General features: G+C 73.2%; 100 protein-coding genes and 3 pseudogenes (2 of these 103 cut by a window edge). 57 read left to right on the top strand and 46 right to left on the bottom strand.

Translation table 11 applies throughout. The features are described from left to right. Positions 1–11: the 5' end (the start) of a BCCT family transporter gene (locus tag AC07AW_RS12850; RefSeq protein WP_478815483.1), read on the bottom strand. It extends 1,588 nt beyond the left edge of the window; 11 of the gene's 1,599 nt are visible here — the first part of the coding sequence; its start codon is at positions 9–11; its stop codon lies beyond the left edge, outside the window. 272 nt (positions 12–283) lie between these two features. Further along, complete coding sequence (locus tag AC07AW_RS12845; protein WP_478815482.1) at positions 284–1,273, bottom strand: phosphotransferase family protein; 990 nt, start codon at positions 1,271–1,273, stop codon at positions 284–286. A 247-nt stretch (positions 1,274–1,520) separates the two neighbouring features. On the opposite strand from AC07AW_RS12845, the pseudogene AC07AW_RS12840 reads away from it, so the two are divergent. Beyond that, a pseudogene (locus tag AC07AW_RS12840) lies at positions 1,521–1,934 on the top strand (amidohydrolase family protein); the annotation flags it as partial. Between the two features lie 230 nt (positions 1,935–2,164). Further along, entirely contained in the window at positions 2,165–3,469 is a 1,305-nt protein-coding gene (locus AC07AW_RS12835) for an amidohydrolase family protein (protein ID WP_478815481.1), read from the top strand. 52 nt (positions 3,470–3,521) lie between these two features. On the opposite strand, the gene AC07AW_RS12830 is transcribed toward AC07AW_RS12835, so the two are convergent. The 3 genes from AC07AW_RS12830 to AC07AW_RS12820 form a co-directional block, all read right to left on the bottom strand. Beyond that, positions 3,522–3,896 (bottom strand): VOC family protein, encoded by a 375-nt coding sequence (locus tag AC07AW_RS12830; protein ID WP_478815480.1) that lies wholly within the window; start codon positions 3,894–3,896, stop codon positions 3,522–3,524. Positions 3,897–4,131: 235 nt separating this feature from the next. Further along, positions 4,132–4,818, bottom strand: coding sequence for a hypothetical protein (locus AC07AW_RS12825; protein WP_478815479.1), 687 nt, complete (start codon positions 4,816–4,818; stop codon positions 4,132–4,134). Positions 4,819–4,898: 80 nt separating this feature from the next. After that, positions 4,899–5,939, bottom strand: coding sequence for an NAD(P)-dependent alcohol dehydrogenase (locus AC07AW_RS12820; RefSeq protein WP_478815478.1), 1,041 nt, complete (start codon positions 5,937–5,939; stop codon positions 4,899–4,901). Positions 5,940–6,195: 256 nt separating this feature from the next. On the opposite strand from AC07AW_RS12820, the gene AC07AW_RS12815 reads away from it, so the two are divergent. From AC07AW_RS12815 to AC07AW_RS12795, 5 genes are all read left to right on the top strand, one after another. Further along, positions 6,196–6,855, top strand: coding sequence for a beta-glucanase (locus AC07AW_RS12815; protein ID WP_478816223.1), 660 nt, complete (start codon positions 6,196–6,198; stop codon positions 6,853–6,855). Between the two features lie 146 nt (positions 6,856–7,001). Next, positions 7,002–7,733, top strand: coding sequence for a hypothetical protein (locus AC07AW_RS12810; protein WP_478815477.1), 732 nt, complete (start codon positions 7,002–7,004; stop codon positions 7,731–7,733). Between the two features lie 172 nt (positions 7,734–7,905). Beyond that, positions 7,906–8,958 carry an iron-siderophore ABC transporter substrate-binding protein gene (locus AC07AW_RS12805; protein WP_478815476.1) on the top strand — a complete coding sequence of 351 codons (1,053 nt, stop codon included), beginning with the start codon at positions 7,906–7,908 and terminating at the stop codon, positions 8,956–8,958. 15 nt (positions 8,959–8,973) lie between these two features. Further along, entirely contained in the window at positions 8,974–10,008 is a 1,035-nt protein-coding gene (locus AC07AW_RS12800; protein WP_478815475.1) for a FecCD family ABC transporter permease, read from the top strand. After that, entirely contained in the window at positions 10,005–11,084 is a 1,080-nt protein-coding gene (locus AC07AW_RS12795; protein WP_478815474.1) for a FecCD family ABC transporter permease, read from the top strand. The genes AC07AW_RS12800 and AC07AW_RS12795 overlap by 4 nt, the downstream gene beginning before the upstream one ends. A gap of 52 nt (positions 11,085–11,136) precedes the next feature. Here the strand turns inward: AC07AW_RS12795 and AC07AW_RS12790 are convergent, their stop codons facing one another. Further along, entirely contained in the window at positions 11,137–11,712 is a 576-nt protein-coding gene (locus AC07AW_RS12790; RefSeq protein WP_478815473.1) for a histidine phosphatase family protein, read from the bottom strand. Between the two features lie 292 nt (positions 11,713–12,004). Between AC07AW_RS12790 and AC07AW_RS12785 the strand changes: the two genes are divergently transcribed. Both AC07AW_RS12785 and AC07AW_RS12780 read left to right on the top strand, forming a co-directional pair. Then, positions 12,005–12,232: a CbtB domain-containing protein gene (locus AC07AW_RS12785; protein ID WP_478815472.1), complete on the top strand. Its 228-nt coding sequence runs from the start codon at positions 12,005–12,007 to the stop codon at positions 12,230–12,232. Between the two features lie 14 nt (positions 12,233–12,246). Beyond that, positions 12,247–13,059 carry a CbtA family protein gene (locus AC07AW_RS12780; protein WP_478815471.1) on the top strand — a complete coding sequence of 271 codons (813 nt, stop codon included), beginning with the start codon at positions 12,247–12,249 and terminating at the stop codon, positions 13,057–13,059. Positions 13,060–13,166: 107 nt separating this feature from the next. On the opposite strand, the gene AC07AW_RS12775 is transcribed toward AC07AW_RS12780, so the two are convergent. Then, on the bottom strand, positions 13,167–18,056 hold the full coding sequence (locus AC07AW_RS12775; protein WP_478815470.1) for a hypothetical protein: 4,890 nt from the start codon (positions 18,054–18,056) through the stop codon (positions 13,167–13,169). Positions 18,057–18,302: 246 nt separating this feature from the next. Here AC07AW_RS12775 and AC07AW_RS12770 point away from each other — a divergent pair, with 246 nt between their 5' ends. After that, the gene (locus AC07AW_RS12770; RefSeq protein WP_478815469.1) at positions 18,303–19,328 is read left to right on the top strand and encodes a LacI family DNA-binding transcriptional regulator; all 1,026 of its coding nucleotides are present in this window, start codon (positions 18,303–18,305) and stop codon (positions 19,326–19,328) included. Positions 19,329–19,392: 64 nt separating this feature from the next. Here the strand turns inward: AC07AW_RS12770 and AC07AW_RS12765 are convergent, their stop codons facing one another. After that, complete coding sequence (locus AC07AW_RS12765; RefSeq protein ID WP_478815468.1) at positions 19,393–22,161, bottom strand: glycosyl hydrolase; 2,769 nt, start codon at positions 22,159–22,161, stop codon at positions 19,393–19,395. A 267-nt stretch (positions 22,162–22,428) separates the two neighbouring features. Here AC07AW_RS12765 and AC07AW_RS12760 point away from each other — a divergent pair, with 267 nt between their 5' ends. The 4 genes from AC07AW_RS12760 (at position 22,429) to AC07AW_RS12745 (ending at position 27,253) form a co-directional block, all read left to right on the top strand. After that, on the top strand, positions 22,429–23,733 hold the full coding sequence (locus tag AC07AW_RS12760) for an ABC transporter substrate-binding protein (RefSeq protein WP_478815467.1): 1,305 nt from the start codon (positions 22,429–22,431) through the stop codon (positions 23,731–23,733). A gap of 205 nt (positions 23,734–23,938) precedes the next feature. Beyond that, positions 23,939–24,904 carry a carbohydrate ABC transporter permease gene (locus tag AC07AW_RS12755; RefSeq protein WP_478815466.1) on the top strand — a complete coding sequence of 322 codons (966 nt, stop codon included), beginning with the start codon at positions 23,939–23,941 and terminating at the stop codon, positions 24,902–24,904. Continuing rightward, on the top strand, positions 24,901–25,767 hold the full coding sequence (locus AC07AW_RS12750) for a carbohydrate ABC transporter permease (RefSeq protein ID WP_478815465.1): 867 nt from the start codon (positions 24,901–24,903) through the stop codon (positions 25,765–25,767). The genes AC07AW_RS12755 and AC07AW_RS12750 overlap by 4 nt, the downstream gene beginning before the upstream one ends. Before the next feature lie 58 nt (positions 25,768–25,825). Then, positions 25,826–27,253, top strand: coding sequence for a GH1 family beta-glucosidase (locus AC07AW_RS12745; RefSeq protein WP_478815464.1), 1,428 nt, complete (start codon positions 25,826–25,828; stop codon positions 27,251–27,253). Between the two features lie 13 nt (positions 27,254–27,266). Here AC07AW_RS12745 and AC07AW_RS12740 read toward each other — a convergent pair whose 3' ends face one another. Beyond that, positions 27,267–27,791 carry a hypothetical protein gene (locus tag AC07AW_RS12740; protein ID WP_478815463.1) on the bottom strand — a complete coding sequence of 175 codons (525 nt, stop codon included), beginning with the start codon at positions 27,789–27,791 and terminating at the stop codon, positions 27,267–27,269. Positions 27,792–27,846: 55 nt separating this feature from the next. Next, positions 27,847–28,746 carry a LysR family transcriptional regulator gene (locus AC07AW_RS12735; RefSeq protein ID WP_478815462.1) on the bottom strand — a complete coding sequence of 300 codons (900 nt, stop codon included), beginning with the start codon at positions 28,744–28,746 and terminating at the stop codon, positions 27,847–27,849. A gap of 61 nt (positions 28,747–28,807) precedes the next feature. Between AC07AW_RS12735 and AC07AW_RS12730 the strand changes: the two genes are divergently transcribed. Next, on the top strand, positions 28,808–29,158 hold the full coding sequence (locus tag AC07AW_RS12730; protein WP_478815461.1) for a DoxX family protein: 351 nt from the start codon (positions 28,808–28,810) through the stop codon (positions 29,156–29,158). Between the two features lie 49 nt (positions 29,159–29,207). On the opposite strand, the gene AC07AW_RS12725 is transcribed toward AC07AW_RS12730, so the two are convergent. Beyond that, positions 29,208–30,608, bottom strand: a complete 1,401-nt coding sequence (locus tag AC07AW_RS12725; protein WP_478815460.1) for a chondroitinase-B domain-containing protein — start codon at positions 30,606–30,608, stop codon at positions 29,208–29,210. A 444-nt stretch (positions 30,609–31,052) separates the two neighbouring features. On the opposite strand from AC07AW_RS12725, the gene AC07AW_RS12720 reads away from it, so the two are divergent. Then, entirely contained in the window at positions 31,053–31,310 is a 258-nt protein-coding gene (locus tag AC07AW_RS12720; protein ID WP_478815459.1) for a hypothetical protein, read from the top strand. Between the two features lie 61 nt (positions 31,311–31,371). After that, positions 31,372–32,709: a hypothetical protein gene (locus AC07AW_RS12715; RefSeq protein WP_478815458.1), complete on the top strand. Its 1,338-nt coding sequence runs from the start codon at positions 31,372–31,374 to the stop codon at positions 32,707–32,709. 27 nt (positions 32,710–32,736) lie between these two features. Here the strand turns inward: AC07AW_RS12715 and AC07AW_RS12710 are convergent, their stop codons facing one another. Further along, entirely contained in the window at positions 32,737–33,435 is a 699-nt protein-coding gene (locus AC07AW_RS12710) for a substrate-binding domain-containing protein (protein ID WP_478815457.1), read from the bottom strand. A gap of 194 nt (positions 33,436–33,629) precedes the next feature. Between AC07AW_RS12710 and AC07AW_RS12705 the strand changes: the two genes are divergently transcribed. The 8 genes from AC07AW_RS12705 to AC07AW_RS12670 all read left to right on the top strand — a co-directional run bounded on the left by AC07AW_RS12705 (position 33,630) and on the right by AC07AW_RS12670 (position 41,723). Further along, positions 33,630–34,397: an IclR family transcriptional regulator gene (locus AC07AW_RS12705; RefSeq protein WP_478815456.1), complete on the top strand. Its 768-nt coding sequence runs from the start codon at positions 33,630–33,632 to the stop codon at positions 34,395–34,397. Positions 34,398–34,500: 103 nt separating this feature from the next. Continuing rightward, a complete protein-coding gene (locus AC07AW_RS12700) occupies positions 34,501–35,712 on the top strand; it encodes a 4-hydroxybenzoate 3-monooxygenase (RefSeq protein WP_478815455.1) in 1,212 nt (403 codons plus the stop codon). Positions 35,713–35,738: 26 nt separating this feature from the next. Next, positions 35,739–36,764: an amidohydrolase family protein gene (locus AC07AW_RS12695; protein WP_478815454.1), complete on the top strand. Its 1,026-nt coding sequence runs from the start codon at positions 35,739–35,741 to the stop codon at positions 36,762–36,764. 17 nt (positions 36,765–36,781) lie between these two features. Beyond that, a complete protein-coding gene (ligK, locus tag AC07AW_RS12690) occupies positions 36,782–37,471 on the top strand; it encodes a 4-carboxy-4-hydroxy-2-oxoadipate aldolase/oxaloacetate decarboxylase (protein WP_478815453.1) in 690 nt (229 codons plus the stop codon). 2 nt (positions 37,472–37,473) lie between these two features. After that, complete coding sequence (locus tag AC07AW_RS12685) at positions 37,474–38,391, top strand: amidohydrolase family protein (protein ID WP_478815452.1); 918 nt, start codon at positions 37,474–37,476, stop codon at positions 38,389–38,391. Positions 38,392–38,414: 23 nt separating this feature from the next. After that, positions 38,415–39,722, top strand: coding sequence for a protocatechuate 4,5-dioxygenase subunit alpha (gene ligA, locus AC07AW_RS12680; protein WP_478815451.1), 1,308 nt, complete (start codon positions 38,415–38,417; stop codon positions 39,720–39,722). A 1-nt stretch (position 39,723) separates the two neighbouring features. Further along, positions 39,724–40,698 carry a Gfo/Idh/MocA family oxidoreductase gene (locus AC07AW_RS12675; protein ID WP_478815450.1) on the top strand — a complete coding sequence of 325 codons (975 nt, stop codon included), beginning with the start codon at positions 39,724–39,726 and terminating at the stop codon, positions 40,696–40,698. Continuing rightward, on the top strand, positions 40,695–41,723 hold the full coding sequence (locus tag AC07AW_RS12670; RefSeq protein ID WP_478815449.1) for an aldo/keto reductase: 1,029 nt from the start codon (positions 40,695–40,697) through the stop codon (positions 41,721–41,723). Before AC07AW_RS12675 ends, AC07AW_RS12670 begins: the two co-directional genes overlap by 4 nt. A gap of 175 nt (positions 41,724–41,898) precedes the next feature. On the opposite strand, the gene AC07AW_RS12665 is transcribed toward AC07AW_RS12670, so the two are convergent. From AC07AW_RS12665 to AC07AW_RS12650, 4 genes are all read right to left on the bottom strand, one after another. Next, the gene (locus tag AC07AW_RS12665; RefSeq protein WP_478815448.1) at positions 41,899–42,357 is read right to left on the bottom strand and encodes a MaoC family dehydratase; all 459 of its coding nucleotides are present in this window, start codon (positions 42,355–42,357) and stop codon (positions 41,899–41,901) included. A gap of 68 nt (positions 42,358–42,425) precedes the next feature. Beyond that, positions 42,426–43,973 carry an acyl-CoA synthetase gene (locus AC07AW_RS12660; RefSeq protein WP_478815447.1) on the bottom strand — a complete coding sequence of 516 codons (1,548 nt, stop codon included), beginning with the start codon at positions 43,971–43,973 and terminating at the stop codon, positions 42,426–42,428. A 10-nt stretch (positions 43,974–43,983) separates the two neighbouring features. Beyond that, positions 43,984–44,871, bottom strand: a complete 888-nt coding sequence (locus AC07AW_RS12655) for an amidohydrolase family protein (protein WP_478815446.1) — start codon at positions 44,869–44,871, stop codon at positions 43,984–43,986. A gap of 1 nt (position 44,872) precedes the next feature. Next, positions 44,873–45,784 (bottom strand): SDR family oxidoreductase, encoded by a 912-nt coding sequence (locus AC07AW_RS12650; protein WP_478815445.1) that lies wholly within the window; start codon positions 45,782–45,784, stop codon positions 44,873–44,875. 208 nt (positions 45,785–45,992) lie between these two features. Between AC07AW_RS12650 and AC07AW_RS12645 the strand changes: the two genes are divergently transcribed. Continuing rightward, a complete protein-coding gene (locus tag AC07AW_RS12645; RefSeq protein ID WP_478815444.1) occupies positions 45,993–46,406 on the top strand; it encodes a MarR family winged helix-turn-helix transcriptional regulator in 414 nt (137 codons plus the stop codon). Positions 46,407–46,535: 129 nt separating this feature from the next. On the opposite strand, the gene AC07AW_RS12640 is transcribed toward AC07AW_RS12645, so the two are convergent. Further along, entirely contained in the window at positions 46,536–47,927 is a 1,392-nt protein-coding gene (locus AC07AW_RS12640; RefSeq protein WP_478815443.1) for an NAD(P)/FAD-dependent oxidoreductase, read from the bottom strand. 148 nt (positions 47,928–48,075) lie between these two features. After that, positions 48,076–48,789 (bottom strand): TetR/AcrR family transcriptional regulator, encoded by a 714-nt coding sequence (locus AC07AW_RS12635; protein WP_478815442.1) that lies wholly within the window; start codon positions 48,787–48,789, stop codon positions 48,076–48,078. A gap of 92 nt (positions 48,790–48,881) precedes the next feature. Between AC07AW_RS12635 and AC07AW_RS12630 the strand changes: the two genes are divergently transcribed. Then, a complete protein-coding gene (locus AC07AW_RS12630) occupies positions 48,882–50,516 on the top strand; it encodes an amidohydrolase (protein ID WP_478815441.1) in 1,635 nt (544 codons plus the stop codon). A gap of 7 nt (positions 50,517–50,523) precedes the next feature. On the opposite strand, the gene AC07AW_RS12625 is transcribed toward AC07AW_RS12630, so the two are convergent. Further along, entirely contained in the window at positions 50,524–51,573 is a 1,050-nt protein-coding gene (locus AC07AW_RS12625; protein WP_478815440.1) for a LacI family DNA-binding transcriptional regulator, read from the bottom strand. A 135-nt stretch (positions 51,574–51,708) separates the two neighbouring features. On the opposite strand from AC07AW_RS12625, the gene AC07AW_RS12620 reads away from it, so the two are divergent. The 5 genes from AC07AW_RS12620 to AC07AW_RS12600 are packed head-to-tail and all read left to right on the top strand — an operon-like array spanning position 51,709 to position 56,936. Then, on the top strand, positions 51,709–53,346 hold the full coding sequence (locus AC07AW_RS12620; RefSeq protein WP_478815439.1) for an ABC transporter substrate-binding protein: 1,638 nt from the start codon (positions 51,709–51,711) through the stop codon (positions 53,344–53,346). Continuing rightward, complete coding sequence (locus AC07AW_RS12615; protein ID WP_478815438.1) at positions 53,343–54,296, top strand: ABC transporter permease; 954 nt, start codon at positions 53,343–53,345, stop codon at positions 54,294–54,296. Before AC07AW_RS12620 ends, AC07AW_RS12615 begins: the two co-directional genes overlap by 4 nt. Then, positions 54,293–55,162: an ABC transporter permease gene (locus AC07AW_RS12610; protein ID WP_392152281.1), complete on the top strand. Its 870-nt coding sequence runs from the start codon at positions 54,293–54,295 to the stop codon at positions 55,160–55,162. The genes AC07AW_RS12615 and AC07AW_RS12610 overlap by 4 nt, the downstream gene beginning before the upstream one ends. Positions 55,163–55,167: 5 nt before the next feature. After that, positions 55,168–56,154: an ABC transporter ATP-binding protein gene (locus tag AC07AW_RS12605; RefSeq protein WP_478815437.1), complete on the top strand. Its 987-nt coding sequence runs from the start codon at positions 55,168–55,170 to the stop codon at positions 56,152–56,154. Then, on the top strand, positions 56,151–56,936 hold the full coding sequence (locus AC07AW_RS12600) for an ABC transporter ATP-binding protein (RefSeq protein WP_478815436.1): 786 nt from the start codon (positions 56,151–56,153) through the stop codon (positions 56,934–56,936). Before AC07AW_RS12605 ends, AC07AW_RS12600 begins: the two co-directional genes overlap by 4 nt. 49 nt (positions 56,937–56,985) lie before the next feature. Here AC07AW_RS12600 and AC07AW_RS12595 read toward each other — a convergent pair whose 3' ends face one another. Further along, entirely contained in the window at positions 56,986–58,485 is a 1,500-nt protein-coding gene (locus AC07AW_RS12595; RefSeq protein ID WP_478815435.1) for an alpha/beta hydrolase, read from the bottom strand. A gap of 112 nt (positions 58,486–58,597) precedes the next feature. On the opposite strand from AC07AW_RS12595, the pseudogene AC07AW_RS12590 reads away from it, so the two are divergent. From AC07AW_RS12590 to AC07AW_RS12570, 5 genes and pseudogenes are all read left to right on the top strand, one after another. Next, positions 58,598–58,801 (top strand): annotated as a pseudogene (locus AC07AW_RS12590) (MerR family DNA-binding transcriptional regulator); the annotation flags it as partial. A 502-nt stretch (positions 58,802–59,303) separates the two neighbouring features. Next, a complete protein-coding gene (locus tag AC07AW_RS12585; protein WP_478816273.1) occupies positions 59,304–59,564 on the top strand; it encodes a hypothetical protein in 261 nt (86 codons plus the stop codon). Between the two features lie 246 nt (positions 59,565–59,810). Then, a pseudogene (locus AC07AW_RS12580) lies at positions 59,811–60,044 on the top strand (HEAT repeat domain-containing protein); the annotation flags it as partial. A 73-nt stretch (positions 60,045–60,117) separates the two neighbouring features. Continuing rightward, on the top strand, positions 60,118–60,939 hold the full coding sequence (locus AC07AW_RS12575) for a VOC family protein (protein WP_478815434.1): 822 nt from the start codon (positions 60,118–60,120) through the stop codon (positions 60,937–60,939). A gap of 127 nt (positions 60,940–61,066) precedes the next feature. Next, on the top strand, positions 61,067–62,023 hold the full coding sequence (locus tag AC07AW_RS12570) for an SMP-30/gluconolactonase/LRE family protein (RefSeq protein ID WP_478815433.1): 957 nt from the start codon (positions 61,067–61,069) through the stop codon (positions 62,021–62,023). A 30-nt stretch (positions 62,024–62,053) separates the two neighbouring features. Here AC07AW_RS12570 and AC07AW_RS12565 read toward each other — a convergent pair whose 3' ends face one another. After that, positions 62,054–63,238 (bottom strand): amidohydrolase, encoded by a 1,185-nt coding sequence (locus AC07AW_RS12565; protein WP_478815432.1) that lies wholly within the window; start codon positions 63,236–63,238, stop codon positions 62,054–62,056. Next, positions 63,235–64,680, bottom strand: a complete 1,446-nt coding sequence (locus tag AC07AW_RS12560) for an MFS transporter (protein WP_478815431.1) — start codon at positions 64,678–64,680, stop codon at positions 63,235–63,237. Before AC07AW_RS12560 ends, AC07AW_RS12565 begins: the two co-directional genes overlap by 4 nt. A 240-nt stretch (positions 64,681–64,920) precedes the next feature. Between AC07AW_RS12560 and AC07AW_RS12555 the strand changes: the two genes are divergently transcribed. Continuing rightward, positions 64,921–65,925, top strand: coding sequence for an Lrp/AsnC family transcriptional regulator (locus tag AC07AW_RS12555; RefSeq protein WP_478815430.1), 1,005 nt, complete (start codon positions 64,921–64,923; stop codon positions 65,923–65,925). A gap of 294 nt (positions 65,926–66,219) precedes the next feature. Here AC07AW_RS12555 and AC07AW_RS12550 read toward each other — a convergent pair whose 3' ends face one another. Next, positions 66,220–67,689, bottom strand: coding sequence for an MFS transporter (locus tag AC07AW_RS12550; protein ID WP_478815429.1), 1,470 nt, complete (start codon positions 67,687–67,689; stop codon positions 66,220–66,222). 134 nt (positions 67,690–67,823) lie between these two features. On the opposite strand from AC07AW_RS12550, the gene AC07AW_RS12545 reads away from it, so the two are divergent. Continuing rightward, on the top strand, positions 67,824–68,279 hold the full coding sequence (locus tag AC07AW_RS12545) for a MarR family winged helix-turn-helix transcriptional regulator (protein ID WP_478815428.1): 456 nt from the start codon (positions 67,824–67,826) through the stop codon (positions 68,277–68,279). 6 nt (positions 68,280–68,285) lie between these two features. On the opposite strand, the gene AC07AW_RS12540 is transcribed toward AC07AW_RS12545, so the two are convergent. Continuing rightward, a complete protein-coding gene (locus tag AC07AW_RS12540) occupies positions 68,286–68,654 on the bottom strand; it encodes a YrdB family protein (RefSeq protein ID WP_478815427.1) in 369 nt (122 codons plus the stop codon). Between the two features lie 235 nt (positions 68,655–68,889). Between AC07AW_RS12540 and AC07AW_RS12535 the strand changes: the two genes are divergently transcribed. Next, positions 68,890–71,868: a carbohydrate binding domain-containing protein gene (locus AC07AW_RS12535; protein WP_478815426.1), complete on the top strand. Its 2,979-nt coding sequence runs from the start codon at positions 68,890–68,892 to the stop codon at positions 71,866–71,868. A 44-nt stretch (positions 71,869–71,912) separates the two neighbouring features. On the opposite strand, the gene AC07AW_RS12530 is transcribed toward AC07AW_RS12535, so the two are convergent. Together AC07AW_RS12530 and AC07AW_RS12525 are read right to left on the bottom strand one after the other, a co-directional pair. Next, a complete protein-coding gene (locus tag AC07AW_RS12530) occupies positions 71,913–72,479 on the bottom strand; it encodes a TetR/AcrR family transcriptional regulator (protein ID WP_478815425.1) in 567 nt (188 codons plus the stop codon). Next, a complete protein-coding gene (locus AC07AW_RS12525; RefSeq protein WP_478815424.1) occupies positions 72,476–72,838 on the bottom strand; it encodes a DUF1304 domain-containing protein in 363 nt (120 codons plus the stop codon). Before AC07AW_RS12525 ends, AC07AW_RS12530 begins: the two co-directional genes overlap by 4 nt. A gap of 175 nt (positions 72,839–73,013) precedes the next feature. Between AC07AW_RS12525 and AC07AW_RS12520 the strand changes: the two genes are divergently transcribed. The 7 genes from AC07AW_RS12520 to AC07AW_RS12490 all read left to right on the top strand — a co-directional run bounded on the left by AC07AW_RS12520 (position 73,014) and on the right by AC07AW_RS12490 (position 83,366). Then, the gene (locus AC07AW_RS12520; RefSeq protein ID WP_478815423.1) at positions 73,014–74,378 is read left to right on the top strand and encodes an RNA polymerase factor sigma-54; all 1,365 of its coding nucleotides are present in this window, start codon (positions 73,014–73,016) and stop codon (positions 74,376–74,378) included. Between the two features lie 204 nt (positions 74,379–74,582). Continuing rightward, complete coding sequence (locus AC07AW_RS12515; protein WP_478815422.1) at positions 74,583–75,536, top strand: hypothetical protein; 954 nt, start codon at positions 74,583–74,585, stop codon at positions 75,534–75,536. A gap of 43 nt (positions 75,537–75,579) precedes the next feature. Continuing rightward, complete coding sequence (locus AC07AW_RS12510; protein WP_478815421.1) at positions 75,580–78,111, top strand: D-alanyl-D-alanine carboxypeptidase family protein; 2,532 nt, start codon at positions 75,580–75,582, stop codon at positions 78,109–78,111. Positions 78,112–78,113: 2 nt separating this feature from the next. Beyond that, entirely contained in the window at positions 78,114–79,526 is a 1,413-nt protein-coding gene (locus AC07AW_RS12505) for a hypothetical protein (protein ID WP_478815420.1), read from the top strand. Next, positions 79,487–81,322 (top strand): PKD domain-containing protein, encoded by a 1,836-nt coding sequence (locus tag AC07AW_RS12500; protein ID WP_478815419.1) that lies wholly within the window; start codon positions 79,487–79,489, stop codon positions 81,320–81,322. The genes AC07AW_RS12505 and AC07AW_RS12500 overlap by 40 nt, the downstream gene beginning before the upstream one ends. A 12-nt stretch (positions 81,323–81,334) precedes the next feature. Beyond that, positions 81,335–82,438 carry an extensin family protein gene (locus AC07AW_RS12495; protein ID WP_478815418.1) on the top strand — a complete coding sequence of 368 codons (1,104 nt, stop codon included), beginning with the start codon at positions 81,335–81,337 and terminating at the stop codon, positions 82,436–82,438. Between the two features lie 7 nt (positions 82,439–82,445). After that, positions 82,446–83,366: an amidohydrolase family protein gene (locus AC07AW_RS12490; RefSeq protein WP_478815417.1), complete on the top strand. Its 921-nt coding sequence runs from the start codon at positions 82,446–82,448 to the stop codon at positions 83,364–83,366. Here the strand turns inward: AC07AW_RS12490 and AC07AW_RS12485 are convergent. Further along, the gene (locus tag AC07AW_RS12485) at positions 83,293–84,732 is read right to left on the bottom strand and encodes a sigma 54-interacting transcriptional regulator (RefSeq protein ID WP_478815416.1); all 1,440 of its coding nucleotides are present in this window, start codon (positions 84,730–84,732) and stop codon (positions 83,293–83,295) included. The genes AC07AW_RS12490 and AC07AW_RS12485 overlap by 74 nt on opposite strands. Before the next feature lie 287 nt (positions 84,733–85,019). Between AC07AW_RS12485 and AC07AW_RS12480 the strand changes: the two genes are divergently transcribed. The 3 genes from AC07AW_RS12480 to AC07AW_RS12470 all read left to right on the top strand — a co-directional run bounded on the left by AC07AW_RS12480 (position 85,020) and on the right by AC07AW_RS12470 (position 89,585). After that, complete coding sequence (locus tag AC07AW_RS12480; protein ID WP_478815415.1) at positions 85,020–86,786, top strand: S8 family serine peptidase; 1,767 nt, start codon at positions 85,020–85,022, stop codon at positions 86,784–86,786. Between the two features lie 201 nt (positions 86,787–86,987). Continuing rightward, a complete protein-coding gene (locus AC07AW_RS12475) occupies positions 86,988–87,890 on the top strand; it encodes an AurF N-oxygenase family protein (RefSeq protein WP_478815414.1) in 903 nt (300 codons plus the stop codon). A gap of 33 nt (positions 87,891–87,923) precedes the next feature. Then, positions 87,924–89,585 carry an FAD-dependent oxidoreductase gene (locus AC07AW_RS12470; protein WP_478815413.1) on the top strand — a complete coding sequence of 554 codons (1,662 nt, stop codon included), beginning with the start codon at positions 87,924–87,926 and terminating at the stop codon, positions 89,583–89,585. A gap of 95 nt (positions 89,586–89,680) precedes the next feature. Here the strand turns inward: AC07AW_RS12470 and AC07AW_RS12465 are convergent, their stop codons facing one another. Further along, the gene (locus AC07AW_RS12465) at positions 89,681–90,259 is read right to left on the bottom strand and encodes a Type-2Aa cytolytic delta-endotoxin (RefSeq protein ID WP_478815412.1); all 579 of its coding nucleotides are present in this window, start codon (positions 90,257–90,259) and stop codon (positions 89,681–89,683) included. Positions 90,260–90,348: 89 nt separating this feature from the next. Beyond that, complete coding sequence (locus tag AC07AW_RS12460) at positions 90,349–91,155, bottom strand: LysR family transcriptional regulator substrate-binding protein (RefSeq protein WP_478815411.1); 807 nt, start codon at positions 91,153–91,155, stop codon at positions 90,349–90,351. A 64-nt stretch (positions 91,156–91,219) separates the two neighbouring features. On the opposite strand from AC07AW_RS12460, the gene AC07AW_RS12455 reads away from it, so the two are divergent. From AC07AW_RS12455 to AC07AW_RS12440, 4 genes are all read left to right on the top strand, one after another. After that, positions 91,220–91,621: a DUF5997 family protein gene (locus AC07AW_RS12455; protein ID WP_478815410.1), complete on the top strand. Its 402-nt coding sequence runs from the start codon at positions 91,220–91,222 to the stop codon at positions 91,619–91,621. A gap of 85 nt (positions 91,622–91,706) precedes the next feature. Further along, positions 91,707–92,666: a universal stress protein gene (locus tag AC07AW_RS12450; protein ID WP_478815409.1), complete on the top strand. Its 960-nt coding sequence runs from the start codon at positions 91,707–91,709 to the stop codon at positions 92,664–92,666. Between the two features lie 260 nt (positions 92,667–92,926). Next, positions 92,927–93,427: a nucleotide triphosphate diphosphatase NUDT15 gene (locus AC07AW_RS12445; RefSeq protein WP_478815408.1), complete on the top strand. Its 501-nt coding sequence runs from the start codon at positions 92,927–92,929 to the stop codon at positions 93,425–93,427. A gap of 96 nt (positions 93,428–93,523) precedes the next feature. Continuing rightward, entirely contained in the window at positions 93,524–94,324 is an 801-nt protein-coding gene (locus tag AC07AW_RS12440) for a VOC family protein (RefSeq protein ID WP_478815407.1), read from the top strand. A gap of 41 nt (positions 94,325–94,365) precedes the next feature. Here AC07AW_RS12440 and AC07AW_RS12435 read toward each other — a convergent pair whose 3' ends face one another. Next, on the bottom strand, positions 94,366–95,955 hold the full coding sequence (locus AC07AW_RS12435) for a hypothetical protein (RefSeq protein WP_478815406.1): 1,590 nt from the start codon (positions 95,953–95,955) through the stop codon (positions 94,366–94,368). Between the two features lie 145 nt (positions 95,956–96,100). Between AC07AW_RS12435 and AC07AW_RS12430 the strand changes: the two genes are divergently transcribed. Then, positions 96,101–96,775 (top strand): response regulator, encoded by a 675-nt coding sequence (locus AC07AW_RS12430; RefSeq protein ID WP_478815405.1) that lies wholly within the window; start codon positions 96,101–96,103, stop codon positions 96,773–96,775. 7 nt (positions 96,776–96,782) lie between these two features. Here the strand turns inward: AC07AW_RS12430 and AC07AW_RS12425 are convergent, their stop codons facing one another. From AC07AW_RS12425 to AC07AW_RS12365, 13 genes are all read right to left on the bottom strand, one after another. Then, positions 96,783–98,021, bottom strand: coding sequence for a sensor histidine kinase (locus tag AC07AW_RS12425; RefSeq protein ID WP_478815404.1), 1,239 nt, complete (start codon positions 98,019–98,021; stop codon positions 96,783–96,785). Then, positions 98,014–99,381 (bottom strand): FtsX-like permease family protein, encoded by a 1,368-nt coding sequence (locus AC07AW_RS12420; RefSeq protein WP_478816222.1) that lies wholly within the window; start codon positions 99,379–99,381, stop codon positions 98,014–98,016. The genes AC07AW_RS12425 and AC07AW_RS12420 overlap by 8 nt, the downstream gene beginning before the upstream one ends. Before the next feature lie 5 nt (positions 99,382–99,386). Further along, the gene (locus tag AC07AW_RS12415) at positions 99,387–100,139 is read right to left on the bottom strand and encodes an ABC transporter ATP-binding protein (protein WP_478815403.1); all 753 of its coding nucleotides are present in this window, start codon (positions 100,137–100,139) and stop codon (positions 99,387–99,389) included. Between the two features lie 90 nt (positions 100,140–100,229). Further along, positions 100,230–100,424, bottom strand: coding sequence for a hypothetical protein (locus AC07AW_RS12410; protein ID WP_030690730.1), 195 nt, complete (start codon positions 100,422–100,424; stop codon positions 100,230–100,232). 113 nt (positions 100,425–100,537) lie between these two features. After that, the gene (locus AC07AW_RS12405) at positions 100,538–101,203 is read right to left on the bottom strand and encodes an ABC transporter ATP-binding protein (RefSeq protein WP_478815402.1); all 666 of its coding nucleotides are present in this window, start codon (positions 101,201–101,203) and stop codon (positions 100,538–100,540) included. Then, positions 101,196–102,188 carry an ABC transporter ATP-binding protein gene (locus AC07AW_RS12400; RefSeq protein WP_478815401.1) on the bottom strand — a complete coding sequence of 331 codons (993 nt, stop codon included), beginning with the start codon at positions 102,186–102,188 and terminating at the stop codon, positions 101,196–101,198. The genes AC07AW_RS12405 and AC07AW_RS12400 overlap by 8 nt, the downstream gene beginning before the upstream one ends. Beyond that, positions 102,185–103,021, bottom strand: coding sequence for an ABC transporter permease (locus AC07AW_RS12395; protein WP_478815400.1), 837 nt, complete (start codon positions 103,019–103,021; stop codon positions 102,185–102,187). Before AC07AW_RS12395 ends, AC07AW_RS12400 begins: the two co-directional genes overlap by 4 nt. Further along, positions 103,014–103,979, bottom strand: a complete 966-nt coding sequence (locus tag AC07AW_RS12390) for an ABC transporter permease (protein ID WP_478816221.1) — start codon at positions 103,977–103,979, stop codon at positions 103,014–103,016. The genes AC07AW_RS12395 and AC07AW_RS12390 overlap by 8 nt, the downstream gene beginning before the upstream one ends. A 23-nt stretch (positions 103,980–104,002) precedes the next feature. Next, on the bottom strand, positions 104,003–105,601 hold the full coding sequence (locus tag AC07AW_RS12385; RefSeq protein ID WP_478815399.1) for an ABC transporter substrate-binding protein: 1,599 nt from the start codon (positions 105,599–105,601) through the stop codon (positions 104,003–104,005). An 88-nt stretch (positions 105,602–105,689) separates the two neighbouring features. Next, positions 105,690–106,778, bottom strand: coding sequence for an acyl-CoA dehydrogenase family protein (locus AC07AW_RS12380; protein ID WP_478815398.1), 1,089 nt, complete (start codon positions 106,776–106,778; stop codon positions 105,690–105,692). Beyond that, positions 106,775–107,956: an acyl-CoA dehydrogenase family protein gene (locus AC07AW_RS12375; protein WP_478815397.1), complete on the bottom strand. Its 1,182-nt coding sequence runs from the start codon at positions 107,954–107,956 to the stop codon at positions 106,775–106,777. The genes AC07AW_RS12380 and AC07AW_RS12375 overlap by 4 nt, the downstream gene beginning before the upstream one ends. Then, complete coding sequence (locus AC07AW_RS12370; protein ID WP_478815396.1) at positions 107,953–108,921, bottom strand: NADPH:quinone oxidoreductase family protein; 969 nt, start codon at positions 108,919–108,921, stop codon at positions 107,953–107,955. Before AC07AW_RS12370 ends, AC07AW_RS12375 begins: the two co-directional genes overlap by 4 nt. A 110-nt stretch (positions 108,922–109,031) precedes the next feature. Further along, a complete protein-coding gene (locus tag AC07AW_RS12365; protein ID WP_478815395.1) occupies positions 109,032–109,619 on the bottom strand; it encodes a helix-turn-helix domain-containing protein in 588 nt (195 codons plus the stop codon). 67 nt (positions 109,620–109,686) lie between these two features. Between AC07AW_RS12365 and AC07AW_RS12360 the strand changes: the two genes are divergently transcribed. Beyond that, positions 109,687–110,661 (top strand): NAD(P)/FAD-dependent oxidoreductase, encoded by a 975-nt coding sequence (locus tag AC07AW_RS12360; protein WP_478815394.1) that lies wholly within the window; start codon positions 109,687–109,689, stop codon positions 110,659–110,661. Positions 110,662–110,759: 98 nt separating this feature from the next. Next, entirely contained in the window at positions 110,760–111,533 is a 774-nt protein-coding gene (locus AC07AW_RS12355) for a VOC family protein (protein ID WP_478816220.1), read from the top strand. A gap of 15 nt (positions 111,534–111,548) precedes the next feature. Here the strand turns inward: AC07AW_RS12355 and AC07AW_RS12350 are convergent, their stop codons facing one another. The 3 genes from AC07AW_RS12350 to AC07AW_RS12340 all read right to left on the bottom strand — a co-directional run. Next, a complete protein-coding gene (locus AC07AW_RS12350; RefSeq protein WP_478815393.1) occupies positions 111,549–112,118 on the bottom strand; it encodes a hypothetical protein in 570 nt (189 codons plus the stop codon). A 62-nt stretch (positions 112,119–112,180) separates the two neighbouring features. Then, positions 112,181–112,933, bottom strand: coding sequence for a PIG-L deacetylase family protein (locus AC07AW_RS12345; RefSeq protein ID WP_478815392.1), 753 nt, complete (start codon positions 112,931–112,933; stop codon positions 112,181–112,183). Continuing rightward, positions 112,930–113,347: the 3' end of an SIS domain-containing protein gene (locus AC07AW_RS12340; protein ID WP_478816219.1), read on the bottom strand. It continues 515 nt past the right edge of the window; 418 of the gene's 933 nt are visible here — the last part of the coding sequence; its start codon lies off the right edge, out of view; the stop codon is at positions 112,930–112,932. The genes AC07AW_RS12345 and AC07AW_RS12340 overlap by 4 nt, the downstream gene beginning before the upstream one ends.

The following is a 113,347-nucleotide window of genomic DNA, read 5'->3' as shown; positions in this document are numbered from 1 at the left end:
ACACCGAACACGATCCGGTCGGTGCGGGCGCGGTGAGGGTGCTCGGGGCGGCCGGCGCCCGCTCGACGGCCTTCCGGCCTCTGGTCTTCCGGCCTCTGGTCTTCCGGCCTCTGGTCTTCCGGCAACACAGGCGGCACCTTTCACGGCATTACGGGACAAACAACGCGATGTCTCCGTAAGGCAGTACCACAGGCGCGGCCGAACTCGGCGGAACGACGGCCCAGTCCCGCGTATCGCGCCGTCCCCCTCCTCGGCCCCTCCTCGGCCCCTTTTCAGCCCCCGCTCAGAACACCGTTGATTCGGCGAAGAGTTCGTTCACCCAGTGGGCGCTCGCCTCGGCGCACCCCTCGTCCGGCGTTCCGGGGAAGAGACGGAACCAGGAGACCGCCCGGCCGAGGGCGGCGAGCCGGCCGGCGAGCGCCGCGGCGCGGCGCAGCTCCGGGAGGGAGGGCCCCAGGTCGGTCCAGGGTTCCAGATAGGCGTCGCGCAGCCGGTGCACATGCTCGGGGCCGTGGCGGTCGCGGACGGCGCGGGCGGGGACGAGCAGGCTCGCAAAGGGGTGGGCGACATTGGCGTCGCCCCAGTCGAAGAAGGTGAAGCGGCCGGCGGCGGGGGCGAGGAGCTGGGCGTCGTGCAGGTCGCAGTGGTCGAGCGAGTCCGGGATCCCGTACGCGTCGAGCTCGGCGCACCAGTCGACGAGCCGGGGACGCCGGGCGCGGAGGGCGCTGCGGGCGTCCGGGGTCAGGGTGGCGTTGCCCTCGACGAGGCCGTCGAAGATGTCCGGCAGCTGACCGGTGCGGCCGCCGGGGACGCCGAGGGCGGTCATCCGGTCCGTGTACGGGGTCAGGGCGCGCTGCATCCGCGCGTACTGGCCGAGCGCCTCGGCCCAGGCGTCCGGCCCGGCGTCGCCGGCGTCGAGGACGTGCCGGAAGAGGGGCCCGCCGTCGGGCAGGAGCGACCAGCCGCGGGCGGCGTCGACCGCGAGCGGTGTCACGACGTGCTCGGGCACCCAGTCGGCGAGCGCGCCCCCGAGGGCGGCCTCGAAGGCGGCGTCCGGGGCGCTCGCCTTGAACCACACGGCCTCGCGCTCTCCGGCTCCGGTCCGGAAGCGCACGAGGATCGACCAGGGCCGGACCCTGACCTCTCGGGGCCCGGTCTCCTCCAGTCCGTGCCGGGCGAGCTCGCACTCCGACCAGCCGAGGGCGTCGGCCCGCCAGGCCTCTTCCTCCCAGGGGGTGATCGCGTCCGCGAACTGCCCGCGGTCGACCGTCATGGATGTCGCTCGTCGCATGGGGCGATTCCACCACCGGGGGCGGGGCGACGCACGCGAATATCCGAGGGCCGGACAGGGAGGAGACAGACAGCGTCAGCGATATTCGTATACCAAATCGGCGAGCAGGGAAAGCACTGATCCCCAGCTGTCACAGGGATCTTCCACTTCTGGATCTCCACCCTTGTCCGCCCCTCACCACTTGGTATACAAAACTAGGAGTCGTCGGCCCACTCCCCCAGGAGCCTCCATGTGCCTCGAAGCCACCCCGCCGCCCTCCCGCTCGCTGACCCGCCGCGGCGTCCTCGCCGGGGCGGCCGCGCTCGCCGGCACCGTGGCCGCGGCGGGCACGGCGGCGGCCGCGATGTCCTCGACGGGCACGCCCCGGGGCGAGGGGACTCCGCGCGGAGGCGACCTGGTGATCCGGGGCGGCACCCTCCTCGACCCCGCCACCGGTGAGGTCACCGAGAACGCCGTCGTCGTGATCGAGGGGGGAACCGTGCGCGCGGCGGGCCGCGAGGGCACCGTCACCGTGCCGCAGGGCACCGCGACCCTCGACGCGGAGGGCCACTGGGTGCTGCCCGGTCCGGTGGACGCGCACATCCACCTCAGCACCGCCGCCGAGGCGCGCGACGCCGTCCGCAAGGGCGCCACCAGCGCACGCAAGCGCACGGTGGGCCGCCTCGCCCGCGGCTTCGCGGGCGACGCGATCCTGGTGTCCGGCGACCCCCTGGCCGACGTGACGCTCCTGAAGCGACCGACCCAGGTGGTACGAGCGGGCCTCACCCTCTGACCACGCGAACCGCGGTGGACGGCGCCCCCACTTCCGGCCGGGCCCCAGCCGATCCACCCCTCCCCGCACCACCCCACCAACCACCCACCCAAGGAGCCCCCATGCACGCCCTCTCCCGCCGCACGATGCTCGCCGGCGCCGCGGCACTCGCCGGCGCCACGGCCACGGCGGCCGCCACGGCCGCCCCGGCCCAGGCGACGACCACCGCTCGGGCCGGGGACCGTTCCACGACCGTGGTGTTCCGCAACGTGCGCCCGTTCGGCGCCGCGAAGCCCACGGACCTCGTGGTCGTCGACGGCCGGATCTCGGACGGCCCCGCGCCGCACGGCGCGAAGGTCGTCGACGGCGGCGGTCGCATCGCGCTCCCGTCCCTCGTCGACGCGCACATCCACCCCGACAAGACCACCTGGGGCGGATCCTGGGTGAGCCGGCGCCCGGCTTCCGGCATCGCCGACTACGTCGCGCAGGACGTGGAGCTGTTCCGCGCCCAGCGCCGCCCCGTCGCCGAGCGCGCCTACGGCCTGATGAGCCACGCCGTCGCCCGCGGCACCCGCGGCATGCGGGCCCACGCCGACGTGGCCCCGGCCTACGGCCTGGCCGGGGTCGAGGGCGTCGCGGAGGCCCGCGAGCGGCTGCGCCACGCCCTCGACGTCCAGATCGTGGCCTTCCCGCAGCACGGCGTCATCCGCACCCCCGGCACGGCGGCGCTCCTGGAGAAGGCGGCGCGCGAGGGTGTGATCGACATGATCGGCGGCATCGACCCGATCGGCTTCGACCAGGCCCTCGACGAGCAGCTCGACGTCGTGTTCGGCATCGCGGACCGGCATGGCGTCGGCGTGGACATCCACCTCCACGACCGCGGCGAGAAGGGCATGCGGGCGATGCGCGGCATCGTCGAGCGCACCCGCGCCCTCTCCCTCGCCGGCAAGGTCACCGTCAGCCACGTCTTCTGTCTGCCGGGCCTGACGGACAGTGAACTCGGCTCGATCGCCACCGACTTGGGCGAGCAGGACATCGCGCTCACGACGGTCGCGCCGTCCGACTCCCTCGTGCTGCCGATCGCCCGGCTGCGCGAGCACGGCGTACGGGTCGGGCTCGGCTCCGACGGGGTGCGCGACTCCTGGAGCCCGTTCGGCGACGCGGACATGATGCACCGTGCGCACATCCTCGGGTGGGTGACCGACGTACGCCTCGACGACGAGCTCAACGAGTGCTACCGGGTCGCGACCCACGGCGGCGCCGACGTCATGGGTCTCGCCCACGCCGACTTCGGGCCCGGCGCCCCGGCCGACTTCGTCCTGGTGCGCGGCGAGTGCCTGCCGCAGGTCGTCGTCGACATGCCGCGCCGGGACATGGTCGTCCACGGCGGTGTGGTCGTGGCCCGCGACGGGGAGTTCCTCGCCTGACGAAGCCGTACGGGCCCGGTAACCACCGGGCCCGTACGGGGCGTGGGCCGTCTTACAGGTACGGCCGGGTGATCAGCTCGATCGCGTGGCCGGAAGGGTCCTTGAAGTAGACCCCGCGGCCTCCGTGTTCCGTGTTGGTCTCGCCGGGGCGCCGCATCTGCGGGTCGGCCCAGTGCTCGATGCCGCCCTCGCACAGGCGCTGGTACGCCCGGTCGAAGAGCTCGTCGTCGACCATGAACGCGTAGTGCTGCATCTGGATGTCCACCGGGGGTTCGGCGAACTGGAGCAGGACCCCGTCGTGGAGCTGGATGTTGAGGAAGGGACCCCAGGACGGCGCTTCGGGGAGTTCCAGCAACTCGCGGAAGAAGCGCGCGGATGCGTCGCGGTTCTTGGACGCGATGATGGTGTGGTTGAACGTGACTGCCATGTGGATGACCTCGCTGTCGATTCGGCTCGTGGAAGGGACTCGCAGTGCCGGTGCACTGGGGGGGTCCACGTGCCGAACCGTCGGGGTGCGTGTCGCACACCCGCCGGGCGATCAGTCGTCCACCGGATGACCCGTCTGTGCGTGGCGTGTCGCCGGTCCGGTGTTCATGACGGACGACGCTACTCGATCGACCCGCGCCGGGACAAGGCGATTTCGCCCGGTCACGCCGTACCGCTCACTCCGCCCCTGTCACGAACTCCCGGTCGCCGTACCGCACCTCCGCCCGGTCCCAGTCGGCGCCGAGTGCGGTGGTGAACCTGCGGGCCAGCGGCAGGTCGTCGACCGGGGCGACGAGGACGAGCCGGCCGCCGAGGGTGACGGAACCGCCGCCGAGCCTGTCGCGGGCCTCCGGGTCCGCGACGAGCGCCTCGCGCAGGCTGTTCACGCGGACGCCGGGGACCTCGATCTCGACCGCGTCGGTCTCCGGCGAGGTGCGCGGCAGGCAGCGGAAGGTGAGGACCGCCTCCTGGTGGTACTGCTTGGCGATGACGCCGGCGATGTGGCGGAGCCCGTCGCGGCCGACCCTTTCGACGTCGAACTCCCGGGACCGCTCGTACGTCGCCTGCCGCAGCTCCTCGGACCAGAAGACGCCGTTCAGCAGCTCCGAGGGACCCGGCCGCGCCCCGTGGGCGCGGATGATCCGCCGCACCTCGTGGCCGAACCGGGTGAGGCGGGTGTCGAGCCGGGGGTCGTCGGGGTCCGTGATGATCGCGGTGTTGTCGGTCGCGAAGATCTCCGCCGCCGGGCAGTCCTGCGCGTCGTGGCTCGCGTACGTGCTGGGCGCACCCACGACACCGAGCAGCAGGGCGGCGACGGCGGAGGCGAGGAGGCGGGCGCGTCGCCCGGTGTTCACGTTCTTCATGGCGTGATCAACGAGCCCGGGTGAGGACCGGCACGCGCGGCGGACGAGTACGCGTGCTCATGCCCGCCGCCGCGGTCCCTTCAGCCGTTGGGGAGAATCACCGCCCGGCCGTCGACGCGTCCCTCGTGCAGCCGCTCGTACGCGTCCGGCGCCTCGTCCAGGCCGTACGTCTCCACATGGACGTCGACGGCGCCGGTGCGGGCCAGGTCGAGGACCTCGATGAGCTCGGCGCGGGTGCCCCAGTAGGGGGAGGCGACGGAGACCTCGTACGGCAGCGCGCCGAAGCCGACGGGGAGGGCGCCGCCGCCGAGGCCGACGATGGTGACGTCGCCCTCCACCGCGGCCATCGCGCCGGCGGCCGTCACCGTGGGCTGGACGCCCACGAAGTCGAGCACCACCTCCGCGCCGCGGCCGCCGGTCAGCTCTCGGACCGTGGGCGCGGCCGCCGCGTCCGACAGGACCGTGTCGTGCGCTCCGACGGTCCGGGCCAGCGCGAGCTTCTCCTCGGTGACGTCCAGGGCGACGACCCGGGCCGCGGTCATGGCGCGCAGAAGCTGGATGGCGACGTGGCCGAGCCCGCCGGTGCCGATGACGACGGCGGTGCTGCCGGGGACGAGCTTCGGCAGGGAGCGCTTGATGGCGTGGTACGGGGTGAGGCCGGCGTCCGTGAGCGGTACGGCCCGCACCGGGTCGAGGTCGCCGAGCGGCACCAGATGGCGGGGGCTGTCGACGAGCAGGTACTCGGCGATGGCGCCGGGCGCGCCGAGGCCGGGCGGCCTGATGCCGAGCTCAGCGGCCCGCAGGCAGTAGTTCTCCTTGCCCTGGGCGCACATGAAGCAGGCGCCGCAGCCCCAGGGGCCGTACACGGCGACGGAGTCCCCGACGGTGAAGCCCTCGGCGCCGGGGCCGAGCGCGGCGACGGTGCCGACGCCCTCGTGACCGAGGGTCAGGGGCAGCGGGAAGGGCAGCTGCTCGGCGGACCAGCTCATCACGGCGATGTCGGAGTGGCAGACTCCGGCGGCGGTGACCTCGAGGAGCACCTGTCCCGGCCCGGGTTCCGGGTCGGGGACGGTGACGACCTCGGGCGGTGCGCCCACGGTGCGGTACTGAAGTGCCTTCATGTCGTCGATACGTACCCCCTGAGGCACGTGTTCGAGTGCCGCCGTCCCGGTGAGGCCGACACCGGGACGGCGGGGCCGCGCGCGGTGGGCGGGCGTGACGAGTTCTCGCCAAGGGCCCACGGCCCCGCGCCGCTCGGTGCAAAGTGGGGCGGATCGCCCGCGGGCCGTTGGAGGCCCCTGCGAAGGGAGTGGTGCCGTGCTGTCCGACTTCTTCGACCGGCTCCGGCGCGGTGGCAACGGCGGCGGGCGCAGTCCGGTGTCGACGCCCGCGAACCTCGTCCTGGACGCCGACTTCTCCTCCGCCGAGCAGTGGGTCGCGGGCCACTCGTGGGCCTATCCCGACGGCGGACCGACGAACGAGGGCGACAACAAGCTGGACCACCTGGTGGAGGACCCCTCGTACAGCCGGACGGGGACCTTCCGGGCCACCCGCAGGACCGACGGTCTCTGGGACGCCGGGCTTCTGACGACGGAGGGCAGCGCGGAGGGATTCCTGGTGCGGACGGGTGACGTCCTGGAGGCCCGGGTGCGCCTGCCCGTGGAGACGGGCGCCTGGCCGGCGATCTGGACCTGGCTCGACGGCGGCCAGGAGATCGACGTCTTCGAGTACCACCCCGACAACCCGGACCTCCTGGAGCTGTCGAACCGGGTGCGGGGCCGGTACCTCTACTTCCGGGACCCGGCGGTCCAGCCGGGGGCGTGGGTCGATCTCCGGGTCGAGTTCGGGGCGCGCTCGGTGGTGTGGTGGGTCAACGGAGCACGTGTCTTCGCCGACCGCCGCGGGGTGGGGCGTTCCTGGCGGGCCCACCTGATCGTGAACCTCTCCGTCTGCGCGGGCCGGTACCACCCGGCACCCGACCCGGACGTCTCGGAGATGTCGTACGAGGTGACGCGGCTGCGCGTGTACCGGGACTGACCACCGGCCCTGACGCCGGGACAGGTGCCGGTCGTCCGCGTCTCGACGGGCCCGGCCGCCCGCTGGCGGCGCCGGGTGTTGCGTAGGCTCGAACAGAGCGTTCCGCGGAGCCCCGCACGCGCCGTCCCTACGACGAGGAGGACCCTGTGAGCACCGCCGGAGAAGGACGGCAGCAGCTGGACGAGGCCAGCGTCCTCAACGCCAAGAGGACGCTCCTCCAGCTGCTCGCCAGGGCGGGGGTCTGGTCCGGCGACGCCGAGGAGCTGATCGGGTTCGTCGAGGCGGGCGCGCTGGCCCTCGCGTACGAGGAGATCGGCGGGGCCCGGCGGAGCGCGCCCGAGGGGAAGGAGGAGGCGTACGCCGCCGGGTGGCTCGACGGGGTGCGGGCCGTCACCGACGAGCTGGGCGCCGTCTCCGAGCGGGCGCTGAGGCACGCCGTCGCGGCGGATCCGTCGGCCGCCTCCCCGGACGACCGTCCTCCCGTCGGGCGGACGGAGCTGGAGCGGACCAATGTGGCGGTCACCCCGCTCTATCTCTCCTTCACGGATGTCTCCGATCTCGACCCGGAGGTCACCGAGCAGGTGCTGCGGGCCCTCCTCGGCACGATGAGCTCGCGTCAGCGGGCCGGGTACGCGGGGCGGCTGACGGAGTTCACCTCGGTCCACCGGGCGCGTCTGGAACGGCTGTACGCCGAGTACGGGCCGGGGAGCGCGATCGCGATCCACGGCCGGTACTCGCTCATCCACTCCCCCACCAGCGTCGCCGTTCTGGAACGGCTCGCCACCGCACCGGCGGACCTGCACGAGGAGTGGGACGCCGCCGAGCTGCCGCCGGCGTGGCTGGACGGGCTGACGACGGCGTGGGAGGCGTCGGGCTGACGCCGGTTCACGTGACGGGCGCTCGACCGGGCCCTGGCGCCCCCACAGGAATGGGGATAGGTTAGGCTCACCTAACAAGCGCCTCGCGATGGCCGCTGCCCCGGCATTCCCATGCCCGGAGAGGCGGCGGGCGGGGCGCCAGCACACCTCTGCCCGGAGACAAGGATCCGCCATGCCTGCACTGTTCACCCCCCTCCGCCGCCGCGTCCTCGTGGCGGGTGCCGCCGCGCTCTCGCTCGGCCTCATGGTGACCGGGTGCGGCTCGGACGACAAAAAGGACGACACGAAGGACTCGGCGGCCAAGGCTCCGGCGGGCGCGTTCCCCGTCACCATCAAGAGCGCCCTCGGTGAGGCCGTCATCAAGGAGAAGCCGAAGCGGGTCGTCACCCTCGGCCAGGGCTCCGCCGAGACCGCCATCGCCCTCGGCAACGTCCCCGTCGGCATCGAGAGCTACCCCTGGGGCAGCGACAAGACCGGCTACCTGCCCTGGATCCACGACGCCGTGAAGAAGTCCGGCGCCACGCTGCCCAAGCAGTTCGACGGCGGCGAGGAGCTCGACATCGAGGCCATCACCGAACTGGAGCCCGACGTCATCCTCGCCCCCTGGTCGGGCATCACGCAGAAGCAGTACGACCTCCTCAAGGACATCGCGCCGACCGTCGCCTACCCCGACAAGGCGTGGAGCACCGACTGGGACCAGCAGATCGAGATCGTCGCCAAGGCGCTCGGCCAGCCGGAGAAGGCCAAGGAGCTCACCGCCAAGATCGACAAGCAGCTCGCCGACGCCGCCGCCACGCGCCCGAACTACAAGAACGTCACGTTCTCGTACATCTACAACACCGGCCCCGGCACCCTCGGCGTCTTCAAGCCCGAGGAGCAGCGCGTCGCGATGGTCTCCAAGCTGGGCCTCAAGGTCGACCCGGTCGTGAACACCTTCAAGGAGACCGAGGGCACCGACTCCGCCCTCATCGGCCTGGAGAACGCCAACAAGCTCTCCAAGAGCGACATCGCCTTCACCTTCTACATGGACGACAAGTCCCGCAAGGAGATCGAGGCGCAGCCGCTGTACGCGGCCATCCCCGCGGTCAAGAAGGGCGCGCTCGTCTACAGCAACGACCAGCCCTTCGTCACCGCCTCGTCGATGATCAACCCGCTGACGGTGCCGTACAGCATCGAGCGGTACCTCCCGATGATCGACAAGGCCGTCGCCAAGGCCGGGAAGTAGCACCGGGTCCCGAGCGTGACCACTCTCTCCCGGATCGGCCAGGGCCCCGCCGTCGTACGGCGGGGCCCTGCCCGGCACCTGGCAGCCGCCGCCCTGTGCCTGATCCTGCTCGCCCTCGCGGTCCTCGCCAGCGTGATGTTCGGCAGCAAGCCGACGTCCGCGTCCGATGTGCTCCGGGTCGTCACCGGTGACGGCGACGGCTATGTCCGCACCGTCGTCGAGAGCCGCTATCCGCGCACCGCGCTCGGCCTGCTCGCCGGGCTCTGCCTCGGCGTCGCGGGCACGCTGATGCAGGGCATCACCCGAAATCCGCTCGCGGAGCCGGGACTTCTCGGCATCAACGCGGGCGCGTCCGCCGCGATCGTCGCCGCGACCGCGTTCCTCGGCGCCTCCGGGCAGCGCGAGAACATCTGGTGGGCTCTCGCCGGCGCCCTGGCGACCGGTGTGGTCGTCCACCTGATCGGCACGGCCGGCGGCGGCAGCGGACCGGTCCGCCTGGTGCTCGCCGGCGCGGTGCTCTCCGCCGTCCTCGCCGCGTTCATCCAGGCCGTCGCACTGTCCCGGCCGCAGGTCTTCGACACGTACCGCTACTGGGTGGTGGGCGCGCTCGGCGGGCGCGGCTTCGACGCCTTCTGGGCGGTCCTGCCGTTCGCCGCCGCCGGCTTCGTCCTCGCGGTGCTCCTCGCACCCGGGCTCAACGCCATGGCGATGGGCGACGACAAGGCCGCCTCCCTCGGCATCAGCCCCGCCCGCGTCAAGGGCGCCGGTCTCCTCGCGGCAACGCTGCTCAGCGCCGCCGCGACGGCCGCCGTCGGCCCCATCGCCTTCGTCGGGCTCGCCGTCCCGCACCTCGTCCGGGCGCTCGTGGGCGCCGACTTCCGGCTGCAGATCCTCTTCACCTCGCTCGCGGGGCCCACGCTGCTGCTGTTCGCCGACGTCATCGGCCGGGTGCTGCTCCGCCCGCAGGAGCTGATGGTCGGTGTCGTCACCGCCTTCGTGGGCGCGCCCGCGCTGCTCTTCGCCGTCCGTCGCATGAGGGGAGCGTCATGAAGACCGCCGAGCGGATCGACACCCCTGCCGTGACCTCCTCGCGGCCCACGGGCCGGGCCCTCGTACGGATCGGCCCGTGGGTCTCGATCCCCGTCCGCCGCCGCACCGCGATCGCCTCCGTGGTGACGCTGCTGCTGCTTCTCGGGGCGGCCGTGGCGACCCTCTCCCTGGGCCGGCTCGGCATCGACCCGACGGACCTTCCGTCGGCGCTGATGGGCGAGGCCACCGGCAAGAACGCCTTCGTCCTGAACCGGCTGCGCGGCCCGCGGCTCGTCGTCGCCATCGCCACCGGCGCGGCCTTCGGCCTGTCCGGGGCCCTCTTCCAGTCGGTCACTCGCAACCCCCTGGGCAGCCCCGACGTGATCGGGCTCGGCGCGGGTTCCGGGGCGGGTGCGGCGGCCGCCGCGCTGTTCTTCCCGGACGTCGTACCGGTGCCCGTCGGCGCGCTGCTCGGCGGGGTGATCGCCATGGCGGTCGTCTACCTCTCCACGGGGACCGGCTTCCGCAACCCGGGACGCCTGGTCGTGGCCGGCATCGGCGTGGCCGCGATGTCGACGGCCCTCACCCAGTACGTGGTGTACGCCGTCGAGCGGGACAAGGCCAGCGCGCTGACCGCGTACATCAACGGCAGCCTCGCCGCCCGCTCCTGGGACGACGCGGCGACGATCTGGGTGGTGCTGCTCGTCTGCCTGCCGCTCGCGGCGCTCCTCGCGCGGCCCCTGAGCATCGGCGAGATGGGCGACGACCTCTCGACCGGCCTGGGCGCCCGCCCGGCCCGCACGGCGACCGCGGCGGTCACGCTGTCGATCGTCCTGTCCGCGGGCGCCGTCAGCGTCGCCGGACCGATCGCGTTCATCTCCCTGACGGCACCGCAGATCGCCAAGCGGGTCACCCGCGGCGGCGGCCCGCACCTGGTCATGTCGACGCTGCTGGGCGCCCTGCTCCTGGTCCTCGCCGACCTCACCGCCCAGCAGTTGCCGCTCTTCGACAACCTGCCGGTCGGCCTGTACACGATGGCCGTCGGAGGCGCGTACCTCGGCTATCTCCTGCTGCGGGAGTGGAAGCGACCCGCCTGATCCGGCGCGAGCCGACGGACTGGCCCTCGGGGGGACCGCTGTGCGGTCCCCCCTACTGCTGTCGTCCGAGCGACTCTCCCGCGCGCAGGTTCCAGCGGCCGGCGCGGCCGCTGAGGTGGACCGCGGTCAACGGGCGGACGTCCAGGCGCCAGGCCGTGAAGTCCGGTGCCGCGAGGGCGTGGACCATCGCGGCGCGGATCACGTCCGGTTCGGCGACCGCGGTCACGCGTCCGGAGCCCTCCCGGAGGCCGTCGAGCCAGGCGCCGACCCGGACACGCAGGTCGCTCAGCGACTCCCCGCCGTGCGGGGCCGCCGTCGGGTCGGACAGCCAGGCGGACACCTCGGCCTCCTCCGCGGCCGCGACGTCCGCCAGACTCCGCCCGCGCCACCGGCCCATGGCGCAGCCCGCGAGGGCGTCCACGGCCTCCGCCGACAGGCCCAGGGCCTCCGCCGTACCGCGACAGCGCCGGGACGGCGAGGAGTACGCGCGCGGGGACGGGTCGACGGCGGACGCGACGGCCTCGGCGAGGGCGATGCCCTTCGGGTCGAGAGGACCGTCGTCGTCGAACCGGACCTCGCGCAGCGCCTCGTTCGCCGCGGGCGAAATCAGCGTCAACCGGACTGTCATCGGGCTCCTTTGCGGCGGCCGGAGGGGGGGCGAGGGGGCGGACGGGACTCTACCGGGGGCGTGGGCGAGGTGATGCGCGCCTCATGCTCTTGGCGACGGTCCCCGCGCGCGGTACCGTCAGGCGACATTTGAACAACGTGACGACGGCGAGACGGAAGTCCGGTGAGAAGCCGGCACGGTCGCGCCACTGTATGCCGAGGCGTCCCCGAGGGTGACGTCACGGCGAGTCAGACCCGTGGACCGTCGTCCTGCACCACCGTCTGGGACGCGAGTTCCCGCAGGAGGTTCCATCATGGCCGAGGCCGTCGTCTCCGCTGCTGTTTCCACCCCGTCCGTCGCCGTTCCGGCTCCGCTGCCCGTGCGCGCCGTACTGCCCTGGGCCTTCTTCGTCGGGCTCCTCGCGCTGATCGCTGTGTACTTCGTCGGTGCCGAGCAGGGTGCCACCTCGCTGATCGCGGGCACCGACGTGCACGAGTGGGTGCACGACGGTCGCCACCTGCTCGGCTTCCCGTGCCACTGAGAGGCGACCGCACCATGCACGCCTCGACTGTCAGATCCCTCCTGGTCCGCGGCATGCTCGCGGGCCTGATCGCCGGGCTCTTCGCCTTCGCCGTGGCCTACACGGTGGGCGAGCCGCCCGTGAACGGTGCGATCGCCGTGGAGGAGGCCCAGGCCGCGCACGAAGCCCACAGCCACCACGGTGAGGCCGCCGCCGAACCCGCCGCGGCCGCCGAGGAAGAGGAGGCGATCAGCCGCTCCGAGCAGTCGACCTTCGGCCTCGCCACCGGTGTCCTCGTGTACGGGGTCGCGCTCGGCGGCATCGCCTCGCTCGCGTTCTCGTTCGTGCTGGGACGCGTCGGCCGGTTCAGCCCCCGGGCGACGGCGGCACTCACCGCCGCCGCCGCGTTCACCACCGTCTATCTGGTGCCGTTCCTCAAGTACCCGGCGACCCCTCCGGCCGTCGGGAATCCGGACACCATCGGGCAGCGCACCACCCTGTTCTTCCTGATGATCCTGCTCAGCGTTCTCCTCGGGATCGCCGCCGTGATCGCCGGGCGGCGGCTCGCGCCCCGTCTGGGGAACTGGAACGCGACCCTGGCGGCCGCCGGCGGGTTCATCGTCGTGACGGCCGTCGCCTTCGCGGTCCTGCCGGACAACGAGGACGCCGTCGCGGCGACCTTCCCGGCCGCGCTGCTCTGGGAGTTCAGGCTCGCGTCGCTGGCCATCCAGGCGGTGCTGTGGGCGGTGTTCGGGATCGTCTTCGGCGTCCTCGCGCAGAAGGCGCTGGCGGCCCGAACGGCAGGCGCCGACCCGCAGGTTCAGCTCGGGGCCCCCGCCGCCGGCTGACCGGCTCACCTTTCCACGACGCTGCCCCGCCCACCGCTCGGTGGGCGGGGCAGCGTCGTCGTGTGCCCGGTACGGCCGACGCCGGCCGCACCGGGCCCCGACAGGACCTAGCCGGAGATCCGCTCCCAGGCCTCCTCGAACATCTCGTGGAGGGGTGCCGTCGGCAGCACCCGGACGAACGGGGAGCGGATCCGGTTGTCCCACATCGGCCGCACCAGGTGACTCGTCAACTTCACGGTCTCCAGCGGCAGGTGCGGGGCCTTGAGCTCCGTCCAGTCACCGGGCAGGAACAGGGTCCGGCCGGCCCGTGCCCGCTTGGCCTCCAGGACCGCGCCGGTGGCGAGGAGCTCCGCCCGGACCTCCGCGTGCCGCTTCGTCGACCAGCCGTTCCACCGCCGTACGTTCCGGTCGGTGGGCGCGGCGAGGGTCGCCAACTGGAGGTACAGGGCCGCCGCGTCCGCGCCCACGCCGAGCTTCGCCGCCACCCGGGCGAGGAGCTCCGGGCAGGACCGGCGCGGATCCGCCTCGTACGCGCCGACCGGTACGGCTCCGGAGCGCGCGCGGCGCATCATCCGCGCGAGTCCGCCGCCGGAGAGCAGCGGTGCCACCCGGTCCAGTTCCTCCGCGAGGTCGGTGAGCTCGCGGACCTCCCGCCACGCCTCGGGGTCGGCGACCGCCGCGGGGCGCAGGAAGGCGGCGCCGCCGGGAGCGCACACGACGAGCGGTCCCGAGTCATGGGCGCGGACCGGATCGGCACGGTTCTCCGCGTGCCAGGCGACCGGCAGCAGCCGGGGTCCGAACCGTGCGGCGATCCGCTCCGACGTGTCCTTGACGCGGCCGCCGGCGAGGTCGAGCAGCAGTTCCGGGCGGTCCAGTTCGGCGCGCAGCCGCTCGTACAGGTCCTGCGCGCCCGCAAGCGCCGGATCGCCGACGGGCCGGTCCGTCCACGCCCACACCAGGGCGCTCGCGAGGTCCGTCAGGGCGAGCCCCACCGGGGTGCGGTAGGGCAGTTCGGGCCCGGCCGGCGGTACGGCCCTGACCTCCACCTCCGTGCCGTACCGGGTCCCGGCCAACTCCCAGCCGGCCGCGCGCACGGTCGCGTCCTCGGCTGCGTCGTGGCCTCCGGCGAGACGCCGGGCCCACACCTCGGCGAGGCCGAGGTCGGTCTCCAGGGCGTCGGCCGTCCCGTCGTCCACGACGGGCTGCGCCCCGAGGAGCTCCCGCCACACTCCGGCCATCCGCTCCACGGCCGCCTCGACCCCGCCCTGCCCCCACAGCTCGGTCGGGTCGTCGGGCAGGGCGGCGGCCAGGACGGCCCTGCGGCCCGCGTCGCCGAGCCGGGCGCGCAGCTCTTCGTACGACTCCGCCGTCAGCGGGGTCGCCCTGTACGGGGCCTTGCGCACGAGGGCCCGGTCCTCCTCCCGGTCGGCCCGGCCGACGAGACCGGCGACGACGAGCCGGGCCACGGACCGTCGCACGCCCGTCAGTTCGGCGAAGCGCGCGACCGCCGTCTCCGGGACCGGGAGCGGCCCGTGGGCGTCGACGGCGGCCACGAGGGCCCGCAGCCGCTGGGCGTCGTCCCGCTCCACGCGCACGTGCCGCACCTCGGTGGCCACGCCCGGGACCGGGTCGGCGTGCGGGTTCTCGGCGACGGGCGCCACGAACCAGTGCTCCGCGCCGCCGTCCCGTACGCCGGCGGACGCGATGACCGTGCTGTACGCGCGCATGAAGTCCACGATCCCGGGGCCGGACGTCCTCCCCGCCCACCAACGGCTGCCCGCGCGCGCGAACGGCTGCTCGGCCCAGGTGTCCAGGAGCGCGAGGAGAGCGGCCCGGTCCGCGTCCGGGGTCGGTGCCACCGCCGCCCGCCAGGCGACGGCGTCGATCGTGCCGAGGAGCTGTGACCAGTCGTGCGGCGGGGCGGGCGGCGAGAGCCGCCGCACCTCCTCGACGATCGTCCCCTCCAGGCAGGCGCCGTCGGCCGCGAGCGCGGTCAGCGTCGCGGGGAGGGCCACGTCGGGGGTCCGACGCCACCGGTCGGTCTCGCCGGTCCCGACCAGACCGAAGAGCGCGGGAACGAGTTCGGTGTCGGGCGCGGACCGGCCGAGCCGCACGGGCGGCGCCTCGGCGAGCAGCGTGACGCGCCGGTGCAGGGCGCGCCGCCGCTGCTCCACGCGGGCGGCCCGCTCCGCCACGGCGACGACGGCCTCGACCAGGACGGGATCCGTGACGTCCGGCAGCTCCCGCGCCACGACGGCACGGAGCGTCGCCGCGGCGTCGGAAGCGGCCGTGCCGTCGACGGCGCCCGTACCCTCGGAGGCGGCGAAGGTCTCGGAGGCTGCCATGCTCTCGGAGGCGGCGAAGGTCTCGGAGGCAGCCATGCTCTCGAAGGCGGCCGTGAGCAGCGCTTCCGCCGCCTCCCGGCGCACGTTGCGCAGCGCCCGGGATCCGGCCGCGTCCCGGGTCCGGAGCAGGTACCAGAAGGCCGGGGGCAGGGCCACGCCCCGGGACGGGGTGACCCGCCGGGCCGGCTTCACCCGGGGCTCGCGGTGCGAGTGGTTCCCGTCCAGCTCCCACAGCAGGACGCCGTCGGCGGTGTACGCGCGGACGCCCGTCCACGTCTCGGCCTCGGCGAGGACCACGTCCTCCGCGGCACCCTCCGGCGGCGCCCACAGCGCCCAGGGCTTCTGGCCCTGCCGGTCGATGCCGAACCGCGCCGTGCGCCCGTCGATGCTCTGGAGCAGGTAGTGATCGGGCGCGGGGTCGCGGTGCGGGGTACGGAACAGGATCCGGGTTCCGACGAGACCGTCCCTGCTCCCGAGCGGGGAGTCGGTCAGGCCGGCGGGCAGCGGCGCCAGGTGCAGGGCCTCCGGGGCCAGGGCCATGCCCGCCTCGGACGGTTCCGTCGCCGGGTCGGCGCTCGCGGGGCGACCGGGGAAGTCGGGCACCTCGACGCCGCCCGTCGGCTCCCCGGTGACCGAGTCCACGGCCTCCCAAGGACGCCTGCCGTACACGCCGTTGGTCCAGATCCGGGAGCCGTCGCCGAGCTGCAGCTCGTTGCTGTCGATGCCTTCCGTGCCGCCCGGCCGCAGGGCACGCAAACCGCCGTGGCGCCCTCCCCCGTCGGCCGTCTCGAACTGGAAGCCGTAGGCCCCGTCCAGCTTCCCGCCGAACGGTACGAGGCCGCCCTGCGCTTCCGGCGTGAAGGGCTCCTCGGGCCGGTCCGCCCAACAGGCGGTGTCGCAGTAGTACGGATCCTGCTTGACCGACCAGCTCACGAGGAAGGATCCGCCGACGTAGTGGACGGCGTGCATCGTCGCGTCGTCCGGCACCGTGAACCGGCAGGACGCCCGCACCCCGTCCGGGGCGACCGCGACCGCCCGGTCGGCCCCGAACACGGTGAGCACCGGCCAGGTGCAGGTCACTCCGGCGACACCGGTCACTCCCAGCACGGGACCGGCGACGGCGTCATCGGTCTCGGCCTCCGCCTCGGCTTCGGCTTCGGCTTCGGCTTCGGCTTCGGCGGCGAACTCCGCGTACACCGACTCGAGCGCCGGCCAGGCCAGTTCCTCCGGAAGCCCGGCCGTGAGCGAGCGGCGCAGCGCGCCCGCCGCGCTCACCGCGCCGAGGGCGTCGGCGATCCCGCCGAGCGCCGTCACGGTCGGCCGGTCGAGAAGGGTCTCCAGCTCGGCCACGGACTCCTCGGCGCCGGCCATGCCGCCGCCCCCGACGGTGTCGACGAGCTTGCCGACCCGTCCGGCCACCTCCTGGGCGATGCCCTCGTTGCCCGGGAGCAGCGTCACCGCGGAGCCGGGCCGGCGCCCGTGCGCCAGGTGCCAGTTCGGCAGCAGGTTCGCGTGCACGGTCCCTTCCAGGCGCGGGCCGAACACCGGGTCGGCGGCGAGCGCGACGAGGTCGCGCCGGGACTTGTCGCCCCAGAAGCGCATCCGTACGTCCGCGCCCGGGTCGGTGATCGTGACTCCCGCCGCCAGGCAGGCGTCGAGGACGTCCGCGTCGAAGCCCTGGTAGTGGTGGCGGGTGGTGTGCAGCGTCACGGGTGCGGCCTCGGCCCCCAGGCGCGGCCCCAACCGGCCGATCAGGTCGAGGAGTTCCCCGGGCAGCGGCTGGCGGGCGACGCCGCCGCCGGACTGCAGGGCGTACTGGTACATGCGGACGAAGCTCCCGAGCCAGTGATGGACGCCGCCCTCCGGCACGATCCGGCCGGCCTCCATGGCCGCGGTCGCGCCGCAGCCGATCAGCATCCGCAGCCACGGGCCTCCGTCGGTGACGCCTTCGGGGAAGACCTCCACCAGGCCGGCCGCGATCGCGTCCGTCGGCGGATGGGCCGTCAGGACCGTCTCGGCCGCCGCGAGCAGGGCGTCCGGCACGGTCTTCTTCCGGGTGACCGACAGGATCGCGGCCACGAGCCGGGCGACCTCCGCGTCCCCGAGCCCGGCCTTCTTGGCGGAGGCCCGCACCCGGCGCACCAGATCCGCGGGGAGATCGGCGGGCGAGGCGGCCCAGGCGGTCAGGAACGCCTCCAGGGCGGTGTGCGCCGCCGTCGGCTCGAGGGTCTCGGCGAGGAAGCGCTGGTGGGCGCCGAACTCCTTGGCGGGCATGGCCCCGCCCTTGGCGAACAGCAGCCCGTTGGCCAGGCGATAGGCGGGGTCCACCGGCAGACCGTGCTGGGCCTCGGCCGCCCGCGCCGCCGCGTACGCCCGCCCGCCCGGCCTGCTCCCGTAACCGATGAGCCGATGCCCCACGGTGTCCCAGAACCACGGCAGATGCTCCGGCGGCAGCTTTCGCGCCCGCCACGCCATCGCGTCGACGAACGCGCCGGGCTTGGTCCAGGACCGGTTGAGCTCGGCCCCCATGTCCTCCACCAGCGCACGCGCGGCCTCGGTCGCGTCCGGGTCCTGGGCGGCGACCCAGTCGGCGTAGGTGGTCGACACGTGCGTACCGGCGGTGGGCAGCAGGGCATCCAGCGAGACGATCATGTACCGGATCGTCGCACGCCCCACTGACACCGCCCCGGGCAGCCGGTCTTCGTCGAGATTCTGCCCCGGGAGCCCTTTGGGAGCGCTCTCAAGCTGTACGGCCTACAGATATCCTGGTCCGCGCAGGACCGCACACCATTCATCGGACACGCACACCACGCACATCACGCACCCCGCCCATCCGAAGCAGCCGACCAGCCGACCAGCCGACCAGCCGACCAGCCGACCAGCCGAGGAGCGTACGCCTTGCCCGAGCAGACCACGGGGCCCCGCCCCACGCTGGAAGGCGTCGCCGCACGCGCCGGTGTCTCCCGCGCCACGGCCTCCCGGGTCGTCAACGGGGGTGCGGGGGTACGGGCCCCGCTGGTGGAGAAGGTGCTCAGGGCCGTGGACGAGCTCGGTTACGTACCGAACCACGCGGCCCGTACCCTGGTGACCCGGCGCAACGGCGCCGTGGCCGTGATCATCGCGGAGCCCGAGTTCCGGATCTTCTCGGACCCCTTCTTCGAGCAGCAGGTACGCGGCATCAGCCGCGAACTGACCGCTCACGACGCCCAGTTGGTACTTCTGTGGGTGGAGGGGCCGGGGGACCACGAGCGGATCTCCCGCTATCTCGGCGGCGGGCACGTCGACGGCGCCCTGGCGTTCTCGCTGCACAGCGACGACGCGCTCCCGTCCGTGATCGAGCGGGCGCGGATTCCGGTGGTCTTCGGCGGGCGGCCCGCCCCCGGTACCGATCCGGCCGTGCCTTTCGTCGACTGCGACAACCGCGGGGGCGCCCGGGAGGCGGTGCGGCATCTGGTGGGTCTCGGGCGGCAGCGGATCGCGCACATCTCCGGTCCCGCCGACCAGACGTCCGCGATCGACCGGATCCACGGCTATCGGGACGTCCTCCTCGACGCCGATCCCGAGCTCCTGTGCCGGGGCGACTTCACGGAGGAGAGCGGCGCCCGCGCGATGGCGGAGCTCCTCGACCGGCGGCCGGACGTCGACGGGGTGTTCGTCGCCAACGACCTGATGGCCTCGGGGGCGTTGCGGACCCTGCGGGAGCGTGGCGTGCGGGTGCCGGAGGACGTGGCGGTCGTCGGCTTCGACGACATGGCCTCGGTGGCCGAAGGGACCGTCCCCGCCCTGACCACCGTCCACCAGGACATCGAGGGGATGGGCCGGCTGATGGTGAAGCTCCTCATGCGGCTGCTCGACGGTTCCGGGCCCGGGATCCCGTCCTCCGTGATCACCCCGACCTCACTGGTCCGCCGCGCCTCCGCCTGACTCCGTACGGGAAGGCGGCGGGTCCCGGTGGCCTTCCCGGGCCCGCCGCCTTCTCACCACGGGGTCAGTCGTACGGGATGACGAGGACGGACTTGTCCGTGCCCGTCTGGAGCCGTGAGTCGCCGTTTCCGATGGCGCTCCAGACCTCCAGGCGGACCGTGCCGCCGCGCAGGTCGCCGAGGGTGCCGGTGGCGGACTTCAGGCCGCGTGTCTGGCCGTACTCCTCCCAGCCGGTGACCGGGTCGGTCGCGAAGTACTGATAGGTCTCCGTCCGGTCGAAGGTGCCGTCGCCGGTGAGGTCGTAGCTGATCCGGGCCTGCTGGCCGAGGCCGACCACCGTGCCGGCGTCCACCTGGAGGCGGAACGCGGTCGAACCGCCGCTCCTGAGCGTGCCGTTGACGTTCTTCACCTCGTAGACGAGCGGCCGGTTCGGGGTGCCGTCGTAGTTGGCGCCCTGCGCCGAGGCGATGGTGTCGCTGCCGGCCGTGGCGCCGGTGGCCGTGGTGAGGGTGCCTCCCGTACGGAGCTGGAAGGTGTTGCCCGTCGAGGGCTCGGGGTCGGGTCCGGGGCCGCCCGTGCCGGTGCCGGTCGCGGTGGAGCGGGCCGGGACCGAGAGGGACGCGCCGTCGGAGAAGGTGACCGTGCGGGCGGTCGTGCCGTGGTTGTGGGCCACGTACGTGCGGGTGGTGCCCTTCAGGAAGACGGCGGAGGTGGGGAGGGAGCCGGTGACCGTCGCGTCGGGAGCGCCGAGCGTGTCGAGCGCCGTCAGCCAGTGGTAGGTGTGGGCCTTCGACTCCCCCGCCTCCGGGGTGTAACCGGCGTTGCCCGCGTCCCACTTGGCCTTGGCGGTGCCGGGGTCGGCGAGGGACTGGAACTCCCAGAGGATGTCGCGCCATTCGACGGCGGGGCCGCCGTTCTCGCGTTCCATCTCGGCGATGTTGCGCCGGACGGCGTCCTTGTGGCCGGCGAGCTGGAGCGAACCGCCGGTCACCGGGAGGACGTTGATGCCGTGGATCTCCTCCGGGTTCGCGGTCCACCAGGTGGAGTAGGCGGCGCCGCTGCCCCACACCATGCCGACGGTGTCGTGCTGGAAGGCCGCGGGGAAGACCTGCTGGTCGGCGTCGAACCAGTACTGGGCGACGGCTTCGCCCTCGGTGGTCAGCAGGTAGGTGCCGAGGTCGCGGAGCTGGTTGTCGCCGGTCGCCGAGCCCCAGAGGACGAGGGCGGCGCTCAGGTTGGTCGACTCGGAGGAGGACTCCTGGTTGTTGCCTGCGGCGAAGCCCTGGTGGCCGCTGGCCCAGCTGTGTCCGGCGTAGACGTCGAAGCCGCGCAGGAAGGGGAAGGCGCCGTCGGTGCGGCTGGGGTTGGCGGTGTCCCTGACCAGGTTCTTGACCATGGCGCCCCACGCCGAGTCGGTGGCCCAGGACGGGTCGTACTGGGCGACGATCGCCGCCGCGTACACGTAGTAGCCGTAGTGGAAGTGGTGGTCGTTGAGTTCGGTGTCGCTGCCGTAGGAGGCCGGATAGCCGATGAGGGTCTTCCAGGTCTGGTCGTACGAGAACTCGTTGGCGCCACCGGCCGTGAACCAGTCCTGGAGACGGCCCTTGAGGAGGCCGAGGAGCTTGTCGCGGATCGCGCCCTCGCCGATCTGGTCGGCGAGCGGGACGAGCTGGGCGAGCTTGCCGAGGGCCTTGCCCGTCCAGTACGTGTCGACGGCGCCGGAGAAGGGGTCGGAGGAGTTCGCGACCTCGTTGAGGTAGCCGCGCAGCCGGGCCGGGTCCACGCCGGCGCCCGGCAGTCCCGGCAGGGTGGCGGCGGCCCGCTGTGAGGTCGTGAAGGAGGCGGACTCGCGGACCTTCATGGTGCCGCGCGGCGAGACGTACGTGTACGGGGTGAGCGCGTCGGTGGTGTGCAGCCACTGGTGGCGGTAGAGCGCCTGGAGGGTGCCCCGTTCGGTGCCTTCCTTCGCCTCGGTGGTGAGGGTGTACGTGGCGCGGACGGTCCCCGCGTCGTAGCTCCAGTTCACCGTGGATCCGGTGACGAAGCTGTACGCGTACCTGCGGTAGGTCGCGAGGGCGTCGGTGGAGGGCAGGACGGCGACGGAGAAGTAGTCCTTGCCGCCGAGGCCCGCGGTGACGGTCGAGCCGGACACGTTCCAGTCGGTGCCCGTGGGTGCGAAGAGGGCGTAGTGGTGGCCCGCGACGGTGATGCCGAGGACGTTGCCCTGGTCGGCGAAGACGGTGGGCGCCTCGGCGGTGGTGATCCGGGCGTCGCCACCGGTGCCCTTGGCGTACACGAAGGGCAGGCCGTGGCCGATGGTGGTGCGCAGGGTGCGGGCGCCGTCGGACCAGTAGGGGGTGACGGTCCAGTCGGACCAGGCATCGGCCTTGGTGTCGGGCGAGTTGAGGCCGGTGAGGCCGAGGGTGAGGTCGCGCTTGTGGGCGAACTCGTACTGGCGCCCGTCGCCGACGATCGCGGGGCTGGTCGGGTAGCCGATCTCCAGGCCGCCGGCGACGGCCTGGTAGGTGAGCGGATGGCCGTACATGGGGGTGGAGTACGGGTTGTCCCCGTACCGCTGGAAGGCGAGGGAGGACCACCAGTCGTTGGTGGGGACCGGCTTGCCCTGGGCGGCGGGGGTGACCTTGGGGGTGACCGGGGTGCCGGTGTTGGTGGTGGGTCCCGAGGTGCCGGCGGGTCGGGTGTCGGAGTAACTTCCGGCGCCCGCGGGGACGGTGGCGGCCGCCGCGGGGCCGGCGGCGGGGCCGACTCCCAGGGCGGCGAGGGCGGAGACCAGGACCACTACTGCGGCCGGCCTGCTGCGGGGGGCTGGCATGAAGGAGCACCTCATGTCGTCGGGTGGGTGGGGGGTGTGCGGGGATGAGGGTGAGAGCGCTCTCAGGTCGCCGGAAACGTAAAACCCGCGAAACGACTGTGTCAATGGATTGAACACAGACGGGAGTTGACGGCTCTTCCCGTCCGATACGCCTTCGAGCCTTGACGGATGCACCTCTCCACGGGCACGCTCCCCCCGCAGGTTTGAGAGCGCTCTCAATCGCGCTCTCCATCGCTCTCGCTCGTTCCGGAGCCAAGGAGGCTTCCCATGCCCATCGCCCGAGCCGCCAGAAGAACCGCCGCCCGCCTGGGGGCGGTCGTGCTCACCGGGGCACTGCTCGCCGCCTGCGGAAGTTCGACGGACGGCGCGTCCGCGGACGGAGCCGGGGGCGAGGTCACGGTCACCGTGGACCTGTTCGGCTCGTTCGGATACAAGGAGGCCGGGCTGTACGCCGAGTACGAGAAGCTCCACCCCGGTGTCACGATCAAGCAGACGGACACCGAGGACGAGGCCGACTACTGGAAGTCCCTCCAGACCCGGCTCGCCGGCGGGGGCGGTCTCGCCGACGTGCAGGGCATCGAGGTGGGCCGGATCGCCTCCGTCACCCAGCAGCAGGCCGAGCGGTTCGAGGACCTCGGGAAGTACGGGGCGGAGGCGCTCAAGGACCAGTTCGCCCCGGCCAAGTGGGCCGCCGCCACCGGCAAGGGCGGCGAGATCCTCGGGCTCGGCACGGACGTCGGCCCGGAGGCCCTGTGCTACCGCGCGGACCTGTTCAAGCAGGCCGGGCTGCCGACCGACCGCGAGGAACTGGCGAAGAAGTGGGCCACCTGGGACGGCTATCTGGAGCTCGGGAAGCAGTACAAGGCCAAGGCCCCGGGCAGGAGCGCGTGGATCGACAGCGTCGGCAGCCTGTACTCGATCATGATCGGGCAGGAGAAGGAGCGGTACTACGACGCCTCCGGAAAGCTGATCTGGGAGGAGAACCCTGCCCTGCGCACCGCCTGGGACCACGCCGTCGAGGCCGCGCAGGGCGGTCTGAGCGCCAAGCTCGACCAGTGGTCCCCGCAGTGGAACCAGGCCTTCGCCGCCGGTTCGTTCGCCACGATCCCCTGCCCCGCCTGGATGCTCGGGTACATCAAGGGCCAGGCCGGTGAGACCGGCAAGGGCAAATGGGACGTCGCCGCGCTCCCCGGCGGCGCGGGCAACTGGGGCGGCTCCTACCTGGCCGTGCCCAGGGCGGCGCAGCACAAGAAGGAGGCGTACGAGCTGATCAAGTGGCTCACCGCGCCCGAGCAGCAGACCCGGCTCTTCGAGAAGCAGGGCAACTTCCCCTCGGCCACCGGGGCGATCGAGAAGGTCGCCGGCACCGAGGACGCGTACTTCTCCGGCGCCCCGACCGGAAAGATCTTCGGCGACGCGGCGAAGGCGGCGCCGGTCCAGGTGCTCGGCGTGCACGACCAGAACATCGCGCAGCAGATCACCAACGCGCTGAGCGAGGTCGAGCGCAAGGGCACCTCGCCCGAGAAGGCCTGGTCGAACGCGAAGAAGGGCGTCGAGAACACCATCGGCTGACGTGGAGCCGCCGGGCGCGCCGCGCATGACCGCCGGGCGCCGCGCATGCCCACCCGGCGCCGCGCCCGCCTGCCCGGGCGCCGCGCTCACCCACCCGGCCGCGCGCACGCCAGCCGGGCGCCGCACCCGCCCACCCGGCCGCGCGCCCGCCCGGCGCCGCCCCCCACCCCCCTCTCGCCCCGACCTCTCACCGAAGGGCCGCACCGTGACCCTCACCGCACCCCAGGCACCGGCCCCGCCGCTCGCCGCCGCCCCGCCGTCCCGGCCGGGGAGCGCCCGGCGGGCCTGGCGGACGGTCTCGCCGTACGCCTATCTCGCCCCCTTCTTCACCCTGTTCGCCGCCTTCGGCCTCTTCCCCCTGCTCTACACGGCCTTCGTCTCCCTCTACCGGGTCGAGCTCCAGGCCCCCGGCGACATGGAGTGGCGCGGCCTCGGCAACTACACCGCGCTCCTCGGCGACGAGTACTTCTGGGTCGCGCTGCGGAACACCTTCACCATCGGCGTCCTCTCCACCGTGCCGCAGCTGGTGACGGCTCTAGGCCTGGCGCATCTGCTGAACTACCGGATGCGCGGCCGCACCTTCCTGCGCACGGCGGTGCTGCTGCCGTACGCGACCTCGGTGGCCGCCGCCACCCTCGTCTTCGCCCAGCTCTTCGGCCGGGACTTCGGGCTGATCAACTACGGGCTCGGGCTCGTCGGCGTCGACCCCGTCGACTGGCAGAACGGCACGGTCGCCTCGCAGATCGCCGTGTCCACGGTCGTCATCTGGCGCTGGACCGGATACAACGCGCTGATCTACCTGGCAGGCATGCAGTCCATCCCCGACGAGCTGTACGAGGCCGCCGCGATGGACGGGGCCTCGCGGTGGCGGCAGTTCTTCCACGTCACGCTGCCCGGCCTTCGTCCCACCATCCTCTTCACCGTCATCGTCTCCACGATCGGCGCGACCCAGCTGTTCGGCGAGCCGCTGCTCCTCGAAGGCTCGATCTCGGGCGGCATCTCGCACCAGTACCAGACGCTCGGCCTCTACATGTACGAGCAGGGCTGGGGCTTCTTCCACCTGGGGCGGGCCGCGGCCATCGCCTGGGTGATGTTCCTGCTCATCGTGGTGCTGGTCGGGCTCAACGCCCTGATCGCGCACCGCCGTTCCCGCAAGGAGGCCGGCCGATGACCACACTCGTCCGCCCGGCACGGACCGGACCCTCCCGAGCCGGCCGCACCCTGCACGCCGGGCCGCTCGCCTACACGATCCTGATCGTCGCCGTACTCTTCTCCGCCTTTCCCTTCTACTGGACGATCGTCGCCGCGAGCCGCTCCAACGCCGACCTGGCGAAGGTCCCGCCGGCCCTGCTGCCGGGACCGCACCTCATGCGGAACTTCGAGGCCGTACTCGAAGAGGCAGACATCGGCAAGGCGCTGCTCAACTCGCTCCTCGTCTCCGGCTCGATCACCCTCGGCACCGTCCTGTGCTGCACCCTCGCCGGTTTCGCCTTCGCGAAGCTCCGCTTCCGGGGCCGGGGCGCGCTCCTTGCGGTCACGGTGGGAACGATGATGATCCCGCCGCAGCTGGGGGTGATCCCGCTGTTCATGCTGATCGCCGAGCTCGGCTGGGTGAACCAGCTCCAGTCGGTGATCCTGCCGGGCCTGGTGTCGGCGTTCGGGGTGTTCTTCATGCGGCAGTACCTGGTGCAGTCGCTGCCGGACGAGCTGATCGAGGCGGCCCGGGTCGACGGTGCGTCCACGGCCAGGATCTTCTGGTCGATCGTGGTGCCGGTCGCCCGGCCGGGCATGGCCGTGCTCGGTCTGCTGACCTTCATGGCCGCGTGGAACGACTTCTTCTGGCCCGTCGTCGCGCTCTCCTCCTCCGAGCCCACCGTCCAGGTCGCGCTGCGTCAGCTCGGCGGGGGTTACGTCCACGACCAGTCCGTGATCATGGCGGGCACCCTCCTCGGGACCCTGCCGGTGCTGCTCGTCTTCGGCCTCCTCGGCCGGCAGATCGTCGGCGGGATCATGCAGGGCGCGGTCAAGGGCTGACGTCCGTGGTTCACCGTCCTTCACCAACAAGCCTCTCACTTCAGGGAGTTCTCCACCCATGACCGCGCTTGACGCCCACTCCGACGTCACGACCGCCCTCCGCTTCCCCGAGGGCTTCCGCTGGGGCACGGCCACGGCCGCGTACCAGATCGAGGGGGCCGCCGCCGAGGACGGCCGCACCCCGTCCATCTGGGACACCTTCAGCCGTACGCCCGGCAAGGTGCGCAACGGCGACACCGGCGACATCGCCGCCGACCACTACCACCGGGTCGACGAGGACGTCGCCCTGATGCGGCGGCTCGGGGTGACCGACTACCGCTTCTCGATCGCCTGGCCGCGGGTCCAGCCCACGGGGCGCGGCCCAGCCGTCCGCAAGGGCCTGGACTTCTACCGGCGGCTCACCGACACGCTCCTGGAGGCCGGCATCCGCCCGGTGGCGACGCTCTACCACTGGGACCTGCCGCAGGAGTTGGAGACCATGTCCGACAGCGGCTCCGCCGCGGGGGGCGGCTGGCCGCACCGGGAGACCGCGTACCGGTTCGCCGAGTACGCGGGGATCATGGCGGACGCCCTCGGTGACCGGGTCGCGACCTGGACCACGCTCAACGAGCCCTGGTGCGCGGCCTTCCTCGGCTACGGCCAGGGCGTGCACGCCCCGGGCCGGACCAGCGACCTCGCCGCGCTGCGCGCCGCGCACCATCTGAACCTGGCGCACGGCCTCGCGGCCCGCGCGCTGCGCGGTGCGCTGCCCGGTGCGGCGGAGGTGTCGCTGACCCTCAACCTCCATGCCGTACGGGCTCGTTCGCAGGCCCCGGAGGACGTGGACGCGGCCCGCCGGATCGACGCCGTCGGCAACCGGATCTTCCTCGACCCGGTCTTCCACGGCCGGCTCCCCGAGGACCTGGTCCGGGACACAGCGTCCGTCACGGACTGGTCCTTCGTGCGGGACGGCGACCTGGCGACGGCGGCCGCGCCGATCGACTCCCTGGGGATCAACTACTACTCCCCGGCGGTCGTCGGGGCGGGCACCTCGGAGTCGCCCTCGCCGTGGGCGGGGGCCGAGCGGCACGTACGGTTCGAGCCCGTGGCCGGGCCGCGCACGGCAATGGACTGGCCGGTGGACGCGGACGGGCTGCACGAGCTCCTGGTCCGGCTGCGGGACGAGCTGCCGGGCGTACCGCTGGTCATCACCGAGAACGGGGCGGCGTACGACGACTACGCCGATCCGTCGGGGAACGTGAAGGACCCGGAGCGGGTGGCGTATCTGCACGCGCACCTGGCGGCGGTGCACCGGGCGCTCGCGGACGGCGCCGATGTGCGGGGCTACTTCCTGTGGTCGCTGCTCGACAACTTCGAGTGGGCGTACGGCTACAGCAAGCGGTTCGGGATCGTCCACGTGGACTTCGCGACGCAGCGCCGGACCCTGAAGGACAGCGCCCGCTGGTACGCGGAGGTCATCGCCCGGGGCGGTCTCGGGGAGGCCTGAGACCGTCCGGCCCCTACTTCTTCGGGGCGCCGGCGAGGTTGCGGCCGTAGTCCTTGGCCAGGTCCATGGACGCGTCGAAGATGCGGTCGAGGGAGGCGGTGGGGTCCGGCACGTTCTCGTACAGGTGGGTACGGGCCGTGAACGTGGGCGCCGAGGCCGACATGGTGCTCTTGCGGAGGACGTTGCGGGGGCTGCCGAAGCAGGACACCTCGTCGGCGACGTCCTGGCCGGCGTCCTCGATCTCCTTCAGGCCGTCGTCGCCGGTGACCGTCATGTCGAGGTCGCTGCCGAACTGGAAGCCGCCGTCGCCCTCGTCGCAGACGAGGCCTTCCATGGTGGGCGCGGCGACGGTGGTGTAGCGGGTGCCGGGGTCGGCGGCGAGCTTCTCGCCCTTCGCCCCACCGGCGTCGCCGGTGTCGGCGGCGGAGGGCTTCGCGGAGGCCGGCTTGTCCGCCTGCCCTGTGCCGTCGGCCGGCGCTTCGGAACCGCAGCCCGCCACCGCGCTCGCCAGGACGACCGCGGCGACTGCTGTCCTCACCCTGTTCACGTGCTGATTCCCCCGAGAAGTCGCGATGTTGATCATGATCCGGTGATCACACGTGCAGGTCCCGGATGTGCGTGCAGCAGCGCACGAAGTCCCGTACGGCGGGATCGGTGTCGGCGGCGGCCGTGCGGGCGACGCCGACCCGGGTCGGTGCGATGCCGCTGACGGGCCGGTAGACGATGCCGGGGCGGGCGTAGAAGCGGGCGGCCGACTCCGGGGCGAGGGCGATGCCGTGGCCCTGGTCGATCGCGCCGAGCCAGTCGTCGGGCTGGTCGACGACGGCTCCGATGCGGACGGGACGGCCCTCGCGCGCGTCGGTCGCGAGCCAGAAGTCCCGCCAGGCGCCCGTCTCGGCGGGGGCGGCGACGAACGGCTCGTCCAGGAGCTCCGTGAAGGGGATCGTCCCACGGCCGGCGAGCCGGTGGTCGACGGGGAGAGCGACCCAGCGGGGCTCGCTGAAGAGGACGTCCACCCGGAGGTCGTCCTCGCCGGGGAACGGAAGCCGTACGAGGGCGACGTCGACTTCCCCGGCGGCGAGTCCGGCGGTGGGGTCGGACCAGGCGGCCTGCCGCATCGCCACCCGCCAGTCGGGCCTGCGGCGCGCGAACTCCTCGACGATGGGGCGGGTGGCCTCGTTGGCCGCGCTCGCCAGGTAGCCGACGCGCAGGACGCGTTCCTCCCGGCCCGCCGCGGTCTTCACCTCCTGGAGCGTGCGGCTCCAGGAGGCGAGCAGTCCGGTCGCCCGCTCGGCGAGCACCCGGCCCGGTTCGGTGAGGGCCATGCCGGCTTTGGACCGGGTGAACAGCCGTGCCCCGAGCAGCGCTTCCAGGTGCTTGATCTGCTTGGTGAGCGCGGGCTGCGAGACGTAGAGCCGTTCCGCCGCGCGCGTCAGGCTGCCTTCCTCCGCGACGGCGACGAAGTACCGCAGGAGCCGGGTGTCCACATCCATGCCGCCAGGTTATGGATGCGGGTATTGGACGCCAAGAGGACGCGCGACGAGGCTGTGGGTCATGTCCCCCACGTACCTCATGGTCACCCTTGTCACCGTCCTGGCCAACGCCGGTATCGCCGCCGCCGACCTCGCGCGGGCACCCTTCGTGCTGGCCAACTCTGCGGAAGTGGGCGTGCCGGCGAGCTCGATCCCCTGGCTGGCCGCCCTGAAGGCGGCGGGCGCCGCCGGGCTCCTGCTCGGCCTGCTGGGCGCACGGCCCGTCGGTGTCGCCGCCGGAGCCGGACTCGTGCTCTTCTTCCTCGGCGCGGTCGCCGTCCATGTCCGGGCCCGCGTCTTCCACAACATCGCCTTCCCCACGGCCTTCCTGGCTCTGGCCACCGGCTCCCTCGCCCTCGCCGTCGCGCAGTAGGGCCTGTCCGACGAGCGTGGTCGGACAGGCCCTGGGGGGTGGAGCGCGGTCAGGAGGCGTTCGGGCCCACGTCCGTGGGGGTGAGGGGGCGACGGACCGGGGTCAGGGTCGAGTACTCGTCGGAGCCGATGTCGCGCGTGGTGCCCCGGGCGTGGCCGTCGATGTCCTCCGGGACCGACACGGTGGCGAGAGTCGCCGCGCCGATCGCGGGGCTGCCCGCCGAGAGGCGGAAGACACCGTCCGTGGACTGCGTCAGGCGGGGGTCGACCCGGGTGTAGCCCGCGTTGGGGAGGGTGCCGTCGGCGGCCGCGCCCCAGAGGATGTTGCCCTGCCAGATGAAGCCGGTCGTCGCGCCCATCGCGACGAGGCTGCCGCTGTCCCCGACGATGAGGTTGTCGGCGACGGTCACGTCCTGCGGCTCGTACGTGCGGGTCTCCCCCGAGAGCGAACTCTTGTTGGCGCGCAGGGTGTTGTGCACGATCACCGCGCGGTCGCAGGCGTCGTTGCCGCGCCGCTCCTCGGTGGTCTCGCCGTCGTGGTGGTCGCGGGTGGTGCCGCTGCCGATCACGAGCGCCCGGCCGGTGAGGCCGGCGAGGTGGTTGTTCACGACCAGGTGGTCGTTGCCGTAGAGACGGATGCCCTCCTTGCCGCCCAGCAGCCAGTTGCCCTCGACGGTGGAACCGTTGCCGTGGCGCAGCACGATGCCGCCCTGGCTGTCGCGGATCGTGTTGTACCGGATCGTGTTGCCGGAGGACTTCACCGAGATGGCCTCGGGGTCTCCGTCGCACCGCTCGAAAAGGTTGTACTCCACGATCGCGTCCGCGTGGGACAGGGCCCGGCTGCTGACGCCGAGCCGGATCGACTCGCCGCCGTTGGCGCCCGTGTACAGGTGGTTCGAGAAGCGGTTCTTGAAGATGTGGAGGCCCTGCGCCACGGCGGTCGTGCCGGGCCCGTCGACGACGACGAAGATGCCCTGCGTGGTCCGGTCGTGGAAGTGGTTCCGGTCGATCTTGGCGTCGTCGCCCTCCACGAGGACCCAGTCGAGGCCGTCCACGTCCGCGAACTGGATGTCGTTGCGGGTCAGCCGGATGCCCGTGCTACCCGCCGGGATCGACAGGGTTCCGCTCTGCCGGAGCGCGAAGCCGCTGATGGTGACGGCACTCGCGCCGTCGAGGACGAAGCTGCGCGCGCCGCGCAGGACGGCGCCGCCGCGGGTCTGCGAGACGATCGTGATGCCGCTGCGTCCCGAGACGTCGATCGCTCCGCCCGAGGGGACGGTGTAGGTGCCGTCGGCGACGACGATCCTGTCTCCGGGGACCGCCCGGTCGATCGCGCTCTGGAGCGCGCTCAGGGAGGTGACCGGCGCCGGCTCGGCAGCCGAGGCGCCGAGGGGGACGGCGGCGGCCGCCGCGCCGAGCAGCGAGCCCTTGAGGAAGGTACGTCGTCGCATGATGCCTCCTGGAGGAAGGGTGAAGTCGTCGTCTGTGTCCTGTGACCAGGTGGCATGGATCGCCGTGGCGCGGGGGCGCCGGGACCCCGGTGCGGGCCCCCACGGCCCGCACCGGGTCCTGACCGGTCGGGTCCGGTTCCGGACGCCGGCTCCCCGCCGGCGTCGGCCCGTCCTGCCCGGTGCCGCCCCCACGACGGCAACCGTCAGGACGACGGCCGCCACGGCGCCCGCCTCGGTCCCGCTCGTTCCGGTCTGTTCCTCGGAACCCGTCGGCGGGCGTACCGGGTGGACGGTCACCCCTCCCTGGCCTGCCGACACGCACAGCCTGCCCTGCGCCGCTCACGTCTCGCTCACGTTCCGCTAACGCCCGGGGCCGGGCGACCGGCGCGAAGGGCTGCGGGCCTGGACACGTACCGCAACGCCGGGGAGCCGTCGTCGAACTTCGTGGGGGTCGCCACCGGGGGCACGGGGACCACGCTCCGGTACGCGGCCACCTCGACGGCCGTGCCCGCGCTGCGTACCGGCAGCCACGTCATCGACGTCGATGTCACCGCCGCCGGACGCCTGATCGTCCTCGTCGACGGCACCCAGGTGATCGACGTGGCGATGACGCTGCCCAAGAACGTCCTGGTCGGATTCTCCGGAGCCACCGGCGGTTTGACAGACCGTCACGTAGTCACGGGAGTACGGATCGGCTACTGAGGTAACCTGCTCGCCCTTCGGAGCACGTACCCGATCTCTTCCAGTGAAGCGAGCGATACTGATGACCGAACTGAGCCGGATATACGTGGACGAGTGCCTGCGCGGGGACGGCGGGCTCGCGACGGCCGTCGCCCGGGCCGAACTGCCTCCGGCCTTCGAGGCGGCCTGGCGCTCGCACCTGCTCCCCCGGCCCTGGTTCGTCCGTGCCTCGGAGACGGCCGCGTTCGCCCGGGACCTGGAGGGTCTCTACGACCTCCTCGTGTCGCTGCCGGAGCGGCTCTTCGACGGGGACGTCGAGCGGTACGCGGCGGAGCTCGGGTTCGAACCGTCCCTCGTGGCACTGCTCCGCCGGGCCGGGTCGGGCGTCCCCGCCAGGCTGGGGCGCGCCGACGCGTACCACGACGGCACCGGGTTCAAGCTTCTGGAGCTCAACCTCGGCAGCGAGGTCGGCGGTCTCGACATGGACGTCTTCGACCAGGCGCTGCTGCGGGTCCCCGAGTTCGCCGGCTTCGCGCGCGAGCACGGCCTGGACCATGTGGACATCGCCGCGCGGATGGCCGCCGTGCTGCGCGACCGATCACGTCCCGCGCTGTCCGGCTCGGCGGAACCGGTGATCGGTCTCATCGAGGGGCGCGGGGGTGTCGGCCCGTACGGAACGCTGATGCGCGCCACCCAGGAGGCGATGGCCGAGCAGGGCCTCGACCTCAGGATCGGGGAGATCGGCGACGTACGCGCGCGTGCCGACGGAAAACTCACCCTGGACGGCACGCCGCTCGACCTCGTGCTCCGGAACTTCGCGGCGAGCCAGCTGCTCGACGACCCCGAGGGCCCGGGAGTGGCGGAACCCTTCTTCCGCGCCCACGAGGCGGGCAGGACCGTGCTGTTCACCTCCCTCGAAAGCGGCCTCTACTCCCACAAGAGCGCCCTCGCTCTCCTCTCCGACCCGCGGCGGGCCGATGCCTTCGACGCCGCCGAGCGGGCCCTGGTCGAACGGGTCCTGCCGTGGAGCCGGGCGCTGCGCGCCTCCGGCCCCGCCGAGCTGATCGACCTCTGCCGGGAGCGGCGGGAACGGCTCATCCTCAAGCCCGGCGCCGGGTACGGCGGTCTGGACACGTTCGTCGGCTGGGAGTGCACGGACGCCGAGTGGGGGAAGGCCCTGACCCTCGCGGTCGAGCGCGGCGGCTATGTGGCGCAGGAGCGGGTCGTGCCCCGGCCCGAGCCCGTGTACGACCCGGCGACAGGGACCGTGGACGACTGGATCGCGGCGCTGGGGTTCTTCCTCACCGACGACGGCTACGCGGGCGCGCACGCGCGCGTGAACCGCGCCGACGGGGGCGCGATCGTCGGGATGAGCAGCAACCCGGACACGCGGATGGTCGGGGTGTTCACGCACCCGTGACGACGGCTGTGGCGCGTGGCGGGAGGATCACCGGCCCCCGGCGGCGCGCATGCCCCTGGCTCGGGCGGCCTTCGACGCCGCGTCGGAACCGAGGAGGTCGAGGACGTCGCGGGCAAGGGTCGGCCGGGGGGAGACGGCCAGGACGCCTCCGCTGAACGTCGAGGTGATGGCGGTGTCGCCCGGCAGCGGGCCGGCGACGACGACGCCCGGCAGGTCCATCAGCTCGCTGTGCTGCTGAAAGGCCAGGTCCGCTCGGCCGGATGACAGCAGGCTGCCGGCGGGCACGCCCGGTGGCGCCTGGACGAGCCGGTCCCCCAGCACGTCGGCGAGGTCGAGCCGGGCGATCAGATCGACGAGGGCCGTACCGCTCGGGCCGGTGGAGTAGGCGATCCGCTTCGCCGACAGCAGTGCGGCCCGCAGGTCGGATTCCGAGCGCAGCGGAGGGAGCGGTGCTCCCTCGGGCACGGCGGCGACGACCTCCGAGACCCACAGGGGGCGCACCGTGTCGCCGAGGACGTACCCCTGCTCGGTCAGCCCGGCCAGCGCCCCGTCGGCCAGTACGAGCACGTCGGACTCGGCGCCGTCACGGACCCGCTTCGCGATCTCGACGCCGCCGGCGGAGTCGAAGCGCACCGCGAGCCCGTGGGCGAGCCGGATGTGTTCGGTGAGTTCGGCGAGCACGGGCCGCGTCGCCATCGAGGACAGTCCGGAGATCTCTCGGTCCACGTCTTCTCCTGGGGCCTGTCCGACCCTGCGGGTCGGATCGGGCCGGGTCGTCGGGTGAGTGTGATCGGCGTGCGGCGAGCGCGCGTGCCGGGCGGGCCGGCTTGGTCCGACGCGAACGGTCGGAGGGGCCCTGGTCCGGCAGATGGTACGGCGCGCGGTCGGATGCCTCAACGCGGGTCTGCGAGACTGATCGTGTGAGCACCACCCAGAGCACCGCGGCCGGAAAGGTCCTTCTGGTCCTGTCGGCCTTCGACCGCGAGCATCCGTCGCAGACCCTGTCGGACATCGCCCAGCGCACGGGGTTGGCTCTCAGCACGGCGCACCGTGTGGTGGCGGAACTGGCGGCGTGGGGGGCTCTGGAACGTGCGGAGGACGGGTCGTGGCACGTCGGGTTGAGGCTCTGGGAGATCGCCTCGGGATGCCCCCGTACGCAGATCCTGCGTGACGTGGCCCTGCCGTTCATGCAGGACCTCTACGAGGTGACGCACGAGAACATCCAGCTCGCGGTGCGCGAGGGCACCGAGCTCGTGTTCGTCGAGCGGATCGCCGGGCACCGGTCGGTACAGCTGCTGACGATGGTCGGGACCCGGTTCCCCATCGGTTCCACCGGAATGGGCCGGGTGCTGTTGGCGCACGCGCCGCGGGACATCCAGGAGGAGGTCCTCGAATCGCCGCTGCGGGCCTGGACACCGCACACCGTCACCGATCCGAAGACCCTGCGGGCACAGCTGGACCGCATCCGCCGCGAGCAGGTCTTCGTCAGTGACCGCCAGCTCTCGGAGGACACGGTCGCGGTGGCCGCGCCCGTACGGATCGGCCGGGCCGGACCCGTCAGCGCGGCTCTGGGGATCGTCGTCGCGGCGCGCAGCGCGAGCCGTGCGCGGGGACTGCGTGAACCGCTGCTCAGGGCCGTGCACGGAATCTCCGACGAGCTCGGCCGACGAGCCCGCACGGTGCTCTGACCTCGCAGGCACTTCCGCCTGACGGAAACGCCGGCGACCGGCCGCCGCTCCGGGTGTCAACGTTCGGGTTACCCCGAACGCTCGCACCCCCGCAGGAGATGCCATGGCCGATGCCCCCGTCGACACCGTCACCTCGGTGCCCGTCGCCGTAGTCGGCGCCGGCCCCGCCGGCCTGATGCTGGCCCACCGGCTCGGACGGGCGGGTGTCGGGACGGTCGTGCTCGACACCCGCACCCGGCACGAGATCGAGACGACGCAGCGGGCCGGCATCCTGGAGGCGGACGTGGCCCGGGACCTGGTCGAGACCGGCGTCTCCGACCGGATCCTGCGCGAGGGCCACGAACACGAAGGCACCGAGATCCGGTTCGGCGGCCGGGCGCACCGGATCCACTTCAAGGCGCTGGTGGGCGAGTCGGTATGGCTCTATCCGCAGACCGACGTCTTCATCGACCTGGCCGACGCGCGGGACCGGGACGGCGGCACGGTCCACTTCGGCGTCAAGGACACCGAGGTCCTCGACATCACCACCGACGCCCCGCGGGTCCGCTACACCGCCGCCGACGGCTCCCGGCACGAGATCCGCGCGCGGTACGTGGTCGGCGCCGACGGCTCCCGCAGCATGTGCCGCAACCTGGTCCCCGAGGACCGTCGGGTGCGGTACGGCAAGGAGTACCCCTTCGCCTGGTTCGGCATCATGGCCGAGGCCCCGCGCAGCGCGCCCGAGCTGGTCTACGCCCACTCCGAGCACGGGTTCGCGCTGATCAGCCAGCGGACCGAGACCGTGCAGCGGATGTACTTCCAGTGCGACCCCGACGAGTCCGTCGACGCGTGGCCGGACGACCGGATCTGGGAGACGCTCCAGGCCCGGGTGGCCGGCGAGGACGGCTTCCGCCTCGCCGAGGGACCGGTCCTCGAGAAGGCGGTGCTGCGGTTCCGCTCGTTCGTGCAGGAGCCGATGCGCTGGGGCTCGATGGTGCTCGCGGGAGACGCCGCGCACACGGTGCCGCCGACCGGCGCCCGCGGGCTCAACCTCGCTCTGCACGACGTGAAGGTGCTCGCCGACGTCCTCCTGCGGGCGCTCGGCGGCGGGGGCGAGGCCGCGCTCGACGACTACCAGCCGCGGGCGTTGCAGCGGATCTGGCGGGCGCAGAACTTCTCCCACTGGCTGACCGGGCTGCTGCACACGCCGCCGGGCGCCTCGGCGTTCGACCGGCGCCGCCAACTCGGCGAGCTCGACAACGTGGTGGGAACGCGCGCCGGACGCGCCTATCTCTCCGAGCAGTACACCGGCTGGCCCGTCAGCGTCCAGGGCTGACACCGACGACTCCCAGGAGCACATCCATGATCATCGACTGCCACGGGCACTTCACCACCGCACCGCCGCAGTTGGGGCAGTGGCGCGACCGTCAGATCGCGGCGGCCGAGGGCCGCGGCCCCGTCCCGGACCCCGACGAGTTGGTCATCACCGACGACGACCTGCGGCAGGCGATCGAGGGCAACCAGCTGCGGCTCATGGACGAGCGCGGCAGCGACCTGACGATCTTCTCCCCGCGTGCCAGTTTCATGGCCCACCACATCGGTGACTTCGCGGTGTCCTCGGTGTGGGCCCGGATCTGCAACGACCTGGTCCACCGCGTCAGCACGCTCTACCCCGACCGCTTCGCCATGGGCGCGATGCTGCCGCAGTCGCCGGGCGTCGACCCCGCGACCTGCCTGCCCGAACTGCGCCGCGCGGTCGAGGAGCTCGGCGCGGTCACCATCAACCTGAACCCCGACCCGTCGGGCGGCAGGTGGACGGCGCCACCGCTCACCGACCGGAGCTGGTACCCGGTCTACGAGGCGATGGTCGCGTACGACATCCCCGCGATGATCCACGTCAGCACCTCGTGCAACCCGGCGTTCCACACGACCGGCGCCCACTACCTCAACGCCGACACCACGGCGTTCATGCAGCTGCTCCAGGGCGACCTGTTCACGGACTTCCCGACGCTGCGGTTCGTGATCCCGCACGGCGGCGGCGCCGTCCCGTACCACTGGGGCCGGTTCCGCGGCCTCGCCATGGCGCTCGGCCGGCCGGACCCCGAGACCCTGCTCGACAACGTCTTCTTCGACACCTGCGTCTACCACCAGCCCGGCATCGACCTGCTCACGCGGGTCGTCCCCGGCCGGTCCGTGCTCTTCGCCAGCGAGATGATCGGCGCGGTCCGCGACATCGACCCGCACACCGGTCATCACTTCGACGACACCAAGCGGTACGTCGACGCCACCCCGCACCTCTCCGGCGAGGAGCGCGCCGCCGTGTACTCCGGCAACGCCCTGCGCGTCTACCCCCGACTCGCCGCCCGCCTCGCCGCGGCCGGCCGCTGACCCCAGGAGAAGCACCCATGGAACACACCGAACTCGGCGTCGTCCACACGAAGATCGACCGGGCCGACCCGGAGGCCGTCGCGGAGCTGGCGAAGTACGGCGTCGCGACGATCCACGAGGCCATGGGCCGGGTGGGGCTGATGCGCCCCTACCTGCGCCCCGCCTACCCGAAGGCCCGGATGTGCGGCACCGCCGTGACCGCGCTCCTCCAGCCCGGCGACAACTGGATGCTCCACGTCGCCGCCGAGCAGATCCAGGACGGCGACGTCGTCGTCGCGGCCTGCACGACCGAGAGCGAGGACGGCTTCTTCGGCGAGCTGCTCGCCACGTCGTTCCGCGCCCGCGGCTGCCGGGGCCTGATCATCGACGGAGGCGTCCGCGACGTCACCGACCTGGAGCGGATGGACTTCCCCGTCTTCTCCCGCGCGATCAACGCCAAGGGCACCGTCAAGGCCACCCTCGGCTCCGTCAACGTGCCGGTGGTCTGCGGCAACGCCCTCGTGCGCCCCGGTGACGTGATCGTCGCCGACGCGGACGGCGTCGTCGTGGTGCCGCGCGAGCGGGCCGCCGAGGTGGCCGCCGCATCCGCCGCCCGCGAGGCCAACGAGGAAGGCAAGCGGGCACAGTTCCGCGCGGGCCGGCTCGGCCTGGACCTGTACGGCATGCGCGGCCCGCTGGCCGAGCTCGGCCTGCGTTACGAGGACTGAGGATGACGACCTTCGAGAAGACCCCGGGCTGGCTGGACTGGTACGCCGGTCCGAGCCGGCCGCAGTTCCGGCTCCCCTCCGGCGCCGTCGACGCGCACTGCCACGTCTTCGGACCGGGCGCCGAGTTCCCGTACGCCCCCGAGCGCAAGTACACGCCGTGCGACGCGTCCAAGGACCAGCTGTTCGCGCTCCGCGACCACCTCGGCTTCGCCCGGAACGTCGTGGTGCAGGCGACCTGTCACGGCGCCGACAACACCGCCATGGTCGACGCCCTGCGGGCCTCCGGCGGGCTGGCCCGGGGTGTGGCGACGCTGCGCCCCGACGTCACCGACGCCCAGGTGCGCGAGCTGCACGAGGCGGGCGTCCGCGGGGTGCGGTTCAACTTCGTGAAGCGGCTCGTGGACGCGGCGCCGCAGCAGGACCTGCGGGACGTCGCCGAGAAGATCGCACCGTACGGCTGGCACGTCGTCGTCTACTTCGAGGCGGCGGACCTCCCGGACCTGCGGGACTTCCTGCTGTCGATCCCCGTCCCGCTGGTCGTCGACCACATGGGACGGCCGGACACCGCGAAGGACCCGGAAGGGCCCGACTTCGAGGCCTTCCTGAACTTCATGCGGGCCCGTCCGGACATCTGGTGCAAGGTGACGTGCCCGGAGCGGCTCTCGCTGACCGGTCCGCCGGCCCTCGACGGGGAGCGGAACGCCTACCGCGACGTGGTCCCGTTCGCCCGGCGCGTCGTCGAGGAGTTCCCCGACCGCGTCCTGTGGGGCACCGACTGGCCGCACCCCAACCTCACCGATCACATGCCCGACGACGGCCTGCTCGTCGACTTCCTCCCGCACATCGCGCCGACCCCGGCGCTGCGGCAGAAGCTCCTCGTCGACAACCCGATGCGCCTGTACTGGCCGGACGCCGACTGACCCGCCCACGACCGGAGGCCACCATGTCACTGGACAAGACCTACAAACTGGTGCCGGGGACCACGATCTTCGACGCCGAACAGTCCGCCAAGGGCTACCACCTCAACCAGTTCTGCATGTCGCTGATGACCGCGGAGAACCGCGCGGCCTACCTCGCCGACGAGCGCGCCTACCTGGACGCCTGGCCGCTGCGGGAGGAGCAGAAGCAGGCCCTGCTCGACCGCGACCTCAACGCCGCCATGCGCGAGGGCGGCAACATCTACTTCCTCGCCAAGTGGGGCGCGACCCTGGGGTTCTCGTTCCAGCAGATGGCGGGGTCCATGACCGGCATGACCGAGGAGGAGTACCGCGCGATGATGGTCGGCGGCGGCCGCTCCGTCGATGGCAACCGCATCGACCACGCGGTCCTGGAGGCGGCACACGCCGATCCGACGCCCCCGGCCGAGCACGCCGTGATCACCGGCGCGGTCTTCACCTCCCACGTGCCGGCGATCGGCGCGGCGATGGACCACGAGAAGACCGAAGAGCCTTACTGGCGACCGGTCTTCGAGGGGTACGAGTTCTCCAGGGAGTGGGAGCGGGAGAACCTCCCCGATGTGATCTTCCTGGTCTACAACGACCATGCCTCCGCCTTCGACCTGTCCCTGATCCCCACCTTCGTCCTCGGGACCGGCGGCGCCTTCCCCACCGCCGACGAGGGGTACGGGCCCCGCCCCGTGCCCGGCGTCGAGGGCGACCCGGACCTCGCCGCGCACATCGCGCACTCGCTCATCAGGGACGACTTCGACCTCACCCTCGCGAACGAGCTGACCGTCGACCACGGCCTGACCGTCCCGCTGTCGCTGATGTTCGGCGACACCGAGAAGTGGCCGTGCAAGGTGATCCCCTTCCACGTCAACGTGGTGCAGTACCCCGTCCCCTCGGGCGCCCGCTGCTTCGAGCTCGGGCGGGCCCTGCGCCGGGCGATCGAGTCGTACGACCGGCCGCTCAAGGTGCAGGTGTGGGGCACCGGCGGCATGAGCCACCAGCTCCAGGGCCCGCGGGCCGGCCTCATCAACCGGGAGTGGGACAACGCCTTCCTGGACCGGCTGGTCGAGGACCCCGCCGGACTCGCGCAGGTGCCGCACCTGGAGTACGTCGAGGAGGCGGGCTCGGAGGGCATCGAGCTGGTCATGTGGCTGATCGCCCGCGGCGCGCTGAGCGACGTCGACGGCTCCGGCGAGGTCGAGGTCAAGCACCGCTTCTACCATGTGCCGGCGTCCAACACCGCCGTCGGACACCTGATCCTGGAAAACCACCCCCGGGCCGAAGAGCCCGCCGTGAAGGAGTGACATGACTGACGACCGGACCGTACGGATCGCCCTGGCCGGCGGCGGTGCCTTCGGGGCCAAGCACGCGGCCGCGCTGAAGCGGATCGAGGGCGTCGAGGTGGCCGCCGTGGTGAGCAGCAGCCTCGAACGCGCCCAGAAGTTCGCCGCGGAGCAGGGCGTCGGGCGCGCCGTCGCCTCCCTGGACGAGGTGCTTGCGATGGACGACATCGACGCCGTCATCCTCGCCACCCCCACGCAGCTGCACGCCTCGCAGACGCTGGCGTGCCTCGAAGCGGGCAAGCACGTCCAGGTGGAGATCCCGCTCGCCGACTCGCTCGGCGACGCCGAGGCGTGCCAGGCCGCGGCGGAGCGCACGGGCCTCGTGGCGATGGTGGGCCACACCCGCCGGTTCAACCCGAGCCACCAGTGGGTGCGGCGGCGGATCGAGGCCGGCGAGTTCTCCATCCAGCAGATGGACGTGCAGACGTACTTCTTCCGCCGGAAGAACCTCAACGCGCTCGGCCAGCCGCGCTCCTGGACCGACCACCTGCTGTGGCACCACGCCGCGCACACGGTCGACCTGTTCGCGTACCAGGCGGGTTCGCCGATCGTGCAGGCCAACGCCGTGCAGGGCCCGCTCCACCCCGAGCTGGGCATCGCGATGGACATGTCGATCCAGCTGCGGGCGGAGAACGGCGCCATCTGCACCCTGTCGCTGTCGTTCAACAACGACGGGCCGCTCGGCACGTTCTTCCGCTACATCGGCGACACCGGCACGTACATCGCCCGGTACGACGACCTGTTCACCGGCAAGGAGGAGCCGATCGACGTCAGCGGGGTCGACGTGTCGATGGACGGCATCGAGCTCCAGGACCGGGAGTTCGTCGCCGCCATCCGCGAGGGCCGCGAGCCGAACTCCTCCATCGCCCAGGTGCTGGCCTGCTACCGGACCCTGGCGGCGCTGGAGCAGCAGCTCAACGCCTTCGCGGGCTCGTGACCGCCGCATCGTCCGCCGGCGCGGGGCTCGCCCCGCGCCGGCTCGGTCCGTTCGAGGTCCCGGCCATCGGCCTGGGCTGCATGAACCTGAGCCATGCGTACCATGTCCCGCCGAGCCCGGAGGCCGCCGAGAAGGTGCTGCTGACGGCGCTGGAGGAGGGTGTCACGCTCTTCGACACCGCCGCCCTCTACGGCTTCGGCGCGAACGAGGAGCTGGTCGGCCGGGTCCTGGCCCCGCACCGGGACCGGATCGTGCTGGCCAGCAAGTGCGGGATGACCGGTGTCGACGGCCGGCGCGTCATCGACGGGCGGCCGGAGACCCTCCGGCGCACCGTGGACGAGGCGCTGGCCCGGCTGCGCACCGACGTCATCGACCTCTACTACCTGCACCGGGTCGACCGGCAGGTCCCGGTGGAGGAGAGCGTCGGGGCGATGGCCGAACTCGTCGCGGCGGGGAAGGTACGCGCGCTCGGGCTCTCGGAGGTCTCCGCGGCGACGCTGCGCCGGGCGCACGCCGTGCACCCGATCGCCGCCCTGCAGAACGAGTACAGCCTCTGGTCACGCAATCCGGAGCAGGGCACTCTGGCGGCGGCCCGTGAACTCGGCGTCGCCCTGGTGGCCTTCAGCCCGCTGGCCCGCGGCTTCCTCACCTCGGCGCCCCCGGACCTCGGCGGTCTTCCCGCCGGGGACATCCGCCGGGGCATGCCCCGCTTCGACTCCGGCCACTACCCCGCCAACCTGGCGCTGCGGCGGGAGCTGGAGAGGATCGCCGGCGACGCGGGACTCGGCCTCGCGCAACTGGCCCTCGCCTGGGTCGTCTCCCGGGGATCCCACGTCATCGCGATCCCCGGCACCCGGTCGGTCCCCCATCTGCGGGAGAACCTGTCCGTGCTCGACCTCGACGTACCGTGCGAGGTGCTCGACGCGGCGGACCGGGTGCTGAACGCCACGACGGTCCACGGGCCCCGCTACAACGAGTCCACGCTCGCCGAGATCGATACCGAGCGCTGCGGCCGGGCGGGCTGACACACGTTTCAGGGGCGGTACCGACCTCGTGGTCGGTACCGCCCCTGTCATGTGCTCATGTGCCGTCCGGCGGGCGGGGTCGTCGTCGCCCCGCCCGCCGCGGCGGCCCGCTGTCGGCCCCCGCCTGTGCGGTGGGCGGAGGCCTCCCCCCGTGCGGGCCCGAAGGGTGGTCGTGTCAGGCGTAGTGGCGGTACACGGCCTCGGCGACGCAGGCCGGCTTGGCGCTGCCCTCGACCTCGACGGTGAACGTCAGGGGCATCTGCACGCCGTTGCCCTTGACCTCCTCCACGCTGCCGACGACACCGTGGAGGCGGATCTTCGCGCCGACGGGGACGGGGCTGGGGAAACGGACCTTCTCCAGGCCGTAGTTGACGCTCATCTTGGTGCCGGTGATGCTGAGCAGCTCCCCGAAGAGCGGGATCATGAGGGAGAGAGTCAGGTAGCCGTGGGCGATGGCGCCGCCGAAGGGGCCGTCCTTGGCCTTCTCCGGGTCGGTGTGGATCCACTGGTGGTCGTCGGTGGCGTCGGCGAAGGTGTTCACCCGGTCCTGGGTGATCTCGAGCCAGCGCGTGCGGCCGAGGTCGGCTCCGCTGAGGGACGTGAGTTCGTCGAGGCCGTGGGCGGTGGTGGGCATGGAAGGTCCTTTCGATGGCAGGGGCGACGGTGGGCACATCGCTCTCGGGAGCGATGCGCCCACGTCCGTCAGGGGTGAGGGCGCTCGGCGGGAGCGGTGGCGTAGGTGTCGCGCACGGCGGGTTTGATGATCTTCCCGGAGGGCGTGCGGGGCAGCGCCTCGGTCACCACGAGCGACTTGGGGATCTTGTACTTGGCGAGCCGGCCCTTGAGGTGGCCGAGGATGTCGTCCTGGTCGGCGCGGGCGCCGGGGCGCAGGACGACGACGGCACGGCCGACCTCGCCCCAGACCGCGTCCGGCACACCGATGACCGCGCATTCGGCGACGGCGGGATGGTCGAGGACCGCGTCCTCCACCTCGGCCGGGTAGACGTTCTCCCCGCCCGAGACGAACATGTCCTTCGCCCGGTCGACGATGTAGGCGAAGCCCTCGTCGTCGGTGCGGGCGATGTCGCCGGTGCGCAGCCAGCGGCCGTCGGTGAAGGCGGCCTCGGTGTCCTGGGGCCGTCCCCAGTAGCCGCTCATGACGTTGGGGCCGTGGACGAGGACCTCGCCGCGCTCCCCCGGGCCGGCCTCACGGCCGTCGGGCCCGACGACACGGGTGTCGGTGAAGAAGTGCGGCACCCCGGCGGAGCCCGCCTTCTCCGAGGCCTTCTCCCGGTCCAGGAACAGGACGCCGGGGGACGCCTCGGTCATGCCGTAACCCTGGCTGAAGGCCAGACCGCGGTCGAGGTAGGTGGCGATGGTGCGGGCCGGTACGGGGGCACCGCCGCAGTTGAGGGTGCGCAGGCTCGACAGGTCGGCGGTCGCCCAGCGCGGCCGGGCGGCGATCGCGTCGAACATGGTGGGGACGCCGAACATGTACGTCACCCGCAGGTCCTCGATGAGCCCCAGGACGCGTTCGGCGTCGAAGGCTCCGAGGAGGACCACACGGCCCCCCTTGAGGAGGGTCGGCAGGCAGGTCATGTTGAGGCCGCCGGTGTGGAACAGCGGGGCGACGACGAGGGTGACCTCGTCGCCGGACAGGTCGGTGTCGACGAGGACGTTGACGCTGTTCCAGGTGATGTTGGCGTGGGAGAGGACGGCGCCCTTGGGGCGGCCCGTGGTCCCGGAGGTGTACATGATCATGCACGGGTCCTCGGGCGCCACGGCCTCGTCCAGCGGCTCGGTCCCGGCGCCGGCGAGCAGTTCCTCGTAGCCGAGAGCTCCGTCCTGGTCGGGGCCGGCGAGGGCGATCCGGTGCCGTACGTCCGCCTCGGCCGCCGCGGCACGGGCCGCGGTGGCCTGCTCGGGCGCGTGGACGAGGACGGTGCTGCCCGAGTCGGCCAGGTTGTAGGCCAGTTCCGGTGCCGTGAGGCGGGTGTTGAGCGGGACGAAGACCGCTCCGAGCGCCCCGGTGGCGAACAGGGTCTCCAGGAACGCCGGGTGGTTGGCGCCGAGGTACGCGACCCGGTCGCCCCGCGCCACGCCGAGTGCGCGCAGGGTGTGGGCGAGGCGCAGGACGCGCTCGTGCAGCTCGCGGTAGGTCTGGGTGCGGTCCTCGTGGACGACGGCGACCCGGTCGGGCGTCTTGCGGGCCCGGCGCGCGGGCCAGGAGCCGATGCCTTGGTTCAACATGCTGCCTCCTTCAGTCCGCCGTCAGACCCAGCAGGTAGGCGGCGTTCCCCTTGAGGATCTTCGGGCGGACCTCGGGCTTGATGTCGAGCTTCTCGAAGTCGGCGAGCCAGCGGTCGGGGGTGATGACGGGGTAGTCGGAGCCGAAGAGCACCTTGTCCTTGAGCAGGGTGTTGGCGTACCGGACGAGCTGCGGAGGGAAGTACTTCGGGGACCAGCCGGACAGGTCGATGTACACGTGCGGCTTGTGGGTGGCCACCGCCAGGGCCTCGTCCTGCCAGGGGAAGGACGGGTGGGCCAGGATGATCCGCAGCTCGGGGAAGTCGACGGCCACGTCGTCGACCAGCATCGGGTTCGAGTACTTCAGCCGGATGCCGCCGCCGCCCGGGACGCCGGCGCCGATGCCCGTCTGGCCGGTGTGGAAGAGCGCGGGCACGCCGAGCTCCTCGATCGCCTCGTACAGCGGGTAGGCGAGCGGGTCGTTCGGCGAGAACGCCTGGATGCTCGGGTGGAACTTGAAGCCGCGGACGCCGTACTCCTCGACCAGGCGCCGGGCCTCCCGCACGCCCGCGCGTCCCTTGTGCGGGTCGATGCTCGCGAAGGGGATGAGCGCGTCGGCGTGGGCGGCGCAGCTCTCCGCGATCTCCTCGTTGGAGATCCGCGGGTGGCCGGTGGCGTGCTCGGCGTCGACGGTGAACACCACGGCCGCCATGCGGCGTTCCCGGTAGTGCTCGGCCATCTCGTCGATGGTCGGCTGCCGGTGGCCGTGGGCCTTGAAGTACTCCTCGGAGGCTCCGAACAGTTCGGGGCTCAGGGCCCCGTGGCCGTCCTTGGAGATCTCCGCGTGCGTGTGGACGTCGATGGCCGTGAGCCGGTCGAGGTCGAGCGCGAGGTCGCCCATGTCACGCCACCGGGGCCTGGGGGGCGGGGATGCCGTAGGTCTCGGGCTCGGCCCCGACGCCGTCCGCCCACTCGGCGGCGATGGTGTCGGCGCTCCAGCCACCCTCGGCGAAGGCCACCGACTTCTCCTTGGGGTGGGCCCACAGGGCCAGTCGGTCGCCGCCGATGCCGATGGCCTGACCGGTCACTCCGTCGGAGTCGTCCGAGGCCAGGAAGGTGATCAGGGCGGCGACGTCCTCGACGGTGCCGAGGCCCTCGTCCTTGCGCAGCCAGTCCGGCAGCGGCTTGCCCGTGCGCTCGGACTCCTCGATGACCGGGGCGAAGGCCGGGATGGTCTTGGTCATCTCGGTGGCGGCGACCGGGACGACGGCGTTGACGGTGATGCCGGCGCGGCCCAGCTCCATGGCCCAGGTGCGGGCCATGGCGACGATGCCCGCCTTGGCGGCGGCGTAGTTCGTCTGGCCGAAGTTGCCGCGCTGACCGGCCGGCGAGGAGATGAGGACCAGCCGGCCGCCGGTGCCCTGCTCGCGCATGCGGACGGCGGCGGCGCGGGCGCAGGTGAAGGTGCCGCGCAGGTGGACGCGGACCACGTCGTCGAAGTCCTCGTCGGTCATCTTCCACAGCACGCGGTCGCGCAGGATGCCGGCGTTGGTGACGAGCACGTCCAGGCGCCCGAACTCCCGCACCGCCGCGTCCACCAGCTCCTGCGCGGCCGTGCTGTCGCCCACCGCCGCGACGACGCCGGTCGCCCGTCCTCCCTCGGCCGTGATGGCCGCGACGGCGTCGTCGACGACGGTCCGGTCGACGTCGTTGACGACGACGGCGGCGCCGGCCGCGGCGAGGGCCTGGGCGTAGGCCAGTCCGAGACCGCGTCCGCTGCCGGTGACGACGGCGACCTTGCCGTGCAGATCCATGAGAGGTGCCTCTCGTAAAGGGGGTGGAAGGGGGTATGCCGAAGGCCCGACACGAGCCGGGATCGACAGGAATCCTGATGAACGTCAGTCTGGGCATTAACAGGATTCCTGTCAATGTTTTAGGGTGAGAGGTGCCGCCACCGCGGCGGCAGACGGTTCGGGAGCGGTACGGCCACCCCGAGCCCACCTTCACCACGGGAGGACGAACGTGAGCACCTCACTGCTCTACCTGCTCAAGAGGACGGAGCTGGCGGTGCGGGCCCGCCTGGAGGAGCTGGTCAAGCCCGCCGGGATCACAGCCCTGCAGTACACCGCCCTGACGGTGCTGGAGCGGCACGACGGCATCTCCGCCGCACAGCTCGCCCGCGACTCCTTCGTCACCGCCCAGTCGATGGCCGACATGGTCCGCGCCCTGGAGAGCCGGGGCCTGATCCGCCGCGAACCCAACCCCGCCAACCGCCGCGAACGCCTCATCCTGCTCGCCGACCCGGGGCGGCGACTGCTCGCCGAGTACGCCGGGCCGGCCCGTGCACTGGAGGAGCGCATGATCGCCGACCTGAGCGCCGAGGAGATCGACGTGCTCAGGCAGGCCCTGGTCGGGGCATGGCGGTCCCTGTCCTAGAAGAAGGGGTCAGCCGCGAGGGGCGTCGTCGTGTGACGGCGCTCGGTCGGGTCACGCCGCCCGGCGTCGCGGCTCCGGGACGACCCCGGGTCATGCATGAGCGGGGCGGGTGGTGCGGTGTGGTGCGGGTCAGCTGTCGAAGCCGAGGCCGAAGCGGTCGAGGGTGCGGAGCCAGAGGTTGCGGCGTCCCTCGTTCAGGTCGGCGCGCGCCATGGACCACTTGGTGATGTTGATGCCGATCGAGCGGACGGGCTCGGGCGGGAACGGCAGGGGCTTGCGGCGTACGAGTTCCAGGCCGGTGCGCTCCGTGTACTCACCCGCGAGCAGGTCGAGCATCACGTCGGCGCCGAAGCGGGTGGCGCCGACGCCGAGGCCGGTGAAGCCGGCGGCGTAGGCGACCTTGCCGCGGTGACACGTGTCAAAGAAAACGCAGAAACGGGTGCTGGTGTCAATGGCCCCGCCCCAGGCGTGACTGAACCGAACCCCTTCCAGCTGCGGAAACGTCGTGAAGAAATGTCCGGCGAGCGTCGCGTACGTCTCGGGCCGGCGGTCGTGCTCGGCGCGGACCGGACCGCCGTGGTAGACGGCGTCGTAACCGCCCCAGAGGATGCGGTTGTCGGCGGAGAGCCGGACGTAGTGGAACTGGTTGGCGCAGTCGGCGAAGCCCTGCCGGTTCTTCCAGCCGACGGAGGCGAGCTGGGCCTCGGTCAGGGGCTCGGTCATCAGCGCGTAGTCGTACACGGGGACGGTGTACGGGCGGTGGCGCCGGAGCAGGGACGGGTAGGCGTTGGTGGCGAGCGCGACGCGGCGGGCGGTGATCCGGCCGTAGGGGGTGCCGACGGCGACGACGGCGCCGTGCTCGTCGAGCGAGGTCGCGGGGGTGTGCTCGTGGATGCGGACGCCGAGGTCGAGGCAGGCCTGCTTGAGGCCCCAGGCGAGCCGGGCCGGGTTGACCATGGCGACGTCGTCCTTGTTCCACAGGCCGCCGAGGAAGGTCGGGGAGTCGATCTCGGCGCGTACGGCCTCGGCGTCGAGCAGGAGGGGCTTGCCGCCGTGGCGGGCGGCGTGCTCGGCCTCCTCGGCGAGGCCGTCGAGCTGGTAGCGCTCGGTGGCGACGACGAGGGAGCCGGTGCGCTCCCAGTCGCAGTCGATGCCGTATCGGGCGAGGGTGTCCTCGATGGCCTGGAGGTTCTCGCGGCCGAGACGTTCCAGGAGGCCGATCTCCTCGGGCCAGCGCTGGAGGCCGTTGGCCAGGCCGTGGGTGAGGCTGGACTCGCAGAATCCGCCGTTGCGGCCGGAGGCGGCGCCGCCGACCTCGTCGGCCTCGACGAGCACGACATCGGTGGAGGGGTCGCGCTCCTTGGCGATGAGGGCGGTCCACAGGCCGGTGTAGCCGCCGCCGACCACGAGGAGGTCGCAGGTGGTGCCGCCGATGAGGGCGGGGGCGGGCTGCGGACGGCGGGGGTCGTCGAGCCAGAACGGGGTGGGGTCGACGTCCCTGAGCGAGCTGAGGTGGTCCATGGGTGTTCCTTCGGGGTCGCGGAGACGCCCGAGCGCGGGAAGCCTCCGAAGTGCCGCCCATGAGACTCCGCCGCACGGAACAAGGTCAATGGTGTTGACGTAAGCCCCGCGTCACCCCTCCGGGCTCGGCTCCGGCCTCAGCGCCGCGTCACCCCTCCGGGCTCGGCTCCGGCCTCAGCGCCGCCACCGCGCTCAGCATCAGTTCCAGGGCGAACGGGTAGCCGCTGTCGCTCATGTCGGCGGCCAGGAGGGGGAAGGTCGCGGCGATGTTCGGGTGGGTGTCGGGGGACAGCCGGCCGTAGACCGCGTGCCAGACCTGCGCCTCCTTCTCCTGGGCTGCGGGCGGCAGCGCGAGCGCGGCCGCGTCCTGGGCCGCGAAGGCGAGGGCCTGGTCGACGAAGGCGTGGTAGATCCGCACGGCGAGTCCGTCCGGGAAGCCGGCGGAGCGCAGGACGCCGAGGATCCGCTCGACGGCCCTGGTCTCGTACGGCCGCCCGGTGGTGCGGTGGGCCGCGAGGGCCGCCGCCTGCGGGTAGGCCATGTAGCAGCCGTGGATGCGAAGTCCCAGGTCGCGGAGGTCGACCCGCCAGTCGCCGGTGGCCGTCCAGCCCTCCTGTGCGCGGCCGATCATCTCGTCGGCGACGGCGAGCAGCAGGGCGTCGGTGTTCCGGAAGTAGCGGTAGAGGGCCGTCGGGTCGGCGCCGAGTGCGGCGCCCAGCCTCCGTACCGACAGGGCTTCCGCGCCGTGCTGCGCGATCAGGCGCAGCGCGGTCTCGACGATGAGCCGCTCCGAGAGGACGGCGCCCTGCTTGGTGGGGCGGCGACGCTGCCGGCTGCCTTCGGGGACCACGCGTTCGGACATGGCCGGAACCTTACGTCAACGCTATTGACGTGTAAACGGCCCGCCCGCTTGCATGGCGCCCACCAACCGACACCACTTGTTCTGGAGCGCCCATGACCACGGCCGATCTGGTCTTCACCCGCGGTCCCGTCTTCACGGCGGACCCGGCCCGCACCCGGGCGACCTCGCTCGCCGTCGTCGGCGAGCGGATCACGGCCGTCGGCCACGACGAGGTACGGGACCTCATCGGGCCCGGTACGGAGGTCGTCGACCTGACGGGGAAGCTGCTGCTCCCGGGCTTCCAGGACGCCCACATCCACGCCGTCGGCGGCGGCAAGGAGCTGGCGGAGTGCGATCTCACCGGCACAGTGGGCGTCACCGACTACCTGGAGCGGATCCGGGAGTACGCGGACGCCCACCCGGAGCGCGCATGGATCACCGGCGGCGGCTGGTCGATGGAGAGCTTCGAGGGCGGGCTTCCCACCCGGCAGCTGCTCGATTCCGTCGCCCCCGACCGGCCGGTCCTGCTGTCGAACCGTGACCACCACGGCGCCTGGGCCAACTCCCGCGCCCTGGAGCTCGCGGGGCTCACCGCCGACACCCCCGATCCGGCCGACGGCCGGATCGAGCGGGAGGCGGACGGCACCCCCAGCGGCATGCTCCAGGAGGGCGCGATCGGCCTCGTCGGCCGGCTGGTGCCGGAGGCCACCGCCGAGGACCGCCTCGCCGGTCTGCTGCGGGCCCAGAAGCTGCTGCACTCGCTCGGCATCACGGCCTGGCAGGACGCGCTGCTCGGTTCCTTCGGCGGTATGGCCGATCCGTCGGAGGCGTACCTGAGCGCGGCCGGCGACGGTTCGCTGACCGCCCGGGTGACCGGGGCGCTCTGGTGGGACCGCGAGCGGGGGGCCGAGCAGATCCCCGAACTGGTCGCCCGGCGCGAGAAGCTGAGCCTGGGCCGGTTCCGCGCCGGCTCGGTGAAGATCATGCAGGACGGCATCGCGGAGAACTTCACCGCCGCCATGACCACCCCGTACCTGGACGGCTGCGGCTGCGCCACCGCCAACAGCGGCCTGAGCTTCGTCGACCCCGAGGCACTGCGCGGGTACGTGACCGAGCTCGACGCCCTCGACTTCCAGGTCCACTTCCACGCCCTGGGCGACCGGGCCGTCCGTGAGGCCCTGGACTCCCTCGAGGCGGCGATCGCCGCCAACGGACGCCGCGGCAACCGGCACCACCTGGCCCACCTCCAGGTCGTCCACCCCGATGACCTGGCCCGGTTCGCGGAGCTCGGCGCCATCGCGAACATCCAGCCGCTCTGGGCCGCGCACGAGCCGCAGATGGACGAGCTCACCATCCCGTTCCTGGGTCCCGAGCGCGCCGCCTGGCAGTACCCGTTCGGCGATCTCGTACGGGCCGGGGCCACCCTCGCCGCCGGCAGCGACTGGCCGGTCAGCAGCCCGAACCCGATCGAGGGCATCCACGTCGCGGTGAACCGCCGCGACCCGGAGGCCACCGACGACCGGGTCTTCTTCGCCGAGCAGCGCCTCGACCTCACCACGGCGCTGGCCGCCTACACCGCGGGCACCGCGCATGTGAACGGTCTCGACGACACCGGCAGCCTGCGCCCCGGCCACCTCGCCGACCTGGTCGTCCTGGACCGCGACATCCTCACCGGCCCGCCGGAGGAGATCGCCGAGGCCCGGGTGGAGCGGACGTACGTCGGCGGGCGGCTGGTCCACTCGGTCTGACCGCTCCTCAGCGGCGCAGCGACGAGCCCCGTACGTCCAGGCGCGTCGGTACGAGTGTCCCGGCCGGCTCCCGGCGGCCGTGTTCCAGGACCGCGACGAGGTGCTCGACACCGGCCTCCGCGACCGCCTCGGGCCGCAGGCTCAGCGTGGTCACCGGCGGCTCGGTGTGCAGGGCCGTGGCGTCCTCGCTGACCAGGACGACCAGCAGGTCGTCCGGGACCGCGTACCCGTGGCGGCGCGCCGCGTCCAGGACGAGGGGCGGACTCGCCTCCGCCACGACCAGCAGGGCGTCGGGCCGCTCCGGCCCGTCGTCGGTCAGGGCGGTCTCGACGGCGCGCACCACCGGCCCGTTGCCGGCCTCCCCGACGCGCACCACCCGTTCCGGCAGGGCGTGGGCGGCGCACCACTCCCGGTGGGCGGCGTACACCTCGATGTGGAAGCGGGTGGTGCTGTCCGGCACCACGAGGACGGGTCTGCGGGCCCCCTGCTCCCGGAGGTGGTCGAGGGCCTCGCGGACGGCGCGGCCCGCGTCGACGTCCACCCAGTACGCCCCCGGCCGCCCCTCGACGGAACGGTCCGTGAAGACGGGGATCCCGGCGGCGAGGAGGCCCTCGACGACCGGGTCGTCGGCGACGGGGTCGGCGACGACCACCGCGTCGAGGGACAGGTCGGCCCACTCGCTCTGCAGGGAGCCGGCGGGCAGCAGCACCACGGCGTAGCCGCGTCGCAGCGCGGTGGCCGCGGTGGCCCCGGTCAGCCGGGCGAAATACGGCGACTCGAGAAAGGTCCAGGGAGTGGCGGCGAACTCGCCGACCACGTATCCGATCAGCCGGGCCCGTCCCGCACGCAGCTGACGTGCGGTGGCGTTGGGCCGGTAGCCCATTCTGCGCGCGGTCTCGCGGGCCCTCTCCCGTACCTCCGGGGAGAGCCTGCCGGTGCCGTTGAGCGCCGCCGAGACGGTCGTCTTGGACAGGCCCGCCTCGCGGGCCACGTCGACGAGCCGGACGCGCGGGATGGGCGGCGAGGGCTGCCCGCCGTGCCGTGAAGCTTCGGTCATGGGGGTGATGCTGCCACCCTCGTGAGCTCTGCAAAACCGTTCCCGCAAACCCTTGTGCGGGAACGTTCCCGCACCAATACTCGCTCCATCCCCCCGAGCCCGTCACTACACCTGTAAAGGGGTGGGTCCCTCCCCATGCGCATCCCCAGAGCCCTCGCGCTTCTCGTCTGTACCGCCGCCCTCGCGGCCACCACCGGTGCCTGCTCCGGCGCCACGAACCCGCCCGCGGCCGGCGGCGGCACGAACTTCAAGGTCAGCCCCACCTCGCCGGCCGCGCAGGGCCCGCTGGACTCCTTCACCTGGTCCCTGTACGCCGAGCCGTACACGCTGGACTACGCCCTCGCGTACGACTACCCGCCGAACACCGTCCTCGCCAATGTGTGCGAGCAGCTCCTGCGGGTCACGCCCGACATGAAGATCGTGCCCGGCCTCGCGGTGAAGTGGGCGCAGCCCGACCCGCGCACCCTCGTGTACACCCTCCGGCCCGGGGTGAAGTTCCACGACGGCACCACGATGACCGCCGACGACGTGGTCGCCTCCCTCAAGCGTCAGATGGACCCGAAGACGGGCTCGCCCTGGGGTTCCGCGTTCAAGAGCGTCGACACCGTCGAGAAGACCGGCCCCCTGGAGGTGACGATCCGCCTCGGCAGGGAGGACGTCCTCTTCCACGAGCTGATGGCCGCCTCCCCCGGCACCATCGTGAGCGCCGCCTCCCTCGCCCGGGAGGGCAAGGACTACGGCACGCCGAAGGGCAAGCTGAACTGCACCGGCCCGTACGCCCTCGAATCCTGGGCCCAGGGCGACAGCATCACCCTCAAGAAGAACGCCGCCTACTGGGACACGTCGCTCACGCCCAAGTCGGAGAAGGTGAAGTTCACCTTCATCGAGGACGCCGCGGCCCGCTCCAACGCCTTCCTGTCCGGCACGGCCGACGGCGGCTACCTGGTCCCGTCCTCCTCCTTCGCCCAGCTGAAGGCCGGCACCAAGGGTTCGCTCCTCTTCGGCCCGAACACCGCCGCCGCGAACCTCGCGGTGCTGAACTTCCACGGCCCGCTCAGCAACCTCAAGGTCCGCAAGGCCCTGTCGATGGCCCTCGACCGGAAGAACATCATCAAGGCCGCGGCCGGCGGCGTCGGCGTCCCCGCCAAGGCCCCCGCCGCGCGCGGCGCCTGGGCGCTGGCCCCGGAGAAGACGGCGGAGCTCTACGACACGCTGCCCGAGCCCGTGTACGACGTCGAGGCGGCGAAGCAGCTCGTCAAGGAGGCCCACGCGAACGGCCGGACGATCACCCTCGTCACCAGCACCCTGGCGCCCGAGATCAGTGTCGTCGCCAACGCCGTCCAGGCGGCGGGCCGCGAGATCGGCCTCAACGTCGTGCTGAAGCCGGTCTCGCCCGACGCGTACAGCAGCATCTTCGTCGACCCGGACGCGCGCGACGGCCTCGACCTGGTCATCACCAACGGCTACGACAACACGCCCGACCCGCTGGAGTTCTACCAGTACCTGCGCACCGGCGACTTCGGGAACTACGGCCGCTGGTCCGACGCCGAGTACGACGTCGCCTTCGACAAGGCCAACTCCGAGCCCGACCCGGTCAAGCGCGCCGAACTCACCGCGAAGGTCCAGAAGATCGCCCTGGACGAGCTGCCAATCATCCCCGTGTACGAGGCGCCCTACTCGGTCTTCCTCGGCAAGCGGATCACCGGCGCACCGACCGGCATCGCCCAGCTCTACTTCCCGTGGGCCGCGACGATCGGGGCCTCCAAGCGATGACGCGCTACCTCGTCGGACGGCTCCTCGGCCTGGCGGCGGTGCTGTTCGTGACCTCTCTCGTGGTCTTCGGCTCCGTCCATCTGGCCCCCGGCGACCCGGTGTCGTTCCTCCTGCACGGCCGCCCCGCGACCCCCGAGGCCGTGGCGGCCCTGCGGGCGGAGCACCACCTCGACGACCCGCTGGTCACGCAGTACGCGAAGTGGCTCGGCGGCGTCCTGAGCGGCGACTTCGGCCGCTCGGCCCAGTACCACCAGGACGTGGCCTCGCTCATCGGCTCCCGGCTCCCCGGCACCGCCCTGCTCGTCGGTTTCGCCGCCGTGCTCGTCGCGGTGCTGGGGGTCGCGGCCGGCATCCTCGGGGCGCTGCGCCCCGGCCTGCCGGACCGGGTGGTGCTCATCGGCACCGGTGTCGCCACCGCCACGCCCTCCTTCGTGACCGCCATCGCGCTCGTCTCGCTCTTCTCCGTGCAGCTCGGCTGGTTCCCGGGGCCGGGCGGCGGCACCCCGGCGGGTCTCTCCGAGCGGCTGTACCAGCTGACCCTGCCCGCCTTCGCCCTGGCGCTGTCCTTCGCGGGACTCCTCGCCCGGGTGACCCGCTCGTCGATGCTCGACGAACTCGGGCGCGAGCACGTCGAGGTGGCGCGCGCCCGGGGCGTGGCGGGCCGGTCCGTGGTCCGCCGGCACGTCCTGCGCAACGCGCTCGGCCCCGTCGTCACCGTCGGCGGCACGATGCTCGCCGGCCTCCTCATCTCCACCTCGATCGTCGAGACCGCCTTCGACGTCCCCGGCCTCGGCTCGCTGCTCGTGCAGTCGGTCACCGCGAAGGACTTCGCCGTCGTGCAGGCGATCACGCTCCTCAGCGTGGCGGCCTTCGTCCTCGTCAACCTCGTCGTGGACCTGCTCGCCCCGCTCATCGACCCCCGTCTCTCCCTCGGGGAAGGCTCCTCATGACCTCCACCACCTCCGCGGTGCCGTACCGCAGGCCGGGGCTGCGCGCCCTGCGCCTGTTCGGCCAGGGACCGCTCTTCGCGGTCTCCGTCGCGGTCCTCGCCCTGCTCGTCCTGGTCGCCCTGCTCGCGCCCGTCCTCGCCCCGTACGACCCCGAGGCGCTCGACCTGTCGGCGAGTCTCGTCGGCACCACCGGCGACCATCTGCTCGGCACCGACCAGTCGGGCCGGGACATCCTGTCCCGGCTGCTCCACGGCGCCCGCACCGGGCTGCTCGGGCCGCTGCTCGTCGTCGGCGTCTCCACCCTGCTCGGCACGCTCCTCGGCGTGGTGGCGGCCTGGCGGGGCGGCTGGGTGGACACCATGCTCTCCCGGTCCATGGACCTCGTCTTCGCGATCCCCGGACTGCTGCTCGCGATCCTGCTGGTGTCGGTCGTCGGCGAGGGGCTCACCGCACCCGTGATCGCCATGTCGGTCGCCTACACCCCGTACGTGGGCCGGCTCGTCCGGGGCATCGCCCGGCAGGAGAAGGCCCGGCCGTACATCGAGGCGTACCGGGTGCAGGGCTGGTCCGGCTGGACCGTCTGCGTGCGCCATCTGCTGCCCAACATCGCGCCGACGGTCTTCGCGCAGTCCGCGATGAACTTCGGGTACGCGCTGATGGACCTGGCCGCGCTCTCCTTCCTCGGCTTCGGGGTGCAGCCGCCGGCCGCCGACTGGGGCGCCATGATCAACGAGGGGCAGGCGGCCGTCCTGCAGGGGGCGATGCTGCCGGCCCTCGCGCCCTCCGCGTGCATCGTGCTCGCCGTGGTGGCGTTCGGCATCGTCGGCGAGGGGCTCGCCGACCGGATCGCGAAGCGGGAACGGTGAACGGCATGCGCGAACTCATGGACACCGCGCCCGTCCTGGAGATCGAGGGCCTCGGCGTCCGCCTCGCCGGCGACCGGGCCGCCCGGCCGATCCTGGACGGGGTCAGTCTGACGGTACGGCCCGGGGAGACGGTCGGCCTGGTCGGCGAGTCCGGCTCCGGCAAGTCCGTGGCCTGCCGCAGCGTCCTCGGGCTGCTGCCCGGGGGCGCCCGCACCGAGGGGCAGGTCCGGGTCGCCGGGCGGGACGTCCTCGCGATGAACCGCGCCGAGCTCACCGCACTGCGGTCCCGGCAGGTCTCGATGGTCTTCCAGGACCCGCGTGCCTCCGTCAACCCGCTGCGGCGGGTCGGCGACTTCCTCACCGAGGGGCTGCGCGCGGCCGGGACACCCGCCGCCGAGGCGACCGCCCGCGCCGAGGAACTCCTCGACGCCGTCGGCATCCGCGACCCGCGCGGCGCCCTGCGCCGCCACCCGCACCAGTTCTCCGGCGGCATGCTCCAGCGGGTCGTCATCGCGGCGGCCCTCGCGAGCGAGCCGGCCCTCCTCCTCGCCGACGAGCCGACGACCGCGCTCGACGTCACCACCCAGGCCGAGGTCATCTCGATCCTGGCCCGGCTGCGGGCCGAGCGGGGCACGGGCATGCTGTTCGTCACCCACGACCTCGAACTGGCCTCCGCCATCTGCGACCGGGTGTACGTCATGTACGCGGGCCGGATCGTGGAGACCCGGTCCACCGACGAACTGTTCGACGCGCCCCGCCACCCGTACACGGCGGGCCTGCTCGCCTGCACCCCGCGTCTCGAACCGGACGCGCCGGCCCCCCGCCCCATCCCGGGCCGCCCCGTCTCCCTCGCGGAGGCGCCGCCCGGCTGCTCGTTCGCCGCGCGGTGCGCGCACGCGCTGGCGCGCTGCACCGAGGAGAAGCCCGTGCTCGTACGCCACGGCGACGGGCTCGCCGCCTGCCACCGTGCCGAAGAAGGGATCACGCTGTGACCGCCACGCCGAAGGAGGGCCTCGTCGTCGAGGGCCTGCGCAAGCGGTACGGGGACCACACGGCCGTCGACGGCGTGTCCTTCGCCCTCGCGCCCGGGTCCTCGCTCGCCCTCGTCGGGGAGTCCGGCAGCGGCAAGACCACCACGGTCCGGATGCTCGTCGGTCTGGAACGCCCGGACGGCGGCACGGTCCGCCTCGACGGCCAGGACCGTTCGGCCCGGCCCCGTGGCCGGGCCGAACGGCTCGCCCGGGCCCGGGACATCCAGATGGTCTTCCAGGACCCGTACCTGTCGCTCGATCCCCGGATCACCGTCGAGGGCTGCCTGGACGAGGTCCTGCGCCTGCACACCGACCTCGACCAGGCGGGCCGCCGGGCCCGGGTCGACGAGCTCCTCGACCAGGTCGGTCTCGGCAGCCGCGAGGCCTCGGCCCTGCCCCGGGGCCTCTCGGGCGGGCAGCGTCAGCGCGTGGCGATCGCCCGCGCCCTCGCCGTGAAGCCCCGGGTCCTCGTCCTCGACGAGGCCGTCGCCGCGCTCGACGTGTCGATCCAGGCGCAGATCCTCGAACTCCTCGGCACGATCCGCCGCGAGTCGGGCATCGGCTATCTCTTCGTCACCCACGACCTCGCGGTGGTCCGGCACATCGCGGACGAGGTCCTGGTGCTGAAATCCGGCCAGGTCGTGGAGACGGGACCGACCACACAGGTCCTGGACACGCCGGAACACCCGTACACCCGGCTCCTCCTGGACTCCGTGCCCCGCCGCCGGCGGCCTGCGGCATGAGGTGCGGGCCGCGCGCCTCCGGTGGTCCCGGTGCGCGCGGCCTCGCGCGTCAGTCCCCCAGGCGTGCCAGGACCGCGCGCATCGACCGTGCCACGACCGCGCGGGACTCGTCGGTGGGATCGACCAGTTCGAAGGCGTGGTGGCCGTGCGGCGCGTCGACGACCTCGACGTCGGCCCCGCGCTCCTTCGCGGCGGTGAGGAACTCCTCGACGGTCGCCGTGAAGACCGGGTGCTCCAGACCGGCGCGGGTGAGGACGACCGGCGGCCCGTCCGCCGTGCCGACGGTGTCGACGGGACGGAAACGGGACTCGACCGTCTGCCAGCCGGGCAGCGGCGCCATGGCCGGGTAGTTCGCCGCGACGCACCGCAGCCACGGCGGGGGCGCGGCGAGCCAGTCCGCGGCGAGGGGCCCACCGGTGGAGAAGAACCACAGCGCGATCCGCTCCCCGTCGACGCGCGGGTCGGAGCGGACCAGCTCGACGGCCTCGACCAGGTCCTGGGCGGCCCGCGGGTAGTCGCCGAGGGCGTGGAGCCGGTGGTCCAGGGTGACTCCGACGACCCCCATGCTCGCCGCGTAGCGGCCGTATCCCAGGAAGAACGGCGAGTCCCGAGGGGTGGGCCGCTGGTCGGTGGCGATGGGGCCGCCGTGGACGAAGACGATCGCCGGCCGCGGCCCTTCGGCGTCCGGGAGGTGGAGGTCGACCCGCCCGACGCGCTCGCGCGGCCCCTCGGGCACGTCGAGGAGGAAGGGCAGGAGGTGGGACGGCTGCTCGTGCCCGTCCTCGGGCGCGGTCACCCGGTGGCCCTCGCCGGCCGCCGCGCGCAGCAGCACCTCGGCCAGTTCCCCGGGGGCGGAGAGCATCGGCCAGTGTCCGGTGGCGAGTTCGAAGAAGCGGAACCGGTCCTCGGTGAACATCCGGAACTGGGGCGGGCCCGAGGCCACCGCCACCTCGACCATGGCGATGCTCTGCCCGTTGGCGGCGCACAGGACGCCGGTGGTCGGCAGGGCGGCCGCGGCACCGGTCAGCCGGAGCGGCTCGGTGAGGGTGCCGGCCGGCTGGGGCGCGGCCTCGCGCTCCAGGCGTACGAGGGCCTCGGCGGGGATCCCCTCGACGCTGCCCCACCGCGACCAGGCGCCGGGCGCCGGCGGCGGGACGGGTGCGCCGGGCCGTGCGGCGAGCAGCTCGCGGACCTCCGGGTCGGGTACGGAGCCGGCGGCGGCGTCGCCGGCCTGCGGGGGTCCCGTGTCCACGGACACGATGCGGGCGACGCGACCGGCGCGCCGGTCCGCGGCGCCGAGCACCGGGTACAGGCCGTACCCGTGGCCCACGAGGACCACCTCGGCGTCCGTGATCCCGTCGACGAGCCCGGTGAGTTCCTGGATGTGCGTCTCCAGACCGGTCCCGGGCCCGGCCTCGGCACGCCGGTCCCCCGTCCCGGTCAGGGTCACGGGGTACGCCTCCGCTCCCGCCGCCCGCAGCCGGGCGGCCGTCTCCTCCCACACCCAGCCACCGGTGAAGGTGTCCGACACCAGCACGAAAGCCGTCATGGCCGTCTCCTCGTCTCTTCCGGGGAATGTCTCGCGGTCACGCTAGGAACTCCCCCTGCGGGAGATTCAAGGGAGCTGTCCGGGGCGGGTCGGCAGGACGACAGAATGGGCGGTGCCCGGAGTCGTCCGGGTCCCGCTCAAGGAGGTGCGCCCGGTGTTGTCCGACGGTCTGTGGAGCATCGGGGAGCTGGCAGCGCGGGCGGGTGTCACCGTCAAGACCGTGCGGTTCTACTCCGATCGCGGGCTGCTGCCCGAGGCGGCCCGCAGTTCCGGGGGCCATCGCCGATACGGGGCCGAGGCCCTCGACCGGCTGCGGTTCATCCGCTCCCTGCGCTCCCTCGACCTGCCGGTTCCCGAGGTGGAGCGGGTCCTGGAGAAGGACGGGGCCGACGACGTCCTGGAGGAGGCCGTCGCGGGGCAACTGCGGGACGTGGGCTCCCAGTTGGTGGCGCTGCGCTGGAAAGAAGCCTCGTTGAGGCTGCTCCGGGACTGCTCCGCCGGGGAGCGCGCGGAGCGCCTGCGGCTGCTCGGCGCGCTGCCCGCCCCGCCGGACACGGACGCCCTGGTCCGGTTCTGGCGGCGGGCCCTGCCGGCCCGACTGCCGGGGCGGCTGGTGTCCACGGTCCTCGACGCGGTGGTGCCCCGGCCGCCGGACGAGCCCGGCACCGACGACGTGCTCGCGTTCGCCCGGCTGCACGCGCTCGTCACCGACCCGCGGCTCGAACATCCGGCCCGCACCCCCGCTTCCGGACGGCGAGTACCGTCCGGTCCTGCTCTACGAGGGTCTCGCCGAGGCGTACGGGCTGGCCTCGGCCGAGGTGCTGGCCGGGCGGGCGCCGCAGGACGGCGGGGCCCTGGACTGCTTCGTCTCCGCCTACGCCCACGCGCGCGGGGAGCGGGACACGCCGGACTTCCGTCGCCGGCTGCTCGGGCTGCTCGCCCTGGACGACAGCCCGGTGCTCCCCCGGTACTGGAAGCTGGCCGCGGGCCTGTTCGCCCCGGACGAACCGCCCCTGGGCCTCCTCCACCACCACCTCTCGGTGGCCCTCCGGGACGAGGTCCACGGCCCGGCCGCCTGATACCTCCCACATGGTGGGCGGCCGGGAGTCCACGCGCTGGGCGCGGAGGTGGCGGATCCCGCCGGCTTCCCACCGTCGCCGCAGGTCAGTGACGTGCGGAGGGTGTGTCAGGTGGCGCAATACTGCGGCAACACCATCGGGGCCGGTCCGCGGCTACGTTCCGTGCCATGCCCGCCGAACCCGCTCCCGCCGCCCGTCCCGTCGCCGCCGCCCGCCGTCGGCGGCTGCGCTCGGACCGGGCGCGGCAGCGCCTGGCAGGTGCGGTCCGGTGCGGCGACCGCGCTCCGGGCGGCGCCGCCGGACCTGGCCGTGCCCGCGCTGGCGGGGGCGCTCGCCGACGGGAACGCGGACGTGCGGAAGGCCGCCGTCCTGTCGCTCCTGGCACACCGGGCCGAACCGGGGGCGCGTGCCGCGCTCGCCGGGGCGGCGGACGACCCGGACGCCGACGTCCGCGCCTACGCCGCCCGCGCGGCCCGCTGAGCCGTTCGGCGTACCCGGGGTGTAGTCGTCGGCGGGGCGGGGAAAGGGCGCACGGACTCAGGACGACGAGGAGGTGGTGCCGGTGTCGGGGCCGACGACCGGGGACGCGGTGGGAGCACCGTGCTGGCTGAATCTGTCCGCGCACGATCTGGAGGCGGCGCAGCGCTTCTACGGGGCGGTGCTCGGGTGGACGTTCCGGCGGGGCGCCTTCGGCGACGCGTACGTGGTGGGTGAGCGGGACGGGGTGCCGGTGGCGGGGATCGCGGCGCTGGCCGCGGAGCCGGCGGGGCCGGTGGCCTGGACGGTGTTCTTCGCCGTCGGCGACGCCGACGCGGCGGTGGCGCGGATCCGGGAGCGCGGCGGCACGGTCGGGGTGGGGCCGCTGGCGTATCCGCCCCGGGGCCGGGCGGCGCTCGCGTCCGATCTGGAGGGTGCGGTCTTCGGCGTGTGGGAGGGGCGTCTGGTCTCGCGCTGGCACGTGGGCGAGCGGCAGGCGCCGGCCTGGGTGGAGCTGCACACCCGCGACGCGTTCGACGCGGCCGTGTTCTACGGCGGGGTGCTCGGCTGGGCGGACGGGCGCCCTGGCGGCACCGAGGTGTCGTACGAGCACGAGGGGGTGGTGTTGCGGCGAGAGGGCGAGGCCGTGGCCCGGCTCGACAGCGGTCCGGTCGAATCCGAGTCCCCCCGCCCTGAGTTGCGGCCGCGCTGGCTGGTCCGGTTCCGGGTGCGGGATCTGGCGGCGGCGCGGGAGGCGGTCGTGGCGCACGGAGGGTCGGTGGTGCCGGGCGGCGAGTGGGCCGGGGTGCGGCCGCCGGGCGGCGACGACGAGCGCCGGTTGGTGGTCCGCGATCCGGAGGGGGCGCTGTTCGCCGTGGAGGCGGAGGAGGAGGGGTGATCCGGGCCGTGTGATCCACAGCTCTCCGTTCGGAAGTTCCTTGTGTGGACCGTAGATGATCCTGCAATCTTCCTCTTGCACAGGATCAGGTTCGGCACACATGACGGCTGACGGAAGAGGAGAGCCCATGCGCAGCGAGGGCCCCGGGCTGTACGAGATGTTCGACGAGCGGTTCCTCACGGGACGGTGCATGAACGGCGACGAGGCGCTGGAGGTCCTCCACACCGGCTGCCGCTGGGCCGAGGGGCCGATCTACGTGCCGGCCTGGCGGCAGGTGATCTGGAGCGACATCCCGAACGACCGGATGCTGCGCTGGGACGAGGAGACGGGCGCCGTCGCCGTCTTCCGCCGCTCGGCCGGCCACACCAACGGCAACACCCTGGACCGCGAGGGCCGGTTGATCACCTGCGAGCAGGGCAACCGGCGCGTGACGCGCACCGAGCACGACGGCACCGTCACCGTACTGGCGGACCGCTGGCAGGGCAGGCGGCTGAACAGCCCGAACGACGCGGCGGTGAAGTCGGACGGCTCGATCTGGTTCTCCGACCCGGACTTCGGCATCACCAGCGACTACGAGGGCTACCGCGCGGAGAGCGAGATCGGCTCCGACAACGTCTACCGCATCGATCCGGACAGCGGTGAAGTACGCCTGGTCGCCGACGGGTTCGGCGCGCCGAACGGTCTCGTCTTCTCCCACGACGAGCGGCGGCTGTTCGTCTCCGACACCCGGGCGGGCTTCATCCGGGTCTTCGACGTGCGCGAGGACGGCACGCTCTCCGACGGCAAGGTCTTCGCCGACGCGTCGACCCGCGAGAAGGCCCGCTTCGACAATCTCCGCTTCGACGACGGCGGCCGTCTGTGGGCGGCCGCGATGGACGACGGGGTGCACTGCTACGACCCCGACGGCACCCTGATCGGGCGGCTGCGCGTCCCCGAGGCGGTCGCCAACATCTCCTGGGGCGGCGCCAAGCGCAACCGGCTGTTCATCGCCGCCGAGACCAGCCTCTACTCGGTGGTCATGGCCGTCACGGGCACCCACCCGACCGGCCCCGGCCGCCGACCCTGGCTGGACACGGCGGCCTGAGTCACGGCCTGAACCACCGCCCGACGGCGGTCAGTTCGCGGCGGCGCGGGCGGCCACGCGGGCGAGGAGCCGCTCGCGCCCGCCCGGGTCGGTCGCCAGGTCGATCGCGGTCCACGCCATCGCCAGGCCGCCGTCGAGGACGGCACGGTCGGCGGCGGCCGTGGTGCCGTACCGGGTGAAGTCCGGGTGGTGCATGATCGTGTCGCCGCAGTCGTACCCGATGGACGGGTGGATCGTCGGGACGACGTGGGAGACGTTCCCCATGTCGGTCGAACCCCCGCGCAGACCGGGGTCGTTGGGCAGGACGGTGCGGCCGAGGGCCTCGGCGGCGGCCTGGTAGCTCCGGCCCATCGCGAGGTCCTGGCGCAGGTCGGCGTAGTCGTTGCCGACGGTCTCCAGGAGGAGCTCGGCGCCGGTGGCGAGCGCCCCTGCCTCGAAGCAGGCTCGCACCCGCGCCTGGAGTTCGGCGAGTTCCTCGCTGGTGCCGGCACGGACGTCGTACGTCGCGGTGGCGCGGTCCGGGATGACGTTCGCCGCGTCGCCGGCGGAGGTGACGACGCCGGAGACGACGGCCCCGGGGACCATCTGCTGGCGGTGGGCGGCGATCGCGACCTGGGCGATCATCATCGCGTCGGCGGCGTTGACGCCCCGGTGCGGCATCGCCGCGGCGTGCGCGGGAACCCCGGTGTACGTGACCGAGAGGCTGCTGATGGCCAGGGTGGAGAGGCCCACGGCGTCCTGCGGCGCGGCGTGCACCATCATGGCGGCGGCCACGTCGTCGAAGGCCCCGGCGCGCAGCATGTCGACCTTGCCGCCGCCCGACTCCTCGGCGGGGGTGCCGAGGAGCGCGACGGTGAGGCCGAGGTCGTCGGCGAGCGGTGCGAGAGCCAGGGCGGCGGCCACGGCGGCCGAGCCGTTGACGTTGTGACCGCAGGCGTGGCCGATCCCGGGGAGCGCGTCGTACTCCGCGCAGATCGCGACGACCAGGTCGCCGGTGCCGGCGGTGGCGCGGAAGGCGGTGGGCAGTCCGTACGCCTCGCGGGTCACGTCGAAGCCGGCACCCTCCACGAGGTCGGTGATGCGGCGGGCCGCGCGGTGCTCCTCGTAGGCGAGTTCGGGGTCGGCGTGCAGGGCGTGGCTGAGCCCGACGACCGCTTCCTGATGGCGGGTGAGGACGGCCCGGCTGTGGTGGCGGGCCGTGCTGGTCGTGGTCATCGGAGGTCCTTCGACGGGGTGCGGTAGAGGAGGGAGGCGGCGCCGCCGGCGAGGGAGAGCGCGACGCACAGCACCCAGGAGGTGGTGTAGGCGCCGAGGTCGGGCAGGGTGTGGCCGGCGGGGGTGTGCCCGGCGAAGACGGTGAGGACCGCGGCGGCGCCGAGCGAGCCGCCGACGTTGATGATCAGCTCGTTGATGCCGGAGCCGACGGACGTCCGGTCGTGGGGAACGGACTCGACGGCGAGGGTGCGCGTGGAGTGCTGGAGGAAGCCGTTGCCGAGTCCGGCGAGCGCCGTGCCGAGGAGGAAGAGCGGCGCCGAGGCGTGGGTGGCGACGACGACGCCGTATCCGAGGGCCATGAGGACGGAGCCGGTGACGAGGGTGAGCCGGTCGGTGATGCGGGCGGCGACGGCGGGGGCGGCGAGTGCGCCGAGGGCCATCGCGAGGAGGTTGGGGAGCATGCCCAGGCCGATGACGACGGGGCTGTACCCGAAGCCGTATCCGGTCTCGTCGGGGTCCGTGCCGAGGAAGACCGGGTGGGCGACCTGGAGCCCGAGCATGCAGAAGCTGAAGGAGAGCGTCACGACGGAGACGACGACCACGTTGCGCCGGGCGAACATCCGGACGTCGATCATGGGCTCCGCGGTACGGAGTTCCACGAGCACCCACAGGGCGGTGACGAGCCCGCCGCCGACCAGGGTGGCGAGCGTACGGGTGGAGGTCCACTCCCAGCCGGGGGTGCCGCCGAGGCCGAGCGCGAGCATCAGCGCGACGAGGCCGACGGAGAGCAGCACCGCCCCGGCCCAGTCGACGGAGCCGCCGGGCAGGTCGTCGGACTCGGGCAGCAGCGGCCAGGTCACGGCCAGCGCGAGGCTCGCGCCGATGGCGGGCACCCAGAGGGCGGCGGTGGGGCTGTCGACGGTCGCGGCGACGAAGCCGCTGGAGAGCAGGCCCAGGGTGAGGCCGCCGATCAGGGCGGCGACCATGAGGCTGATGCCGCGGCGGCTCTCCGCGTCGCCGCCGTCGGGGCGGTTGCGGAGGATGCCGACGAGGAGCGGGAAGAAGCCGGCGATGGCGCCCTGGAGGATCTGGCCGGCGAGCAGCACCGGGAAGGAGCGGCTGAGTCCGACGAGGACGGAGCCGGCGATGACGATCGCGAGGTTCCAGCGCAGCAGGCGGCGGTGACCGTAGAGGTCGCCCATGCGGGCGAGGACCGGGGTGAAGGCGACGCTGGCGAGCAGGTTCGCGATGCTGATCCAGTTCAGGTCGGCCGCGGTGACCTTCAGGGTGTCGGTGAGGCCCTTGAGCAGCGGGGAGAGGAACCCCTGGGTGATGCCGCTGGAGAGCTCGACGAGTGCGACCGAGGCGATGACCGCGCCGGCGGGCACGGGTCGTACGGCTCTTCTTCGTACGGGGGCGGTGCGGGTACCGGCGTCCGTCATACGTACTACCTCTTCGGGAGGGCCGCGTGGGCTCGATGGGGAAGGGGGCCGCCCGGCGGGTGGGGGTGCGGGGGCGGAAGATGCACCACAATGTGGCGAGCGAACGGCACTTCGGGCAAGAGTTGACGGTGAAGACGGCCGAATGCGGCAGCGGGTGGGGGGCCTACGGCGGATTCGGGCACGAGGAGGTCGAGCGGGGCGCCTTCGGGCGGGCGCGTGACCGGGCGGAGAAGAGGCGTGATGACGGCGGAGCGGCAGGGCGGTGGAGGCAGCCGGGGCGAAGGCGCCGGCCTCGACGCGCTGGACCACGGGATTCTTAAGGTCCTGCACCGCGATCCCCGTGCGCCGTTCGCGGAGGTCGCCGCCGCCGTCGGGGCGCACGAGCGGACCGTCGCGCGCCGCCTGGAGCGCATGACCGCCGACGGGCGGGTCGCGTTCGTGGCGGCGCTCATCCCGGAGTACCAGTACGAGGGTGTGACGGCGGAGATCGCCGTGCGGTGCGCGCCCGGCCGCGTCCACGAGGTGGCCCTGACGCTCGCCGCCCTGACCGAGACGCGGTCCGTGGAGGTCGCCACCGGGGCGCTCGACGTGTTCGTCGAGCTCCAGGCGGCCGGTCACGACGCGCTGCTCACCCTGGTGGACACGGTGATCGGCCGGCTCGACGGGGTCGTGGACATCCACTCGGCGGTGGTGCTCCGGCTGCTGCTCACGGCCAGCGACTGGGCACCGTACGACGACGAGCCCACGGACGTGCGGCGGCACGCCATCGAGGGCACCGCGCTCCCGGAGCCACCGGTCGTGGACGAACTGGACCGGCGGCTCGTCGAGCTGCTCCGGCGCGACGCCCGCATGTCGACGACCCGCCTCGCGCGGGAGCTGAGCGTCGGCGAGACGACGGCCCGGCGGCGCCTCGCCCGGCTGACGGCCTCGCACGTGCTGCACCTCCGGCTGCACGCCGACCCGGCGGTCCTCGGCTATCCGGTGGAGGCGCGGTTCCGGCTGGGGGTGCCGCACCGGGAGCTCGACCCGGCGATCCGGCTGCTCGCGCGGGAACCGGCCCTGCGGCATCTGGTGGTGACGAGCGGCGGGACGAGCCTGCTCGGGTACTCCAGCCATCGCGACACCCACGACTTCCAGGAGTTCACGGCCCGGGTCTTCGCCCGCCTGGAGGGCGTGACGTCGACGGAGACGGCGCTGCTGATGCGGACGTACAAGAGGGCGGGTTTCACGGCGGTCCAGGGCTGAGGGGCGGCCGCGCGAGGGGACGGACGCCTGTGAAGCCCCGGCCGGTCGCGCCTCGGCGGCCGACAGGGGGCCGGCTTGGACGAGGGGGCGGGGACGCCCGGCGAGGGCCCACCGGGCGTCCCCGCCGGGGCCGCGGGCCCCGCGACACCCGTGAGGGCCCCACCCGGTCGCGTCTGCGCGGCCGGGCGGGGCCCCCGGGTTCCGGCGCGCGCCTCTGCGGTTCGCGCGCCGGACGGGGCGGCGCCGCCGCAGGGCCGTCCCCACGTATCCCGCGGCGGCCCGCCCCGGTCGATGTCAGGCCGTGGTGGCCTGCGAGGCAGTACGCGGACCGGCCCCGGGCTCCTCGCCCCGGGCCTCGTCGGAGGCCGGTGCCGTCGCCTTCGCGGGGATCAGCGCGGCGACGACCGCGGCCACGAGTCCGACGCCGCAGCCGATGAGCATCGCGGCGCGGAAGCCGTCCTCGGAAGGCAGCACGTGGCCGCCGAGGGTGGTCGTCAGCTGGGCGAGGACGACGCCGATGACGGCGGCCGAGACGGAGGTGCCGATGGAGCGCATCAGCGTGTTGAAGCTGTTGGCCGAGGCGGTCTCCTCCTGCGGCACCGCGCCCATGATGAGCGCCGGCATGGCCCCGTAGGCGAGTCCCACGCCCGTGTTGCAGATGAGGGTCACGGTGAGCAGGCCCCAGGTGGAGCCCATCAGGGCGAGGGAGGAGCCGTAACCGGCGGAGATGACGAGCGCGCCGACGGAGAGCGTGACCTTGGGGCCGCGGGCGGCCGACAGCTTGGCGCCGAGGGGCGCCAGGATCATCATCATCAGGCCGGCCGGGGCCATCCAGAGGCCCATGGCCATCATCGACTGGCCGAGGCCGTACCCGGTCGCCTCGGGCAGCTGGAACAGCTGGGGGACGACCAGGGACTGCGCGTACATGGCGAAGCCGACCAGGATCGAGGCCGCGTTCGTCATCAGGACGACCGGGCGGGCGGTGACCCGCAGGTCGACGAGCGGCTCGGGGGTGCGCAGCTCCCAGGCGCCCCAGGCGAGCAGGACGACGGCCGCGACGGCGAAGAGGCCGAGGGTGGTGGCGCTGCCCCAGCCCCAGGTCGCGCCCTTGGACACGGCGAGCAGCAGGGCGACGAGCCCGACGCCGAGGCCGAGGGCGCCGGGCACGTCGAAGCGGCCGGGGGTGGCGGCGCGCCGGCCGGCGGGAACGACGCGCCAGATCATGAGGCCGACCAGGACGCTCAGCCCGGCGGCGACCCAGAAGAGCACGCGCCAGCTGGCGTTCTCGGCGACGGCGGCGGAGAAGGGCAGGCCGAGGGCGCCGCCGACGCCCATGGAGGCGCTCATCAGGGCGATGGACCCGCCGAGCTTCTCGGGCGGGGAGATGTCGCGGAGGAGGCTGATGCCGAGCGGTACGACGCCCATGCCGAGGCCCTGGAGTCCGCGTCCGACGATCATCGGGACGACGGAGGAGGCGAGCGCGCAGACGACCGAGCCGGCGACGAGCGGGATCACGGAGGCGAGCAGGACGCGCCGCTTGCCGAGGGTGTCGCCGAGCCGGCCGGCGACGGGGGTGGCGACGGCTCCGGCGAGGAGGGTGGCGGTGATCACCCAGGAGGCGTTGGAGGCGCTGGTGTCGAGCAGCCTGGGGAGGTCGCCGATGAGCGGCACCACCAGGGTCTGCATGAGTGCGGCCACGATGCCGGCCATGGCGAGGACGCCGACGACGCCGCCGGGGCGGGCGTCGGGCTTGGAGCCGTCCACAGGTTCTCCCTCGGTGCTTACTGCGGTTGCGCGGAAAAGTTTTATGCATCATGCATATCAATTGCATGATGCACAAGCTATGTAGGATGCACATGACTCGATGAAGGGACTCGGGGACAGGAGAGAATGCCCTCATGGACAAGCCCACCCATCTGGTCGAGTTCGAGAGCATGCTGATCGGACGGCACGCCCTCCTGTACGGGCCCCGCTCCCGGGCGGCCGGCGGCCAGCTCGACCGCAGCGCGTACGTGCTCCTCACCCGCATCCGCCTGCACGGGCCGATGTCCATCGGACAGCTCAGCGAGGCCTTCGGCCTCGACGCCTCCACCCTCAACCGGCAGACCGCCGCGATGCTGCGCGCCGGGGTCGTGGAGCGCATCCCGGATCCGGACGGCGGCATCGCCCGCAAGTTCCGCATCACGGAGGAGGGCGAGCGTCGCCTGGAGGCCGACCGCACCTCGAACATCGAGGGCCTGGAGCGGGTGATGGAGGACTGGTCACCCGAGGACGTGACCCGCTTCGCCGCCTACCTCGAACGCTTCAACCGGGACATCGAGCGGCTCGAAGGCCGCCCCTGGCCCCGGCCGTAGCCCGGCTCATGCGCCGCGATGCATCGCGGCCTGCCGGTCCGCCGTCGCCAGGGCGGTGTTGACGAGCGCCACGACGGCGAAGACGACGGCCCACGCCGGCCGGTCGAGGGCGTGGAGCGCGAGTGCCGCCGCGCCGAACACCAGGGCCTTCACGAGCAGAACTCCCGCGAGCGGCACCCGGATCCGCGCCCTGGGCGCGGCGAACAGGCCCCAGACGAAGGCTGCGAGACCCGGCGTGGCGATGGCGAACAGCAGCCGGAGCGCCACGTTCTCCGCGCTCTCCCACCCCCACCAGGCCAGCACGCCCAGCGCGGCGAGTTCGAGCAGGAACGCCAGCCCCTCGTTGAAGACGTGCAGCGGGGCGGGCAGCTTCATCGGGCACCTCTCGACTTCATCGGGCACCTCTCGGCGTCGATCACGCGTACGGGACGGCCCGAGCGTAGACCCCGAACGCCGCTTCCGTCAGAAGTCTTTACCTCCGGGTCCCGGCGGCGGTAACTTCCGCCCGACGCAAGATATTTCAGAAACTTTCCGACTGCGTTTCCAGCGGCGCCGATCCCCCATCCCCCCAACCGGCCCGTACGGAACGCGCCTCCGCCTGGAGAATCAGATGAGCCGCACCCCCGTACCGCTGCCAGGCCGCCCGGTGGCCGTCCTGGCCGTGGCCGCCGGCCTCCTCGGCCTGCTCGCCGCGCCACCCGCCGACCCCTCGCCCAGGACCGTCCCGGTCGCGGCGAGCGCCGAGAACACCGCGACGGTCTTCTACTGGACGAAGACGAAGAACTGGCCCGCGTACAACCTGCATTACGCCCCCGACGGCGGCTCCTGGACCACGGTCCCCGGCGTCGCCATGGAGCCCGCCTGCACGGACTGGGTGAAGAAGACCGTCAGCCTCGGCACGGCCGCCGGCCTCCAGGCCACCTTCAACAACGGCAGCGGCACCTGGGACAACAACGGCGGCAGGAACTACGCCCTGGGGACGGGGAACATCACCGTCAAGGACGGGGTAGTCGCCCACTCCGACCCCTGCGGGGACACCACGCCCGCCCCCACCGCCAAGGCGACGGTCTACTACTCCACCGAGGCGCTCGGCTGGTCCACCGCCAACATCCACTACCAGCCCGCGGGCGGCGCCTGGACCGCCGTCCCGGGCGTCGGCATGCAGGCCGCCTGCGCCGGCTGGTGGAAGCGGGAGATCGACCTCGGGTCGGCCGCCTCCCTCAAGGCCGCCTTCAACAACGGCAACGGCACCTGGGACAACAACGCCGGTGCCGACTACACGATCGGGACGGGCGTCTCCACCGTGCGGAACCGGGTGGTGACGGCGAACGCCGCCGACCCGTGCGCCGCGACCCCGCCCGACACCCAGGCCCCCACCGCCCCGGCCGGGCTGACGGCGACCGCCGACGGCGTCTCCGTACTGCTCGGCTGGGATCCCGCCACCGACGACCGGGGCGTGACGAAGTACCAGGTCACCCGCACCGGCGGCAGCGGCGGCACCGTCGTGACCGACGTCGGCTCCACGGTGTACTCCGACACCGGCCTCGCCGAGCGGACCACGTACACCTACACGGTGCGGGCCGTGGACGCCGCCGGGAACGTCTCCGCCGCCTCGGCCGCCGCGACCGCCACCACCGGCGACCGGCCCGCCACGCCCGCGACCGGGAAGCCGCTCGGCACCGACCCGCGCAAGGACCCGATCTACTTCGTCCTCACCGCCCGTTTCAACGACGGCGACCCGTCGAACAACCGGGGCGGCAGCCAGCACACCAAGTCGGGCAACGCGGCCAACGACGACCCCATGTTCCGGGGCGACTTCAAGGGCCTCATCCAGAAGCTGGACTACGTCAAGGGCCTCGGCTTCTCGGCGATCTGGGTCACCCCGGTGGTCCTCAACCGCTCCGACTACGACTACCACGGCTACCACGGCTGGGACTTCTACAAGGTGGACCCGCGCCTGGAGTCCGCCGGCGCCTCCTACCAGGACCTGATCGACGCCGCCCACGCCAAGGGCATGAAGATCTACCAGGACGTCGTCTACAACCACTCCTCCCGCTGGGGCGCCAAGGGCCTCTTCGTCCCGACCGTGTACGGCGTGCGGGACAGCCAGTGGAGCTGGTACTACGACGAGAAGCAGCCCGGCTTCGAGTACGACGGCCTGACGATCGACGCGAAGAGCGGCAAGTCGTACTACAACGGCGACCTGTGGTCGACGGCCGAGCCCACCGGCAACACCTGCGTGAACTGGGGCAAGCCGACCGGCGGGAAGAGCGCCGAGGGGTACACGGTCTACAACTGCCAGTGGCCGAGCCCCACTTCGGGCATGTTCCCGAAGGAGCTCTACCACCAGTGCTGGATCGGCAACTGGGAGGGCGAGGACGCGCGTTCCTGCTGGCTGCACGAGGACCTGGCCGACTTCAACACCGAGAACGCGACCGTCCAGAACTATCTGATCGGCGCGTACGACAAGTACATCGACATGGGCGTCGACGGATTCCGCGTCGACACCGCCGTGCACATCCCGCGCACCACCTGGAACCGCCGCTTCCTGCCCGCCATCCAGGAGCGGGTCACCCAGCGCCACGGAGCCGAGGCGGCGAAGAACTTCTTCGTCTTCGGCGAGGTCGCCGCCTTCGTCAACGACAAGTGGAACCGCGGCTCGGTCAACCACTCCGCGCAGTTCTACACCTGGAAGGAGCGCAAGGAGTACGACGCCGACGACGCCAAGGCGGCGCTCGAGATGTACGACTACGAGCAGCAGCAGGGCACCGGCAACCAGCCCACCTCCACCAACGCCTTCCTCGCCGGGAACAGCTACCACACGCCCGACCACAGCCACTTCTCCGGCATGAACGTCATCGACATGCGCATGCACATGAACTTCGGTGACGCGCAGAACGCCTTCTCCAACGGCAAGGACTCCGACGACAGTTACAACGACGCCACCTACAACGTCGTCTACGTCGACAGCCACGACTACGGCCCCAACAAGTCGAGCGAGCGGTACGCCGGCGGCACCGACGCCTGGGCCGAGAACATGTCCCTGATGTGGACCTTCCGCGGCATCCCGACGCTGTACTACGGCTCAGAGATCGAGTTCCAGAAGGGGAAGAAGATCGACTGCGGGCCCACCTGCCCGCTCGCGACGACCGGCCGCGCCTACTTCGGCGACCACGTCGCCGGCTCCGTCACGGCCTCCGACTTCTCCCAGGTCTCCTCGGCGAGCGGCCAGGTCGCGACCACCCTCGAACAGCCCCTGGTCAAGCACGTCCAGCGGCTGAACCAGATCCGCCGGGCGATCCCGGCGCTCCAGACGGGCCAGTACTCCACCGAGGGCGTCTCGGGCGGCATGGCGTTCAAGCGCCGCTATACCAGCGGCTCGACGGACAGCTTCGCCCTCGTCACCGTCTCGGGCGGCGCCACCTTCACGGGCGTCCCGAACGGCACGTACACCGACGCCGTCACCGGCGACGTCCGCACGGTCGCCGACGGCACCCTCTCCGTCGCCGCCCCCGGCAAGGGCAACCTCCGGGTGTACGTCCTGAACGGCCCCGGCAAGGTCGGCGCGGCCGGCCCGTACCTCAAGTAGGGGTTCCCGTACGGGGCGGGTGGCGGCGCCCCCGCCCCGTACGGCTAGGAGAGCCGTGTGCGGTGCAGCTGGATCAGGAGCCGCCAGACCTGGTGGGCGACGTGGTCCGAGGTGCCGGCGACGAGGCCGTGCAGCCAGTCGGCGAGCACCCCCGCGAAGGTCGCGGCCACGGCCGAGGCGATCAGTGCGGGCTCCGGGGCGCCGACCAGGCTGCGTTCGGCGAGGCTGCGGGCGCGCAGGTCCTGGTGGAGCACGAGACCGAGCGGCCCGCCGCCGCCCGGACGCAACAGGGCCCGGTAGAGGGCCGCGTGCGGAGTGAGGCCGGCGAAGAAGTCGAGGAGCGCGGGCGGCGGGGACGCCGGATCGGGGGTGCCGCGCCAGGCGTGCAGGGCGTCCACCGCCTCGCGCACCACGTCGGCGCAGGCGTCGACGGCGAGCGCCTCCAGGTCGCCGTAGTGCAGATAGAACGTGGCGCGGCCGACGCCGGCCCGGCGGACCAGCGCGGCGGTGGTCACCTCGGCCAGCGGGCGCTCCGCGCACTCGTCGAGGAGGGCCTGGCGCAGCCTGGCCCGGGTGCGGGCGGCCCTGGGGTCCTCCTGCCGGTCCGTCATCGGGCCAGGAGGACCGCACCGAGCGCGAGCGCACCGGGCAGTGCCTGGGCGAACAGGATGCGGCGGTTCGCGGTGGCGGCGCCGTACAGCCCGGCGACCACCACACAGCCGAGGAAGAAGATCTGCACCCGGTACCCCGTCGGGTCCTCCGCGATCAGCCCCCAGACGAGTCCCGCGGCGAGGAAGCCGTTGTAGAGGCCCTGGTTGGCGGCGAGCGGCGCGGTGGCCCTGGCCATGTCGGCGTCGAAGCCGGACAGTCCGCGCCCCGGCTTCTTCTCCCACAGGAACATCTCCAGAACCAGGATGTACGCGTGCAGGGCGGCCACCAGGCCCACCAGTACGTTCGCCGCGGTCTCCATCGTCGTCTCCACTCATCGCCTCGGTATTTCCTGGACAGGTGTCCAGGATACATGGACAGTCGTCCAGGAAAACTCGCCGACCCCCTCCAGAGGGCCCGTTTGACACCTCCGGGGGCCCGGCGGACGGTGGGATGCGGGAACGGCGGTGCTCCTGGGGCGAGGAGATGAGGACCGGATGGCTGCCGGAATGGAACTCGGAACGACACCGTGCATGGCCCCGCACGCCTCACCGGCCCTCGTGACCTTCGCCTCCTTCCTCCAGCTCCCCGCCCTCGACCTGGAGGCCCGGATCGCCGAGGAGCTCGCGGAGAACCCCGCGCTCGAAGAGGACCCGGAACCGGCGCCCTGCCCCCTCTGCGGCACCTCTCTCGGCTCCCCCGGCCTGTGCCCCTGCCTGTACGACTCCCGCGTACGGCCCGCCGAGCGCGCCGGCTCCGGCCCGGGGCCCGAGCCGCGCGCGGAGGACCGGGCCGCGTGGCTCCTCGCCGAGGTCGGGGCCGCGCTGCCCGCCGAGGACGCCCCGCTCGCCGCGTACCTCGTCGGCAGCCTCGGGCCGCGCGGCCGCCTGGACACCCCGGTCGGGGAGATCGCCGCCGCTCTCGGCGTCTCCCCCGGCCGCGTCCGGCGCGCCCTGGCCGCCCTCCGCTCGGCTTCACCGCCCGGGACCGGTGCCCGGGACCTGCGCGAGTGTCTGCTGCTCCAGCTCGACCGGTGGGAGGAACGGAACGGGACCCGGGAGCCCGTGGTGCGGTCGGTCCTCACCGACCGCCTGGAGGCGCTGGCCGACGAGCAGCGCTTCCCGGAGGCCGCGCGGGCGCTCGGGGTGCCGGTCGAGGAGGTACGGCGGGTCAGGGCGTTCGTCCGCTCCGAGCTGCGGCCCTCCGCCGCGCCGGACCTGGCACCCCCGCCGGCCGCCGCCTGCGCACCGCCCGACCTGGTGATCACCCGGGACCCCGAGGGCGGGAACACCTACACCGTCACCCTCCTCGAACCCCTCCGCCTCCGACTCACCGTCAGCCCCTCCTACCTCGACCACCTGAACCGCGGCCCGGTCCGCACCAGAGCCGGACCGGCCGGTGAACGGCTGGCGCGCGCCCAGGTCGGCCGGGCCCGGGAGTTCCTCACGCGCCTCGACCGGCGCTGGCGCACCCTGCACCGGATCGCCCAGTACGTCGTGGACGCCCAGAGCTCCTTCCTCGACGGCGCACCCGACGGACCGCGGCCGCTCCGCCGGCGCGAGGTCGCCGACGCCCTCGGCCTGCACGAGTCGACGGTCAGCAGGGCCGTCGCGGGACGTGTGGCGCTGCTCCCCTGCCGCCGGACGATGCCGCTCGCCGGGTTCTTCGGCGCGCCCACCGGTGTCCGTACGGCGCTCCGGGAGCTCGTCGCGCACGAGAGCCGGCCGCTCTCCGACGCCGAACTGGCCCGGCTCCTCACCGAGCACGGCCATCCCGTCGCACGCCGCACCGTGGCCAAGTACCGCACGGACCTGGGCATCGCGCCCCACGCCCGCAGGGCTCGGCGCCCGTACGCCGCCTGACCCCGCCCGGACACCTCCCGAAGGTCCCTTCGCCTCCCCGGCCCGCACGGCCGCCGGACGGCGAAGGGACCTTCGGCGCGCGGCGACCGCGACCCCGTCCATCACGGTCTGCGCCCGCTGGCACGGAACTTGCAGGGAGAAGGGGGAACGTCGTGCCGCAGCCGCCGGCCGGGCACCTGCCGGCGGAGTGACGAGGAGGCCGCAATGCACAACATGGATCGCACACAGCTCGAGTTCGGTTACGGGACCGGCGGCGGCACGGCCGGAGAGGCGGAGGCGTACGGCGCGTACGCGCCCGAGTTCGAGGGCGAGGCCGGGTACGGCTCCCAGGAGGCCGAGGGCGGCTTCGACGAGGTGCGGGAGATGGAGCTGGCCGGCGAGCTCCTGGAGGTCGCCGACGAGGCGGAGCTCGAACAGTTCCTGGGCAAGCTGGTCCGCGCCGCCGCGCCGCTCCTCAGGGGCGGCCCGGGGAAGGCCCTCCGGGGTCTGCTGCGGGGCGCGGCCCGGCAGTTCCTCCCGGTCCTGGGCGCGGCCGCGGGCAATCTCGTCGCTCCCGGGGTCGGCGGGCTGATCGGCTCGCAGCTGGCCTCCGGGGCGGGCAGTCTGCTGGGGCTCGAGGTGGAGGGGCTGAGCCGGGAGGACCAGGAGTTCGAGGCGGCCCGCCAGTTCGTCCGGTTCGCCGCCGACGCCGCGCGGACGGCGGCCGGTTCCGACGGCTCGGCGGAGGCGTACGGGGAGTACGAGGGCGACCTCCCGGGTGAGTTCGGGGAGGGTGCCGCCGCCGGCGAGTTCGAGGCCGTGGCCCCGGAGTACGGCTACGAGTTCGAGGACACGGGCGAGCTCGCGGGCGAGTACCAGGGCGGGTACCAGGGCGAGGGCGCCTACCCGGGCGCGTACGAGAGCGGTCCCGAAGCCGGCTTCGAGGGCGCCTTCGAAGGTGACTTCGAGGGCGATCCGGAGGGCGTCGACGAGCTGGACGCGGGCGCCGCGCGGGCCGCCGTGCTGAGTGCCGCACAGCGGTACGCCCCCGGGCTCGTCCCCCTGGTCTCCGCCGCCTCCGCCGTCCCCGGCCTCGCGGGTCCGGCGGCCCACGGCGGGCGCCGCTCCAGCGGCCGCTGGATCAGGCGCGGCCGGACCATCATCCTCCTCGGCATCTGAGGCGCCCGGGGCATCCGAGCAGGCACCCGAAGGGAGACCGGCCATGAGCACGTACGAGTGCGGGTGCGGCGGCGGCCACCACCGGCGCGCCACGGAACCGGGGCGGAGCGGCCCGGTCGCTCCGGAGCTGCGGGAGTACGCGGCGGAGACGGGTCTGCTCGGCGGCGAGTTCGGCAGTCCGCTGACCGAGGCGGAGGAGAGCGCGCTCGCCACGGAGCTTCTCGGCGTCGCCGACGAACGGGAGCTGGAGGCCTTCCTCGGCTCGCTCCTCGCGCCCCTCGCGCGCCGCGACGGCGGGTTCCTCAGCTCGGCGGCGGGCGAGGCGCTGGGCGGAGTCCTGAAGAACGTGGCCCGGACCGCGCTGCCGCTGACTCCTCCGGCCGGCCGGAGGGGGCCGACCGGTCCCCGGTGCCTTGGGACGGACCGGCTGCCGATGCTGCGGCGGCACGCCGGCCGGACGGGGGCGACCGGTCCCGGATGCCTGGTGGTGGACCGGCTGCCGATGCTGCGGCGACACGCCGGCACACCGCCGGACCTGATCCTGAAGTGGAACGCGATGGACCGGCCGTCCCGGATCGACGTCGTGGTCCATCTGCACGGCTTCGCTGTCCGGCGCAGGGCGATGACCCTCCCCGTGGACATCGAACCGGTCAGCGGACTCGACTTCCACGGCGCCGGGAACACCCCGGGCCGCACCGCTCCGACCCTGCTCGTCCTCCCCCGGGGCCACTACTTCGGCGGCCGGTCGGGCCGGGGCTACACGCATCCCGCCCTTGAGGGACCCGGAGCGATCGACGGCCTGGTCGCCGAGGCCCTGGCCGGGTTCACGGCCGCGACGGGCGTGAACGCCCCGCGCGGACGGCTCGTCCTCACGGCGCATTCCGGCGGCGGCGCCTCGCTGATGCGCATCCTGCGGCACACCGACCCGGACGAGGTGCACAGCTTCGACGCGCTGTACGGGGACCCGGCACCGCTCATCGCCTGGGCCCGGCAGCGGATCGACCGGGGATCGGGCGCCCTCCGGGTGCTCTACCGGCCGAACGAGCCGACCGCGCGCCACAGCGAGCAGGTGGCCGCCGCCGTGCGACCGGCGGGCTCGCCGAGGTTCCGGGTGGAGTGGACGAAGGTGCCGCACATGCGGATCCCCCGGCTCTACGGGCCGCTGCTCCTGGCCGACGTGGCGGCCGACCTGCCGGGTACGGGGCCGGCCCCCGGACGCGCGGGGCGCGGCGGCACCGTACGGGAAGTGGCCGACGAGCCGGCCTCGTACGGCGAGCAGGAAGGCGAGACCGGCGGCGGGTGGAGCGGCACGCCCGAGCAGGTCGATTTCCGGCAGCGGGTCCTCGCAGCCCATCTGGCCCGCACCCGGGCCAGGAAGGGCCGGCCCGGTCGGGATCTGACGCGCCGCGAGCTGGCCCCGGTGCCCGGGGCGCCGGTCTCGATGCGGGCCGACGCCGCCGCGGCGGCCGGCCGGCTGCTCGCCGCCGCCACGGCGGCCCTCGCCGAGGCGCAGGCCGCGGGGAACACGGACGCCGGACACACCCGGCGGCTCACCGCGAGCAGCGGCTACCGCGGCAGCGACCACCAACAGCGGCTGTGGCTGGGGTACTTCAAGGGCTACTACGACCGGACGGCCGCCGCACGGGCGAGTCTGCCCGGCGGCCCGCACGGCGCCCGTGCCGTCCGGTACATGCTGGAGGACTTCGGGATTCCCGGGCGGATCGCCGCGCCCGGGTACAGCAACCACCAGAACGGGATCGCGATCGACTTCCTCCAGGTGCGCGGACGCGGTCACCCGGTCTCCAACAGCACCGGGGCCGAGGCCGTGCGACGCTGGCGGGCCACCTGGTTCTTCGGCTGGCTGCGCGCCCATGCACACCGCTTCGGCTTCGGGCCGTACGCGCGGGAGCCCTGGCACTGGGTCTTCCAGGGCGCCGGCAGGGACGCCACGGTCTCCTCGCTCCGTCCGGGCGACCACGCGGCCGAACTGTTCGGCGTGGACACCGAGGTGACGGACGCTCAGGAGCGTGAGTTCGAAGTCGCGAGACGTTTCGTGCGACTCTCCGCCGCCGCCGCGCGGAACGCGGCGATGGCTCCGCGCGACCGGTACCGCCGCTACCGCCCACACCGGGGACGGGCCGGAGACCGCGCGGTCGGCCGGGCCGCCGTCTTCACCGCCGCCCGGCGGTACGCGCCCGGGCTCTACCGCTCCTTCCACCGGTACGCACGCCCGGCACCGTGGTACTGGCCGCGGCCCGCCGCCGTCCGCCCGCGCTGGTACCAGCCGCCCCCTTCGTACGAGCCGATGCCTTACGCCGTGAGCACCGACGCCGCTCCGGGCCCCGAGCCGGGCCCCGAGCCAGGTCCCGAGCCAGGTCCCGAGGCGTCCCCCGACGGCCCCGGCACCCCGCCCCGGGCCGGTGAGCCGACGGACACGTCGCAGCCCACGGGCCCGGCGGAGCCCGCGCCCGCCTCCTCCCCCGCGCCGCCCGCCGACGCAGGACCCGGCGCCGGGGAGACGACCGGTGGCACATGGGTGCGCCGGGGTGACCGGGTCATGATCACGGAGGTCTGACCATGGACGGGACGTCGTCGACCGCGCGCCGGCTGCTCGTCGGCGAGGCGCGGGCGCTGCTCACGCGGCTCGACCGGGTCCAGCCCTTCGCCGTGCGCGAGACGATGCTGCCCGCCGCCGCGCCGTCCCCGGCCGCCCAGATCGGGATCGAGCGGACGCTCCTGGCGGGGCGGCGGGAGCTGCGCGACCGGGTCCGGGCGTATCTGGTCTGGCTCGACGGCGCAGGCGCGGCGGCGGCGCCCGCCGAGATGCAGCGCAGGTTCACGGCGCTGCGCTGGCGGTTCAACGACGTGCTCGGGCAGTTCGACCTCTTCCAGCAGACGATCACCCAGCGCAGTGAGCACGAGATCGGTCTGTGGCTGTCCGGGATGGACGTGGCGGCGGCCGACGCGCTCGACCTGCCCGGCCGTCCCTTCGAGGCGCCGCCGGTGGTCTGTTATCTGGACCGGGGTCCCGGCGCGGCGATCCGGCGCGCCAGGACCCGGCTGCCGGGCGGCGGTTCGAGTCCGATCGCGATCGTGCGGGTGCCGCGCGAGCGGATGGTCGGCGGATACGGGCTGAGCTCCTCGCTCTGCCACGAGGTGGGCCATCAGGGCGCCGCGCTCCTCGGCCTGGTGCCCTCGCTCCAGGCCGAGCTGCGGGCGCGGGCGGCGGGGCCCGGTGGCCGACTGCCCTTGCCCTGGGCGCTGTTCTCCCGGTGGCTGCCGGAGATCGTCGCCGACTTCTGGGCGATCGGGAAGCTCGGCGTGACGGCCACGCTGGGGCTGATCGGTGTGGTGAGCCTGCCGCGCCGGTTCGTCTTCCGCCTCGACCCGCTCGACAGCCACCCCTTCCCCTGGATCAGGGTCCGTCTGGGCACCGCCATGGGCGAGTTGCTCCATCCGGATCCGCAGTGGCGGGCGCTCGGCGAGCTGTGGTCCGCGCTGTATCCCCCCGACGGGCTCGACGCGGAGGCACGGGCGCTGCTCGACTCGCTGACCTCCGCCGCTCCCGGCCTCGCCGAGCTGCTCGTCTCGCACCGCCCGTGGGGGCGGCCGGAGCCGGCGCTCGGCGCACTGTTCCGGCCGGCCGAGCGGTCGCCGCTCCGGCTGATGGCGCTGTACGAGGCCGCACGGCACCGTCCCGAACTGCTCGACCGGGCCGCGCCGACGCTCGCCCTCGCGGCCCTGGGACAGGCCCGGGCGGCCGGGCTGATCTCCCCCGAGGCGGAGAGCCGCCGGGTCGAGGGGCTGCTGCGGGGCTGGGCCCTGCGCAGCACGCTCGCCACGACGGCGGCCTGCGCCCGCCGTTCCCCGCCGGCCGTGCGGCCGGTCACTCCCCTGAAGGCCGTCCCCGTGGGCGCCGGTCTTCTCCGTTCCCTGCCCGAGGAGGAGTCATGGGCACATCGACAGCACCGCGCTCGCCGCTCCAGGTGACGCTGACCGCCACGCCCGACGAGGTGACGCGGGGCGAGATGGTGCGGCTGCGGGCCGACACGGCGGAGCCGGGCGTCACGTACGCCTGGTCCGTCTCGGGCGGTTCGCTCGCCCGGTGGGGGGCCAAGGACGCCGCGGTCGTCTGGGACACCCGTACCGCCGACCCCGGCGTGGAGAACGCCACGGTCACGGTCACCGACACCCATGGGCGCACCAGCACCCAGGTCGCCGACGTGCGGATCAAGATGCCGGTGATCGACGGGCGGAACACCTCGCTCTCCGTCCATCTGGAGCCCGCGGGGGTCGTCAGGACCGACAGCCAGGCGCTGTGGACGGCCATCCGCAACAGCAGCGACTCCCTCGGCTTCGGCGAGTACCAGGACTTCATCGACCTGGTGCTCTGCCGGCCGTCCCGCGGGCTCGACCGCGAGAGCAAGCGCATGCGGGCCGAGGGCCGCGCCGAGCTCGAGGCCGTGCGCAAGGGCAGCGCCCTGCCCTATCCGGACGTGGACGCGTACTGGCTCCTGAAGACCGCGACCGAGGCCTTCATGCGGCTGCGCTGCGGCATCCTCGTCGACCCGCACCGTCCCGGGGAGCCCTTCGAGGGCATCGACCTGCTGCAGGAGCAGTCGCGGTACCAGGACGGCCCGGTGACGCGGCAGGAGATCGAGGCGATGTGGCAGGCCTTCGTCGAGCCGATCCCCCAGGACCCCAACTTCTACACGCTCCCGTACTTCGCCCGGATCCTGGACGGGCTGCGGGACGTCCCGGTGCGCGGCGGCGGGAAGCTCGGCTTCCCGTGCGACGCGATCCTCCGGTACAAGCTCACCCACCCCTGCCTCATCGAACTCCTGTGGAACTACTGGGAGGAGGAGAGCCTGCTCGTGCAGTCGCTGATCGAGATCAGCCGCCGCTTCCAGAACATGCGGCGCGCGGTGGAGCCGGATCCGCTGGCCCATCTGGAGATCGCCCCGCTGCTGCCGCTCGGCAACCTGCTGTGGGGGTACATCCAGGACGAGCAGCACCGGCTCTCGGTGGTGCGGCGGGCGTACGAGTACGACCACCACTACGGGATCACACTGATCGGCCGGGCGGTGCCGCCGCTGCGCGGGGCCGACAGCCGCTCGAAGTTCCTGGAGGCGTTCCACAGCCTGCTCAAGCTGTGCACGACCTTCTTCACGCAGGCCGACGACATGACGGTCACGCCGGACGGGTTCCCCGTCCTGAACGGGCTGAAGGAGGTCCATCTGCTGCTCACCGAGGGCCAGCACAACCAGTACGGCGACCTGCCGTGGACGGCCCGGCAGGAGATGCTGATGCAGCAGTGGCTGCTCGCCAGGCCGGAGATGCGGCAGTTCCTGCCGGCGCGCGCGATGGTGGCGTACCCGGAGCCCTGGATGGGGACGGTCGACGTGATGAAGAAGCTGCAGGGCTGGACGGACACCCCCACGCTGCACTTCCACAACCTCGCGGTCTTCGGTGAACGCATCCTGCTCTCCATCCGCTTCGGCGACTGGAACTCGGTCATCGAACGGGACGAGGCGGCGAACTGGGCCCGCTACTGGCGGGCGGAGATCCAGGGGTACATCCACGCCTACCGGGCGGCGACGGGTGTCGACCTCACCTCGGACCGGCTGGACGTCACGATGCCGGCGATCCATCTGCGGCGGCGCACCGCGCAGCAGGCCACTCTCGCCGGGCGTGGGCGGGCCGCGATCGGCGGGGCCGTCGGGGCCGGGGCCGGGACGGCGGGGCGCCGGATGCGCCGGACACCGCGCGCGGACCGGCCGTACTGAGGGCGTCGGGTCATGACGTACGAGACGCTGTCTCCGGGTCTCGCCGGTGAGGAGTTCGAGCGCGGCACCGGGTTCAGTCCCTGGGAGCTGGTCCGGGTGGTGAGCGCGATCGCCCAGGGCTCCCGGGACGAGAACGCGCTGACGAGTCTGGTCTTCCACCAGCGGCATCCGGAGCGCGGCGGCGCGCGCATCGGGCGGGGCGAGCGGGGTGCGGCGGAGGAGTGGCTGGCCATCCGGGACACGGTCGTACGGCCGCTGCTCGCGGGCGGCCGGGCCACCACCGCCTCGCCCCGTCCTCCGGCCGCCGCCCCTTCCGGCCGGCGCCGTCAGGAGTACTGCGCGCCGCGGGGCGGGACGGCCGAGACGAAGTGCAGGCGGCCCGGGGTGCTGCCGTGTCCGGTCGTGACCGGGCTGCTGCACACGTCGGCCGTCGACGGGGTCCCCTTCCACTACCCGGAGTCCGTCCGGCACGACCCCCGGACCGGTCTCCTCGTCGTCACGAAGCGGCAGTGGACGCGCGAGCAGCAGTTCACCGGACCCGTCCGGGACGCGATGAGTGCCTTCCTTCGGAACATGCGCGGCTTCGGCATGCCGGTGGAGGCCATCCTCACGGCCGGGTCCCTGTGCTGCCGCTGTGTGAAGCGGTCCGATCCCGCGAAGCCCGACATCCTGAGCAACCACTCCTGGGGTGACGCCCTGGACGTCGTCGGGGTGCGGTGGCCGGAGCGCGGAGGCCCCCCGAGCGCGGTGCGCGACACCATCGTCCGCAACTGGACGGATCCGGCCCAGCGGGTGCTGCTCCGTCGGATCGACGCGTGTCTGCGGATCTCGTTCCCCACGGTGATCGACTACTACCGGACGGACCACCGCGACCACTTCCACTGCGACACCAACCGCGGCCAGGGCGACCGCCCCCGGACGACGGCAGGGCTCGGCTTCACCCGGGAGGCGCTGCGTGCCGTGGGGCACCCGGTGGCGCCGACGGGGCATCCGGAGGCCGACGTGTTCCGGGCGCTCGGCGCCTTCTCCGGGCTGCCGCCGGCCTCGTTCAAGGACACGGCCGTCCTCCGGCGGGTGCTGCGGGAGCTGTTCACCCGGGTCGCCGCCGGACGATAGGGCGCTGATGATCGTCGACTGCCACTGCCACGCGGGCCGCGGGGACCGGCTGACCGGGCCCTGGGACGCCGCGGACCTGGGGCGCTATCTGGCGCGGGCGGACCGCGCGGGCATCGACCGGACCGTGCTCTTCCCGGCCTTCCACCGGGACTACGCCGCCGCCAACCGGTGCGTGGCGCGGATCGTGGCCGCGCGGCCCGACCGCTTCCTCGGCTTCGCGTTCGTGCACGCGGACCGGGACGCCGGCCGGATCGCCGCGCTGGTCCGTACGGCGGTGTGCGAGTTCGGGTTCGTCGGCATCAAGGTGCACCGGCACGACGCCCCGATCACCCGTGAGGTCTGCGACGCGGCCCGGTACTTCGGGCTGCCGGTGGTGTACGACCCGATGGGCGAGGTGGCGGTGGCCGAGCTGCTCGCGGAGCACTACCCGGACGTGCCGTTCGTCCTCCCGCACCTGGGCAGCTTCGCCGACGACTGGCACGCCCAGCTCGCCCTCGTCGACCATCTGGTGCGCCACCCCAACATCCACACGGACACCTCCGGGGTGCGGCGCTTCGACCTGCTCGCGGAGGCGGTGCGCCGGGCGGGCCCGCAGAAGGTCCTGTTCGGTTCGGACGGGCCGTGGCTGCATCCGGGCGTGGAGCTCGCCAAGGTCCGCGCGCTGGGCCTGGGGGCCGAGGAGGAGCGCTGGGTGCTGTCCGGCAACCTGCTCGCGCTGGTCCGGGGCGAGCGGCGCGGGGCGGCGGGCCGCTTCGTCTCGGCGGTCAGCCCTCCCGTACGCCGTTCACCGCTCCGGGCCGCCTCGGCGGTCAGCCCTCCCGTACGCCGTTCACCGCTCCGGGCCGCTTCGGCGGTCAGCCCTCCTGTACGCCGTTCACCGCTCCGGGCCCGGAAGCGCGGCGGCGGAGCTGCAGCGCCCGGTCCGTGACGCCGAGGGCGCGCGCGGCCTCCTGGAGGTTGCCGTCCGCGTCCCGTACGGCGATACGGACGGCGGTCTCGCGGGCGAGGACGCCGATCTCCTTGAGGCACACCCCGGAGGCGAGAGCGGTACGGATCGACTCCTCGAACCCGGTGTCCGGCCAGCCGCACGAGGTCCCCCGGGAGCCCGGGCCGGCTCCGTCCGGGCGTTCCTCGGGGGGTACGTCTCCGGCGCTGATGGGCCCCGAGCCGACGTGCCGGCGGGCCATCCGTCCGACGAGCTGCTTCAACTCGCGGATGTTTCCGGGGTACTGACGCTCCGTGAGGAAGACGCGCACCGCCGGGTCGAAGTCCTCCGCGCCGGGCGTGCCGCCGTCCTGGCCCAGCGCGCGGAGGAAGTGGCGGGCGAGCGGCAGGATGTCCTCGCCGCGTTCGCGGAGGCTGGGCAGGCGGCAGGTCCATGCGGCGATGCGGTGATAGAGGTCGCCCCGGAAGCGGCGGGCACCCTCCTCCGTGATGAGGTCGCGGTTGGTGGCGCAGATCAGCCGGAATCCGGTGGTGTGCCACGTGTTGCTGCCGACCCGTTTGTAGGTGCCTTCCTGCACGACCCGGAGCAGCTCGGCCTGGAGGTCCAGGGGGAGTTCGCCGACCTCGTCGAGGAAGAGGGTGCCCCGGTCGGCGAGGGCGAAGGCTCCGTCGCGGGAGGCGAGGGCCCCGGTGAACGCGCCCTTCTCGTGGCCGAAGAACTCGCTGCCCGCGAGGGCGGGGACGATGGTTGTGCAGTCGAGGAGGACCAGTTGTTCGGCTCCGCGCCGGGGGTCGAGGGCGTGCACGAGCCGGGCGACGAGTTCTTTTCCCGTGCCGCTCTCGCCGGTGATCAGGACCGAGGCGTCGCTGAAGACGGCCATCTCGACGATGTCCCGCAGCAGTTGCTGCCAGGCGGGTCCGGCGCCGACGAGGTTCTCGGTGACGAGGGGGGAGGCGACGAGCGCGTCGACGGCCGCCCAGCGGCGCAGGCGGCGTACGACGTCCTCGGCGGGGGTGGCTGAGGCGTCCCAGGTGAGCACGTCGGCGGCCCCGGCGCGGAGCAGGGGCCACGGTCCCGCTCCGTCGAGGGCCGCACGGGTGAGGGCGACGGCGAGCACCCGGTGCCGTCCGTCGGCGCCGAGGTCGGCGAGGCGGTCGGCGAGGGTGTCGTCGGCGGCCGCGAAGAGCAGCACGCCGGGGCCCTCGGCCGGGCCGTGGCCGGGGCGGCGGGCGTCGAGTCCGGCCCGCCGGAGGAGGTCGACGGCCGTCCGGCCCCGTTCCTCGTCGCCCGGCGGGTGGAAGGCCACCCAGGCCGGGACGGGGTCCGCGGCCGCTCCTTCGTCACGCACGGTTACCGATTATCGCGCGGTGTGGTCGTGATCGCATGTCCCGGCGGGCCCGGATCACCCGGACGAGCAAGCCGGGGGCGAAGGGGGCAGATCGGGAGATACGCCCCCCTCTCTGGCGTGGACAGGTCAACACTGTGTAACGCCAACTGGCTTCTCGGACAGAACACTTCCTTCCGCCCCGTTTGTCTGCGATCTTGCGTCCACCCCACACAACACACGGCCCGGCCGGCGCCACCCGCGCCACCGGGTCATCGGAGGACGCATTGTTTTCCCACATATCCGGCCGCATGAGACTCGCGGCGACCGCCCTCGGTACGACCCTGGCGCTCGCGGGACCCGTCTCCCTCGCCCAGGCCGCCCCGCTCGACAACGAGCCGCTCGCGGCCTTCACCGCGACCGCCCCCTCGAACGCCGCGGCCACGGCCGTCTGGGCCGCCGGAACCCGCGCCTACCTGGTCATCACGACCCCGGGCGACACCACCGCCGTCCGCACCGCCGTCGCGAACAACGGCGGCTCGGTCTTCGCCTCGTACGACGCGATCGGCGTGATCGTCGCGCACTCGACCTCCGCCTCCTTCGCCGCCACGATGCGCGGCGTCTCCGGCGTCCAGAAGGTCGGCGCGACCCGTACCTCCGACGTCCCCGCCGACGCCTACAACCCGGCGCTCCCGGCCAACCCCTCGCAGGCCACCGCGCCCACGACGGAGCCCGTCCGCTCGGACATGACCCAGATCAAGGCCGACCAGGCCTGGGCCGTCAACCCGGGCTCCTCCTCGGTCAAGGTCGGCATCCTGGACACCGGCGTCGACGACCAGCACCAGGACCTGGCGCCGAACTTCAACGCCGCCGACTCGGTCTCCTGCGCCTACGGCAAGACGGACACCCGCGCCGGGGCCTGGCGCGACGTCGACCAGCACGGCACCCACGTCGCCGGCACGGTCGCGGCCGCCAAGAACGGCAAGGGCGCCATCGGTGTCGCCCCGAGCGTGAAGATCTCCTCGGTGCGCATCGCCGAGCCCGGCACCACGCTGTTCTTCGCGGAGAACACCATCTGCGGCCTCGTGTGGGCCGGTGACCACGGCTTCAAGGTCACCAACAACAGCTACTACACGGACCCCTGGCAGTTCAACTGCCCGAACGACCTCGACCAGGCGGCCATCCTGGAGGGCGTGGGCCGCGCCCAGGCCTACGCCGAGGGCAAGGGCTCGCTCCAGGTCGCGGCGGCCGGCAACTCCAATGTCGACCTCGCCAACAAGACCACCGACTCGTCGAGCCCGAACGACTCGACGCCGGTCACCCGGACCCTCACCAACGACTGCCTCGACATCCCGGCCGAGCTGCCGGGCGTCGTCACGGTCGCGGCGAACGGCACCAGCGGCACCTCCAAGGCGTCCTTCTCCAACTACGGCAGTGGCGTCATCGAGGTCTCGGCCCCCGGCGAGTCCGTCTACAGCACCGCCCCCGGCGGCAAGTACGCCACGCTGAGCGGCACCTCGATGGCCTCCCCGCACGTGGCGGGCGTCGCCGCGCTGCTCGCCAGCGCCAACCCGGCGTACACCCCGGCGGACATCCGCGCGAAGCTCGGCGAGCAGGCCACCGACCTGGCCTGCCCCTCGGACGCCCGCTGCACCGGCACCACGGCGAAGAACAGCTTCTTCGGCGAGGGCCGCGTGGACGCGCTGAAGGCCGTCGGCGGCTCCACCCCGCCGGCCGGGGCGTACTTCGAGAACCTCACGGACGTCGCGATCGCGGACAACACCACGGTCGAGAGCCCGATCACGGTCAGCGGCGTGACGGGCAACGCGCCGGCCACCCTCAAGGTGGGCGTCGACATCAAGCACACCTACATCGGTGACCTGAAGGTCGACCTGGTCGCCCCGGACGGCACCGTGTACACCCTGCACAACCACACCGGCAGCGGCACGGACAACATCCTCCAGACGTACACCGTCAACGCCTCCTCGGAGGTCGCGAACGGCGTCTGGAAGCTCCGCGTGAACGACAACGCGAGCCAGGACACCGGCAAGATCGACGCCTGGAACCTGACCTTCTGACACCCGCGCACCCCCGGACGGGGCCGGAGCCGCCATGGCTCCGGCCCCGTTCGCGTACCCGGGGTAACTCCGTCGGAAGAAAGTCCGTACCGAGGGGTAGGCCTCCCCGGGGCCCTTGCTATACGTTCCGTCTAACAAGCTTGCTAGACGTGATGTCTAACAAGCGCCCGAGCCGCCCGCGCGACCCCGAGGAGCCGCACCATGGCACGCAGCACCGTCCGCCCCGACAACGACGACCACGACGTCGCCGCGCGGCTGCTCCTGTCGGCCGCCAAGCTCTCGTACGACCCCGCCGTCGAGGTCGACTGGGACACCCCTCTCGACAAGGGCTTCCACGGCCAGAGCCCGGAGTGGAACAGCCTCCACGGGACCGCCTACTGGAACGAGATGACCGAGGAGCAGCGCAAGGAGCTGACCCGGCAGGAGTCGGCCTCGGTGGCCAGCACCGGCATCTGGTTCGAGATGATCCTCCAGCAGATGGTGCTGCGCGACATCTACCTCATGGACCACACCGACCCCCGGTTCCAGTGGGCGCTCACCGAGATCGCCGACGAGTGCCGGCACTCGATCATGTTCGCCCGGGGCTCCCAGAAGCTCGGCGCACCCGCCTACCGGCCCAGGCGGGCCGTGCTGGAACTCGGGCGCTTCATGAAGACCGTCGGCTTCGGCGAGGCCGCGTACGCCGGCATCCTCGTCGCCGAGGAGGTCCTCGACGTCATGCAGCGCGACTGGATGCGCGACGAGCGGGTCGTCCCCTTCGTCCGCACCATCAACAACATCCATGTCGTCGAGGAGTCCCGGCACATGAAGTTCGCCCGGGACGAGACGCGCCGCCACCTCGCCCGCGCGAGCAGGCCGCGCCGCCACTTCCAGTCCCTGATCGTCGCCATCGCCGCGTACTACATCATCACCAGCCTGGTGAACCCGGACGTGTACGTGCGGGCCGGACTCGACCCCGAGCGGGCGCGCCGCGAGGCGGCCGCCAACGAGCACTACAAGGCGCAGCTGCGCTCCAGCTGCGCCGGCCTCATGGAGTTCCTGGCCGACGTCGGGATGCTGACCCGGCCCGCGCTCTTCTTCTACAAGCGCGCGCACCTCATCTGACCCCCTCCCCAGGATCCGAGCTGAGCCGACGACATGACCTACGCCATCACCCAGACCTGCTGCAACGACGCCACCTGTGTCGCCGTGTGCCCGGTCAACTGCATCCACCCGACGCCGGACGAGCCCGACTTCGGGACCACGGAGATGCTGTACATCGACCCGCGGAGCTGCATCGACTGCGGGGCCTGCGCCGACGCCTGCCCCGTCGACGCGATCTTCCCGGCCGACCGTCTCACCGCGCGGCTGCGGGAGTACGAGGGGATCAACGCCGCCTACTACGCGGACCGCGAGCCCGCGCCGGTCCTCGCCTCGCCGACCTTCCACCCCTGGGGCGAGCCGGTCTTCGACCGCTCGATCCCCGCCGACTTCGCCCCGATCCGCGTCGCGATCGTCGGCACGGGACCGGCCGGCATGTACGCCGCCGAGGACCTCCTCCTGCACACCAACGCCGAGGTGACGCTGATCGACCGGCTGCCGGTCGCCGGCGGCCTCGTCCGGTACGGCGTGGCCCCGGACCACCCGGCGACCAAGGGCGCCGGGGAGAGCTTCGCCCGCTTCCACGCCCACCCCCGGGTCCGCATGCGGCTCGGCGTCGAGATCGGCCGGGACGTCACCCCCGAGGAACTCGCCGCGCACCACGACGCGGTGATCTACGCGGTGGGCGCGCCCGCCGACCGGCGGCTCGGCATCCCCGGCGAGGACCTGCCGGGCAGCGTCTCGGCGACCTCCGTCGTCTCCTGGTACAACGCGCACCCGGAGACCGGCGCCGACGCCGTGCGGCTCTCCGCCGAGCGGGTCGTCGTGGTCGGCAACGGCAACGTGGCGCTCGACGTGGCCCGCGTCCTCGTCTCGGACCCCGACGCCCTGGCCCGTACGGACATCGCCGACCACGCGCTCGCCGCCCTGCGCGACGCGCGGGTCCGCGAGGTGGTGCTGCTCGGCCGCCGGGGCCCCGAGGACGCCGCGTACACCACCTCCGAACTGCTCGCCCTCAAGCACCTGCCCGGGGTCGACCTGGTCGTCGACGACCGGGATCCGCGCACCGGCGCGGCGATCGACGCGGCCGGGCCGGGGGCGAAGGCCGGGCTCCTGCGGGACGTGGCCCGGGAGGCGGTGGACTGGACGCGGGCGCCCGAGCCGGACCGGCGCCGGATCGTGCTTCGGTTCCATTCCGCCCCGGTCGAGGCCCTGGGCGACGGCCGCGTGCGCGCGGTCCGGGTGACCGAGGACGGTTCGGGGCCGGGTACGGAGATCGGGGCGGGGCTTCTCGTCCGGGCCATCGGCTACCGCGGAGTGCCGCTCGCGGGGCTGCCGTTCGACGAGGCCACCGGCACGGTGCCGCACGAGGCGGGCCGGGTGGCGGGGCTGCCCGGCAGTTATGTCGTGGGCTGGATCAAGCGGGGGCCGTCCGGGGGCATCGGGGCCAACCGGGCGTGCGCGGAGGAGACGGTCGGGACGCTGCTCGCGGACGCGGTCGCCGGGGTGCTGCCGAAGCCGACGGGCACGTCCCAGGAGTTCCGGCGGCTCGCGCGGAGCCGCAGCGGACGGGGGCTCGTCGACGCGCGCGGACTCGCCTCCATCGACCGGGCGGAGCGGGCGCGGGGCCGGGACGCGGGGCGTCCGCGGGTCAAGCTCGCCACGGTGCCGGAGCTCGTCGCGGCGGCGCGGGGCAGGCGGCTGCGCCTGCCGGGCTGAGTGCCGCGTGCTCCTTGGATCCGGCCCGGGACGGCGGGCCGGTACGGAGCGCGTACGGGTCGGCCCGAGGGCCGGTCGTACGGTCGGCCGTACGGTCAGACCGGGACGGTCAGGGCCTGACGGACCACGATCGCGTTGAGCCGCACCGCGAAGGGCACGATGTCGGTCAGTTCGAGCGCGAGGGTCCGGTCCTTCGGCAGCTCGACGGTGACGTCGACGCAGAAGGCCAGGGCGTACATGTGGTCCCCGGTCTCCTCGTCCTGGAGGGCGAAGAACAGGTCCCGGTAGAAGCGCGTGCGGTCCCCGGACTCCTCGTAGAAGGAGAGTCCGGGCTGCCCCTCCTGCGCGGCGAGCCCGGTGAAGGCCTGGACGAGCTCCCGCTCGACCGTGGCCCAGAAGCCGGCCTCCGCGCACTCCTGCGGCAGCGCCTGGCGGACGGCCTCCTTGAGGGAGAGGACCATGACGAGGACGGGGGCGTGCTCCTGGAGCCCCCAGCCCCGGACCATCTTCACCACGTCGCTGTCCGGGACGGCCGAGGCCGCCCGGTGGATCGCCTCGAAGTCGAAGTTGACGGTCGCCGGGGCGATCGCCTCCTGGAACACCCGGTCGATGGACCGGGCCTGTTCGAGGTGGTCGGGTCCCACCTCGACGACGGTCCTGAAACTGGCGGCCAAAGCTCCTCCTGGATGATCTCGGTGATCAGGAGGGGTCAGTATGCCGAGGCGCCGGGGGCCGGGCCCCGGGCGTCCGCCGTGCGGACGGTTCAGCCGCGGCCGCGGCGCGGCTTCCCGCTCCGGCCGGAGCCCGCGCCGCCCTTGCGGGAGGCAGCGGGCTTCCCGCCGGTGCGGGACCCACCGGCCGGCTTGCCCGCGGTACGGGGCTTCCCCGACCGTGCCGGCTTCTGCTCCTTGGGCTGCTTCCGGCCTTTCTGCTCCTCGGCGCGGCGGCCCCGGGTGCTGTTCACGGTGCGGCCGCGGACGATGCCGATGAACTCCTCCACCAGATCGGGCGCCTCGTCCGCCGCCGGCCACGAGAGGGCCACCCGCGACTGCGGGACGTCGACGAGGGTCCGGTAGGTGAGGTCCTTGCGGTGGTGAAGCCGGGCCAGCGACTGCGGGACGGCGAGCACGCCGACGCCCGATGCGACCAGCTCGATCGCGTCGGCGGTCGTCGCCGGGCGCTCCATGGCGGGGCGGCCGGGCGGCTGCTCCCAGCCCAGGGTGTCGTCGAGGGGGTGCAGGACGAGCTCGTCGGCGAGGTCCTCCGCGGAGACCTCCTCGACCGCCGCGAACAGATGGTCCTTGGGGATCACGACGACCGTCGTCTCCGTGTACAGCGGGATCGCGCTGAGGTCGTCCCGGTCGACGGGCAGCCGGACGAGCCCCGCGTCGGCGGCGCCCTCCCGGAGCGCGGCGAAGGCCTCGGCCGGGGTCACGGCGTGGAGGGTCAGGGGCACGTCGGGCAGGCGCTCGTTCCAGATCCGCACCCACTTCGCGGGTGTCGCTCCCGGCACGTAGGCGAGCCGGAAGGAGGAGGGGGATTCTGAAGGGGAAGCGTCCGAGCCTGTCACCCCGCCAGGTTACCGGTAGCCGGCGTGGTCGGAGCTCGGCCGCATGCTCGATACCCTTGACACCATGACGTCGCACCAGAACACCCAGACGATGAAGCCCGCGACCGCGGCGAAGAAGCTGGGTGTGTACCTCGAGGCCACCCCCGCAGAGTTCCAGGAGGGTGTCGTCTCGCGCACCGAACTGAACGAGCTCCAGGCCAACCCGCCCGCCTGGCTCCAGGAGCTGCGCAAGAACGGTCCGCACCCCCGCCCGGTGGTCGCGGCGCGGCTGGGCGTCTCCATCGCCGGTCTCGCGCGCGGCGGCATCACCGAGCCGCTGACCACCGAGCAGATCCAGGCGCTCAGGGAGGAGTCCCCGGAGTGGCTGGAGAAGGAGCAGGCCACCCAGGCGGAGGTCCGCAAGGAGACCGTCCGCATCAAGGAGCGCAACGAGGAGCGGGCGCGCAAGCAGCAGCAGGGCGCCTGATCCTCCCTCCCCCACGCCGGTCGGGTCCGAAGCGCTTCGGACCCGACCGGCGTGGCGTTCGTCCGCGTGCGGGAGTCATTCCGTCATGAGTGACACCAGCACCGCGTACGAGCCGCCGGTCGTCGTCGGCGTGGACGGGTCGGAGCACAGTCTCCGGGCCCTGGAGTGGGCGCTGAGCGCCGCGGAGGGTCTCGGCGCGCCGCTGGTGGTGGCCCATGTGCGCTCGGAGGCGCTCCAGCTGGGCGCCGCCCGTATCGCCTCCCTGGGGAAGACGCCGGAGCTTCCCGACACGGTCACCCGGGCCGTACGGACGGTGGTCGAGGAGCGGGGGCACCGCATTCCGGTGCGGTACGAGTCGCTGGACGGGTCCGTGACGGACGCCCTGCCGGCGGCCGCGCGCGGCGCGCGGCTCCTGGTGACCGGTTCCCGGGGGCACGGCGGCTTCGCCAGTCTCCTCCTCGGCTCGACCAGCCGGACGCTGGCCATGACGGCGCCCTGCCCGCTGGTCGTCGTACCGCACGAGGCGCGTGCGGCCGCGCTCCAGGACGGGGCGGAGGCGGGCCGGGTGCTTCTCGGGCTGCACCCGGAGGAGACCTCGGACGAGGTGCTGGACTTCGCCTTCGAGGCGGCTCACCACCGGGGCGTACCGCTGGAGGCGGTGACCGCGTTCCGGCTGCCCCCGCCGCAGGCCGCCCTCCTGCCGACGCCTTCTCCCGCGCTCCAGGTGCCGCCGCCGCTGCCGCTCGCGGACGAGGCGGAGGAAGCCGAGGAGGTTCTGACGGAGGCGGAGTGGGAGCAGCGGGAGCGGCTGCGGCCGTTCGCCGAGCGGTGGCCGGGGGTGGAGCTGGTCCCGGTGGTGGTTCCGGCGGACGCGGCGGGCCGGCTCGTGGACGGTTCGCAGGATGCGGGCCTGGTGGTCGTCGGGCGGCATCACCGGCACCGCTTCGGCTCGCTGCTCATCGGTTCGGTCGCCCACGCGGTGCTGCATCACGCGCACTGTCCGGTGGCGGTGGTGCCACCCGCGGAGACCCGGCCCCGGACATGACAGTCCCCGGCGGTCCGTGTCGGTTCGCGCGGTCGTCGGCCGTCGCCGACGGCTCCGTGCCCGACCGGCCCCGCCGGGGGCCTGGCCAGAGCCGAGATCAGGGTCACGCGGGCCTTCGGACGTCTCCGTCGGCGGGTGCGGCTCTTTCCGGTTGTCCGGTGTAAGAACGAGTGTCCTCCCTTTTTCGCCCTTTTCAAGACGTTTCCGCCATTTTGTTACGACCCGAAGGCGTTGTCGGGGGTGCCTGGTAGACAGGGCCCATGACGACCGCAGATCACGCCGCCACCGCCGCCCGTAACGTCCGGCCGCCGTCCGCCGGTGCCTCGCTCGGCGCGGGGGTCGTGGTGACCGACGAGGCCGGCCGGGTCCTCCTGGGACTGGACCGCTCCGGGGTGTGGGAGCTGCCGGGCGGCAAGGTCGAGCCGGGCGAGTCGATCGAGGAGGCGGCGGTGCGCGAGCTGGCCGAGGAGACGACGCTCCTCGCGGACGTCGCCGACGTGGAGGTCCTCGGGCTGCTCATGGACACCGTGACCTCGGCCCGGCTGACCCGGATGACGGCGGCCACGGCCGTGAGCGGCTTCCGGGGCGTGCCCGCCGTGGCCGAGCCGGAGAAGATCGAGCGCTGGGAGTGGACGGACCCGGACCGGCTGCCGGAGGCCCTGTTCCTGCCCTCGGCGCAGGTGCTGCGGCTGTGGCGGCCCGGCCTCGCGATCCCGGACGGCCCGTTCCACCGCTACGCCCTGGGCCGGCTTCCCGGCTGAGACCGGGAGCTGCGGTGCGTCACCGCGCGGGCCCCGGCGAGCGTGGCTAGCGTGGCCAGAGGACACGTCATCGAATCGGAAGTGGGAGTCACCGTCATGGCCGCACGACCTGAAGGCACGCCGGTCTGGACCGACGCGATGTTCACCGACGTCGAGGGCGCGAAGACGTTCTACGGCGATGTGCTCGGCTGGACCTTCGGCGAGGCTTCGTCGGAATTCGGCAACTACACGCAGGCGTACCGGAACGAGAAGGCGGTCGCCGCCGTCGTTCCGCCGATGCCGGGGCAGGACGGGGAGCCGCAGTCGGCCTGGTGTCTGTACTTCGCCTCGCCGGACGTCGCGGCGACGGCGGAGAAGATCCGCGGCGCGGGCGGCACCGTCCTGATGGAGCCGATGCAGGTCGGCGACTTCGGCTCGATGTGCATCGCGCAGGATCCGTCGGGCGTCACGTTCGGCGTCTGGCAGGCCGGCGAGCACGAGGGCTTCGAGCGGGAGGGCGAGCCCGGTTCGTACGCCTGGGCCGAGGTCTTCACCCGGGAGCCGGCGAAGGCCGACGCCTTCTTCACCGAGGTCTTCGGCTTCGGGTCCAAGAAGATCAAGGACGAGCACATGGACTACCGGGTCTTCGACCTGGGGGGTCCCCAGCCCGTGCTCGGGCGGATGGTGATGTCGGACGAGGACTTCCCGCCGGAGATCCCCTCGTACATCCAGATCTACTTCGCCGTCGACAACTGCGACAAGGCGGTCGAGCGGGCCGAGGCGCTCGGCGGGCGGAAGGTGTTCGGTCCGATGGACAGCCCCTTCGGCCGGTTCGCGGCGATCGTGGATCCGCAGGGTGCCGCCTTCGCGGTGATCGACGAGAGGACGACCGTCGGGGACATGCCCGAGTTCGAGTGAGCGGTGCGGCGCGGCGCCACGGGGCGCCGCGCCGCCGTGCGTCAGTCGCCGTCGCGGACGGCGACGATGCCGTTGAAGACGCCCACGTAGGCGGTGCCGTCGGGGCCGATGGTGATCGGCGCCCAGTTGTTGTCGTAGGACAGACCGGTGCCGGTGAGGCGCGAGAAGGCGCGCTGTCCGGTGCGGAAGTCGACGGCTGTGAGGTACCAGGCGTCGATGCCCCAGAAGTTGGGGCGCTTCTCGTAGAAGTAGAGCAGTCCGTTGCCCGTGGAGAGCTTCGGGACCGTGGAGGGCGAGCGGACGTCGCTCTCCCAGACGGTGTCGCAGCCGCTGCCGTCGGCGCGGACGTCGATCCGGGCCGCGCCGCCGACGACGCTGCGGCCGAGCAGGAGCGTACTCGGGTTCTCGTAGCCGTAGTTGTTCTCGACGACGAGGCTGTTGCCCCAGCTGATCAGGGAGTTGTCGGTGGTGGAGGCGCCGGAGCCGAAGACCGGCACCGTGCAGACGAGCCGCTCGGCGGCGGGCACGCCGTTGCCCCGGCGGTAGACGAGGACGTTCATGCGGTCGTCGGCGTTGTCGGTGATGGCGACGTACTGGTCCTCGGTGCCGAAGAGGTCCGGGGTGGTGCCCGAACCCTGGTTCAGCGAGCCGGGCTTGGTGCCGGTCCCCCGGTCGTACGTCTCGCGCCACTGGACCTTCGGGACGCCGTCCGCGTCGGCGCGGAAGCTGTACAGGGCGTGGTCGGTGACGATGGAGACGCCGTCCGCGGCGACGGAGAAGGAGTTCTGGATCTCCTCGCCGTCGAGCCGGATCACACGCAGGGCGCCCGTCGCGGGGTCGACGGTGCCGACGCGGCCGAGGCTGGTCACCCACCAGATGCGGCCGTCCCAGTCCGGCATGACGGAGGTGACGGGGTCGCAGACGCCGCTGGGGAAGAGGTTGGTCCAGCTGACGCAGTCGTGCGGGACGAGCGAGGTAAGGTCCCAGTCGTTCTCGACGGTGAACTCCCAGGCGCCGTCGGCCTTCTGGCGGTGGGCGATGCGCAGGACGTGCTGGCGGGAGTCGGCGAGGACGACCCGGTCCCGGTCGTCCAGGTAGAAGTAGGCGCCGCCTGAGGTGTCCTTGAAGATCTTCTCGAAGTCGAGGCGGGTGATGGCCTCGACGGTGGAGGAGCGCTGCGGCAGCTGGTACTCGGCGAGGGTGCCGAGGGTGCGCGGGTCGAGCAGCTTCAGGAGGAAGCCGCTGAAGGTGCCGCAGACGGTGACGAGGCGGCCGGCGGCGTCGAAGGTGACGGTGGCGCACTCGCCGCCGACGGCGGCGATCTTCTCGCTGGTGACCTCGGGATCGCGCCCGAGCGGCCCCGAGTAGGGGTGGGTGCCGCTGCCGGCGCCGTCGGCGTGCATGCCGCTGCGGCCGTTGGGGGCGAGGTACGGATGCTGGGCAGGGCCCTTACCGGGCACGGGCCGAGCAGTGGCGGGGGCGCCCTCGTAGGGGGCGACGAGGCGGTGGCCGGGGGCGAGGGGGATCTCCTCGGCCTGCGCGACGGGCGCGGAGCCCGCCAGGAGGGTCGCCGCGAGCGCGGTGATCAGCGCGAGCGCGCGTGCTCGTCTGCGGGGCGGTGGGGTGGTCAAAGCGGCTCCTCGGGTTCCTGACGTGTCACGCCGGCCGCCGACGGTAGGCGGGAGCGGATGAGAAGTACATGGAACTGCCCCTGCTTTCATGCGGCGTTCACGCGCGGACCGGAAGACGCCCCTGACCGGGGCCGATAATGGTGGGGTGACCGAACGATCTCTGCGCGTGGTGCTGGCCGAGGACTCCGTCGTCCTCCGGGACGGGATGGTCGAGCTGCTCGGCGCCCGCGGATGCGAGGTGGTGGCCACCGCGGGGACGGCGGACGAGCTGCTCGCCGCGGTGTCCCGGCACCGGCCCGACGTCGCCGTGGTCGACATCCGGATGCCGCCCACCCACACCGACGAGGGCATCCGTGCCGCCGTGGAGATCCGGGCGACCGTGCCCGAGGTCGGCGTGCTCGTCTTCTCCCAGCACATCGAGACCGCCTGGGCCTCCCGGCTCCTCGCCGGCGGGGCGACGGGCGTGGGCTACCTCCTGAAGGAACGCGTCGCCCGCACCTCCGAGTTCGTGGACGCGCTGCGCCGGGTGGCCGACGGCGGGACGGCGCTCGACCCGGAGGTGGTCGACCGGCTGGTGCACGGCGACCGCGTGAGCCGGGTGAACACCCTGACACCACGCGAGCGGGAGGTCCTGGAGCTGATGGCCCAGGGGCACTCCAACCGCTCCGTCGCCGAGCGGCTCGTGGTCTCGGAGCGGGCGGTGGAGAAACATGTCGCCGCCGTCTTCACCAAGTTCGGCCTGCCGGCCACGGAGGCGGACAACCGGCGGGTGAAGGCCGTGCTCGCCTATCTGTCCGAGACGTCCGGGACCGGCGCCTGACCGGCCGTCACAGCCCGGCGGGCAGCGCGGCGGTGATCTCCGTCGGCCCGCCGGGCGGGCTGTCCACCCGCAGGGTGCCGTCCACCGCCGCGAGCCGCTCCGCCAGACCGGCGAGACCGGTGCCGCCGCCGGGTGCCGCGCCGCCTCGGCCGTCGTCACGGACCGTCAGGCGCACCCGGCCGTCGCGCGCGGTGGCCGCGAGCAGGGCCGTCCGCGCGCCGCTGTGCCGGGCGATGTTGGTGAGCAGCTCGGCCGCGCAGAAGTAGACGGCCCGCTCGATCGCCTCGTGGGGGCGTTCCGCGAGGTCGAGGCGGAGCGTCACCGGGACGGGCGAGGTCGCGGCGAGTCCCGGCAGGGCCTCGCCGAGACCGCCGTCCAGGGCGACGGGGTGGATGCCCCGGGTGAGCAGCCGCAGTTCGGCGACGGTCTCCTCGGTCTGGCCACGGGCACGGTCGAGCAGGGTCCGCAGCCGGGCGAGGTCCGGGCCGGAGGCGGGATCGAGCGCGTCCTCGGTCAGCGACAGGGTGATGGCCAGGGCCACGAGCCGGGCCTGGGTGCCGTCGTGCAGGTCCCGCTCCAGACGGCGGAGCCGGTCGCCGTTGTCGGCGAGCAGCGCGGCGCGGGCCGCCTCCAGCTCGCGGACCCGGCGCTGGGCGCGGGCGGGCCCGAGGAGCAGTCCGGCGAGCCGCCGGTTCGCCGCGGTCACGGCCAGCAGCGCACCGGGCGCACCGGCGAGCAGGGCGAGACCGAGCAGGACGGAAGTGGCGTTCAGCCAGGCGGCCGGCGGGGAGTCGGGCTCCATCAGGCGGCCCCAGAGCGGAAAGCCGATCAGCCAACCGCACCCGAGGGGCAGCCCCACGGCGGCGGCGAACCCGAGCACGCCGAGCGGCAGCCGCAGGACCAGGTAGAGCAGCGTCCGCCAGGCGACCGGGTCGCTCAGCACGACCCGACCACGGGCGAGGAGCCCGTCGGGGCGGGGCAGTGCGGCCGGGGCCTCGACGTACGCGCCGAGCAGCGCACCGGCGAGTCTCCGGTGCAGAGCGCCGAGGCCGCGCGCGCCGAGGAGCGCGACGACCACGAAGGGCAGGCCGAGCACGGTGAGCGAGAGCAGGGTCCCGGCGTACAGCACGGCGAGTGCGTACGCGCCGCAGACCACGGCGACGGGCAGCCCCACGACGGCGAACACCCACTCCCCCGCACGCACGGAGAAGTACGAACGCGCCACCGCCCCGGCCGGGTCAGTCACGCCCGCCGCCCGCGAGTTGCGTCGCCGGGCCCGAGATCGCGCGGAGGCCCGTGCCCAGGGTCGCCGGGACCGTCAGCGCCGCCGCGCCCGCGATGATCCAGGCGCAGGAGGCGGCCGGGACGGACGGCAGCGCGGAGCCGGTCGCCGCCGTGCTGAACGCGGCCGTGGCGAGGGCGGCGACCGCGGCGCCGAGGAGGACGCCGACCGCGGTGGTCAGCGCGGCCTCGGCCGTGAGCATGCGCAGCAGTTGGCGCCGGGTCGCCCCGACGAGCCGCAGCAGGGCGAACTCGCCGCGCCGCTCCCCGGTGACCGCGATGAGCGTGTTGATCGTGGAGACGGCGGCGAAGGAGGTGAGCAGCGCCAGTTCGGCCTGGCGGAGCCAGACGTCGGTGGCGGAGGTGGCGCTGGTCGTGGCGGCCGCGTGCTCTGCGGTACGTGTCATGATCATCATGGTCGCCGACAGACCCACGAGCAGCGCGACCGGCACCACGGCGGACGTCAGCCGCCGGGCGTACCCCCGCAGATTGGCGTCCGCGAGCCAGCCGGTGCCGGGCAGCAGCGCCCGCGCGGGCGCGCCCAGGAGGGCCACCAGGGCGCGCGCCGCGAGCGGCCCCGTCAGGCCGACCGCGACGAGCAGCACCAGCGAGCCGAACAGCGCTGCCTGCCCCGCCTTGTCGAGCTCCTCGGCGGGCCTGGTCGCGGCGAGCCGCAGCAGCAGGCCGCCGCCCACGAGGGCGCAGACGCCGGCGAGCAGGCGCGGCACGCCGGTCCGTCCCTGCTCGGTGGCGGTCGCGGTGAGCGCGGCGGCGGGCGCGATCCGGGAGATCCGCCGGACGGCGACGGCCGATGCCGCGAGCCCGACGGCGAGCGTGATCGCCACGGCGACGAGGGCGGGCAGCGGTGTCACCGGCACGCGCAGGTCCGGCGCGGCCATCCCCCGTCGTTGCAGGGCGAGGAGGAAGTGGCGGGCGGCGTACACCCCGGCGAGTGCGCCGGGCGCGGCCACGACGAGTGCGGTGACGGCGATCTGGACGCGGACGAGGCGCCGTACCTGACGGGGCGTGCCCGCGATGGTCCGCAGGAGCGCCAGCTCGCGGTGCTGTCGGCGGAGCGCGAAGCCGATGGCGTTGACGACGACGAAGAAGGCGACCAGGACGGCGATCTCGCCGAAGGCTCCCGCGATCACCATCAGGCCGGGTCCCGCCACCGCCGTCCGGCGGACGGTGTCGGGGGCGGTGGCCTCGGTGGCGAACAGCGAGCCGAAGAGCGTCGTCGTGGCGACGAGGAGGAAGAGTGCGACCGCGAGTCCGGCGAAGGCGGCCGGGCTGCGGCGCAGCTGTCCGAGGGCGAGGAGGGTCACGGCGCTCACCCGCCGAGCCGGCCGAGGCGTGCGGCGACCTCGGCGGCGGTGGGCCGGTCCAGTTCGTCCACGACGAGGCCGTCGGCGAGGAGCAGGACCCGATCCGCGTATCCGGCGGCGACGGGGTCGTGGGTGACCATCGCGCAGGTCTGGCCGTCCCGGTCGACGCCGGAGCGCAGCAGGGCGAGGATCTCGTGGCCGGTGGCCCGGTCGAGCGCGCCGGTCGGTTCGTCGGCGAAGAGGACGCGGGGCCGGGAGACGAGCGCGCGGGCGATGGCCACGCGTTGCTGCTGGCCGCCGGAGAGCTGTCCGGGGCGGTGCCGCTCGCGTCCCGCGAGGCCCACCCGGGCGAGCGCGTCGAGGACGCGGCCGCGGTCCGGCCGGGCGCCGGCGAGGCGGCCGGGCAGTTCGACGTTCTGGGCGACGGTCATGGCAGGCATCAGGTTGAAGGCCTGGAAGACGAAGCCGATCCGGGTGCGCCGCAGTGCGGCGAGTCTCCGTTCCGGCAGTCGGGTCACCTCGGTGTCGCCCCACCACACGGTGCCGCGGGTGGGCCGGTCCATGCCGGCGAGGCAGTGCAGCAGGGTGGTCTTCCCGGATCCGGACGGCCCCATCACCGCGGTGAAGGTGCCGGGTGCGAGGGCCACCGACACCCCGCGCAGCGCGTGCACGGTGGCGGCGCCGCGCCCGTGGGCGCGGTGCAGGTCCTCGGCGCGGGCGGCGGTCGCCGCCCTCGTGTCCGTCGTCGTCTCAGCCATGCCCTCATCCTCGGCGGGCGGGGCGGGGCGGGGCGATCGTGCTCGCCCCCGAATCGGGGGTTCGGTTATCCGAACCCCCGACGGGGCGGGTCAGGGCCTGAGGCTGGAGACCACGTTGGCGGTGGCGGCGACGCCGTTGTGGATGGTGGGCGCCATGCTGGTGCCGGCGAGGAAGAAGCCGAGCAGGGCGCAGACGAGGGCGTGGGTGACCTTCAGGCCGCCGTTCCGCAGGAAGATCACGGCCAGCACCAGCAGCAGCACCACGACAGAAATGGAAACGGCCATCGCTCTCACGTCCCTCCGTCGCCGCACCGGAATTGCGGCGTTCGGCGGACAGTGTGACGGAATGCGCGGTCCGTCCGGGCGTATGGCGGGGCGGCCATACGGGTGACATCCGGTCAGGGCGCGGTGGCCAGGCACTCCTTCCATTCGACCGTACGTTCGCACCAGCGGTTCAGCAGGACGCGGTCGTGGCCGACCGCGAGGAGGCCGGCGCCGGTCTCGGCGCGGTAGGTCTCGACGGCGGCGACGAGGGCCGCGGTGGTGGAGGCGTCGAGCATGGCGGTCATCTCGTCGCAGATCAGCCAGCGGGGGCGGAGGGTCAGGGCGCGGGCCAGGCAGGCGCGCTGGAGCTGGCCGTCGCTGACCTCGTGGGGGCGGCGGCCGAGGAGGTCGGGGGTGAGGCCGACGGCCGGGGCGAGGGCGGCGACCCGTTCGGCGGCCTCGGCGCGGCGGCCGGTGGCACGCAGGGGTTCGGCGATCAGTTCGGTGAGGGTGAGCCGGGGGTCGGCGGCGGTGCGGGGCTGCTGGAAGACGACGCCGACGGCGGTGCGCTGCTCGCGCGGGGCGCGGTGCCGCCAGGCCCGTACCTCGGTGCCGTCGAGGACGAGCCGGCCCGCGTCGGGGCGGTGCAGGAGGGCGGCGACCCGGGCGAGGGTGGATTTGCCGCAGCCGCTGGGGCCGAGCAGGCCGACGGACTCGCCGGGGGCGATGCTGAGGGAGGCTCCCCGGAAGACGGGGGTGCGGCGCTCGTATCCGGCGGTGACGGAGTCGAGTTCAAGCACGGGGCTGCTCCGGGTGGTGGCAGGCCACTCCGGCCGTGGGTTCGGGGCGGGTGGCGCAGCGGGTGGTGGCGCGGGGGCAGCGCGGGGCGAAGGCGCAGCCCCCGGGCAGGGCGGACAGCTCGGGCGGCATGCCGGGGATCGGGGTGAACGCCCGGTCGGGCAGGGCGTCGAGGAGGCCGCGGGCGTAGGGGTGGCGGGGCCCGGTGGGGCCGAAGAAGCGGTGGGCGGGGGCGATTTCGACGATCCGGCCCGCGTACATGACGGCGACGCGGTCGGCGATGCGTGCGGCGGCGGCCAGGTCGTGGGTGATGAGGAGCAGGGCGCGGTCCTCGTCGGCGTGGCGGCGCAGTTCGTCGACGGTGCGGTCGACGAGGTCGCGGTCGAGTCCGGTGGTGGGTTCGTCGGCGAGCAGCAGCCGGGCGTCGCCGATGAGGGCGAGGGCGGTGGCGGCGCGCTGGGCGAGGCCGCCGGAGAGTTCGTGCGGGTACCGGTCGAGGTGTCCCGCGGGGAAGGCGGCCCGGTCGGCGGCGTCCTCGGCGGCCTTGCGGCGCCCACGGCGCCCGGTGGGGGTGAGGGCGCGGACGGTCTCCTCCAGGTGGGACCGTACGGTGCGGACGGGCGTGAGGTGGGCGGCGGGGCTCTGCGGTACGAGGCCGACGCGCCTGCCCCGTACGGTGCGGGCGAGGGTCTTCTCGTCGGCTGCGAGGAGGTCCGTACCGTCGAGGAACGCCGTACCGGACGTCTCGGCGTTCCCGGGGAGGAGGCCGAGGAGGGCGGAGGCGAGGACGGACTTGCCGCAGCCGCTCTCGCCGACGAGGGCGAGGCACTCCCCCGCCGAGAGGTCGAAGTCGGCGTCGCCGACGGCGGCGACGGTCCGGCCGCCGCGCAGCCGGAAGCGGACGGTGAGGCCGCGGACGCCGAGGACGGCGTCCTCGGCCCGCTCGGCGGAGACGGCCTGAAGGGCGCGCTCGACGCGGGAGTTCACAGCATCAGCTCCGATCGGCGGCGCGGGTTGAGGTGGTCGCGCCAGACGCCCGCGAGTCCGGCGATGGCGAGGGTCGGCACGATGAGCAGGAGGCCGGGGAAGAGGGTGGGCCACCAGTCGCCGGTGAGGAGCGAGGAGCGGGCGTTCTGCACGAGGTTGCCGAGGCTGGCCCGGTGGCTGGGGAGGCCGAGGCCGAGGAAGGAGAGCGCGGACTCGTGCCACATGGCGTGCGGGACCATGAGGACGGCGGCGAGTCCGGCCTGTGGCAGGACGGCGGGCAGCAGGTGCCGGACGGCGACGCGCCACCGGCTCGCACCGCCGGAGACGGCGGCGTCCACGAAGGGCCGGGTGCGCAGGGAGAGGACCTCGGAGCGGACGATCCGGGCGGTGGAGAGCCAGTGGGTGACGGCGACGGAGGCGATGACGGGCCACACGCCGGGCCGGAAGAGGGCCACCACGAAGATGCCGAGCAGCAGGTGCGGCACGGACGAGAAGGCGTCGACGAGCCTCATCAGCCAGCGGTCGGGCCGGCCGCCGAGGGCGCCTGCCGTGGCGCCGACGGCGGTGCCGACGACGGTGGCCACGAGCGCGGCGACGAGTCCGACGAGGAGCGAGATCCGCAGGCCGTGGACGCAGCGCAGCAGGAGGTCGCGGCCGAGGTCGTCGGTGCCGAAGGGGTGGTCCCAGGACGGCGGGAGGAGCTTGCGGGAGAGGTCGACGGCCTGTTCGTCGAGCTGGGCGAGCGGGGGCACGAGCAGGACCGCGAGGAGGATCGCGCCGACGGTGACGGCGGAGGTCCACAGGCGCAGGCGGTGGGTGCGCGGGTCAGCCATCGAAGCCCACCCTCGGGTCGGCGAGCCCGTACAGCAGGTCGGAGAGGAGGTTGCCGAGGAGGACGGCGGCGGTGGCGAGGACGGTGAGCGCGGCGAGCAGCGGGAAGTCGACGGAGGTGGCTGCCGTGACGGTCGCGGCGGCGATGCCGGGCCAGCTGAAGACGGTCTCCACGAGGAGGGCGCCGGTGATGAGTTCGGGGACGCGGGAGCCGACGAGGGTGAGCATGGGGAGCATTCCGGAGCGGAGGGCGTGGCCCGTGAGGACGGTGCGTTCGCGCAGGCCGCGGGCGCGGGCGCCGCGCACCGGGTCCTCGTCGAGGGCGTCGCCGACGCCCTGGCGGACGTACAGGAAGAACCAGGGCAGCTGGGAGAGGCCGAGGACGAGCGCGGGCAGCACGAGGTGGCGGGCGACCTGGCCGGCCGTGACGGTGTCGCCGCCGGTGTCGGTGAGTCCGCCGGCGGGCAGCGCGCCGAGCTGGAGGGCGAAGAACCAGATGGCGAGGAGGCCGAGCCAGAAGGCGGGGGCGGCTTCCAGGGTGTACGCGGCGGAGCTGACGGCCCGGTCGAGGCGGCCGCCGCGGCGGCGTCCGGCGAGGACGCCGAGGAGGCTGCCGAGGACGAGGGCGACGGCGAAAGCGGTGACGGCGAGGAGGACGGACCAGCCGAGGCGCTCGCCGACGACCTCGGCGACGGGGCGGCGCATGACGGCGGAGTCGCCGAGGTCGCCGGTGAGGGCCGAGGTGAGCCACTCCCACCAGCGGGTGAGGAGGGGCCGGTCGACGCCGAGGTTGGCGCGGAGCCGGTCGAGGTTCTCCTGCGAGGCGGTGAGTCCGGCGGTGCCGGCGTAGGCCTTGACGGGGTCGAACGGGGAGGCTTCGGCGACGGCGAACACCGCGAGGGTGACGCCGAGGAGGACGGGCACGGCGGCGAGGGCACGCCGTCCCGCCATCCGGGCCATGGCCCCCCGGGGGAGGCGGCGGCTCACCTCTTCGGCTTCCAGGTCTCGACGTTCCACCAGGGGCCGGAGGCGAGGCCGTGGTCGTGCGGTTCGGTCTGGGTGCTCAGCCCGTCCCAGTCGTCGTTCAGGACGTAGAGGTGGTCGATGTGGGTGAGGAAGGTGTAGCCGGGGTTCCTGACCAGTTCGCGCTGGACGGTGTCGTACGCGGCCCGGCGCTTCGTGAGGTCGTTCGTCCGGCAGCCGTCCTCCAGGGCGCGGTCGACGGTCTTGTTGTCGTACCGGGCCATGTTGTTGAAGCCGTCGCCGCCGAGGGTGGACTTCAGGAGCGGGTACTGGTCGAAGTCGGGGTCGCCGGGCGAGCCGCCGCCGGCGAGGACGGCGTCCGTCTTCATGCGGGGCTCGATGACCTCCCAGGTGCCGGCCTGGGTGGTGATGTCGATGCCGGCCTTCTTGGCGTCGGAGGCGTAGGCGAGGGCGTGGTCCTGGCGGAGTCTGTCGCCGGAGAGGTACCAGAGGGGGAAGGCGGCGCGGACGCCGTTCTTCACGCGGATACCGTCGGGGCCGGGCTTCCAGCCGGCCTCGTCGAGGATCTTCTCGGCGCCGGCGAGGTCGTGGCGGCGCTCGGTGCCCTTCGCGAACCAGGGGCTGTCGGTGGGGACGGGCCCGTAGGCGGGCTTTCCGGCTCCTTCGAGGATCTTGTCGACCATGGCCTGCCGGTCGACGGCGAGGTCCAGTGCGCGGCGGACGGCGGTGTCGCCCGCGACGCGGTGGTGGGTGGGGAGGGTGACCGTGCGGTGGTCGAAGGTCTTCGCCGTCCAGGTCTTCTTCCCCTTGTCGCCGGTGAATCCGGCGGCGAGGTTGGGCGGCAGGATCGCGCCGTCGAGGTCGCCGGCGCGCAGGCGCATGGCGCGGACGTCGTCGTCCTTGATGATCGCCATGGTGAACCTCTTCACCCGCGGCGCACCGCCCCAGTAGTCGGGGTTGGCCGTGAAGGTGAGCTTCTCGCCCTTGGACCAGCCGGTGAGGAGGTACGGTCCGGTGCCGATCGGCTTGTTCGTGAAGGCGCCGGTGTTGACGTCCTGCCTCGCGGTGATGTGCTCGGGGGCGATGGCGTGGACGGTGCGCTCGGCGAAGGGCGCGTAGGGGTACTTGAGCCGGAAGACGACGGTGTCGTCGCCGACCGCCTCGACGCTCCTGAGGGCGTCGAGTTCGGTGCGGGAGGGGTTGTTCGTCCTCGGGTCGAGGATCGTCCGGTACGTGTGGACGACGTCCTCGACGGTGAAGGGGACGCCGTCGCTGAAGGTGACGCCTTCGCGGAGGGTGTACGTGTAGGTCAGGCCGTCCGCGCTGACGCGGGGCAGCTTCACGGCGAGGGCCGGCTTCAGCCTCATGTCGGCGTCGAAGGCGAGGAGCCCGTCGAAGATCTTCGAGTTGCCGTCCTTGCCGTAGCCGAGGAGGGGGCTGAGGGTCTCGGGCTCGTAGGCGATGCCGACGACCGCGGAATCCTTGGCTCTGCCGGAGCCGCCGGCGGGTGAGCCGGGATTCGTGCAGGCCGCGGTCGCGAGGGCGAGCGCCCCCGTGAGCATCGCGGCAGTCGCGCGGCGAACGGATCGGGCGGCCAAGGTGTCCACACCCCTCTTGAAGATCAACTGCTATTGCAAACAGCTCGCAATTAAACAGTATGTAAAGGGGTGCGGACACGGCGGCCCCTTACCTCGGTGCGGGGAGGTCCATCAGAGCGGCGATCGCGTCCTGGTGCCGGCCCGCCGAACCGAGCGCGATCTGGTCCGACTTGGCCCGCTTCAGCGCCAGGTGCGCCGGGTGCTCCCAGGTCATGCCGATCCCGCCGTGCAGCTGCACGCACTCCTCCGCGGCGCGGACGGCGACCTTCGAGCAGTAAGCCTGGGCGACCGCCACGGTGAGCGGCGCGTCCGGGCTGCCGGTCGCGAGGGCGTCGGCGGCGGCGCGGGCCGCGGCCCTGGCCCCGACGACGTCCAGCCAGAGCTGGGCCATGCGGTGCTTCAGGGCCTGGAAGGAGCCGACGGGCCGGTTGAACTGGTGGCGCTCCCGGGTGTGACGGACCGTCTCCTCCAGGCACCACTCGGCGAGACCGAGCTGCTCGGAGGCGAGCAGTCCGGCCCCGGCGAGGAGCCCGCGCCGGACGGCCGCGCGGGCCTCGTCCGCGCCGGCGAGCCGGGTGCCGCTCCCGGGCCGCGGGGTGAGGCGGGCCAGCGGGCGGGTGAGGTCGAGCGGGGTCTGCGGTTCGACGGTCGCCTCTCCGGCCGGGACGGCGTACAGGCCGTCGGCGCGCGGGACGAGGAGGACGTCGGCGGCCACGGCGTCGGCGACGCCCGCGACCGTGGGGGCGAGCGGCGGCTCCGCGTCCGGTGCGGTCGACAGGGGTACGGCGAGCACCGCGACCGTCCGGCCGCTCGCGAGCTCCGCCAGGAGCTCGACGGCCGGGCCGCCGTCCTCCCCCGCCAGGCCGAGCAGCGTCTCCGTGGCCACCACCGCGCTGGTGAGGTACGGCAGTGGGGTCACCGCGCGGCCGAGCTCCTCCAGGACCACGGCGGCCTCGCGGTGGCTCGCGCCCAGGCCGCCGAGCTTCTCGGGGACGAGGAGTCCGGCGGCACCGATGTCGCCCGCGAGGGACTTCCAGAGGCCGGGGACGTACGGGTCGTCCGTCTCGATCCGGTCGAGCAGGCTCTGGTGGCCGGCCCGGTCGGCGAGCAGGGCGCGGACCGTCGCCCGCAGGTCGTCCTCGGTCTCGGAGTACAGGAGATCGGTCTGTGCTGTCATCGGGCCAGGTCCTTCCAGGCGACGTCCTTGTCGTTGCGGGGCTCCGGGGGCAGGCCGAGGACCCGCTCGGCGACGATGTTGAGGAGGACCTCGGTGGTCCCGCCCTCGATCGAGTTGCCCTTGGAGCGGAGGTAGCGGTAGCCGGCGTCGCGTCCGGTGAAGTCGACGAGTTCGGGGCGGCGCATCTCCCACTCCCCGTACAACAGGCCCTCGTCGCCGAGGAGTTCGACCTCCAGACCGCTGATGGCCTGGTTGAGGCGGGCGAAGCCGAGCTTCATCGCGCTGCCCTCGGGGCCGGGCTGTCCGGCGACGAGCTGCTGGCGGAGGCGCTCGCCGGTGAGCCTGGCCACCTCGGCGTCGACCCAGAGGTCGAGGAGGCGGCGGTGCAGCTCGTGGGTGCGCAGCTCGGGGCGCTCGCGCCAGGTGGTGGCGAGCTTCCCGATCATGCCGCCCTCGCGGGGGATGCGGGCGCCGCCGATGGAGACCCGCTCGTTCATGAGGGTGGTCTGGGCGACCCGCCAGCCGTCGCCGACCTCGCCGAGGCGGTGTGCGTCGGGGATGCGGACGCCGGTGAGGAAGACCTCGTTGAACTCGGCCTCGCCGGTGATCTGGCGCAGCGGCCTGACCTCCACGCCGGGGTCGGTCATGTCGCAGACGAAGTAGGTGATGCCCCGATGCTTCGGCACGTCCGGGTCGGTACGGGCGATGAGGATGGCCCAGCGCGCGAGGTGGGCGCTGGAGGTCCACACCTTCTGCCCGTCGATCACCCAGTCCTCGCCGTCGCGTACGGCGCGGGTGCCGAGCGCGGCGAGGTCGGAGCCCGCCCCGGGCTCGCTGAAGAGCTGGCACCAGACCTCCTCGCCGACCCAGAGGGGCCGCAGGAAGCGGGACTTGACCTCGTCGGAGCCGTACGCGAGGAGGGTGGGGGCGGCCATGCCGAGGCCGATGCCGATCCGGCGCGGGTCGTTGTCGGGGGCGCCCGCGGCGGCGAGTTCGGCGTCGACGACGGCCTGGAGCGCGCGGGGCGCGTCGAGTCCGCCGAGGCCCACGGGGTAGTGCACCCAGGCGAGTCCGGCGTCGAAGCGGGCCTTCAGGAACTCGGTGCGGTCGGTGGTGGCGGGCGGGTGCTCGGCGAGCAACTGCCGGGTGCGGGAGCGGAGTTCCTCGGCGTCGGTCATGCGTGGGCTCCTTCCGGGAGGACGACCAGGCGGCCGGTGGTGGTGCCGTCGGCGACGCGCTGGACGGCGTCCGCCGCAAGGGCGAAGGGGACGCGCTCGCCGACGAGGGGCTTGATGAGGCCCTTCGCCGCGTAGGCGGTCAGGGTCTCGTGGCAGCGGCCGATCGAGGCCGGGTCCTTCGCCGCGTACAGGCCCCAGTGGAGGCCGAGGATCGAGTAGTTCTTCACCAGGGCGTGGTTGAGGGCGGGGGCGGGGACGGTGCCGCTCGCGAAGCCGACGATCACGATCCGGCCCTCGAAGGCGACGCACTTGGCGGACTGCTGGTAGGCCTCGCCGCCGACCGGGTCGTAGATCACGTCGGCGCCCCGGCCGCCGGTCGCGGCCTTGACGGCGGCGACGACGTCCTCGGAGCGGCGGTCGATCACCAGGTCGCAGCCGAGGGCGCGGGCGACGGCCGCCTTCTCGGGGCCGCCGACGACACCGATGACGGTGGCGCCGGCGGCCTTGCCGAGCTGGACTGCGGCGCTGCCGACGCCGCCGGCCGCCGCGTGGACGAGGAGGGTCTCGCCCTCCTTCAGGGCGGCGCGGCGGTGCAGGCCGAACCAGCCGGTCTGGTAGCCGATGTGCAGCGCGGCGGCCTCGGCGTCGTCGAGCGCGTCGGGGGCGGGCAGGAGCCCGGCGGCGTCGGCGAGGGTGTACTCGGCGAAGCCGCCGTGCGGGAGGGCGGCGGTGGTGATGACCCGGCGCCCGTCCTCGGTCTCGGCGCAGACCTCGACGCCGGGGGTGAAGGGCAGCGGGGGCCGCACCTGGTAGTGGCCGCGGCAGAGCAGCGCGTCGGGGAAGTTGACGTTCGCGGCGCGGACCCGGAGGAGGACCTGGCCTTCGCCGGGCGTGGGCGGTTCCACCTCCTCGCGGCGCATCACCGCGCCCGGTTCGCCGTTCTCGTACACACGCCATGCCTGCATCCGGAATGCCTCCTCCGTACCGAGCGGTCGGTGGCATACTAAGCGGTCGCTTGCCCTGGGGGAACGACTCGGCCGGACTTCTTGGCGACTCGCCCGGACTTCTCGCCGACTCAGCCGGACTTCTTGGGCCGTGCCCGTACGTGCATGCGCTCCCCCTGCGGGCCGAACAGGCTCAGGAACTCCACCGGCCCGTCCTCGGTCGGCCCGAACCAGTGCGGGACGCGCGTGTCGAACTCGGCGGCCTCGCCGGCGGTCAGGACGACATCGTGCTCGCCCAGGACGAGCCGGAGCCTGCCGGAGAGCACGTACAGCCATTCGTACCCCTCGTGCACCCGGGGCTCCGGATTCTCGTACGGCTTCTCCTGGATCACCTTGTACGCCTGGAGCCCGCCGGGCTGCCGGGTCAGCGGGTACATCGTCCGGCCGTGGCGCACGATGGGCTTCGCCTTCACCCGGGGGTCGCCCACCGACGGGGCGCCGACCAGCTCGTCCAGCGGGACCTGGTGGGCGCGGGCGAGCGGCAGGAGCAGTTCGAGGCTGGGCTTGCGCTGCCCGGACTCCAGCCGGGAGAGGGTGCTCACGGAGATGCCGGTCGCGGCGGAGAGCTCGGCGAGGGTCACCCCGCGGTCCCGGCGGACACGGCGGAGCCGGGGGCCGACCTCGGTCAGTACGGCGTCGATGCGGTCGTCTTCGGTCATGCCGCCAGTGTTGCAGAACCGGCAAGAATTCTTGCGAGAGCTTCACAAGCGGAGCCACCCTCGCCCCATGAACGACAACGCATACGACACTCACGACACTCACGAGCGGTACGACGCGGTGGTGATCGGCGGCGGCGCGGCCGGGCTCAGCGCGGCGCTGATCATGGGCCGCTCGCGGCTGCGCACCCTGGTCGTCGACGCGGGTGAACCCCGCAACGCCCCGGCCGCCCACATGCACGGGGTCCTCTCCCGGGACGGGATGAGCCCCGCCGACTACCTGGCGTCCGGCCGGCGCGAGCTCGCCGCGTACGGCGTGGACGTGCGGAACGGCCGGGTGACCGGCGCGGCCCGGGACGGCGAGGACGGCTTCCTCGTGTGCCTGGCGGACGGCACCCGTGTGCGCGCACGGCGGCTCGTGGTGACCACCGGGCTCGTCGACGAGCTGCCGGAGATCGACGGGGTGGCCGAGCGCTGGGGCCGGGACGTGGTGCACTGCCCGTACTGCCACGGCTGGGAGGTCCGCGACCTGCCGTTCGGAGTGATCGCCCACCCCGCGATGCCCGCGCACCAGGCGCTGATGGTCTCCCGCTGGTCCAAGGACGTGACGCTCTTCCTGCACACGGCCGGCGAGCTCTCCGCCCGGGACGCGGCGCTGCTCGACGCCGCCGGGGTGGAGGTCGTGACCGGTGAGGTCGCCGGGCTCGCCGTCGAGGACGACCGGCTGACCGGCGTCCGGCTCACCGACGGGCGGATCGTCCCGCGCTCGGTGGTCTTCGTCGGGGCGCGACGCCTCGCGGCGCGGGACGCGGTGCTCAGGGAGCTGGGCGCGGAGCTGCGCGAGACCCCGTTCGGGGAGTTCGTCGCGGTCGACGAGACGGGCCGGACCAGCGTCCCCGGCGTCTGGGCGGCCGGGAACGTGACGGGGCCGCAGGAGCAGGTGGTCAACGCGGTGAGCCGGGGCTACCGGGCGGGCGTGGCGATCAGCAACGAGCTGCTGCTCGCGGATCTGGAGGCGGAGGCGGCCCGTCGGCCGGCCGGATGAAAGAGGGCGGTTGGGGCTGCGCCACGGGGACCCGCAGGCGAGGATCGGCCATGGTGACCACATTCGGCCACGGACGACGCAAGGACGGGACACCACCCATGCTCGGTACGCAGTTCACCAAGGGCTCCCCCAACTGGATCGACCTCGGCAGCCCCGACACCGAAGCCGCCGCCGCCTTCTACGGCGCCGTCTTCGGCTGGGACTTCCAGTCGGCGGGCCCGGAGGCCGGAGGCTACGGCTTCTTCCAGCAGGACGGCGCCACGGTCGGCGCCCTGGGGCCGCTCGACGAGGGCGCGAAGAGCGCCTGGACGGTGTACTTCCAGACCCCGGACGCGGACGCGACCCAGGAGGCCGCCCAGCAGGCGGGCGGCACCGTGCGCGTCGAGGCCTTCGACGTCATGGACGCGGGCCGCATGGCCTGCCTCACCGACCCGGCCGGCGCCGAGTTCGCCGTCTGGCAGCCGGGGAAGGTGCAGGGCCTGGAGCGGACCTCCACCACCAACACCCTTCTCTGGGCCGAACTGCACGTCCCCGACCCGGAGTCCACCCTCGACTTCTACCAGAGCCTCTTCGGCTGGCGCTGGTCGCGGATGGACGCGCCCGGCATGACCTACCGGGTGATCTCCCCCGCCGAGGGCGACCAGGAGGACACGTCCTTCGGAGGCGCGGCCGAACTCCAGGAAGGGATGGCGGCGTCCTGGATCCCGTACTTCACGGTGGAGGACCCCGACGCGGTCTCCCGCACGGCCCAGGGCGGCGGCGGCTCGGTGGTGATGCCCGCCGCCGACGTCCCCGACGTGGGCCGCATCGCCTGGCTCGCCGACCCCTTCGGCGCGGTCTTCGCGGTGATGAAGCCCATGCCGAGGGCCTGACCGGCCACCCCCGGCTCAGCGGCTGCGCGCGCGCAGCCGCTGAGCCCCGAGCAGCAGGGCGTCCCAGCCGAGCATCTCGTGCACCGGCAACAGCTCCGCGATCGTCCGGTCCCCGTGGTCGACGAGGAGCAGGTCGCCGTCGGTGGTCGCCAGACGGACCTCGGACCAGGGGTGGCTCCAGAGCCGGTCGGGCCCGTCCCAGAGCTGGAGGCCCCGGTTGGTCATGCGCAGCTCGAAACGGTCGGTGTCCGTCGGCCTGGTCGGCCGTCCGTCCACCACGGGAGGACGGACGGCGTAAGCGCTCAGCACGGTCTCGCCCGGTGCGAGCGCCGCCTCACGGACGCCGTTCACTCGACCGCGCCGCAAGCCGCCCCAGGTGCCGAGGGCGCCGCATGCCAGTACGACGAAACCGGCGAGACCCCACGACCACTCGTACCGCCGGAGCAGCTCGATCACCTGGTGCGGGACATGGGCGGCCGTCTCGGTCGCCAGCCCCACCACTGCGAGGATCCCGCCGCCGACCGCGCCCCGCACCGTCCTTCGGCGGATCAGCCGCCGGCCCTCGTCGGCCGTCGTCTCGGTCACCTGCCGCGAACCCTCGTGCGCCATCCGCCCACCCCCGTAGAAGGATCTCCCCTCAACCGACCCTAGCGGGCGAAGAGTTCGAACGTCACCGCCGGCCGGTCGGCGAAGCGGGCCGAGGCGCGGGCCGTCGCCGTGGTCAGGAAGTCGCGGACGTACTTCTCCGGGTCCTCGTCCGTCAGGGCCTCGATGTAGGCGCGGTGGCAGAGGAGGGAGCGGATCGCGCGGTCCAGGCCGGGGGTCGCGTCGATCGCGTGGGTCGGGGTGCTGGAGGCGGCGACGGCGACCCAGCGGACACCGTTCCAGGGCTCCAGGCCCTGCTCGGTCAGTTCGGGGAAGATCCAGCGGTTTCCGGCGTCGGCGGCCGCGTCGAGGGTGGCGCGGCCGACGGCCAGGTGGTCCGGGGTGTTCCAGGGGGCACCGGGGCCCCCGCCCCAGGTGTCACGGTGGTTGAGGGTGATCACGAGTTCCGGGCGGTGGCGGCGGATCGCGGCCGCGATGTCGCGGCGCAGGCCGAGCCCGTACTCGATCACGCCGTCGCGGTGGTCGAGGAACTCGACGGTCCCGACGCCGACGACGGCGGCGCTGTCCCGCTGCTCCTGCTCGCGCAGCGGGCCGCAGACGTCGGGGGCGAGGGTGTCGATGCCGGCCTCGCCGCGGGTCGCGAGGACGTAGGTGACCTCCTTCCCGGCGTCCGTCCAGGCGGCGACGGCCGCCGCGCAGCCGTACTCCAGGTCGTCGGGGTGGGCGACGACGGCGAGCGCGCGCGTCCAGTCGCCGGGCATCTCCAGGAGGTCCTGGGCATCCGTCTCGATCATGAGCGCAGGATACGGGTCGCCTCCGACACCGTCGGGCGGAACGCTCCGGCGAGGATGACCGAGCGTGAGATGTGGCGCGGGCGGTCGGGGTTGAGGCCGCGCCGGTCCGCGAGGGCGACCGCGAGCCGCTGCGCGCGGACGAGCGCCGCGACCGGGTCGATGGCGTCGGCGGCGAACAGGGCGCCCGTGGACTCCACTTCGTCCCGGAGCCCGGAGGGGGCGGGGCCGAGGCAGCAGACCAGGCTGTCCCGGTCGCTGATGCTGATCGGGCCGTGCCGGTACTCCATCGCCGCGTACGACTCCGTCCAGGCGCGGGCCACTTCGCGCAGCTTGAGCGCCGCCTCGTCGGCGAGGCCGACGGTCCAGCCGGTGCCGAGGAAGGTGAACTGGCCGCGCCGCTCCCAGGCGGCGGGC

The organism is Streptomyces sp. NPDC044003, from assembly GCF_056435185.1.
This window is presented reverse-complemented; position numbering and strand designations above follow the sequence as displayed.

Bases quoted from the DNA above. Each gene is read 5' to 3' on its own strand.
- AC07AW_RS12525 (WP_478815424.1), bottom strand. From the start codon at position 72,838: ATGGAGACCGCGGCGAACGTACTGGTGGGCCTGGTGGCCGCCCTGCAC.
- AC07AW_RS12700 (WP_478815455.1), top strand. From the start codon at position 34,501: ATGGCCGATGCCCCCGTCGACACCGTCACCTCGGTGCCCGTCGCCGTA.
- AC07AW_RS12715 (WP_478815458.1), top strand. From the start codon at position 31,372: ATGACCGAACTGAGCCGGATATACGTGGACGAGTGCCTGCGCGGGGAC.
- AC07AW_RS12520 (WP_478815423.1), top strand. From the start codon at position 73,014: ATGGCTGCCGGAATGGAACTCGGAACGACACCGTGCATGGCCCCGCAC.
- AC07AW_RS12595 (WP_478815435.1), bottom strand. From the start codon at position 58,485: ATGACGGCTTTCGTGCTGGTGTCGGACACCTTCACCGGTGGCTGGGTG.
- AC07AW_RS12510 (WP_478815421.1), top strand. From the start codon at position 75,580: ATGAGCACGTACGAGTGCGGGTGCGGCGGCGGCCACCACCGGCGCGCC.
- AC07AW_RS12555 (WP_478815430.1), top strand. From the start codon at position 64,921: ATGACGGCGGAGCGGCAGGGCGGTGGAGGCAGCCGGGGCGAAGGCGCC.
- AC07AW_RS12845 (WP_478815482.1), bottom strand. From the start codon at position 1,273: ATGACGGTCGACCGCGGGCAGTTCGCGGACGCGATCACCCCCTGGGAG.
- AC07AW_RS12695 (WP_478815454.1), top strand. From the start codon at position 35,739: ATGATCATCGACTGCCACGGGCACTTCACCACCGCACCGCCGCAGTTG.
- AC07AW_RS12455 (WP_478815410.1), top strand. From the start codon at position 91,220: ATGACGTCGCACCAGAACACCCAGACGATGAAGCCCGCGACCGCGGCG.
- AC07AW_RS12610 (WP_392152281.1), top strand. From the start codon at position 54,293: ATGACCTCCACCACCTCCGCGGTGCCGTACCGCAGGCCGGGGCTGCGC.
- AC07AW_RS12445 (WP_478815408.1), top strand. From the start codon at position 92,927: ATGACGACCGCAGATCACGCCGCCACCGCCGCCCGTAACGTCCGGCCG.
- AC07AW_RS12345 (WP_478815392.1), bottom strand. From the start codon at position 112,933: ATGATCGAGACGGATGCCCAGGACCTCCTGGAGATGCCCGGCGACTGG.
- AC07AW_RS12470 (WP_478815413.1), top strand. From the start codon at position 87,924: ATGACCTACGCCATCACCCAGACCTGCTGCAACGACGCCACCTGTGTC.
- AC07AW_RS12785 (WP_478815472.1), top strand. From the start codon at position 12,005: ATGGCCGAGGCCGTCGTCTCCGCTGCTGTTTCCACCCCGTCCGTCGCC.
- AC07AW_RS12745 (WP_478815464.1), top strand. From the start codon at position 25,826: ATGACCGCGCTTGACGCCCACTCCGACGTCACGACCGCCCTCCGCTTC.
- AC07AW_RS12765 (WP_478815468.1), bottom strand. From the start codon at position 22,161: ATGCCAGCCCCCCGCAGCAGGCCGGCCGCAGTAGTGGTCCTGGTCTCC.
- AC07AW_RS12540 (WP_478815427.1), bottom strand. From the start codon at position 68,654: ATGAAGCTGCCCGCCCCGCTGCACGTCTTCAACGAGGGGCTGGCGTTC.
- AC07AW_RS12685 (WP_478815452.1), top strand. From the start codon at position 37,474: ATGACGACCTTCGAGAAGACCCCGGGCTGGCTGGACTGGTACGCCGGT.
- AC07AW_RS12640 (WP_478815443.1), bottom strand. From the start codon at position 47,927: ATGGACCACCTCAGCTCGCTCAGGGACGTCGACCCCACCCCGTTCTGG.
- AC07AW_RS12490 (WP_478815417.1), top strand. From the start codon at position 82,446: ATGATCGTCGACTGCCACTGCCACGCGGGCCGCGGGGACCGGCTGACC.
- AC07AW_RS12495 (WP_478815418.1), top strand. From the start codon at position 81,335: ATGACGTACGAGACGCTGTCTCCGGGTCTCGCCGGTGAGGAGTTCGAG.
- AC07AW_RS12835 (WP_478815481.1), top strand. From the start codon at position 2,165: ATGCACGCCCTCTCCCGCCGCACGATGCTCGCCGGCGCCGCGGCACTC.
- AC07AW_RS12780 (WP_478815471.1), top strand. From the start codon at position 12,247: ATGCACGCCTCGACTGTCAGATCCCTCCTGGTCCGCGGCATGCTCGCG.
- AC07AW_RS12480 (WP_478815415.1), top strand. From the start codon at position 85,020: ATGAGACTCGCGGCGACCGCCCTCGGTACGACCCTGGCGCTCGCGGGA.
- AC07AW_RS12655 (WP_478815446.1), bottom strand. From the start codon at position 44,871: ATGGGCGACCTCGCGCTCGACCTCGACCGGCTCACGGCCATCGACGTC.
- AC07AW_RS12375 (WP_478815397.1), bottom strand. From the start codon at position 107,956: ATGACCGACGCCGAGGAACTCCGCTCCCGCACCCGGCAGTTGCTCGCC.
- AC07AW_RS12450 (WP_478815409.1), top strand. From the start codon at position 91,707: ATGAGTGACACCAGCACCGCGTACGAGCCGCCGGTCGTCGTCGGCGTG.
- AC07AW_RS12505 (WP_478815420.1), top strand. From the start codon at position 78,114: ATGGACGGGACGTCGTCGACCGCGCGCCGGCTGCTCGTCGGCGAGGCG.
- AC07AW_RS12725 (WP_478815460.1), bottom strand. From the start codon at position 30,608: ATGCGACGACGTACCTTCCTCAAGGGCTCGCTGCTCGGCGCGGCGGCC.
- AC07AW_RS12760 (WP_478815467.1), top strand. From the start codon at position 22,429: ATGCCCATCGCCCGAGCCGCCAGAAGAACCGCCGCCCGCCTGGGGGCG.
- AC07AW_RS12820 (WP_478815478.1), bottom strand. From the start codon at position 5,939: ATGAAGGCACTTCAGTACCGCACCGTGGGCGCACCGCCCGAGGTCGTC.
- AC07AW_RS12735 (WP_478815462.1), bottom strand. From the start codon at position 28,746: ATGGATGTGGACACCCGGCTCCTGCGGTACTTCGTCGCCGTCGCGGAG.
- AC07AW_RS12825 (WP_478815479.1), bottom strand. From the start codon at position 4,818: ATGAAGAACGTGAACACCGGGCGACGCGCCCGCCTCCTCGCCTCCGCC.
- ligK (WP_478815453.1), top strand. From the start codon at position 36,782: ATGGAACACACCGAACTCGGCGTCGTCCACACGAAGATCGACCGGGCC.
- AC07AW_RS12630 (WP_478815441.1), top strand. From the start codon at position 48,882: ATGACCACGGCCGATCTGGTCTTCACCCGCGGTCCCGTCTTCACGGCG.
- AC07AW_RS12535 (WP_478815426.1), top strand. From the start codon at position 68,890: ATGAGCCGCACCCCCGTACCGCTGCCAGGCCGCCCGGTGGCCGTCCTG.
- AC07AW_RS12355 (WP_478816220.1), top strand. From the start codon at position 110,760: ATGCTCGGTACGCAGTTCACCAAGGGCTCCCCCAACTGGATCGACCTC.
- AC07AW_RS12570 (WP_478815433.1), top strand. From the start codon at position 61,067: ATGCGCAGCGAGGGCCCCGGGCTGTACGAGATGTTCGACGAGCGGTTC.
- AC07AW_RS12675 (WP_478815450.1), top strand. From the start codon at position 39,724: ATGACTGACGACCGGACCGTACGGATCGCCCTGGCCGGCGGCGGTGCC.
- AC07AW_RS12360 (WP_478815394.1), top strand. From the start codon at position 109,687: ATGAACGACAACGCATACGACACTCACGACACTCACGAGCGGTACGAC.
- AC07AW_RS12775 (WP_478815470.1), bottom strand. From the start codon at position 18,056: ATGATCGTCTCGCTGGATGCCCTGCTGCCCACCGCCGGTACGCACGTG.
- AC07AW_RS12650 (WP_478815445.1), bottom strand. From the start codon at position 45,784: ATGGATCTGCACGGCAAGGTCGCCGTCGTCACCGGCAGCGGACGCGGT.
- AC07AW_RS12660 (WP_478815447.1), bottom strand. From the start codon at position 43,973: ATGTTGAACCAAGGCATCGGCTCCTGGCCCGCGCGCCGGGCCCGCAAG.
- AC07AW_RS12730 (WP_478815461.1), top strand. From the start codon at position 28,808: ATGTCCCCCACGTACCTCATGGTCACCCTTGTCACCGTCCTGGCCAAC.
- AC07AW_RS12665 (WP_478815448.1), bottom strand. From the start codon at position 42,357: ATGCCCACCACCGCCCACGGCCTCGACGAACTCACGTCCCTCAGCGGA.
- AC07AW_RS12635 (WP_478815442.1), bottom strand. From the start codon at position 48,789: ATGTCCGAACGCGTGGTCCCCGAAGGCAGCCGGCAGCGTCGCCGCCCC.
- AC07AW_RS12475 (WP_478815414.1), top strand. From the start codon at position 86,988: ATGGCACGCAGCACCGTCCGCCCCGACAACGACGACCACGACGTCGCC.
- AC07AW_RS12410 (WP_030690730.1), bottom strand. From the start codon at position 100,424: ATGGCCGTTTCCATTTCTGTCGTGGTGCTGCTGCTGGTGCTGGCCGTG.
- AC07AW_RS12790 (WP_478815473.1), bottom strand. From the start codon at position 11,712: ATGACAGTCCGGTTGACGCTGATTTCGCCCGCGGCGAACGAGGCGCTG.
- AC07AW_RS12370 (WP_478815396.1), bottom strand. From the start codon at position 108,921: ATGCAGGCATGGCGTGTGTACGAGAACGGCGAACCGGGCGCGGTGATG.
- AC07AW_RS12390 (WP_478816221.1), bottom strand. From the start codon at position 103,979: ATGGCCCGGATGGCGGGACGGCGTGCCCTCGCCGCCGTGCCCGTCCTC.
- AC07AW_RS12830 (WP_478815480.1), bottom strand. From the start codon at position 3,896: ATGGCAGTCACGTTCAACCACACCATCATCGCGTCCAAGAACCGCGAC.
- AC07AW_RS12560 (WP_478815431.1), bottom strand. From the start codon at position 64,680: ATGACGGACGCCGGTACCCGCACCGCCCCCGTACGAAGAAGAGCCGTA.
- AC07AW_RS12415 (WP_478815403.1), bottom strand. From the start codon at position 100,139: ATGGCTGAGACGACGACGGACACGAGGGCGGCGACCGCCGCCCGCGCC.
- AC07AW_RS12545 (WP_478815428.1), top strand. From the start codon at position 67,824: ATGGACAAGCCCACCCATCTGGTCGAGTTCGAGAGCATGCTGATCGGA.
- AC07AW_RS12565 (WP_478815432.1), bottom strand. From the start codon at position 63,238: ATGACCACGACCAGCACGGCCCGCCACCACAGCCGGGCCGTCCTCACC.
- AC07AW_RS12605 (WP_478815437.1), top strand. From the start codon at position 55,168: ATGCGCGAACTCATGGACACCGCGCCCGTCCTGGAGATCGAGGGCCTC.
- AC07AW_RS12440 (WP_478815407.1), top strand. From the start codon at position 93,524: ATGGCCGCACGACCTGAAGGCACGCCGGTCTGGACCGACGCGATGTTC.
- AC07AW_RS12395 (WP_478815400.1), bottom strand. From the start codon at position 103,021: ATGGCTGACCCGCGCACCCACCGCCTGCGCCTGTGGACCTCCGCCGTC.
- ligA (WP_478815451.1), top strand. From the start codon at position 38,415: ATGTCACTGGACAAGACCTACAAACTGGTGCCGGGGACCACGATCTTC.
- AC07AW_RS12500 (WP_478815419.1), top strand. From the start codon at position 79,487: ATGGGCACATCGACAGCACCGCGCTCGCCGCTCCAGGTGACGCTGACC.
- AC07AW_RS12365 (WP_478815395.1), bottom strand. From the start codon at position 109,619: ATGACCGAAGACGACCGCATCGACGCCGTACTGACCGAGGTCGGCCCC.
- AC07AW_RS12795 (WP_478815474.1), top strand. From the start codon at position 10,005: ATGAAGACCGCCGAGCGGATCGACACCCCTGCCGTGACCTCCTCGCGG.
- AC07AW_RS12380 (WP_478815398.1), bottom strand. From the start codon at position 106,778: ATGACAGCACAGACCGATCTCCTGTACTCCGAGACCGAGGACGACCTG.
- AC07AW_RS12615 (WP_478815438.1), top strand. From the start codon at position 53,343: ATGACGCGCTACCTCGTCGGACGGCTCCTCGGCCTGGCGGCGGTGCTG.
- AC07AW_RS12530 (WP_478815425.1), bottom strand. From the start codon at position 72,479: ATGACGGACCGGCAGGAGGACCCCAGGGCCGCCCGCACCCGGGCCAGG.
- AC07AW_RS12625 (WP_478815440.1), bottom strand. From the start codon at position 51,573: ATGACCGAAGCTTCACGGCACGGCGGGCAGCCCTCGCCGCCCATCCCG.
- AC07AW_RS12515 (WP_478815422.1), top strand. From the start codon at position 74,583: ATGCACAACATGGATCGCACACAGCTCGAGTTCGGTTACGGGACCGGC.
- AC07AW_RS12805 (WP_478815476.1), top strand. From the start codon at position 7,906: ATGCCTGCACTGTTCACCCCCCTCCGCCGCCGCGTCCTCGTGGCGGGT.
- AC07AW_RS12750 (WP_478815465.1), top strand. From the start codon at position 24,901: ATGACCACACTCGTCCGCCCGGCACGGACCGGACCCTCCCGAGCCGGC.
- AC07AW_RS12620 (WP_478815439.1), top strand. From the start codon at position 51,709: ATGCGCATCCCCAGAGCCCTCGCGCTTCTCGTCTGTACCGCCGCCCTC.